This is a genomic window from Streptomyces virginiae, assembly GCF_000720455.1.
GTDB classification, from domain to species: Bacteria; Actinomycetota; Actinomycetes; order Streptomycetales; family Streptomycetaceae; genus Streptomyces; species Streptomyces virginiae.
The window spans coordinates 287419-368957 of record NZ_JOAK01000012.1; the positions used below are offsets into that span (position 1 = coordinate 287419).

An 81539-nucleotide genomic window follows, 5' to 3' on the forward strand; every position below is an offset into this window, starting at 1 on the left:
CTGCACAGGAGGGCTTCCTTGCCGTCGATGGCGAGCGTGCCGGAGAAGTCGATGGCCTGCACCCGGCCGTTGCGCTTGCGCTGCGGCAGGACGGTGAGCGTGGCGACGGCGCGGGCCGGCCGGTCGCCGGTGCGCAGGGCGGCGCGGTCGCGGACCTCGGTCTGCAGGTGGCGGAAGATGAAGGACTCGTCCAGCGCGACGTCCTCGTAGGCGTGCGCGAGGAACACCCCGGCCTGTCGCAGCATTTCGATGAGGAGGAGGAAGTCGTGGGTGCCGGACTGCTCGCCCATGATGTGGGCGCGCGGCAGCTGCGCGGCGACCTCGTAGGTGTCGGCCTGGTCCGGTACCCGTCGGGAATCGGTCAGGAAGACCTCGGCGATCGCGGCGCGGTGGACCATGGCCCGCGGGACGGTGCTGTCGAATCTGAGAGCGGAACGGAGCTCGTCCTGCTGCGCTGGACCTGTCATCGTTTTCTCCAAAGAGCGAGAGCGGGGACGCTTTCACCTTGGAGTACGTGGTTTGACGAGCCGCTGGAACGATCGCTGACCGACCGCGGCGGCGTCCGGGCGCCATGTGCGTGGCCTGCTCACGGATCTCAACCAGCGGACAACGTCAAGGGGTCGGGGGATGTGATCCCCCTCTCATTTGATCTCCAAATGGCGCGAACCAGTCGGTAATACCTAGCCTTACCGTGGCCTTATTCGGGGGGAAGAATGAGTGGTGTGCTGCTGCGTGAGCGCGGCTTCTACGGGAACGGCAGGGGTAGTTCACACTTGCGTTTCCGACTGCTGGGACCGCTCCAGGTCAACCGGGGCGAGAAGACACTGGAGTTGGGACCGCCCAAACAACGGGCCCTGCTGGCGGTGCTGTTGCTGCGACCGGGCCTGGAGACGGGCGTCGACCAGCTGATCGAGTCACTCTGGGGGGAGGACTATCCGGCGTACGCGAAGAACCTGATCCAGAAGTCCGTCTCGGGCCTGCGCGGCCTGCTGACCGCGTTAGAGGGCGACGGCCCCGGCGTGACCCTGGAATGGTCCGGCGGCGGCTACCGGATGGACGTCGGCGCATCCGAGGTGGACCTCTACACGTACGAGCAGCTGGCCGCGGCCGGCATCGCGGCGGCCCGCAAGGGCGAGATCATGCAGGCGGTCAAGCTGCTGGAAGAGGCCCGCACGATGTCCACGGGCCCGCTCGTGGAGGGGCTCGAAGGCCCCATGCTGGACCGCGAGCGGCTCTACCGCCAGGAGCGCTTCCTGGCGGACATGGAAGTGCGGGCGGAGCTGGAACTGGAACTGGGCCGGCACCGCAACGCGGTCCCGTACCTGCACTACGCGGTGCACAAGTACCCGCTGCGCGAGCGCTTCCTGTGGCTGCTGATGCTGGCGCTCTACCGCTCGGACCGCGGCAACGAGGCCCTGTCGACGTACGCGGTGCAGCGCGCCCGGGTCGTCGAGGAACTCGGCGTGGAGCCCGGCCCGGCCCTGCGCGCGCTCCACGCGCGGCTGCTGCTCCAGGACCCGCAGCTGATGGTCATGTCGGCGCTGCGCCAGGACGGCGGCCCCGCGGAGGACGAGGTCGCCACGCCGATCACGATCCCCCCGCTGGCCCGCCGCGGCCCCTTCGGCTGACAGCTCCGGCGGCGCCCGCCGACTGCGCCCCGGCCCCGCACGGGGACCGGGGCCGGCGCGCGGCGACGCCCTGCCGCGCGGCGACGTCCACCGCCCCGACAGCGGCCCCAGACACCCGACATCACCGAAACGCGCAGGTCACACAGAAGCAGGGCAGGTCAGAGCCGTGAAAACCGGCTCACATTGCTCCTACCCCGCCTGGCGAAACATGATCGAATGGCGCCATGGTGTGGGACGAGTGGGAAAAGGCCAAGGTGGATGTGGCCGGTGAGCGCCAGGTGTCGATGCGCCTCAACCAGGTGACCAGCGGACCTGGTGGCGGTCAGGCCGACCTGGTCGTACACCAGGATGACCTGGGCGAAGTGGGTCATGAGGCTTTCCTGCTGCATGGCCAACTGCAGAAGCAGGCCGACATCGCCGGCGCCGGTGCCGGTGCCGGTGCCGGTGCCGATGGTTCAGGGAGCGGCTCCACGATGCAGGCCGCAGCATCCTTGAAGACGGCCGGCTTCTCGCTCGGCGGCGAGCTGGAGACCACCGTGTCCGTGTGGACCTCGCAGGTGAAGACGGTCCTGCAGGCATGCGCCCACATCTCGAACCACCTGGACTACTCCAAGAAGGCGCACGCCGCGGACGACGAGGCCATCGCGGCCTCGCTCCGCAACCGCGACGGCGCGGCCGTGTCCGTCTCCCGTATCGACGAGTACCTCAAGTAGGGAGCGCGGCATGGACTACTCGGACCTCATGGAACTGGACCTCACGAAGCTGGGATCCGCCGTTCAGGACTGGAAGCGCACCGCCGACGCTCTGCAGCGCCTGGGCGGACAGGCGCGCGACGGGGTAAAGGCGAAGGCCGAGAAGGCCCGCTGGGAAGGCGTGAACGCCGGTGTGACCCGTGCCTTCGTCGGCAAGACGGTCAAGGAGATAGAGGACCTCCACACGGAGGCCCAGAGCGTCTTCAGCGTCCTCCAGGACGCCCACTCCGAACTGGTGGCCATCCAGCAGCAGGCGAAGAACGTGACCGCCGACGCCAAGGAGGCGGGCTTCAACGTGCGTGTAGGGCAGGGCGGAGCGGTGACGATCGAGGATGCCCTGGTCTGCGAGGTGGACGGTCCCGGCCGGCGCAAGCACGATCTCATGCGCTGGTACGCGGACACCTTGAGCGGAGTGGTGAGCCATGCGGCCGAGGTCGATGCCGCTGCCGTACGCGCTCTGCGCGGCAGCCACGGCGCGGATCCGCACAACGCCGGCCATGCGACGTACACCTCCCTCGACCAGGAGATGCTCCCGCGAGCACTGAAACTGGCCGGGCTCGGCGAGGAGGCCGACACCCAACAGCGGAAGGAGCTGCAGCGGCTCTGGCAGTCACTCGGGCCCGAGGCCCGGGCCCAGCTGTGGACCCAGCACCGGGACGACCTCCTGGCAGCCGGCCTGCTACGACCTCAGGTCAAGCAGGTCGCCGCGGACGACGGCGCCGGCCCGTACGACGTCGAATCGCCAGGCATGTCGGACTACTGGAAGCAGATCCAGGCCCACGGCATTTCCAACTCCGGCGACTTCATGGGCAAGACCGACGCGGCCCGGCACATGGATCACTACCTCAAAGGCACCGGTAGGACGCTCGACCTGGACGTCGACCGCATGCTGGCCGACGACCCGGCCCTGCGGGACCAGGTGGCGCGGATCCGCGCCACGGAGCAGGACGAATGGCGGCGCCAGGCACTGGATGCCTTCGAGAGGTCAGGCGGCAAGCCTGTCGCCGTCCCCGTGGAATCCGGCAGTAGCGGATACGAACACGAAAAAGGCCCGGACGGTACGAACAACTGGTACCTGGCCGTGGGCAGCGGCATGACGAACACGACAGGAGTGGTCACCGCCGTCCCCGGACCCGATGGGAAACCGCAGGTCAGCATCGACTACCAGGTCAATGTGTGGGACCGCTACAACTGGGACGGAACCAAGGCCACGCCGATCGGACCGACCACCGTCACCGATGCCGACATGGCCCGCTTGCACACGACAGGACTGGCCAGGGAGTTCGACATGCGAGGAAGCAGCTCGGTGCAGCGGCACGACCTGTCGGCGGGAGGGCCCTGGCCCGCTCCCGAGGACACAGGGCGGGACGGCACCCGCACGGACATCGGCCGCAACGAGGCGGCCCGATGATCCGCGCGCAACGCCCGTGGCGCGCCCCGGCTCTCGCCGTGGTGGCGGTGGTGCTGGGCGCGCTCGCCGCCGGATGCTCCGGGGCGTCCGGCGGTAGCGGCAGGGAAGGCGGCCGCTCGGCAGACCCGGGGACGTCCGACTGGGTCGAAGGGGCCACCGCCGAGTCCATCGCCCGGACGCTGCACGTGGAGGTCCCCTCGACAGCGACCCAGACCGCGGCGGCGCAGCGCAGGGGGTTCCAGGACGACGGGTTGATCCTGTCCTTCGTCCTGCCTGCGGAAGCCGTCGACCCCTTCCTCACCCAGCTGAAGCCGGAGCAGCCCCTCAGACTGCGCGAGCAGCCCTTCGCCGCCGAGGCGACACCGGCCACGCCGTTCGCACGCCTGGGGCTGCCGGAACCGGATTCGCTTCCCAAGGTCAGGGAGGGGCAGGTGTGCGCTCCCTGCAAGGGCGACCTGAACTGGCTCAAGGTCGCTGTGGCGCAGATCGACGAACGGAGCAGCCGCGTCTACCTCAGAGGGGTCGACTGACGCCCGCAGAATCCGCGGCGCGGTCTGACGCCCAGCCGTCCGCGGAGGCAACGGATCGATCCCCAGTACGGGGCGGTCACCAGCTCCTTCACGGCCCCGCCCCGCCCTCACGTCGTAGCGGTGTCCACACGGTAGACGATCTTCCCGTCGAACTCCGCGAACCCCAACGACTTGTAGAAGGCCCGCGCGCCCGGGTTGTTGCGGTCCGTCATCCACTCGACCCGGCTGCATCCGGGACGTGCTGAGGCCAGGGCGCGGAGCTCGTCCATGAGGCGGGCACCGACGCCCTGGCGGCGGAGGGTGTCGCGGACATAGAGCTCTTTCAGGAACAGAGAGTGGGAGGAGCCGGCTGCCGGCCAGAGGAAGGAGTAGGCGGCGAGCCCGACGAGATCACCAGCCTCGTCCTCGACCAAGAGAGCGGACGCCAACGGCGGGGAGCCGAAGAGCGCCTCCTCCACCTGGGAGCGGCGCTCCTCGAGCGGCTGGATCTCGGTCGATCCGTAGAACCGTTCGATCTCCTCGATCAGATCGGCCACTGCCACGGTGTCGCGCCTTTCGGCGGGGCGGATCGTCACGGTCATCGACATCTCCTGTCGCTCTTTCATCGCTGCACTCGTTCGTTTCAATGCGTGATCCTGGCGTGGCGGCACGGCTCGTGGCTACGGGGGCGTCAGTGCCTGAGGAGCCCATCCGTGCCGGCGCAGGGAGTCCTGAACATGCCGGATGAGGTATTCCAGGTCCGCGCAGTAGACCGAGGGGTTCCGGTAGCCGCGGTCGGTGCTGAAGCGGTGCGGTAAATAGCCCCCACCGCACACCTCCACCAGAGGACAGCTCTGGCACTGATCGGCGAGCGCGGTCTTCCCGTTCTGCCGGTGCAGGAGCTTCGGATGGTGAAGGACCTCATTGAAGGACTGACTGAAGACGTCGAGTCCCAGCCAGGAGGCGCCTTCCTCGACGGACCGCAGGGTGTCCACGCCCTCGATCGTGCCGTCCGACTCGATCACGATGCTCGTGGGCGGGGCCAGGCCGAGGGACTCCACCGAGCTGTGCACCCCGGAGCTCAGCGCCACGATGTCCTCCAGCATCCGAACACTGTGCCGCTGCTCCGGCCGGGCGAGCCAGGCGTCGTAGACGCGGCTCATCCACAACCCGTACTCGGGCGCACTCGGGTCGTCGCGGTGCGGCGGCTCGTCGTGAGTCCCGTGCGGCAGGCCGAAGTCGATCACAGGCGGCTCGAACGACGCCAGGTAGTCGTGGACCTCGACCGGGTCGTTGGCCAGGTCGACGACCGCGAGCAGCCCTGCAAACAAGTGCGGGCGGGACCGCAGGAGTTCGATGCCTCGTACGGCCGAGGCGGCGCTCGATCGCGAGGCGTGTGTCAGCCGGTGCCGGTCATTCGCGGTCGGCGGTCCGTCGAGGCTGACGCCCACGACGACCTCGTACCGCTCGAAGAGGTCCAGCCACGGCTCCGTGAGAAGCGTCCCGTTGGTCTGAAGCTCGAAACGGACCGCCACACCGACCGGCACACCCTCCCGCACGGCGCCGAGCAGGTCTGCCATGTGCCGGGGGCCGGTGAGCAACGGCTCACCGCCGTGCAGCACGACGTGCACGCTCCGCAGGCCGTGCACCGCTGCGTGCTCACCGATTCGCAGCCCAGCCGCCCGGGCCACGTCCGCACTCATCCGAGCAGGCAGGTGCCGCCACGCCTGGTCAGCGGAGTTGAACACGTAGCAGTAGTCGCAGTCGATGTTGCAGCGATTGGCAACCTTGAGGATGAAGGACCGAAAGGGGGCGACGTCCGCGCGCGGTGTCATCGAGCGGAACGGCTCAAAGAGGCCAGGTCCAGATCAGCGAAGCGTGGTGACCACCCTCGCCAGCGTGGTTCGACGCCGTCTGCTCGGCCGCCAGCCGCTGCCGTACGCGGACGGCGACACGATCCAGGACGGCCGAACCGCTGATGGACTCCGCGACGACGGGCGCCGGAGCATGCGGTGCGGGAACGGGCGTACGTGACGGCATTCGACGCTCCTCGGGGCAGTGCAACGGCGATTGAGGTGGCACACCAGCCCGCAAGGTAGCAGCGCCGCTACCCTCGGCAACATATCGAATCCGGCCACGTGCCCCGCTACTCGGCCTGCGCAGCAATGAGCCGCTCGACGACATCTGCCGCCCCACCGATGCCCAACCGTCGGTACACATCGCACGCTTCACGCAGCGCCCCTTCGCCCCGCGCCCGTTCGCCGGCTGTCCAGTCGCAACGGCCGATCCCCTCCAAAGCCCGTGCCTCTTCCAGTGGGCAGCGGATGTCGCGGGCCAGCCCCAGCGCCTGCTCGAAGAGTCCGCGGGCGGCAAGCCAGTCACCGGAGGAGCACAGCAGCGTCCCCCAGTGGTTCCGCACCTCCGCTTCACCGCACCGGTCGCCAAGCTCTCGGAGGATGTCCAGACTCCGCCGGAACGACTCGATGGCATCGTCCCGCTCACCGGCGATCCCGCGCGCAACGCCCAGCTCGCCCAGCGAGGCGGCTTCGCCACCACGGCTGCCGAGATCGCGGTACGAGCCCAGGGCGTCATCCAACAACCGGATCGCCTCGGTGACGTTCCCCTCCACTCGGTTCAGTACCCCGAGGTGGCGAACGCTGTTCGTGCGGCCAAACCGTTCACCGAGCTCGGTGAAGTACCCCAGCGCCCGGTTGTGAGCCTCCCGCGCTCCGGTGGGGTCGCCGATCAGGCGCCGGACGACTCCGAGCTCGTTGAGGGCGTACGCCTGGTGGACCCGGTCGTCGAGTTCCTGGTAGATGCCGAATGCCTCACGATGGCGCTGCTCAGCCAGCTGATACTCACCCAGGAGACTGTGCACGACGCCAAGGTCCCGCCGTGAGTTGGCCTCTCCGTACCGATCGCCCAGCTCCCGGTAGATCGCCAGCGCTTCGGTCTGTGCCGCCACCGCTGTGTCGAACTGGCTCGTCTGCCGGCGCACCATGCCGAGGTCCGCGAGCGCGTTCGCCTGGCCGAGACGGTCGCCCACTTCCCGATAGAGCGCGAGGGCCTCGGTCTGCGCCTGGGCAGAAGCGTCGTTGTCCGCGGTCATGTACCAGACGATGCCCACCTGGTTCAAAGCGTCAGCCTTGCCGCGCTTCTCGCCGACCGCCTCGTACTCCGTCACCGCTTCGCTCAGTGCCTCGATGGCCTCGGGGTAGGCCGCCATGAAGCGCCGGACGACTCCGAGCTCGGCCAGCGCATCGGCCAGCGCCCGCCGGTCGCCGGTGTGCCGGGCGGCCTCGGCGGCGGTCCGGTGGAGGCCAACGGCTTGGTCCCAGGGCCCGGCCTGCCGCAGGAAGGGCGCCATCGCCGCAGCCATGTTGATCACCAACTCGTGCAGCGCGAGATCGTTCGCCCTTCGGATGCAGGCCAGGACGTTGGCCCGCTCGTCCTCCAGCCAGCCGAGAGCCGCCGTACGTGAATCGATGGGCGGGGTCTCGACCTGGGCGGCGCCATCCGGAGAATTCGGTGTAGAGGCACCGTTGCGTGCGATGTGTCTGTTCGCGACAGCGAGGACGGCCAGGTAGTACGAGCACACGCGCTGGACGGCATGAACAGGGGCCATGCTGCCTCCCTCGTCGGCGAGACCGCGGGCATAGTCGCGTAGAAGGTCGTGAAGCCGGAACCGGCTTCCCGGGTGTTCCTCGATCAGATGGGCGTCGTAGAGCGTGTCGAGTCCCTCGCGTGCCGCCGCCACCGAGACCGAGCCGAGCGCGGCCCCGGAGAAGGCATCGAGCTCGGTTCCAGGGTAGAGGCCGAGACACCGGAAGAAGTGCTGCCGCTCAGGTGTGAGGTCCTGGTAGGACAGACTGAACGTCGCGGCGACCGCGCGCTCCCCAGCTCGGAGCTCTCCCAGCCGGTCCCCGGCGGTGACCAGACGCGCACGGAGATCCTCAGCGCTCCACGACGGGCGATGACGCAGCCGCGCGGCGAGCAACGACACCCCCAGTGGCAGGTACCCGCACAGCTCCACCAACTGCTCGAGGACGGACCGATCGAGCGACTCCGCCGATCGCCCGCTGAGGCGTACGAACAGGTCGACCGCATGCTCCGCCGGCAACGCCTCCACTGGCAGGACCACCTCCTCGTACGCAGCCAACCGCTTCCGGCTCGTCACCAGCACGAGACAGTCGCTCCCGCCGGGGAGCAGGGGCTCCAGCTGGCGATAGCTGGACGCGTTGTCGAGGATGAGCAGTGCCTTCTTGTTCGCGAGCTGGCTCCGCCACATGGCCGCCCTCGCCTCGGTGACCGCGCCCAAGTCGTCGCCGACAGGGATCCGCTGCGCCGGCACTCCGGTCGCCGCCAGCAACGATGCGAGCGCTTCCGTGGCCTGGACGGGGGGCCTTCCCGTCGTGTGCCCGTTGAGATTCACGAAGAGCTGGCCGTCCGGGAACCGCTCCGACAGCACATGTCCCGCGTGTACGGCGAACGTCGTCTTCCCGACTCCTGGCATTCCGTCGATCACATGCACGGGCAGCGCCTCGCCGCTCTCCTGCGAGTTCCGTACGGACCGCACCAGCGCCTCGAGCTCGGCGGTCCGGTCGGTGAACGCGTTGGTGTCGCGTGGCAGGGACCGCAGCACGAGGGCAGCACCCGGAGGCACCGCCCCTTCCTCTGGCTGGGGCGTCGGAGCAGCGCGGCGCTCGGACGCCCCCGACTCCGACAGCGCAGCAAGCAGCACCGCCAGCCCGACCGTGGCCACGCCGAGCAAAGCGAACGAGAACCAGCCATGCCGCTGCAACCACCCCAGCCACCCGGGCCACTGCGACTCGGACACCGCGTTGGTGACGAGCCCCACGAGCATGGTCGTAACGGCTCCGCCGGCGGCCACGACGGCGACGGAAATCCCCCGCCGGAGCCTCATACGTGGGTCGTCTTGACGGAGCAGGGATCGGTCGGTCCGGGCCGGCCGCCTGTGGCGCGGCACGGCTTTCCAGCTGTAGCTCTGGTCACGAACCCAACCCCCGAATCCGACGCCCTGTCGCGCACAAGCGGATCAGCTCTCACAGACCATGGTCAAGGTCAGCTCCCCGCCACACACCGGCTCGTATCAGCCAACCTGTGCTTGGCTTCTCCCTTGGGCGCACCGATGCCGCTTTGACGGAGTCAGACAGATGACCGAGTGAACGTGTTGCTGGTCGCAAGCAGAGAGTGAGTCTTCAGGCCCGAGGACGAAGCTGCCATAGCGGTCAGGCAGTTCCGCATGCTGAAGAGACAGCACGGAGCCGTCGCCCCCACCTTCTACAGATGCCCCTAGGCATCTCCACCACCCCGCCGACCGGCTCCCCGATCCCACGGCACCGGCCGGCGCCTCAAGAGCGACACCGAGCGCGGCTTCCACCGAGCCGAACACCTGAGGCAGATCCCTCAGGCCGACCTCACCCACCAACTCCTCCACCCGTACCGCGCCGACTCCGAGTCCATGCAGAGCCGGTTCGACCCCAGCCTCTGGATCGCGGCGTGATCGCCTACGGCGTCGAGCGTCAGAAGATCTTCGTCCTCGGCGTCGCCCCCTCGCAGCACGCCACCAGCCTCCGCGCCCCGGCCCCCGGCCGTCAGAACCCCAGGTCACGATCCCGCCCTCGCCCCAGACCCGCGCCTGCGGCAATCCATGCGACCACTCCGAGCACGATCCGCTAGGCTGTCAGCGGTCACGAGGCGGTCTCCGCCGAGACCCCCGCCTTCGTAGCTCAGGGGATAGAGCACGGCTCTCCTAAAGCCGGTGTCGCAGGTTCGAATCCTGCCGAGGGCACAGTCGAGGACCCCCGCCGTCGAACGGCCCGGGGTCCTCTTCGCGTTGTACGGGACGTCAGCGGGCACGGCGCGTGCGGGAGCCGGGGGTCCTAGGGAGTGTCCGCAAAGTAGCGTCGGCCGCCCGGAGGGCGGGCGCGGCGGGGTCCGGTGCGTGCGATTGCAAGGCGGAGGAGGGAGCCGATGCCGAGCATCGGCGACCGACGACAACGCGGCAAGCGCGCGTGCCGGACCCCGGAGTGCAGGCGGGACTTTGCGGACACGACCTAGTTTCACAAGGTCGTCTGGATCGATACGCCGTCCGCTATATGCGGGTTTACCCCCGGCGCTTGCCTGCCGAGAATCCGGGCAAATCGTCCTTAGTCGAGTCGGTCCGAGCTTGCCGCTCAGGGCTCGGTCACCTTGTGAAACAACCTTTAGGGCGTCGGCGACGTGGGGCCCGGGAGTGCGACGCGGGCCTCGGCGCCGCCCTCCGCGCGGTTGCGGAAGGCGAGGGTGGCGCCCAGGACCCGGGCCTGGCCGACGGCGATGGTCAGGCCCAGCCCGTGGCCCTTGTTCGTGCCCTCCGTACGGAACCGCTGCGGGCCGGTCGTGATCAGGTACTCCGGATAGCCCGGCCCCGCGTCGGTCACCGTCAGGACCGGGCCGTCCACCGTGACCGTGACCGGGGCGGCGCCGTGGCTGTGCGCGTTGGCGACGAGGTTGCCCAGGATCCGCTCCAGGCGGCGCCGGTCCGTCTCCACCCGCGCGGGGGCCAGCACCGTCAGGGCGGTGTCGGTGCCGGACGCGCGGATCGTGCGGGCCGCCAGGTCCGCCAGGTCGTAGGAGTCCAGCTCCACGCGCTCGCTGCGCGTCTCCAGCCGGGAGATCTCCAGCAGGTCCTCGGTGAGCGCGCGCATCGCCTGCACCCGGTCCCGTACGAGCTCGGCCGGGCGGCCCGGAGGCAGGAGTTCGGCGGCCGCGTTCAGGCCGGTCAGCGGGGTGCGGAGCTCGTGGGCGACGTCCGCCGTGAACCGCTGTTCCGCCTCCAGCTTGCCCTGCAGGGACGAGGCCATGGTGTCCAGGGCCCGGGAGACCGCCGCGACCTCGTCCTTGTTGCGGGGCCGGTCGCCGACCCGGGCGTCCAGGTCGCCGGCGCTGATCCGGCGGGCCACCTGCGCGGTCACGTGCAGGCGCCGGGTGATCCGTGTGACGCCGAGTGCGCCGACGAGGAGGGTGACGCCGATGGCGAGGCCCGAGGAGCCGAGGATGGCCCGGTCGAGATCGACGATCGTGCGTTCGGCCCCGCGGAAGTCCACGGACACGGCGATCGCGCTGCCGTGCTCGGCGGGCGCGGCCGCCCACATGACGGGGCGCCCGCGGTGCCTGCCGACGGCCGTGCCGCGCTTCCCGGCGAGAGCGAGGGCGCGCAGCTCCGGGGGCAGGCCCGAGGGGTCGACGCCCTCGCCGCGCGGCATGCGCGCGCCGTCCTCGTACGCCTCGATGGACCGCTCCAGTTTCAGGAGCGCCTTCTCGCGCGCCGTGCCCACGGTCTGGCGGGTCATGGCGCCGTGCACGAGACAGCCGAGCAGCGCGGCGAGCCCGCAGCACATCAGGGTGATGAAGACCGCGGCCTTCCAGGTCAGGGTCGAGGTCCAGGCCGGCAGCCGCGCTCTGCGCTGCATTTCGTTCATGGTCAGGTCACGGTAATGCGCCCGCCCGGGCGGGCGACCGGCGGGATCCGGCCGGATCCCGCGAGATCCAGCCGGATCGAGCCGGGTCGAGCCGGGGCCGGCCGGCGGGGTGCCCGGCGCGGAAGCAGAAACGGAAGCAGAAACGGAACCGGAAGCGGAGGCGGAGGCGGAGGCGGGAACGGAATCGGGAATGGAGGCGGGAACGGAACCGAGGGCCGGACCCAGGAACCGAGGGCCGGACCCAGGAGCCGGGGCCCGACCCGGGGCCGCCGCTCCGGCCGGGCCCCCGCGGCGGCGTCAGGACGCACGAAGCCCTCCCGGCCGGAGCCGGAAGGGCCGCGCCACCACGGATGCACCCCCCTCCGGGGGTCAGCTCAGGCCGCTGCTGCGTTCGCCGATGCGGTCGCCCTGCGGAGTGCCGGCCCGCTTGAGAGCGGCCTTCGTGTGCGGTCCGCCCTTGACCTTGCTCCGTACAGGACCGTCGAAGCCGTGACCCGGGGAGCGCGGCGGCTGCGAAGCCTCCTGCGCCTTTGCGATGGCAGCCCGGACGTCCCGCTTCTGCTCTTTGTTCATCCCGTCGTCAACTCCCTCAGGAAGCACCCAATCGGACTACTGGGATCGTATGCATATATACCGAGCAACGCACCCGGACCGGAACGTAAAGAAATCAAGGAGTCGAGCCGGTCGCCGGAGCCGGACGCTCCGGCAGCCCGACCGTCGCCCGGATGACCTCTTCCGGGCAGGGCGTGCCCCGCGGCAGCTGGTACTTCGCCGCCACCCGGTACTCCCCCGGTGCCGGAACCAGCAGCTCCGTCCACACGTCGCCCTCGGCGTCCGGCAGCGCCTTGAACAGGCACCCGGCGGTGTTCGCGAACTCCTTGGGCACGGCCCCCCGCGCCTTCGAATCCGCGGTCTCCTGCGGCGGCGGCACCGGCTTGCCGGCCCCGTCCACCAGCCCCAGCCACGGCGAGTGCGGGATCCGGACCAGCACCCGACCGGCCCGCTTCGCGTCGATGACCAGCTGGTCGGCGCCCGCCCGCACCACGGTCGCGGGCCCCGCCACCAGGTTCGTCGGGTCGTCGACCTTGAAGAGCTGCCAGTTCGCGTCGCCCCACACCTGCTGGAGGTACGGGAGCCCCGCCCGCACCAGCTTCGCCTCGTCCTCACCGCCCGAATCGGGTTTGTCGGCCGGCAGCACCACGTAGTGCACGGCCCAGCGCTCCAGCCAGGCCCGGTAGCTGTCGCCGGTGAGCGTGTCGTCGTAGAAGAGCGGGTTGCGCTCCAGGTCCGCCTGCCGGTTCCAGCCGCGCGCGAGGTTCACGTACGAGGGGAAGGCGGAGGACTCGCGATGGCTGCTGACGGGGACCACCTCGACCCGGCCGCGGTCGGCGCCCGCCTTCTGGAGCTGGTCCACGAGCGGGGCCAGCTCTCGGTTCCAGGCGGCCACCGGGGTGGTGCGGACGATGTCCGTGATGCTGTTGGTGGTGATCCAGGCGTTCAGGCCGACGAACGCGAGCAGCACCGCGTACCAGCGCCGCGACCGCGGGACCTCGTACGGGAGCGCCGCGAGCAGCACGGCGCCGCCGAACAGCATCACCATCCTGGTGACGTTCGAGCCGACCTGCGAGTCGATCACCCAGGTCAAAAAGACCCCGAGGGCGTAGACCGCGGCGGCGATCCGGACCGTCTTCCAGCGCCGCGGCACGAGGAAGAAGATCAGCAGCCCGAACACGAACGGCAGCCCGGCCGAACCGATCTTCATCGGCTGCGTCCCGGAGAACGGGAAGAGCCAGGCCGACAGCCCGACCACGGCCACCGGGGCCAGCCCCAGCGCGTACGCACCCGGGTGCCGCCGGCTCAGGAACAGCGCGGCCGCGATCACCCCGAGGAAGAGGCCCGCGACGGGGCTGGCGGCGGTCGCGATCCCGGCCAGCGGGGCCGCCACCGCGGCCTTGGCCCAGCGGCGGTGCGCCCACTTGCGGGGCCAGCAGAAGACCGCCGCGACCGCGCCGAGGGCGAACATCGCGCCGAGCCCGAAGGTGACCCGGCCCGAGAGCGCGTTGCAGAACAGCCCGTACGCCCCGGCCAGTGCGGGCCACACCGGCTCCCGCACCGCTCCGCGGCAGCGGGTCAGGATCAGGGCGAGCAGCCCGGCCGAGACGGTGCCCGCGATCATCATCGTGGTCCGCACGCCGAGCATGTGCATGAGGTACGGCGAGACCACGCTGTACGAGACGGGGTGCATGCCGCCGTACCAGGCGAGGTTGTACGCCGAGTCGGGATGCCGGCCCACGAACTCGGCCCAGGCGTCCTGCGCGGCGAGGTCGCCGCCGCTGTTGGCGAAGGTGAAGAACCAGACGACGTGCAGGACGGCGGCGAGCAGGGTGGCGACGGCCACCGGGTGCCGACGGAGCGGATCGAGGGCTCGGGCGCGCCGCCGGGGCCGCCCGTGCTGTTCCGGCTGCCCCTGCGGCTCCTGCGGACCCTGTGCCCCCTGCCGCGGCGGCAGGGCGTCGGCGCCACGGCCCGGGCCGCCGCCGTCGGCCGACGGGATGGCTGCCTGGCGCCGGCCCTGCTGCTCAGCGGTGGTCACTGCCGCACTCCCCACATGGATCCGCACCGGCACGCATCTCCGCGCCCCGGGTCCACCCTGTCGTTGCTGTCGTCCTCGTCGTCCCTGCCGTCAAAGTCTCGCCGAGCCCGCCCCGGGGCGCCCGGCACGCACCTTGCGGACACTCGCTAGACGCGCACCGGCGCCCCGGGGTTGCCCGGGGCGCCGGATCAGCGCTCTCGCCGACTGCTGTGCCGGCCGACGGGCGTCAGCCGACGGGCGTCAGCCGATGCGGGTCAGCTTGCTGCCGATGCCCGGCGAGGCCAGGTCGCTCTGCAGCGCCACCGGCACCTTGACCTGGCTGGCGCCCTCGCCGACGGTCAGCAGGCCGACTTCGGTGCCGGCCTTCGCGGTCTGCGGCATCTTGCCACCGCCGTCCGCGAGCTTCACGTCCACGGTCAGCGAGGCCCACCCGATCGCCTGCACGTCGGCGGTGGCGACGACCGGCGTCCGGCCGCCGAGCCCGTCGTCGACGTACCCCACGACCTGGCCCTTCTTCACGACGACCGCGCCGTCGAGGGCCTTCTGCGTGGCGGTCATCAGCTGCTTGCTCGCGGCGAGCACGGTGTCGATGATCGACGGCTTGTGCTGGCCGAGGACGGCTCCGACGATCAGCTGGTTGGTGTTGCCGATCTTCTTCTGCGCGGCGAAGAGGAGGTTTCCGCCCGCCTTGGTCGTCGTACCGGTCTTGATGCCGAGCGCACCGCTGGGTCCGGTCAGGCCGTTCCAGTTGCGCCAGCTCTTGCCGGACGGGTCGACCCAGTTCGGCTTCTTCGTGATGTCGAGGAGCGTCTCGATCTCGACCAGCTTCAGGCCCAGCTTCACCTGGTCCTCGGCGGTGCTGACCGTGGTCGCGTCCAGACCCGAGGGGTCCGTGTACGTGGTGTTGGTCATGCCGAGTTCCTTGGCGGTGTCGTTCATCTTCTTGACGAACGCCTCCTGGGAACCGGAGTCCCAGCGCGCGAGCAGCCGCGCGATGTTGTTGGCCGACGGGATCATGAGGGCGGCGATCGCGTCGTACTCGGAGATCTTGTCGCCCTCCTTGACCGTGTCGAGGGTGGACTCGTTGTCGGTGGAGTTGTTCTTCTTGCCCTCGGTCTCGGCCGTCTTGTCGACGTCGATCATCGCGCCCTGCTCACCCTTCTTTATCGGGTGGTCGCGCAGGATGATGTACGCCGTCATCGACTTGGTGACGCTCGCGATCGGCACCGGCTTCTGCTCGCCGGACTGGCCGAGCGTGCCGAGGCCTGCTGCCGCCATGTACGCCTGCCCCTCGGTGGGCCAGGGCAGCTGCGGCATGCCGCCCTCGAAGGTGTACGAGGACTTCGCGGTCATCACGAGCTTCGGCTCGGGCAGCGGGCGTACCAGCTGCACGACGGCCAGGATGACCGCCAGGAGCACGACCAGCGGCGCGTAGATCTTGACCCGGCGGACGGCGGTGCGCAGGGGGCTCGGCGGCGGGGGCGGGTTGTTCGTGAGGTCCGCCAGCATGTCGAGCGGAGGCTTGGGCGGCAGCGGCTGCTGGGTGGTCCGCTCGCTCCGGTCGCCGCGGTCGAGCCGCTCGGTGGTGGTCGCCGCGGAGCCCGGTGCCGGCGGGGCCGGCGGAACCGGGGCCTTCGGCGCACCGCCGTCGGCGCGCAGCGGCACGAAGGTACTGGGCTTGGGCGCGTCGGGCTTGGGCGCGTCGGGCCGCGGCGCCTCCGGCTTCGGGGCGCGGAAGACGGCAGTGCGCTCGCTGTCGGCGGCCTCGTCGGCCGGAGCGGGGGCGGGGGCCGGCTTCGCGGCGGGGGGCTTCGGCTTCTGCCCGCCGTCGGGCTTGAGCGCATCCACCTTCGGCACGCGGAACACGGCGGTGCGCTCACTGTCCGCCGCCTGCCCCTTCGGCTCGGCGGAACCGTTCCCGGCGGCGCCGCCGCCCGCCCCGGGCTTCACGGCACGGAAGACGGCGGTGCGCTCGCTGTCCGCAGGCTCATCGGCGGCAGGCTTCGACGGCGCGGCCGCAGCCGGCCCCTTCGGCAGCCGCACACCCCCGGACTTCGGCGCGCCGGAACCGGAACCGGCGGACGCCGGCCCACCCCCGGCGTCACCGGCAGAAGCGGAACCGGCCTCGCGGGCCGCAGCAGGGCGCTTGTCGGCTTCGGCCGACGGCTTGCCCGCCCCGGCGGAGCCGGGCTTCACGGCTCGGAACACCGCGGTGCGCTCACTGTCCGCCGACTCCGCCTTCGGCTCACCGGAACCGGACTCGCCGGTACGGGCCGAACGCCCATCGGACGCGGCCGCCGACTCCTCGGCGGCCGGCTTCCCGGCACGGACCCCGGCGGTGCGCTCACTGTCGCTCGGTTCGGCGGCCGGAGCCCCGGCCTTGGACCCACCGGAAGCGGAACCGGCCTCGCGGGCCTCGGCGGGACGCCCGGTCCCCTCGCCCGACGGCTTGCCCGCGCCAGCGGAGCCGGGCTGCACGGCACGGAACACCGCGGTGCGCCCGCTGTCCGCGGCCGTGGACTTCGAGTCACCGGAAGCGGAACCGGAGCCGGAGCCGGAGCCGGAATCGGAATCGGAACCGGCATCGGAAGCGGCCTCGTCCGACGACTTGCCCGCGGCTGCGGAGCCCACCCCGGCGGAGCCGGTGCGCTCGCTGTCCGCGGCCGCAGGCTTCGCCTCGCGGGACGCAGCGGCACGCCCGCCAGCCTCGCCCGACGGCTTGCCCGCGCCTGCGGGAGCCACTTCGGCCGAGCCGTTGTCCGCGGCCGCAGGCTTCGCCTCGCCGGATGCGGAACCGGCCGCGGGGGAGGCCGCGGGGCGGCCGGCGGAGTCGGGGGTCTCCTTCTCGGCGGCGGTGGGCTCCGTGGTGGCGACCCAGGCCGCCACCGCCTCGCGCAGCGCATCCCGCCCGCCGGACTCGGCCGCATCCGCATCCGCATCGGCATCCGCATCGGCATCCGCCTCGGCCCCAGCTTCGCCCTTACGGGCGACCACGGCACCGTCCTCGGATTCCCTCGGCCGGAACACCGACAGCCTCGGGTCGCGCTCCGCGGACGACTCCGCCGCCCCCGGCGTTTCTTCATCTACCGACTTGTCGGGGGACTCGCCCGCCACCGCTCCTCCTCATCGCCGCCACGTTCGGCTGTCCGAATGTCTAACAGTGTCCCGTCTCGGGAGCATCGCCCCCGTGCCAGACGAGAACGACATAGCTGCGGGTTCCCCCACAAAGCGGCCACGCGCTCTCGACAGATGAATGTGAGAGGCGTCACCCTGTCACTCATCCACGCGGGGAGGCATGGATGGGCAGGAGCCGCAGAACAATTCCGGAGGAGCTTCTGCTGCTCGCCTTGGACCCGGCCACGGGTACCACGGCGCAGCCGCAGTCGCTCGACCTCGGCCTGGCCGGGGCACAGCTAGTGGAGCTGGCTCTGGCAGGACGGATAGCCCCTGATGGGGATCGTATCGCCGTGGTGATGCCACGGCCGACAGGAGATCCGACTCTGGACTCCGCACTGGAACTGCTGCGCAGGCGCGGCAGCCCGGTACGGGCCGTCCACTGGATCGGCGGACCCCGGCTGGGGCTTCGTCAGATTTACCTCGCGCACCTGGAGCGCTGCGGCATGGTCCATGCCGTCGCGGGACAGATGTGCGGGGTGTTGCCGACGACTCGCTACCAGGCGACGGACACGGAGATCAGCCGGGAGATCCGAGCCCGGCTCGACAGTGCGATCCGCACCGGCGTACCGCCGGACCCGCGGACCGCGGCGCTCGCTGCGCTGGCCCACGCGGTCGGACTCGGCAAGCACCTGTACCCCGGCAACGAGGGGCGCTCGTCCAGGTCCCGGCTTCGGGACCTGATCAGGCACGACCCGATGGGCGGACTCGTGGCGCACGCCGTGATGGACGTCCAGAACGGTGTGGCCGCACAGCCGCGCCGCGACCGCCCACCGGCGCCACAGGCCCGGCCCGCGGCGAGCGGCGTGCCGCTGCAGCCGCGCCGCACGGGTGCGATGGCCCGCGCGGCCGCGCACTGATCCACCCCCGGTGCGGCCCGGACAGATCCCGGGTCCCCCGTTCCACAGCTGCACCGCTCCACAGTTCCACCGCTCCACCACAGCACCGCCACAGCACCGCCACAGCACCGCTGCACCGAGCCGCCAGCGCGCGGGGTGGCGGAGCCGGTCCGCCGGCTCCGTCACCCCGCGCGTCTGTGTTTTCCCTGCCGTTCCCCAGCGGCACCGCCCGCTTCGGTGGCAGTCTGCTGAACATCAGCCACGCAGAGAGACAGCTGCACGACAGAAGAAGGCGGAGGTGCCGTTCACGTGGCGTCCAATGTCAATCCCACCGTCCGACGCCGCCGACTGGGGATGGAGCTGCGCAAGCTCCGCGAGGACAAGGGCATGACGGCCGAACAGGTCGCCGAACGCCTCCTCGTCTCCCAGTCGAAGATCAGCCGACTGGAGAACGGCCGCCGTTCCATCAGCCAGCGCGACGTCCGCGACCTGTGCGACGTGTACGAGGTCGAGGACCGCCGGCTCATCGACTCCCTCATGCAGATGGCGAAGGACTCCCGCCAGCAGGGCTGGTGGCACGCCTTCGGCGACATCCCGTACAGCGTCTACATCGGGCTGGAGACGGACGCCGCCAGCCTGCGCACGTACGAGCCCCTGGTGATCCCGGGGCTGCTGCAGACCACGGAGTACGCCCAGGCCCTCGTCCGCGGCGCGTGGCCGGAGACCGCCCCGGCCGACGTGGACAAGCGCGTCCAGGTCCGCATGCACCGCCAGAAGCGGCTCTCCGAGACCGAGAACAACAATCCGGACCTCGGCCCGCTGCGCCTGTGGGCGGTCATCGACGAGGCGGCGCTGCGCCGGCACGTGGGCGACGCACAGCTGATGATCCGACAGCTTGAGTACTTGATAGAGCAGTCGGAGCAGCCGCACGTCACGGTGCAGGTGATGCCCTTCGAGCTGGGCGCGCACCCCGGCGTGAACGGCCAGTACGCGATCCTGGAGTTCCCGGACGCGTCCGACTCGACGGTCGTCTACATCGAGGGCGTGACGAGCGACCTGTACCTGGAGAAGGCCAACGACGTCCAGAAGTACAGCGTGATGTACGAGCACCTGCGCGCCCAGGCCCTGGGTGTCGACCGGACACGTGAGTTCATCCTGCGCATCATCAACGAATATGCGGACAAAGGCGAATAGTCCTGTGACGGAAGGGGCTGGCGGGCGCGGGGGCGGCACCGTACACCGTCGATCCCCGGCCACAGAAGGCTTGAATGGAATATGCCACTCGGTCGGGTGAATGCTTCCTTCACCCGTCAGGAGCTGCGGGTAGCGTCGATCACGTCAGCCGGAAATGGCCGACAAGACACCGGAACTACTCGCTCACCGGAGAGAAACATGGCTATTCGCCAGGGCGCCAACGACAACTGGGTCAAGTCCTCCTACTCCGCCAACGGCGCCTGCGTCGAGGTCAAGTCCCCCGTCATGGAGGCGATCGCCGTACGCGACTCGAAGGTGCAGGACGGCCCGTCCCTCACCTTCGCGCCCGGCTCGTGGACCTCGTTCGTCACCGACGTCACCGAAGGCCGGCTGGGACGCCTCGCCTGAAGATCACGACGCGTCCCGACCGTCCCGACTGGAGCCCTCTCGACCGGTCCGCCGTCTTGGCCGAGGGGGCTCGGCCATGCCCGCCTCCGGCCCACGGCCCGGCCGGACAGGCGGCCAGGCGGACAGGCGGCCAGGCGGACAGGCGGCCAGCGGGTTCACGCGATCAGGCCGTCAACCGGCCAAGCGGCCCCGCCGGTCAGCGCAACTGGTTGACGTAACGGTCCGTCCCCGGCACCGTCGGGATGAACGGAGCCACGAGCTCCACCCGCCCCAAGCCCGCCTCCGCGACCTCCGCGTCCAGCCCCTGGAAGCGGTCCCAGCAGGTCCGGGGGTCCTCCTCCAGGAACCACAGCAGCGTGAGGCGCGTGTCGACCCCCTCCACCTGCTTGACGTAGGTCATCCGGTCGCCGGGCAGCGGTGTCGGCCGGAAGACGGTGACCATCGCCGCCGGGGAGCCGTGCAGCCGCTTCGGCAGGGCGCGTGAGCGCAGCCACTCCAGCAACTCGGCCCGCTGCCCGGGGCCGTCGGCGTCGATCACCTGCACCACCAGCCCCGCGTACGGGTGGTCGAGCGCATGGTAGTCCCGCGGGCCGGCGGCGCCGTCGCGGTAGACGGTGGCCGCGTGGTCCTGGAAGGCCGTGAAGACGTGGGTGCGGTCCTGGTACACGCGGCCGTCGCGGTTGAGCCGCTTGTTGATGCCGACGGTCCACTTCATGTGCTCGTCGTAGCGGCCCTCGGTGACCCAGTACGTCGATATGTAGCAGCCGGCGGTGACCGGCTGGGCGACGGCCGACTTCTCGGGGTAGCGCAGCTCCTGGAGCTCGCGGGTGGCCACCCAGCGGCGGCCCGCGTACATCCAGGGCATGGCCATGGCGCCGGCGTAGTAGTGGTCGTCCTCGTACCAGCGGTTGTACGCGTACTCGTGGCCCGGGTGCGGCTCCACCATGGTGATCAGCGCATGGCCGGGGCGGACGCCGTACGGGCCGACGGCCGCCAGCGCGGCGTAGTCGTCGACGCGGGTGCCGGTGTCCTGCTGCGGGTCCTGCTCTGCTGTCGTCATGGTAACGGTCTAGCTGATGTGGCGTCAGATGGGGAGGGGGCGGGCGGAGTCGGGGGACGGAGGGCCGGACGTCCACCGGCTGATACATACATGCCGTCTACAACTTTCCCTGGCTACGATGCGCGCACCGTCTCCCGGAGGAGCCCCCGTGCCCGCTGCCGCCCACGTGCCTGCCGCCACCGCTGTCACCGCCCCCACCGCTGTCGCCACCGTCGCCGCACCGCCCGCGTTCGCCGCCCGCGCCACCTCGGTCGAGGGCTCCCCCGTACGCGAGATCCTCGCGCTCACCCAGCGGCCCGGGATCATCTCCTTCGCCGGCGGCCTCCCCGCACCCGAGCTCTTCGACACCGAGGGCCTGCGTGCCGCGTACGACGCCGCCTTCGCGCTGTCGGCGCGCCGCGCGCTCCAGTACTCGACCACCGAGGGCGCGCCGGAGCTGCGCGCCGCGGTCGCGGCGCGGGCCACCGCGCGCGGGCTGCCGACCCGCGCGGACGACGTGGTCGTCACCTCCGGCTCCCAGCAGGCCCTCACCCTCATCACCGCGGCCCTGATCGAGCCGCGCGACGTGGTGCTGGTCGAGAACCCCACCTACCTCGCCGCGCTCCAGTGCTTCGCCCTGGCGGGGGCGCGTGTGGTGGCCGTGCCCTGCGATGACGAGGGCGTGCTGCCGGACGCGCTGGCGGAACTCGTCGCGCGGGAGCGGCCGAAGCTGCTCTACACAATCCCCACCTTCCAGAACCCGACCGGACGCACCCTGCCGGCCGCCCGCCGGGCGGCGGTCGCCCAGGTCGCGGCCCAGCTCGGTCTGTGGCTGGTGGAGGACGACCCGTACGGGGACCTGCGCTACGAGGGCGACGACCTGCCGTGGCTCGCCGCCCACCCGGGCGCGGAGGACCGTACGGCCCTGCTCGGCAGCTTCTCGAAGATCATGGCGCCGGGGCTGCGGCTGGGCTGGCTGCGTGCCCCGGCGGCGCTCCTGCGGGCCGTGGTGGTCGCGAAGCAGGCGGCGGACCTGCACACCTCCACGGTGGACCAGCTGGCCGCGGCGCACTACCTCGCGACGGTCGACCTGGACGCGCACATAGCCACGGTGCGCGGCGCGTACCGGGAGCGGCGCGACGCCCTGCAGGACGCCCTGAGCCGCACCCTGTCGGCGGACTGCGAGTGGAACCTGCCCGAGGGCGGCATGTTCGTGTGGGCCCGGCTCCCGGCGGGCCACGACGCGACGGCCCTGCTGAGCACGGCCGTGGCGCACGGCGTCGCCTTCGTCCCGGGAGCCCCCTTCCACACGGGCGCCCCGGACCCCCGCACGCTGCGCCTGTCCTTCACCACGCACACCCCGAGGGAGATCACCGAGGGGGTCGGCCGTCTCGGCGCGGCCCTGGCGGAGTACGGCACGGCGCTCGCGGAGCACGGCGCGGCGCCCGACGGCGGCCACGGCCGGCCGTGCGAGGCCAGTGCTGGCAGTGCTGTCAGTGCTGTCAGTGCTGGATCCCGACCTTGAGCAGCACGATGAGCAGCCCGAGGAGCAGGTTGACGACGCCGGCGACCACCATCAGGCGGCGGGAGGCGCCTGCGCGTTGGGCGGCCACGGTCGCCCAGCCCACCTGCCCGGCCAGGGCGACCAGGAGCGCCAGCCACACGATGCCCTGCGGCCCCAGGTCGAAGAGCGGGCTGATGGCCACGGCGAGGGCCGGCGGGACCGCCGCCTCGATGATCGGGCGCTCCTCGCGGGAGACGCGGCGGATCACGGTCCAGCTGAGCTGTCCCGCCAGGCGGGCCCCGAAGTGGCGGGCGAAGACGTGCGCCGCCCAGAAGACCACACCGGTGCCCAGGAGCAACAGGATGAGCTGGAGCCGCGGGAACGAGCCGAGCGTCCCGGCGCCGACGACGACGGAGGCGGCGAGCAGGGAGCCGTACACGGCGCCCGCGTAGTCGCCGCGGGCCTTCTCCGGAGCGTCTCCCGGAGCCTCGTACGCATCGTACGAAGCCTCCTCCATGGCCGGCTCCCGAGCCGGCTCCGGGCGGGGCCCCGGGCCTCGCCCGGGGACTGCGGGCCCGGGTCCTGCGCCCTCGGAGCCGGCGCGCTCCGGGCCCCGTTCCGGGCCCGCCCGCCCGGGACCGCCACCCGCGGCCACTATGACGCGGCTCCGGACCGCGCGGTGGCGGTGGGCCACTTGAGCTCGATCTCCATCTCGATCTCCCCGTCGCCGACCTCGACCTCGATCTCGGTACTGAGTTCGTCGGGGACCCGCAGGCTCATCGTGCCGGGGCCGAGTTCCAGTTCGGCGTTGCCGCCGTGCCGCAGCGCCTCCGCGAGGGCGGAGAGCTGATCGGCGGCCTCTAGGCGTGAAAGGGAACTCTTCTGCTCGAACTTGAGGTCCTTCACGGCTGTCTCCTATCCGCTGTCTCCTCTCCGCCACGACCAGCGGGAACAGCGGGATCACCGGGTAAGGCTCATTGTGACGCCGTACCGGAGGTCGGGCATCCCGGGACGCTCCCGCACGCATGCGCCGTCACTGCGGCGTCATCCGGTTGAAGGCGAGCGCGAGGACGTCGCGCCACTGCATCGGGGGACCGGCCGCCGGAGCGCCCGGACGGTCCCTCGGCACCAGTACGCGCAGGGCGCCCGGGCGGATGGAGCAGGTGACGGGCGTGGGCAGGGTCAGGGCCTCGCCGTCGACGGCGACCGGGATGCTCTCCGCTTCCGACCCGATGACGACCTGCCGGGAGGTCAGGACGTGCAGGCCCGCCGCCCGCGCGCCGCGCAGCGCCACGTCGGCCGCCTGGGCGGCGTTGTTCACGCGGATCCCGACGACGCCCAGCACGCCCAGGTCGAGGCGGGCCCGGCGGGCGCCGACGGCCATCGGTTCGGGCGACGAGTAGGGGTTGTTGCTGATCAGGAGCGCCTGCTGGGCTTCCAGGCGCATATCGTCGGTCGCCGCTTCGAGGGTGCCGCCGGCATACCCGAGCAGCAGGTCGGGCAGTGCGCTCAGCGCCGAGTCCGCCTTGGCGTCCCGGTACTCCGGGCGCTGCACGACCTCCGCGTACACGCCGAAGGAGGCCGTGTTCACGAAGGCGCGGCCCCCGACGAAGCCCAGGTCGACCCTGAGCTCCTCGCCGTCCGCCAGCGCGTCCAGGCACCGGGCCGGGTCCTCGCGGTCCAGGCCGAGGTCCATGGCGAAGTGGTTCCTGGTTCCCGCGGAGACCACCAGGAACGGCAGACCGTGCTCGGCCGCCACCTCGGCCACCCGGGCCTGGGTGCCGTCGCCGCCCGCCACCCCGAGCAGGTCCGCCCCCTCGGCCACCGCCCGGCGGGCGATGGCGGCGACGTCCGTGACGACCTCCGGGTCCAGCAGCACCACCCGGGCGCCGAGCGCCTCGCCCTTCTCGACGAGGCCGAAACGGCCGACCTTCCCGCCGCCGGACTTCGGGTTCATGATCAGCACGGGCTGCCGGGGGCGTCCGGCGGCGACCGCCCGCATCCCGGCGGGTGGCCGCGCGGCGCGCAGCGCCGTCCGCGCGCACACCACGGCGGCCGCCCACACCAGGATGGCGGCCAGCGCCGTGGGCCACAGGTCGGCGCGGGCGTAGATGACGAGGATGGCCACGGGCGCGGCCACGGCCAGCACGGCCCCGGCCAGCCGGGCCGGCCCGCGGTGGGCGACCACCCACCAGGTGCCCATGGCGGTGAGCGCCGCGCCGGCCACCCCGACCACGACGACGACCAGCCCGCCGCCCTCGCCGGCCGCCACCAGCACCACCACCGCGCCCAGCGCACAGATCAGCGCCAGCAGAGCGAACAGCCGGGCGCGCGGTGGCACGCCGGCAGGGTGCGAGAGCGACATGGTCCTCACGTCCTGACGACCGGGTCCTGGCACGACGTCCCCACCAGGATGCGTTCCATCCGATCATCCCCCGAACCCCCACCCCCGGCCCGCCGGCACCGACCCCCACAAGCCCGCACATTGCTTCAGCAAGCATCGATCGAGGCCGCCACCAGCAATGAACCGACTACGACTGGCGCGATATGTGCGCTACTGAACAGTAAAGTTGGCCGACTCCAGCCCAGAGTGCAAAAGTACGTTCGATTGGGCCGCGTGGCGGGACACCGGCTTCGGCAAAGGCCGGGTGACGGTGCGGTGGGGGGAGTTCTCGGGGTGGGGTTCGACGAGGAGTGGGGTCGGCTGCGCGCCGACGCCGGCCGGCGACGTGCGCTGTCGGCGCCGTCGGACGAGACGGTCGACGGTCCGGCCGAGGTCGACGCGCCGACGGCAGCACGCGAAGCGGTCATGGAACGGCTGGCGGACTTCCGCGCTCGGCTCGTCCTCGTACCGCTGGACGAGCGTGACGGCCTGTGGACGGCCGGACTCGGCGGCCTGGACTGGATCTGCGCCTTCTCCGACGAGGAGGCCCTGGCCCGGTTCGCCGTGGCCCGCGGAGAGGGCGACCGCGAGTGGACGTACCGCCGTGTCGTCGGTGCGCGGCTGCTCGACGAGGTGGTGCCGGCCCTCGGCTTCCCCTGCGGGGTCGCATGGAACGCGGCGGGGCCGGACGGAATGACGTTCCCGCCGATGCGCGGGATCGTGCCGGATGCGGCGGCACTTGACGGGGAGGCGGCGCAGTGAGCGGGGACGGGGCGGATCTCGATGTCTCGAAGCAGGCACTCGGACAGATCGCAAAGGGAATCACCGACAGCCTGGCGGAACTGAAGGAGCTCGGGTCGGTCGGTGACGCGAGCATGGGCGGCGGCTTCTCCGAGCTGGGGCTGTCCGGGATCGAGACCGGGCACGAGGGCCTGACGTCCACCCTGCACACGTTCTGCGAACGCTGGGGCTGGGGTGTGCGCTCGCTGGTCCAGCAGGGCAACGCCTTCGCCATGAACGTGGGGCTGTCGGCCGGTCTGGTGTACGAGCAGGACCGGTACATCCAGGGGAGTTTCAAAGTCGTGGCGAACGCGGCGCTGGGCAATCCGCACGCGTCCGAGAAGGACGTCATCGACAAGGACTGGGGCGAGGTCCTCTCCGACAATCCGTTCACCCAGATCCGGGACGCGGACTACGACCTGACGGACCTCGGGCGTGCCACGGAGAACGGCAACGAGGCCTGGAAGACCGCGGTCCGGGACGTGAACAGCTCCGGCATCCTGATGCACAACCAACTCCTCGACGCCGTCGGCCTGCGCGACGACATGGACGGGGTGGTCGATGACCTCGTCGGCCGGGCCCCCGAGACGGCCCAGGTCATCGAGGCCCCCGAGCCCCAGCCGGGCGGTGAGGGCCGATGACGGACTGGGGCGGCCTGGTCGACAAGGGCCTCGACAAGATCGAGGCCGGGGTCGATTCCGCGAAGAGGGTCATCGGCCACGGCGTGGACCGGGCCACCGACGAGGTCGGCGGGGCGCTGGACCGTATGGGCGCGCACGGCTGGGCGGACGCGGTCGAGGACTTCGGCGACGGCCTCGCGTCCGGTCTCGGCGCCTCGGTGCGGGAGCACGAACTCGGCGAGAGCGAGCAGGCGGACGAACTGGTCCACGGCAAGCCGTCGGCGATCCGGGCCTCGGCCAAACACCTCACTGATTTCCAGGCCGCCTTCGAACGGGTCGGCCAGGGCATGAAGGCCCTCGACTCCGACCGGTGGAAGGGGCAGGCCGCCGACGCGTTCCGCGAGAAGTTCGCGATGCACCCCGCCGACTGGATGCGCGCTTCGGACGCGTGCGAGTCGGCCGGAGGCGCCCTCACCCGGTACGCGGAGATGGTGGAGTGGGCGCAGAAGCAGGCCCAGGAGGCCATCGCCCTGCACAAGGCCTCGGTGAAGGCGACGAAGGAGGCTCACGAGGCGCACGTCGCGAAGGAGGACGCCTACGTCGCCGCCGCGAAGGCGGGCGGCGATCCGGGCCCGAAGCCGGTGGAGGGCGCCGACCCGGGCGCGGCGGGCCGCAAGCGCGCCAAGGAGATCCTCGACGAGGCGCGCAGGCAGCGCGACGAAGCCGCCACGACGGCCGAGCACAGCCTCAGGGCCGCCATGGAGCACGCTCCGGCCGAGCCTCCTGCGACTGACCGGCTGCTGGCCGGGATCGCCGACTACGCGGGCTCGGAGGCGGTCGAGCTCAACCACTTCGTCGGCGGTGTGGCCAAGGGCGCGGCGGGAACGCTGAACTTCGCACGCGGCCTGAACCCCATCGACTTCTACAACGTGACCCACCCGGCCGACTACCAGCAGAACGTCAACATGACGCTGGCGGGTCTCGTCTCGACGGCGTCCCACCCCGAACGCATCCCCGGTCCGATGATCGACAGCTACATGGCGGACCCCAGCGAGTTCAAGGGCCGCCTCCTCCCGGATCTCCTCGGGACGAAGGGCTTCACCGGGGCCCGGACGGCGATGCGGTTCGCCGACAACGCGGCGGGCCGGGCGGCGAGCCAAGAGGCCGCGCGCGCCACCGCCAGGGCCGAAGCCGAGGCGGCTGCTCGCGCCAAGGCCCGACTCAAATGCGATGGCGACCCGGTCGACGTGGCGACCGGCCGCATGGTCCTGCCGCAGACCGACCTGGTCCTTCCCGGCTCGCTGCCGCTGGTCTTCAGCCGGACCTTCGAGTCCTCGTACCGGGCAGGACGCTGGTTCGGCCCGTCCTGGGCGTCCACCGCCGACCAGCGTCTGGAGATCGACGAGGAAGGCGTGATCCTCGTCCGCGAGGACGGAAGCCTGCTCGTCTACTCGCACCCCGAGCCGGGGGTGCCCGTACTGCCCGGCCACGGACAGCAGTGGCCGCTCGTACTCGACGCGGACGGCGGGTACACCGTCACGGACCCCGAGTCCGGCCACGCACGCCACTTCACGGCCGAGGGGCTCCTGACCCAACTCGACGACCGCAACGGCGCCTGGATCGCCTTCGAGTACGACGAGGCGGGTACCCCGACCGCCGTGTCGCACAGCGGCGGCTACGAGATCCGCCTGACCTCTTCCGAAGGCCGAATAACCGGCCTGGCTCTCGCCGACGGCACCGAAGTACTGCGCTACGGGTACACGGACGGTCACCTCACCCGGGTCACCAACTCCTCCGGACGTCCCCTCCGCTTCGGCTACGACGACCTCGGCCGGATCACCTCCTGGACCGACACCAACGGCCGCCACTTCGACTACGTCTACGACGAGCGGCACCGCTGCGTTGCCCAGTCCGGCGCCAACGGCCACCTGAACGTCCGCTTCGCCTACGGGGACGGCTTCACCACTTACACCGATTCCATCGGTCACGAGACCCGGTACCTGGTCGACGACCGTGCGCAGATCGCGGCGGAGACCGACCCTGCGGGCGCGACGACCCACTACACCCACGACGCGTACGACCGCCTGCTGACCCGTACGGATCCGCTGGGCCATACGACCCGCTACGTGTACGACAAACAGGGCCGTCTCACATCGCTGTTCCGGCCGGACGGCCGCGAGGTGCGTACGGAGTACGACGCGCTCGGCATGCCTCTGGCGGTGATCCGGCCGGACGGTCGCGTCACGCGCATGACGTACGACGCCCACGGCAACCGAACGTCCGCGACCGCCCCGTTCGGAGCCACCCACCACTTCGCCTACGACACACGCGGGCACCTGGCCTCGGTGACGGACCCTCTGGGTGCGGTCACGACGGTGCGCTGCGACGCGGCCGGCCTGCCCCTGGAGATCACCGATCCGCTGGGCGGGACGACCCGCTACACGCGCGACGCATTCGGCCGTCCGACCGCCGTCACCGACCCCCTCGGCCAGACCACCGTCCTGACGTGGAGCGTGGAGGGCCGGCTGCTCCGCCGCGAGATGCCCGACGGCAGCACGGAGTCCTGGACGTACGACGGTGAGGGCAACTGCACCGCCCACACCGACCCGATCGGCGGGGTGACGCTCTCCGAGTACGGCGACTTCGACCTCCTCACGTCCCGGACCGGCCCGGACGGCGTCCGCTACTCCTTCGCCCACGACACCGAACTCCGCCTCACCCAAGTCACCAACCCCCAGGGCCTGACCTGGACCTACGCCTACGACCAGGCGGGGCGGCTCGCCCAGGAGACGGACTTCGACGACCGTACGCTGACCTACGGCTACGACGCCGCCGGCCGCCTGACATCCCGTACGAACGCCTGTGGTGCCACGACGACCTACCGGCACGACGCCCTCTCCCATCTCCTCAGGAAGGAGACGGCGGACGGAATCACCTCATACGAGTACGACGTCTTCGACGAGCTCGCCCGAGCCGTCTCGCCGGACGGCACCACGCTGTCCCTGGAGCGGGACCGGTACGGCCGTCTCGTCTCGGAGACGGTCGACGGTCGGACGCTGGCGTACGCCTACGACGCCGCGGGCCGCCGGGCCCGCCGTACCACCCCCTCCGGGGCCGTCTCGGCATGGACGTACGACGCGGCGGGCCGCCGCAGCGCCCTCAGCGCATCGGGCCGCACCCTCACCTTCGAGCGGGACGCGGCCGGCCGGGAGCTGACCCGCAGCATCGGCGCGGACGTCGGCCTTGTGCATGCGTACGACCCCGCCGGACGCCTCACCGACCAGCGGCTGGTGGGCCAGGACGGCCGCACGCTCCAGCGCCGCGGCTACAGCTACCGCGCCGACGGGGCCCTGACGGCGATCGACGACGCCCTCGCCGGCCCGCGTACCTTCACCCTGGACGCGGCGGCCCGCGTCACCGGGGTCGACGCCGCCAACTGGTCCGAGCGCTACGCCTACGACGACTGCGGCAACCAGACGGCCGCGGCCTGGCCGGACCGCCACCCGGGCGCGGAAGCACGGGGCGACCGCGCGTACACCGGCACCCGGATCACCCGCGCCGGCGCGATCCGCTACGAACACGACGCCCTGGGCCGGATCATCCTCCGCCAGAAGACCCGCCTCTCCCGCAAGCCGGACACCTGGCACTACGAGTGGGACGCGGAAGACCGCCTGACCGGGGTCACCACCCCCGACGGCATGCGCTGGCGCTACCGCTACGACGCCCTGTCGCGCCGCGCGGCGAAGCAGCGCCTCACCCCCACCGGCGAGGTGGCGGAGGAAGTCCTCTTCACGTGGGACGGCACCACCCTCTGCGAGCAGCGGGAGGGCCCGGTCACCCTCACGTGGACCCACCACGGCCTGCACCCCCTCACCCAGGCGGAGCGCGTCCTCGGCACGACCGACGACCGCTTCTTCGCCATCGTCACGGACCTGATCGGCACCCCGCAGGAGCTGGTCGACGAGTCGGGCGAGATCGCCTGGCGCGCCCGCTCCACCCTCTGGGGTTCCACCACCTGGACCCGCGACGCGACGGCCTACACCCCGCTCCGTTTCCCCGGCCAGTACTTCGACCCCGAGTCGGGCCTCCACCACAACTACTTCCGCACGTACGACCCGGAAACGGCCCGCTACCTCACCCCGGACCCCCTGGGCCTCACCCCGGCCCCGAACCCGGCCACCTACGTCAAGAACCCCCACACGTGGTCGGACCCCCTGGGCCTGGCGCCGGACGGGTGCCCTGACGCCAACGAGAGCGGCACTACCGAGACAGTCCAGATCTTCCGCAACGTCGACGCAGACGAATTCGACGCCATTGCATTGACGGAGCGGTTCGGAACGGGCGCCGGCCAAATGGAAGGCAAGTGGTTCGCCACCCAGGGAGAACACGCCGATCGCTGGGGCGAACTACTCAACGGCGGCGCTGGCCTCACCATCGCCGCTAGGATCCCCAAATCGCTGGCTGACCAGTTGCACTTCCACGAAGGGAAGCTCGATGGCGTCGGGCCCGGATACTACGCCGACGGGGAACAGCTGGCGCAGATCAACGAGATGATGGACAAGATCAGGTTGTGGCCATGATGAAGAAGATCGAAGATCCGGCGGCTGAGGCAGTGGTGTCCTGGCGCTCGGCCGAAGAAGGGGGGCGACGGTCCGGGCCTCCGACTGCCCCCGTGTATGCGGCAACGGCGGTGTTCGTCCTTGGCAAGGACGAGGAACTGCAGCCAGGCTGGCCTTCCTCTGCCAACCAGCTGAGCGTCCTGTTGGAGGAGACCTCCGTGCGTGAGGACGGTTCTCGGGTGTGCAAGGTCGACTTCCTGGTGCGCGACCTCGCGACTCCGCACCTGGTTCCGGGCGGCGAGATGCTGGTCATGGAGGGGCCTCGGGTCGTGGCATCGGCTTTTATCACCGCCGTGCACGTCCGCGGTTGAATGGGCAGGATTCTCCTTCCGCACCCCTTGGGGGGAACGTGGATTACGGAAGGCGCTGGAGGCCGCCTCGGGCGGCGCGCTGACCCCGTCCGCGCTGGAGGCCACTACCGGGACCCTTTCGGACGTGGTGCCGTAACCGCGGGTCCGGGCCGGGGCTCGTTGCCGCAATCAGAGCGTCGTGGCCCTTCCCATAGAAGCAGCCGGACTTTAGCCTGACGCACCGTCAGATGTGGTCGCGCCCGCCTGGAGGTACGTCGTGCTGTTGCGAGGGAAGACCGTCATCGTCTCCGGCGTCGGGGCCGGGCTCGGGCATCAGGTGGCCGCCGCCGTCGTGCGGGACGGCGGGAACGCCGTGCTCGGGGCGCGGACCGAGGCGAACCTCGCCAAGTCCGCCGCCGAGATCGACCCCGACGGCACCCACACCGCCCACCTGGCCACCGACATCGGCGACGAGACGCAGTGCGAGGCCCTCGCCGCCCTCGCGCGGGAGCGGTTCGGGGGCGTCGACGCCGTCGTGCACGTCGCCGCCTGGGACTCGTACTTCGGCGGGCTGGAGGACGCCGACTTCGGGACCTGGCAGCAGATCATCGACGTCAACCTGCTGGGCACCCTGCGCATGACCCGCGCCTGCCTCCCCTCCCTCAAGGAGAACGGCGGGGCCGTCGTGATCATCGGGACGCAGTCCGCCGTCGCCGCGCCCAACGAGGTCCAGCAGGCCGCCTACGCCGCCTCCAAGGGGGCCCTCACCTCCGCCATGTACTCCATGGCCCGCGAGCTCGGCCCGCACCGGATCCGCGTCAACACCGTGCTGCCCGGCTGGATGTGGGGCCCGCCCGTACAGGCCTTCGTGACCTTCACCGCCCACACGGAAGGCGTCCCCGAGGCCGAGGTGCACGCCCGCCTGACCGAGCGCATGGCCCTGCCCGACCTCGCCACCGACGGGGACGTCGCCGACGCCGCCGTCTTCCTCGCCTCCGACCGCGCCCGGGCGATTACCGGCCAATCGTTGCTGGTCAACGCCGGTGAGCTGATGAGATGACGGACTCCACCGCCGCGTCCGCGGATCGTATGCTCACCACATGACCACTCCGAGTGACGCTCCGACCGATAACGCGATGCGCCGCGCGCTGCGACGGGCCCGAGACGGCGTCGCGCTCGACGCGGCCGAGGCGGCCGTACTGCTCCAGGCGCGCGGCGAGGCCCTGACCGACCTCGCCGCCTCCGCCGCTCGCGTCAGGGACGCCGGGCTCGCCGCCGCCGGGCGGCCCGGTGTCATCACGTACTCGCGCAAGGTCTTCATCCCCCTCACCCGCCTCTGCCGCGACAAGTGCCACTACTGCACCTTCGTCACCGTCCCCGGCAAGCTCCGCCGGGACGGCCACGGCATGTACCTGTCCCCCGACGAGGTCCTCGACATCGCGCGCAAGGGTGCGGCGATGGGCTGCAAGGAGGCCCTCTTCACCCTCGGCGACCGCCCCGAGGACCGCTGGCCCGAGGCCCGTGAGTGGCTCGACGCGCACGGCTACGACGACACCCTCGCCTACGTCCGCGCCATGGCGATCCGGGTCCTGGAGGAGACGGGGCTGCTGCCGCACCTCAACCCCGGCGTCATGTCGTGGTCCGAGCTCCAGCGCCTGAAGCCCGTCGCCCCGTCCATGGGCATGATGCTGGAGACCACCGCCACCCGCCTGTGGTCGGAGCCGGGCGGCCCCCACCACGGCTCCCCCGACAAGGAACCGGCCGTACGGCTGCGGGTGCTGGAGGACGCGGGCCGCTCCAACGTCCCCTTCACCACCGGCGTCCTGATCGGCATCGGCGAGTCCTACGAGGAGCGGGCCGAGGCCTTCTTCGAGCTGCGCCGCATCCAGCGCAGCTACCACGGCATCCAGGAAGTCATCGTCCAGAACTTCCGCGCGAAGCCGGACACCGCCATGCGCGGCATGCCGGACGCGGAGCTGGAGGAGCTGGCGGCGGCCATCGCCGTCGCCCGCCACATCCTGGGGCCGAGCGCCCGTATCCAGGCCCCGCCGAACCTGGTGGACGCCGAGTACGCCCTGCTCATCGGCGCGGGCATCGACGACTGGGGCGGCGTCTCCCCGCTGACCCCCGACCACGTCAACCCCGAGCGCCCCTGGCCGCACATCGAGGAGCTGGCCGCGCGGACCGCGGCCGCCGGCTTCGAGCTGCGCGAACGCCTCACCATCTACCCGGAGTTCCTCCAGCGCGGCGAGCCCTGGCTGGACCCGCGGCTGCTGCCGCACGTACGGGCGCTGGCCGACGCGGAGACCGGCCTGGCGGACGAGTCCGCGGCCGTCGAGGGCCGGCCCTGGCAGGAGCCCGACGAGGGCTTCGCCGCGTACGGGCGCACCGGCACCGGGCGCACGGACCTGCACACCGCCATCGACACCGAGGGCCGCACCACCGACCGGCGCGAGGACTTCGACCACGTCTACGGCGACTGGGAGGCCCTGCGCGAGGCGGCCGCGCCCGGCATGGTGCCCGAGCGCATCGACACCGACGTACGGGCCGCCCTGGCGCAGGCCGCCGACGACCCGGAGAAGCTGACCGACGCGCAGGCGCTCGCGCTGCTGCACGCGGACGGGCCGGCCCTCGACGCCCTGTGCCGGATCGCGGACGACCTGCGCAAGTCGGTCGTCGGGGACGACGTCACCTACATCGTCACGCGGAACATCAACTTCACCAACGTCTGCTACACCGGCTGCCGTTTCTGCGCCTTCGCCCAGCGCCGTACGGACGCCGACGCCTACACCCTCTCCCTCGACCAGGTCGCCGACCGGGCCGCCCAGGCCTGGGAGGTCGGCGCGGTCGAGGTGTGCATGCAGGGCGGCATCCACCCCGACCTGCCGGGGACCGCGTACTTCGACATCGCGCGGGCGGTCAAGCAGCGGGTGCCGGGCATGCACGTGCACGCCTTCTCGCCGATGGAGGTCGTCAACGGCGCGACCCGCACGGGCATGTCCGTACGGGACTGGCTGACGGCCGCCAAGGAGGCCGGTCTGGACTCGATTCCGGGGACGGCGGCGGAGATCCTGGACGACGAGGTCCGCTGGGTCCTGACCAAGGGCAAGCTGCCGACGGCGGACTGGATCGACGTCGTCACCACCGCGCACGAGCTGGGGATCCGCTCCTCCTCCACGATGATGTACGGGCACGTGGACCAGCCCCGGCACTGGCTCGGCCACTTCCGCACGCTCGCGCGGATCCAGCAGGAGACGGGCGGCTTCACGGAGTTCGTCACGCTCCCCTTCATCCACACCAACGCGCCCGTGTACCTGGCGGGCATCGCGCGTCCCGGCCCGACGGTCCGCGACAACCGCGCGGTGACGGCGATGGCCCGCCTGCTGCTGCACCCGCACATCCCCAACATCCAGACCAGCTGGGTGAAGCTGGGCGCCGAGGGCGCGGCGGAGATGCTCCGGTCGGGTGCGAACGACCTGGGCGGGACGCTGATGGAGGAGACCATCTCCCGCATGGCGGGGTCGAGTTACGGATCGTACAAGTCGGTGCAGGACCTGGTGGCGGTCGCAGAGGCGGCGGGCCGTCCGGCGAAGCCCCGTACGACGCTGTACGGGGAGGTGCCCGAGGAGCGGCAGCAGGCGGCCCGCGCATCGGACGGGCACCTGCCGGAGCTGCTGCCGGTCCTGGACTGAGCGCGGCGGAGGGGGTCCGTGGCGCGGTCCCCCTCCCCGCCGTCGCTCAGCCGACGAGGAGGTCCTTCTTCAGCTGCTTCAGCTCGGGGGCGTCGATGCCGAGCCCGTCCTTGAGGTAGCGGTCGAAGGAGCCGTAGGTGGCCTCGACCTCGTCGTAGCCGGCGTTGAGGTATTCGGGGCGCACGTCGAGCAGCGGCTTGTAGACGGCGGCCTGCCGGGCGGGCAGGTGCGAGAGGATCGCGTCGTTGGCGGCCTTGCGGTAGTCGTTGCTGGCCAGGTAGTCGGCCTCGACGGTCTCGCGGGGCACGCCGAGGGCGGTCAGCAGGGTGGCGCCCGCCCAGCCGGTGCGGTCCTTGCCGGCGGTGCAGTGGAAGAGGACGGAGCGGGCGCGGTCGTGGCCGCGGTCGCGGTCTCGCTCGATGCCTTCGAAGACCTGCGCGTACGCCTTCCTGCCGCCCTCGCCGGAGACCATCGCCCTTTCGGCGTCGACCATGGCCTTGACGGCCTCGTCGGGGGTCCGGGGCATGGTCTGGAAGGATCCGGAGCCCGCGAAGACGTCGGCGACGACGTAGGTGGCGCCGGCCGGGACCTTGTCGGCGTCCTTGGTGCGCTCGTCCTCCATGCGCAGGTCGAAGACGGTACGGACGTGCAGGCGCCGGAGCTTGGCGAGGTCGTTCGGGGTCAGCTTGGCGAGGGCGTCCGAGCGGTAGACCTCGCCCATCCGGACCCACTGGCCGGTGGTGGTGCGGTAGCCGCCGGCGTCACGGAAGTTGGTGGTGCCGTCGAGCTTGATCAGGCGGTCGGCGAGGCGCAGGCCCTGGCCGTGCTGCGGCGTGAAGTCGAACCACTGGCGGTCGGCGGCGGGCAGGCCCGTGACCACGGCCCGGCCCTGGGCGCCGCCCTTGGCGACGACCTTGCCGTTCGCCTTGACCTCGACCGCTTGCTGCCCGGGGCCTTCCACGCGAGGACGAAGGAGCCGTCGGCCCCGGCGGTGACGGTGGCCTCGGTGAACGGGACGGCGGAACGGTCGCGGGCGTTGGCGGCGGGGGCCGCGATCAGGGTGGCGGTGAGCGCGGAGGCGACGACGGTCGCGGCGAGGAGAGCCTTCTTCATGCGGTCGAGGCTGGGCGGCGGTGGCGAACGTCGCATGAACGAGGCGTGGCCGGTGTGGCAAAACGTGCCATCAGCCAGGCGGCGGCCGGAACTGTTCACTCGGCGGACCGCTTCCGGATCCGATCGAACCTGTCCACTACAGTGCGGATTTCGTATGCTCGGCGGCCACGGGTAGGGGGACGACGTGATCGGTACGAACGACACCACGACCGGCAACACCCACGCACCACAGCCAGCCGGAACACCCGGCCCGGCCGCCCCCTCGGGTCAGCCAGCCCCAACACCCCCTCCCACCCCAGCCAACCCGGCCGCAGGCCGAGGCACGGCAGCCACCGCCCCCGGCGCAGCCAACCCGGCCGGAGGCCAGGGGCAGGCGGGCCCCGGCCCGACGGCGGCCGCACCGCACGGCCGGGCCGGAGGCCGAGACACGGCAGCCACCGCCCCCGGCGCGGTAGCCCCGGCCGCACGCCAGATGCAGGCGGGCCCCGGCCCGACCGGCGCAGCCAACCCGGCAGGAGGCCAGGGGCAGGCGGGCCCCGGTCCGACCGGCGCAGCCAACCCGGCCGCAGGCCAAGAACACTCGGGCCCCGGCCCGACCGGCGCAGCCAACCCGGCAGGAGGCCAGGGGCAGGCGGGCCCCGGCCCGACCCGTGCAGCCAACCCGGCCGGAGGCCAGGGGCAGACGGCCCCCGGCCCGACCGGCGCAGCCAACCCGGCCGCAGGCCAAGGACAGGCGGGCCCCGGCCCGACGGCGGCCGCACCGCACGGCCCGGCCGGAGGCCGAGGGGTGGCCGCAGCGCAGAACCCCGCCGACCCCGCCGGAGGCAGGACGCTCGGGCGGGGGATCGTCACCGGCCTCTGGGGGCGGATCGAGCAGCAGGACTTCCGCAGCCGCATCCGCGGCACGCTCCTCGGCGCGGCCCTCGGCGACGCCCTCGGCGCGCCCCTCACCGGCCTCTCCCTCCACGCCATTCGCGAGACGCACGGCCCCGACGGCCTGACCGGCCCCGCCGCCGCGCACGGCCGCCGCGGCCGGATCACCGCCGCCACCCAGCTCACCCTCTTCACCGTGGACGGGCTGATACGGGCCCACGTACGCCGGGACACCGGCGCCTGGCACCCGCCCACCGACGTCCACCGCGCGTACCGCCGCTGGGCGGCGACCCAGCACGACTGGGGCCCCGACGAGCGCCGCGAGGACAACGGCTGGCTCGCGCAGCAGGAGTGGCTCTACGCCCGCCGCGACCCCGACCGCGCCTGCCTGACCGGCTTCGGCGACGACGTCCTCGCCACCCTCGACCAGCCCAAGAATCCGGCCGCCCGCGGCGCGGCCGCCGCCGCCCGCTCGGCCCCCTTCGGGCTGCTGGTCGGCTGGGAGCCCGCCCTCGTCCTCCAGCTCAGCGTCGAGTGCGCCGCGCAGAGCCACGGCCATCCCACCGCGCACCTCTCGGCCGGCGCGCTCGCCGTCATCGTCCACGGCCTGATCCGCGGCGACTCCCTCGACGCCGCAGTCCAGCGCACGCTGGGACTGCTGGGGGCCCGCCCCGGACACCAGCCCGTCACCGACGCCCTCCAGCGCGCCATGTCGGCTGTCACCCAGGGCCCGCCCGGCCCGGACACCGTCGAGGCGCTCTCCCCCGGCAAGACCGCCCCCGGCGAAGCCGGGCCCGACGAAGCCGCGCCCGACGCCTCGCACGCCCTCGCCGTCGCCGTCTACTGCGCCCTCGTCGCCGAGGACGTCGCCCACGGCCTGCGCCTCGCCGTCAACCACGGCGGCGACTCCGCCGCCGCCGGCACCCTCTGCGGGGCCCTGCTCGGCGCGCTCCACGGCGAAACCGCCCTGCCGCCCGCCTGGCTCGCGGAGCTCGAAGGCCGGGCCACGCTCCTCGAACTGTGCGACGACTTCGCACTGGAGATGACCCAGGGCCCGACCCTCCACAACCCCTCGGCCTCCTCCCCCGGCTGGCTGGCCCGCTACCCGCGCGGCTGACGTCGTACCCCCACCACCTGACGCCCCCTCAACAATCGCGGCCCCAGACCGTACCGTGGCGTTCCCACGTCCCGGCCGCCGGAGGTGCCAGCACACATGCGGATCGCCACGACCGTCTTCCTCACCGACCGCACCGTCTCCCCCGTACGTCTCGCCCGCAGCCTGGAGGAGCGCGGCTTCTCGGGCCTCTACCTGCCGGAGCACACCCACATCCCGGTCGCCCGCGAGACCGCCGCGCCCATGGGCGGCGAACTCCCCGACATGTACGGCCGCACCCTCGACCCCTTCGTCGCCCTCGGCCAGGCCGCCGCGGTCACCGAGCACCTGCACCTGGGCACCGGCATCACCCTGGTCGCCCAGCACGACCCGATCGGCCTCGCCAAGCAGGTCGCGACCCTCGACCACCTCTCCGGCGGCCGTTTCACCCTGGGCATCGGCTACGGCTGGAACGTCGAGGAGGCCGCCGACCACGGCGTCGACTGGCGCACCCGACGCGACCTGGTCCGCGACCGCATGGCCCTGATGCGCGCCCTGTGGGCCCCGGAGCCGACGGCGTACGTGGGCCAGTTCTGCTCCGTCCAGGCCAGCAGCGCCCACCCCAAGCCCGCCCAGGCCCCGCGCGAACTCGGCCCCGGCACCGCCCTGCACGGCCCCCGCACCCTGATCGGCGGCGCGGCCGGCCCGAAGCTGTTCGCCGCCGTCGCCGACCACGCCGACGGCTGGCTCCCGATCGGCGGCGGCGGCCTGACCGAGTCGCTACCGGTGCTCCGCCAGGTCTGGGAGACCGCCGGACGCGATCCGAAGTCCCTCCAGGTGGTCCCGTACGCCGTGCAGCCCTCCCCGGGCAAGCTCGCCCACTACGCCGACCTCGGCATCGAGGAGGTCGTCCTCCAGCTCCCCTCGGCCCCCGAGCCGGACATCCTGCGCACCCTGGACGACTTCGCCCAGTACCTCTGACCTCTCCGCGCCCCGTACAGCAGCGGGGCCCGCCCGATCATGCGATCGGACGGGCCCCGGTTCACTTCTCCGCGGGTCCCTCAGGACGTGAAGTAGCCGTTCAGGTCGGCGATCACGTCGACGGCGCCCGAGTTGTTGAAGAACGTCACCCGGCCGTCCACCACCGGCACGACCACCAGGTTGGAGACGGTCTGCCCGGCCGTGTAGTTGAGGTTCGACACGTTCGGCCGCCCGGTGCCGTGCGGGTGCACGATGAGGTGGCCGTCCTGGGAGGGGTTGGTGACGGTGACGTTCAGGACCACCGCGGTCACTCCCGTGAGCGGCACTCCTTCGACCCCGGCGACCTGCAGGCTGACGATGCCGCCCCCGCCGACGGCTCCGGCGCGGGCGCCGGTCCCGTCCCGGGTGTCGAGCAGCCGGACCGGTGCACCGGCCGAGAAGGCCGAACCGGTGGCCGCGTAGTAGCCGGTGACGTCGGCGATGAGGTCCACCGAACCGGAGTTGTTGCGCAGGTCGACCTTGCCGTTCACCACCGGGACCGTCACCAGGTTCGGGACGATCTGCCCGGGCGTGAAGTTCAGGTTCGACACACCCGGTGCCGCCTGCCCGTTGGGGTAGACCGTCACATGGCCCGCCTCGGTCGGCTGGACGGCGGTGACGTTCATGACCACGGCCGTGACCCCGCTCGCCGGGACGCCCTTCACGCCGGCGACCTGGAGGGTGACGATCCCGCCCGGGCCGACGCGCTGCTTCGCCGCGCCCGTGCCGTCACGGGTGTCGAGGAACCGCGCCGGCGTGACCGGGTTGAGTGCGGAGCCGACCCCGGCCTGGTCGGTGTAGTAGCCGGTGACGTCGGCGATCAGGTCCACCGAACCGGAGTTGTTGCGCAGGTCCACCTTCCCGTTCACCACCGGCACCGTCACCAGGTTCGGGACGATCTGCCCCGGCGCGAAGTTGAGGTTCGACACCGAGGGCCTGGGCTGGCCGTTCGGGTAGACCATCACGTGCCCGGCCTCGGTCGGCTGCACCGCGGTCACGTTCATGACCACGGCCGTGACCCCGCTCGCCGGAATCCCCTTCACACCGGCGACCTGGAGGGTGACGACCCCGCCCGGGCCGACGCGCTGCTTCGCCGCGCCCGTACCGTCACGCGTGTCCAGGAACCGCGACGGACCGTGCGGCACGAACCGGCTCTTGGTTGCGGTGGTCGGCGCGGTCACCGTGTACGCCTTGGCGATCCGGTGCCCGATGTAGAGACCGACGTCGTACAGGCCCGGCTGGAGCCCGTTCGTGTCGACCAGGACCTTCATCGAGGTCCCGTCCGGACTCACCGAGAGCGGCTTCAGGTAGGGACCGTCGGCGAACTGCGAGCCGCTGGGCATCAGCTGGAGATAGCTGCCGAGCGTGAGGTCCACGCCGTGGACGACCGCCTGGTTCAGCTGTCCCGCCGGACCGCTCGCAGGGCTGATCCCGGACACCCACGGGCTCCGCTGCTGGCCCGTGCACTCCGTGATGCAGGTGCCCCCCAGGGTGAATTCGAGCGGCAGGACCGTCCTGCCGGCGCTCAGCATGAGGACGGCTTGGCCCGCCTGGGCGTCACTGTCGGCGGAGCAGCGGCTGCCGAAACCGCCGTCGCACTGGTACCTGGACGTGGTGCCGGTGCCTTCCCATACCCGGGGGTCCAGCAGGCTCAGCTCGGGAGTGACCTGGCTGCCGAGGTCGTTGGAGGTGCTCAGTCCGCCGACGCCGAAGCTCTGCGAGGGCTTCATGTCGACGACCGCGCAGTAGGCGCTGGAGGTCTCCGTCAGCACCCCGCTGCGGTCCGGGAAGCCCGCCACCGAGATCCGGTTCGCGGTGCACTCCGGCGCCCAGCCCGCGGACGTGCCGACCTTCCAGGTGTCCACGTCGGTGTGGATCGGCTTGTCCGCGTGGTTCTTGGTGTGGACGATCGCGACGTACGAGGTGGATCCGGTGACCCGGCAGGCCACGGTGTACTGCTCGCACAGGTGCTTGCCGGCGGCGTCGACCACCTGCAGCGTTGCCGTGGGGTCGTCCTTGCCGCCGGCCGTCCTGGCGCTCAGCCAGAACTTGTCGGTGGCGGCGCCGCTCACCCGCAGGCAGCGGGCGTCGAGCGCGGAGCCCAGGTCGAAGGACGTGGGCCGGCCGCCGACCTTCGTCGACACCGGGGCGGTGCAGTTCGCCGTCGCCGAGATGTCGCGGCGTGCCAGCTTGTAGGTGTCGGCCTGTCCGACCAGCATGACGGTGTACGGGGTGCCGGCAGTCAGGGGGCACGCCAGGACGGCGCCACCGGTGCACGCGACGTTGCCCGCGGCGTCGGCGACGTAGAACGTCCCCCACTGCCGGTTGAAGGGTTCGGAGTAGGACAGCACCTCGGCGGCCGCGTGCTTGTCGGCGGGCAGGCTCAGGCAGGACTGCCGTCCGTCCGAGGTCAGCTGCACCTCCGCTCCCACCGTGCCGTCGAAGCCGGTCCGCGGCCAGGCCGCGCATCCCGCGACCTCGCCGGTCCGGTGGACCGCCAGCGCGTACGCCTGCGACGGCGTACCGGTCAGGACGGCCCGGAAGGGCGCGGCCCCGGACAGCTTGCAGACCGGGTAATAGCCTGAGTACTCGCACTGCTTGAGGCCGGACGCGTCGTAGACCACGGCGCTGACGGCCTTACCGCCGGCGGGCGACCGGTCGAGCAGGTACACGCCGTTGCCGGAGGCGGTCGGCAGGGTCAGGCACAGCTTCTGCCCGGGTCCGCCGAAGGTGCCGGTCGCCGGCCCGGCGACGAGACCGTTGTCGTGGGTGGCGGTGCAGCCGCGGGTCTCCTTGGCGGAGTGCAGGGCCATGCCGAAGCCGGCCGGGGCCTCCGGCCTGGGGGCGGCCACCCAGGTGTGGTCGCCGGCGGGCAGGTCGCACGCGCCGTACTGGCAGGGCCCGGTGACCTCGGCGCCGGCCGCGGTGAACAGTTTTCCGGCGGGTACCGCCCCGTTCGCGACCGGGCCGAAGTTGTGCCAGGCGGGCTGGAAGACCCGCAGGGTGCGGCAGCGCGCCGTGGAGCTCAGGTCCGGGGAGACCCCGAACGCCTGCGGCTCCACCACCGCACAGCCCTCCGGGCGGGAGAGCCTCGCCAGGGTGACGTCATAGGCCGGCAGGCTCCCTCCGTCCGGGCGGAGCGCCATCGTGCGAAACGGCGCGGTACCGGTCAGCTTGCAGTCGAGCGCGACACTGCCGGTGTTCTGCCAGGCGTAGACGGTGGCGCAGATCTGCTTGCCGGTCGCGTCGTAGACGCTGTGGTGGACGTCGGTCGAGGACGAGTAGCTGCGCAGTACGTCGTTCGCGGCCAGGTCGAGCGTGTAGCAGTCACCTGCCGAACCAGCCGGCAGGGAGCCCTGGAACACCTTGGGCGCACCGAGCGCGCGGTCCGCGGGAGCGACCGTCTTGCAGGCGGTGGAAGAGACCAGCGGCAGGTACGAGGTCCAGAGCTGGCTCTGCGAGCCGCTGCCGTTGTCGACCTTCATCGTGTAGGTGCCCGCCTGAGCGGCAGGGCAGCGGACCGCTCCGTAGGCGTCGACATCGGCACCGAGCATGTGCTCGCACGCCACGGCGGCGCCCGTGGGGGAGGTCAGCTTGGGCCGAAGGACCCCGGGCGTCGTGGCGACCTGCAGGACGAGCACGTCCGGTGCGCTCAGCGTTATGGAGAAGGACGCCGTCGTGTTCGCCTCGACCGCGCAGTTGACGATCGTGCTCGGCTGCAGGGCCGTCGGGCAGGCACCGGCGGCCTGGCCACTCTGCTGGAGCGAGCGCACGACGGCTTCGCGATCGCCCTCCGGAGCGGGCTTCGGCGCGGGTGCGGCCTTGGGGCCGGCCTCGGGAGCGGCTCCGGCAGCAGTGCCGGACTGCGGTGAGGCGGTGGCGGCGGGCGGCTGTGTCGCCGCGGCGGCGGCTCCGGTCTGGCCGGTGAACGATGCCAGTACGGAGAGCAGCAGGACCCCGGACGCGACCGCGGCCCTGCCCCTCCCCGGTCTCTCGCGCGTTCTTCTGCCCGACGGCAGCAATCTCATGGAGCCCCCAGCTCAGCAAGCCTCGTCCTGTGTCCCTCACACGAAGGGCAGGCGGAGCTTACAAGCCCCCTACACGCCCCCCGCAGGGGGGCACGGTCGACGGGTCAGCTCCGCCCAGACCGTCTTGCCGACGATGCGGTCCGTGACGCCCCAGTGGGCGGCGACGGCGTCCACGATGCGCAGGCCGTAGCCGGACTCGGCCTGGTGGGCGTGCGGCTGGACGGCCGGGCGGCGGTCGCGGCGGGCGTCGGAGACCTCGATGCGCAGGAAGTCCTCCAGGAGCGTCAGCTTCAGCTCGAAGTCCCGCCCCGGGACGCGGCCGTGGCGGACGGCGTTGGCGGCGAGCTCGGCCACGAGGAGCCCCGCGTCGGCGGACAGGGCGGTGGTTTCCGGGAAGCCCCATGTGTGGAGCTCGACGAGGGCCAGCTGTCGGGCCAGCCGGGCCCCGCGGCAGGTGCTGGTGAAACGCTGAGTGAACACGCGTACGAGGGTCCGGGCGCGGCCGGAAGGTGCGGTCATGCGGCCAACATCCCGCCCGACCAGGCTCGTTCAACACCACCCGGACTCGTACAAACCAACTGTACGAGTCCACTCCCTGGACAGGCGCTGTCACCGTGCGTGAATCTGCCTGTCGGGGATCGGGGAGGTGACCGCCATGGTGAGTGCCGACGTCAGCGGTGACGGCGAGGTCGAGCCGGACGACAACCTGCGCAGCTTCGGCGAAACGGTCAAGGCCTCCCGCAAGCGCGCCGGCCTGACCCAGGAGCAACTGGCGCCGCTGATCGGGTACTCGGTCCAGTACGTCGGCTCGGTCGAGCAGGGCCGCCGCCACCCGTCGGAGAAGTTCGTGCACAAGACCGAGGCGGTCCTGGACACCTTCGGCGTCATCGACATCGCCGCCAGGCAGCTGACGCGGCGGCGCGGCCTGGCGACGTGGTTCCGTCGGTGGGCGGAGCTGGAGGAAGTGGCCGTCACCCTCAATACGTACGAGTGCCACTCCGTGCCGGGTCTGCTCCAGCCGGAGTCGTACGCCCGCGCCCTCATCGACAGCGTCCCGCCGCTGGCCACCGCGGAGGAGGCGGAGGCCCGTGTCGCGGTCCGCCTGGAACGGCAGAAGCTGCTCCACCGCACCCCCTACGCCCTCTTCAGCTTCGTCATCGAGCAGGCGCTGATCGAGCGGCGGACGGGCGGCCCGCAGGTCACGCGGGAGCTGGTCGACCGGCTCCTGGAGTGCGGTGACCTCCCCAACGTGGACGTCCAGATCATGCCGCTGGTCCAGCCGGTGCACGCGGGCACCGACGGCCCCTTCCGACTCCTGGAAACCGATGAACACGAGTGGCTGGGCTACAGCGAGGGGCAGAAGACCGGCCAGGTCATCACCGACCCGAAAGCCATCAGCGTGCTCCACCAGCGGTATGCCAAACTTCGCATCCAGGCCCTCAATCCTGCGGACAGCACGGGCCTGTTGATGCGAATGCGAGGTTCCCTGTGAACAGCTCCGACTTGCGATGGTTCAAGAGCAGCTACAGCGGAAGCGAAGGCGACGACTGCGTCGAGGTCGCCCTCTCCTGGCACAAGTCCACGTACAGCGGAAGCCAGGGCGACGACTGCGTCGAGGTCGCCGCCTGCCCCGACGCCGTGCATGTCCGGGACTCCAAGGTGACGGCCGGCCCCGAGCTGGCCGTCACCCCCGGCGTCTGGACCGCGTTCCTGGGCGGCGTCACCTCCACCCGCTGAACGGCGGCGCGGCTACCGCTCCCCGGTCTCCTCCTCGGAGGGGAACCGGGCGAGCGGGGCCTCGCGCTCGAAGAAGGTCTTGGCGCGGGTCAGCGCGCGCTCGTCGGCGCGTACCTGGCCGGGCCGGGAGCCGTTGCCGAGCAGCACCCCGCCGAAGCGCATCCCCATGTAGGCGGCCGTGTTGTTGAGGCTGGTGATCAGCCCGTCCGCGGTGGCCTCGTTCTCGTCGGCCATCGCCGTGACGCCCCACAGGGTGCGGCCGCCCATCCGCTTCTTGAAGTCCAGGCCGGGGACTCCCAGCCAGCCGGACCAGTAGTCGAGGTAGCGCTTGGTGTTGGCGGAGACCGCGTACCAGTACAGGGGCGAGGCGATGACGATGTCGGTGGCCTCCAGCGTGAGCCGGCGCAGCTCCTCCTCCTGCTCGCTCACCGGCCAGGTCCCGTCCTCGTGCCGGCCGTCCTGGAAGTCGGGCAGCGGGTCCTCCGCGAGGTCCACCCAGCGCTGCGGGATGCCGGCGGGAAGCTGTTCGGCGGCGGCCCGGGCGAGGATCTCGGTGTTGCCGTCCGGCCGGGAACTGCCGAGGACGAAGAGGAACGAGCGGTCGGCGTCGGTGAGTATGTCGGTCGTCATGCGGCGTGCAACCCTCCCCGCTGACGGAGCTATTCCGTCCGCGTCCGGGGCGGGCGAAATTCCCTCGACGACGCGACCGGCCGCCGTGGACCATGACAGCCGGACGGATCGAGATCGAGGGGGACGAACCGGGCATGCCCGCACCACAGCCACAGGACCAAGGCCTCTGGGAGACGCTCCCGGCGGGCATCCGCACCCAGGTCGACGGCTACGTCCTCCAGGACCGCCTCCTGCCGGCGGTGAGGCTCGTCTGGGACGCCGGGCGGGCCCACGGCATCGGCCTGCACGACGCCGAGACGGTGGTCCACGAGCGGTACGCCTTCCACGGCGACCGGATCGCCCGTACGCCCGAGTGTCCGCTGGACCTGGAGTCCCTGGCCGCTCTCGCCGGCGGCCTGCCGGGGCGGGTGGCGGCGATCGAGGCCGTCTGGGACGGGGACACCGTCCACAACTGGTTCGTGAACCTCCTGGCGGTCACGGACGATCCGGACGAGGAGCGGCCCCTCGCCACGGTCTACGGCCGCCGCGACCGCGACCCGGCCGAGGCCGCCGCCGAAGCGGGCCGCACCCTGGCCGACCACCTCGGCGTACCGTTCCACTTCGCCAGCCCCGACACCCCGGACGACGAAGCCCCGCGCTGGCGGCCCTGAAAGGAGCCCGGTCCGGATGCCAGGACAGCGCAAACGCAAGCAGAAGCAGCGGCGGGACTGGGAACGCAGCCGGCCGGACAGGGTCCCCGGGCACTGGGAACCGCTGTTCTCGACGCAGGTGCACTCGGAGCTGAAGGAGTTCGTCCGCCGCCTCCACGAGGAGGGCACGGTCACCGATCCGGCGCAGCTGCGGATCGACATGTTCTGCGGCCGCCTCACCCACCCGTCGAGCTACCGGGTGAGCGTCTACGTACCCGACGTGGAGCAGGCCGGCGGTGGCGGGGAATCGCGCCGTTGACGTCGGGAAGCGGCCGGATAGGACCTGCTCACTTTGCGAGGGGGGCGCAGGGCAGTGGGATTCGACAGCCGCTGCCGACCCCCACACGTGTCCAGGGGGTCGGAACACACTTGAGACTGTCCCGTGCCGTGGGAGCCACCGCGCTCGCACTGGCCACATCCATCGGGGCGCTGGTCGCCGCACCAACGGCAGCCACCGCCACTCCGGCCCCGGGGGGCGAGGCCGTGCTCGCGGCCGAGCCGGGGGCCTTCCCGCCGGAGCTGATCCTCCTGACCGCGGGCAAGGGCATGGTGCTCAAGGACAGGAGGAACAGGGAGCCGATTTCGTGGCGTCATCCCGACGGCAGGAAGACGCCGCTCGACTGCGGTGGCGGGGTCGCCGCGCTCGGGGACGAGATCGCCTGCACGAGCGCCTCGGACCTGAAGATCCGCAACTTCGACACGGGGGCGGCCGAATCGGTTCCGGCCAGGGCGAACCTGACCTGGACCAACGCCATGTCTCCGACCCAGGTGCTGGCGTACGAGAAGGACGCGAACAGCCGGTACGTGCTCCATCTGCTCGGTCGCGCGAACGAGCCGCGCAAGGACGTCCCGGTGACGGGCGCCGGGCCCATGGGGTCCTTCGCCGTTCTCGCGTCGGACGCGCGCGGCGCGCTCCTCGAATACTGGAACACGGCCGAGGAAGGCGGGCACGGGCACCGCTACCTCGACTACGCCACGGCCACGCTCCGGGAGCTCCCGCGCCCCTCGGGCGTCGACTCCGCGTACAACAAGGCGTCGCTGGGCTCGAAGTGGATCGCCATGGTCCAGTTCGACGACGCCGTCATGGTGTCGAGGACCGACCCCTCCGTGACCCGCACGCTGTCCCTCCCCGGACCGGACCGGGTCATGCCGGTCGGTGACTGGCTGATCGCGGACACCACGAGGGGCTGGGACGACTCGGTGTCGGCCTACCCGGTGGACGGCGGCACACCCCGACCGCTGCTGGGCAAGCTGGACGGGCCGCTGCTCCTGGGCCCCGACGGCGGCGCTTACGGGCTCTCCACCACCATCGGCAGCGGCCGCTGGGGCGTCCACGGCATCTCCACGGACGCCCAGGGCACCCTGCGGGTCCAGGAAGCCCTCGCACTCACGCCCCGGCCCTCGGACCGCAAGAGCATCGCCTTCGCCCAGGGCGACCTCTCCGCCCTGCACCTCGACCAGACCTAATCCGTCCTGGGCTACCGCGTGTCGGTGAAGGGTCCGCTGTCGGTCGCCCCGGCGCCCTTCTGGCGCTGCGACACCTCGCGCGAGGACCCCTCCTGCCAGCACGCGGCCTCCACGAGGTCCGGAAACGCGGCGACGGGTGACGGTCGGGTCGTCGGAGTGACGGCCGACAGTACGTCGTGCACCCAGGGCTGCGCGTACACGGCCTACATCCGGGACGCCCGCACCGGCGGCGCCCACCGCACCGTGAAGCTGCCCGGCGCCCTGCAGTCGGCCACGATGCTGAGCGCCTCCGGCCGCCATGTACTGATCCGTGTGCAGGAGAACGGGACCGAACGGCTCATGGTCCTCGACATCGACAGCGGCAAGCCCCTGGACATCAAGCCCGCCTCGACCGCGGGACTGTGGGGCTCCCTGCTCTGGCAGCCCGAGGGCGACAAGGGCGTCGTGGCGGCGACCGATCTGCGGACCGGCCAGGTCACGCGGCGCGTCGACCTCGGGTCGGGCTGCCGTCCGTACGAGCTGCAGGCGAACGGCGACTGGTTCTACTCGACCTGCTCCGCCGAGGGCGCCGCCGCGGCCGCTTACCACGTGCCGACACGGAAGCGGGTCCCGGTGCCCTTCGTCGCCGAAAAGCCCCACGGCGCGGTGGAGCTCGGCGACGGCTACCTCGCCCACGAGGGCTACGGCAGGCTGGACGTCTACAACCTGCGTTCCGGCACGGCGGTGAAGGAGCACCGCGTCGACGACTTCGCGGCGGGCGGTCCCAGCGTCGGCTTCGCCGTAGACCGCTTCGGCGGCCGCCTGGCATACCTGGGGCAGGACGAGACCGTCCACGTGGTCGCAGTCACCGGCGCCGGCTCCCCGCTCGCTGTCATCGACCAGAGCGTCCCCGGCACCCTGGACTCCAAGAGCACGACCGGCCGCCAGGCCCGTTGGTGGCTGTCCAAGCCCGCCGCGTCCTGGAAGCTGCTCGTGCGCAACCCGACCTCGGGCATCTCGACCGTCGTCCGCACCGGCGGCGAGACGCGCGGTGTGATCGATCTGACCTGGGACGGGAAGGACCAGGCGGGCCGCACGGTCGCCAACGGACCGTACGAATGGACGCTGCTCGTCAGCCCTGCGGACGGCCAGGGGGGCCCGCTCACCGCGACGGGTTCCATCACCCTCAAGGGCGCGACCTCGCAGGCGGGCCGGCCGACCCGGCCCTGAGTCGTACCGCCACGCGGTGAGGCCCCTCGCTCCGGCGAGGGGCCTCTTGTCCTTCCGCCGGCTCGGCGTCAGCTCATCAGGGGCGAGCCCGTGAGCTGCCAGGTGATGGGGCCCTTGCCGTCGCCCTCGATGTCGTAGACGACGGTCGCGTCGCCGGACCACTGCTTGGCCGGGTCCAGGGTCACCGCGGGGGTCAGGCAGGTGAAGCTGCTCTCGGGCGCGGCGTTGATGTTGGCCGTGACGTCGCAGGTCTTGCTGTTGACCACGACGTCGGTGCCGCCCGGGACCCGGCTCTCCAGACGCGTCGTCACCTTGAAGGAGGTGAAGCGCTTGCTGGTCATGTCGGACTGGCCGTCGTTGATGAAGCCCCAGTTGACGGTCGCCTTGCCGCGGACCTTGCCGTCCGCGACGGCCTCGACGCAGGTCGGTACGGACAGCTGCGCCTCCGGGATGATCCCGGTCATCACCTGGATGCGGGCGTTGGTGCCGGCGGTCGAGCAGGTCTGCGCCGCGCTCGCCTGCGAGACGGAGATGACGCCGCAGAAGGCGATCGCCGCGGCGCCGACGGCCGAGGCGCGCAGAAGGTTCTTGTGCATCGTTCGTTTCCCCCATGTCGGGCTGAAGCAGAGGCCGGACGGACCCTGAAATGGTCGTTTCGGCCCATGTCGCTCCCCCCGAGAAGCGGCATGAGCGGGCCGTCGGCAGGGTCGATCTTAGGCCGATGCATCACCCAACACGAAGCGCATTTACCCAGGTCAGGACCTATGTGGCCGGTATTCGATCCTGCCCTGAAGGTGAGGGTGAGACCCTGGTCCGCCCGCGCCGCACGGCCCGGGGAGAGCCGCCACGGCTAAGCGGAATCCGAGGTGGCCGGTGACGGGACGATTACCGGCCACGTAGGCGCGGCGCGCCCCGTACGCTGCCGGACATGATCGATGCACGTACCCATGTCCGTGTCGCCCGGCCCTCCCTGGACCTGCGCGCGGCCGAGCGTTTCTACGTCGACGGGCTCGGGCTGGAGGTCCAGTGGCGGAGCGCCGAGAGCGTGCCCGGTGAGCACGACCTGCTGATGGTCGGACCGGCCGGGGGCGGGTGGCACTTCGAGCTCACCCGGGACGCCTCGAACCCGATCGCGCCCGCCCCCACGGTCGACGACCTCTTCGTGCTGTACCTCGGCGAGAAGCCCGACGAGGCCCTCGTGCAGCGCCTCGTCGAGCACGGCGGGACCCGGGTGGTCGCCCACAACCCGTACTGGGACGAGTGGGGCGTCACCGTCGAGGACCCCGACGGCTACCGGCTGGTGCTCTGCTCCCGCACCTGGGGCTGGTCCGCCGGGGCGTCGGCCGTCCAGAAGCGCGCCAGCGCCGCCTCCTTGTAGGGCGCGGGGCTCACGCTCAGGTCTCCGGCGAAGGGCCGGTCCAGGGCCACCACCAGGAGCAGGCTGAATCCGATCAGCCCGGCGACGGCCGACACGAAGAGCAGCTGCATCTTCAGGCTGCGCAGCCCGAAGAGGAAGGTGAGCGGGACGATCACGAGCGCGCCTCCGTAGACGAGCACCTGGAGCAGGACCGGCAGGGAGGTCTCGGCCATCGTGATCCGGGCCCGGCGCTGCGCGTTGAGGTCGTTGAGGCTGGAGGCCGCCTCCCCGTAGAAGGTCTCGGCGCGGGGCCCCTGCGGCTCGTAGGCCATGAGGGCCTGGTACAGGGCGTGCGTCTGCGCGCCGGTCGCCTCGTAGCTGGGCCGGCCCTCGCGCATCAGGGGCCACTGCACCTCGACGACGGCGTGCGAGTACGCGCCGACGGCCGCGTGCACCCTCGCGCGGTCGGCCGCGGGGAAGGCGTCGGCGCTGCGTACGACGGCCGCCAGGTCGCTGGCCTCGGCGGCGATGATGCTCTGGGTGGTCTCCAGCTGCGTCCACAGGGTGACGACGACGAAGGCGAGGATGATGCCGTAGATCGCGCCGAACATGCCGAGCGCGACCCCGACCATCTCGTTGTGCTCCCCCTGGGCCAGGTGCGGGAAGCGGCGGCGGGCCGCGACGCTCCCGGCCACGGCGAGCCCGGTGAGGCCGCCGACGAGGAGGACGGCGATGACGAAGGTGCTGAGGCTGTTGAGCAACCAGAGGATCATGCGCTGCTCAACGAGCGGGGCGGGTCGAAATCCCGGCCCGCCCCCGTACCGGCCCGGATCAGTCGACCTTCGGGGTCTTCGGCAGCCCGGCGTCCAGGGCGGAGCCGGCGCCGCCGAGTGAGCTGTCGGTCGCCTTCGTGGCGGAGCCGACCGCGCCCTGGGTCACCGCGACCGCCGTCTTGGTGTCCTGAACGGTCTGCGCGGGGTGGTCGGCGATGTCGACGACACGGCCGACGAGCGGCGCCGCCCCGGCGGCCGGCTCGTCGGCGGCGTGCGCGGCGGCGGGAACGAGTGCGAGGGCGGCGCCCCCGGACAGGACCAGGGCGGCGAGCGTGCGCTTCATGGCAGTCATGCCCGGCCCAACGACCTCCCGCACCCGAGGTCACCGCCGGGAACGCCGGCGGCCCCGGATCGGGGGGATCGATCCGGGGCCGCGGGGATGACTCGGCGGGTGGCGTTGCGGGTGCCGTCGGGGGGTCGGGTCAGTCCTCGACCACCAGGGCCGGGGTGGACTTCGTGAGGACCTCGCCGCGGAAGAAGGCGGGGCTGCGGCGCTCGGTGACGAACATGATCACCAGGCCGAGGGCCAGCAGGCCGACGCCGATGATGAAGACGCTGCCGACGCCGAGGACGGTGGAACCGGATCCGTAGGACGGGTCCCACATGTCGAAGAGGGTCTTGCAGAACACCGCGGCCAGGAGGACTCCGCCGAGGACCGGGAAGACGCCCTTGAAGAACAGGTCGCGGGAGGAGCGGCGCAGCTCGGCGCGGAAGTACCAGGCGCAGGCGAAGGCGGTCAGCGAGTAGTAGAAGCAGATCATCAGGCCGAGCGCGAAGATCGTGTCGGTCAGGACGTTCTCGCTGACCAGGGTCATCACCGTGTAGAAGAGCCCGGTGGCGGCGCCCGCCATGACGGTGGCGCGGCCCGGGGTCTTGAACTTGGGGTGGACCTTGGCGTAGGAGGGCGGCAGCGCCTCGTACGTCGACATCGCGAGGACCGTGCGGGCCACCGGGATGAAGGTGGTCTGCAGGGAGGCCGCGGCGGAGGCCAGGACGGCGACGAAGAGCAGGATGCCGAGGACCGGGCCCATCACCGGGCCGGCGAGGGCCGCGAAGACGTTGTCGGAGGTCTCCTCGTTGGCGAGGCCGAGGCCTTCGCCGCCCGAGCCGACGGCCATCTGGGCGGCGACGCCGGTGGCGAGGTAGGAGCCGACCAGGACGACCATCGCGATGAGCGAGGCGCGGCCGGGGGTCTTCGTGGAGCCGGTGGTCTCCTCGTTGGTGGCCAGGCACGCGTCCCAGCCCCAGTACATGAAGATCGAGAGCGAGAGTCCGGCCGTGAAGGCCGCCATGGATTCGACCGCGAAGGGGTTCATCCAGGACCAGGAGAAGTCCAGGCCGGTGTCGAAGGTGCCGGCGGAGGCCTTCTGGAAGGCCATCGCGACGAAGACGGCGAGCACGACGAGCTGGAGGCCGACCAGGGCGTACTGGACGCCCTTGGTGGCGGTCATGCCGCGGTAGCTGATGGCGGTCGCGAGGGCGATCAGGGTGAGGCAGGTGGCGATGTGGACGAGCTTGTTGTCGTCCAGGGCGGCGATCGACGGATTGCCCGTGATCTCACCGGCCAGCAGCCAGAAGTAGGAGGTGGCGACGCCCGCGAGGTTGGAGAGGACGATGATCGTGGCGATCACCAGGCCCCAGCCGCACATCCAGCCGATCCGCGGGCCGAAGGCCTTGACGGTCCAGGTGAAGGAGGTGCCGCAGTCCGGCATGGCCTTGTTGAGTTCGCGGTAGGCGAAGGCGACCAGGAGCATCGGGAGGAAGCCGGCGAGGAAGATCGCGGGCATCTGCATGCCGACCTCGCCGGCGGTGGAGCCGAGGGTCGAGGTCAGGCAGTAGACGGGGGCGACGGTGGAGATGCCGATGACGGCGCTGCCCACGAGCCCCACGGACCCCTTGCCGAGGCCCTTGCCGCGAACATCGCCGTCGGCGACGCCGCTTACCGTGTCTCCGGCCCGAGGCCGAACGTCCAGCTGAGTCATGGGTCAGGACGTTAGATGGTGCGTATTCCACATCTGGAGGATCGGACTCCGGAAGAGAACAGGCCCTGACGCCTTGGAATCTTGCGGGCAAGACAGTTCACGAGCACTTAATGAAAGGTTCACTCAGGCACCCAACCGCGAATCAGCAGGCTCGACCGAGAAGCTTTCGGTATGCGGAAACCGCAGGCATGTCCGATTTGCACTTTTCCAAACTTTCCCTCGTGACTTTGCGGTGACCACTGGTAACGGGGTACGCGGACCAGTTTGCCGTGGACATGATCACCGTCTTAGAGTCGCCGCCGTTCAAGGTCATCAACGGGGGAGTCATCACGCACATGCGCACCGGAACACTGCTGGCATCGGCCGCGGCCGTCACCGCCCTGTTCACCCTCACCGCCTGCGGAGGCGGCCAGAACCCGACCGTGGGAGGCATCGGCTCCGACACCGGGACCGGGACCGGCGGGGTCACGGACGGCGGGCCCCACGAGGGCACCCTGGAGAACCCGACGAAGAACGGCGGGGTCAACGGCAACGCCCCCAAGGACGGGACCGCGTTCCAGAAGCTGCCCAAGGCGGGCACCATGGCCGCGGCCGCCCGCTTCGTCAACGGCTACACCAAGTGCGACCCGATCAGTCCCGACCGCGGCGACGGCGGACCGAGCGAGGGCCCGGAGGCCTCGTTCGGCGCGAACGCCACCGTGACCGAGACCGGATACTGCGGCAGGCGGAACACCACCACCATCGTCCTCTACAAGGACGCGAAGGCCTTCCAGACCGCCTTCAAGGACCAGACGGCGAAGGAAGGCAGCGGGAACCGCAACAGCGGCATCGTCGTCGGCCAGGACTTCGCCATGGGATCCGAGAGCTCGGACGCCATGAGCGCCCTGCTCCAGCCCCGGGCCGGACTGCTCATGCTCAACTGCCACGCGGACTTCAACCCGCCGAGCGGCTTCCGCAAGGAGCCCGCCCTGGTGAAGGGCTGTGTCCTCACCGACTACTACAAGGACTGACGGACCGGCGACCCCACAGCCCGGCGGACCGGCGGGCCGGCGGCCTCCGGACCCGCGGGCCTCCGGACCGGCGGACCGGCGGACCGGGCGGGCGATCCGTGAGACTGTCCCCATGCCCACGGCCGATGAGCTCCTCAGCGCGGACACCGTCACCACCCTGGCCCGCCTCCTCGCCCGGTCCGGCGGTCGCCGGACCGCGCCCGCCCTGACCGCCCGCGCCACCGCCCTCGACGGGCTGACGTACAGCGGCCGGGTCGCCGCCGTCCGCGACGCCGTCCTCGCCGACCTCCCCGAGGACTGGCCCGCCTTCGAGGCCGTCGTGCGCACCGCCCTCGCCGAGCCCGGCTTCGCGGGATGGATGACCTTCCCCGTCAACGAGGCCGTCGCCGTCCGCGGGCTGGAGGTGTTCGAGCCCGGACTGGAGCTGCTGCACGACCTCACCTCCCGGCTGACCGCCGAATCCGCGGTACGGCCCTTCCTGCGCGCCGACCCGGACCGCGCCCTGGCCGTCGTACGGAAGTGGACGGGCGACCCGGACCCGCACGTACGGCGCCTCGCCAGCGAGGGCACGCGCCCCCGCCTGCCGTGGGCCCCGCAGCTCCCCGCGTTCGTCGCCGACCCCCGCCCCGCCCTGCCGGTGCTCGACGCCCTCTACACCGACGAGTCCGAGTACGTCCGCCGCTCCGTCTCCAACCACCTCAACGACATCAGCCGGGACCATCCCGACCTCGCCGTCGAGACCGCGGCCCGCTGGCTGGCCGGGCCCGCCGGCACGACGGACCGCGTCGTCCGGCACGGCCTGCGCACCCTGGTCAAGGCGGGCCGGCCCGAGGCGCTGACCCTCCTCGGGCACGCCCCGGACGTACCGGTCACCGTGCACGGGCCGGTGGTGACCACCCCGCGCGTGGCCGTCGGGGAGTACCTCGTCTTCGACTACGCCGTCACCAACACCGGCGAGCTCCCGGCCGAGCTGGTCATCGACTACGTCGTGCACCACACGAAGGCGAACGGCACCCGCACCCCGAAGGTCTTCAAGCTCGTCACCCGCCCGCTGGCCCCCGGCGAGACCCTCGGCGGCACCAAGCGGCACTCCTTCAAGCCGATCACCACCCGCCGCTACCACTCCGGCGAGCACCTGGTGCAGCTCCAGGTCAACGGCCGGGTCCGCGGCGAGGCCGTATTCTCGCTGGACGCCGGATGATCACTGCGGCATGCTGCGGGGCATGACCTACGGAATCGAGTCCCACCCCGCCCGGTGAGCGCCCGCGAAGAGCGCCCGGCGCTCAGCTCCCGGACGACCTCCCTCTACGACTACGCCCTCTTCCGCCACGGCATCGAGCCGGACGGCCGCGTCCCGCGCAAGGGTTTTCCCCTGCCCGAGAGCCCTGCGGAGCCCAGCCGCGCAGACCTGACCTGGCAACAGGCGCACATCGAAGTCACCGACGCCCTCACCCCCCTGCTCTGCGACCCCGATCCGGTACGGGCCGCCGCGGCAGTCCACAGGGCGGCCGCCGAACTGGCCATGCCCCATCGCACCCTGCGCGCCCACACCGCACGGCTCGCCCTCGCCGACGAGGACGCCGCCCGGCGGACCGCCCGGCAACTGACCCGCACCGGTACCGACGCCGCGGCCGTCGGCGTCGGCATGGCCCTGCTGATCCGCCTCGGCGAGCCCGAGGACGTGCCCTGCCTCAAGGCCCTCGGCATGCTCCACGGTCTCGCGGACGCCGCGAGCGCCGCCCTCGACCCGCTCGACCGGCAGGCCGCCGCCCTGCTGGTCATCCGCAGCCGAGACCGGCGCGGGGAGCTGACCGCGCTGACCGACGCGATCACCACCGGCGACGCGGAGGCCACCCGGTCGGCTCTGGTCTCCCTGCCGGACGAGCCGGAGGCCATGTGGCTCGCCCGGCGCATCGCCGAGGCCGCCGACCTGCACGGGCTGCTCCGGGCCCGGCCGCAGGACGCCGAGCTGCTCGCGCTGACCGGCCGGCTGCTGCACCGGATGGCAGACCAACAGGACGGCCGCGCCGACATCCTCGGCTACCGGCCCGCCCGGGCCGTGTACGAGGCCCTGGTCCGGCACGCCGACCGGCTGCCCCCGACCCCGGAGCACCGGTCGCTGCTGCTGTCGGTCGCCCTCGACCTGCACAGCGGCCCCGCCGTACTGCTGAACTGGCGGCCCGGGCGGCGCCGGACCCTGCTCGACGCCCTGGACGGGCTGCTGCCCGCCACCGCGCCGGAATCCGTACCCGGCGACCGCGAGGCGGCCTGGTTCCGGCGCAACCGGCACCTCCCCTTCGCCCGCGCCGAGGACGGGGACCGCCCGCGGTGGGAGGTGGTCGTCGTCCACGGGTCCGCGGACTCCTCCGCCGTCGAGACCCGGATCCTGGCCGACGGAGTCCCGCTCGTCGCCGCGCTCTTCGGGAAGGGGCGGGGCAACCCGCCCGAGTACCTGCTCGACAGCGGGCGGCTGCGCGCCGCACCGGAGCCCCGGGAGGTGCAGCTCGCCGAGGCGTACTGCACCGAGGGCTGCTGCGGCGCCCTGTACGTGACGATCCGCCGGGACGGCGACGAGGTGGTGTGGGACGGCTGGCGCGGAGCGGTCGGCCCGCCGCCGCCCCCTTGTCGCTTCGACGCCGCCGCCTACGACGCCGAGCTGGCGCGGGCCGAACGGGACCACTCCTGGTGCTGGCCGGCCCGCAGCACCGCCCGGCTGATCGCGGCGGGCCTGCGGGAACGTCCCGAGCTGGCGGCCCGGTGGGAGCTTTCGCAGCACTGGGTCGGCACCGACTGGCGGGACCCGGACGCCGTGGTGCTCCACCTCCGCCACGAACCGTCCGCGCCGCCTCCCGGCACCGGGGGATCGCTCTCCTTCCATTGGTCGCTGCCCGACGACGACGGCCCGCCCCGGGACCGGGCGGCCGCCGTCCTGCGACGACTGGAGACGGACGACCCGAAGGCCTTCGCCACCTTCGGCGGAGGCAACGACGAGCTGGCCCGGGCTCTCGGCTACCGCCCACCCCCGCCCGCCCCGCAGACATGACCCGACTCCGGCCGGGGGCGACCGCCCCCGGCCGGAACTCCCTAGCCCGGCCAGACGATCGACTGGACCTCGCTGTAGGCGTGCAGGGCGTACGAGCCGACGTCGCGGCCCACACCGCTGCGCTTGAAGCCGCCGAACGGGGCCTCCATGTTCCGGCCGATGGTGTTCACGCCGACCCCGCCCGCGCGCAGCCGCCGCGCGATGCGGAAGGCGCGCGCCGAGTCGCCGGACCACACGTAGCTCAGCAGCCCGAAGTCGCTGTCGTTGGCCAGGTGGACCGCCTCGTCCTCGTCGCCGTCGAAGGGGACGACCACGACGACCGGGCCGAAGATCTCCTCGCGGACCACCCGCATGTCGTTCGTGCAGTCCACGAGCAGGGTCGGGGCGACGTAGAAGCCGCGGCCGTCACCGACCACGGGGCGCTCCCCGCCGTGGAGGACCCGCGCGCCCTCCTTCCTGCCCAGCTCGACGTACGACTCCACGCGGTCGCGGTGGGCCGCCGAGATGACCGGGCCGACGACCGTCCCGGCCGCCGCCGGGTGGCCGACCTTCATGAAGGCCAGGTAGCCGGTGAGCTTCTCGATCAGCTGCTCGTGGACCGAGCGGTGGACGATCACGCGGGTGGGGGCGGTGCAGATCTGGCCGGAGTAGAAGGAGAAGGTGGTCCCGATCCCCATCACCGCCGCGTCCAGGTCGGCGTCGTCCATGACGACGGCCGCGCCCTTGCCGCCGAGTTCCATCAGCTGCCGCTTCATCGTGCGGCCGCAGACCTCCGCGATGCGCTGTCCGACGCCGGTGGAGCCGGTGAAGGACACCATGTCCACGTACGGGGAGTCCACCGCGGCCTCGCCGACCTCCACCGCCTGCCCGCCGACCACGTTGACGACGCCCGCCGGGACCCCGGCCTCGTGCAGGGCCTGCGCCATCTTGAAGACGGACAGGGGGTCCTGTGGCGCCGGCTTGACGACGACCGTGTTGCCCATGGCCAGGGCGGGTGCCACCTTGCCGGCCGGGTTCGCCCACGGGTTGTTGTAGGAGGTGATGCAGGTGACCACGCCGACCGGCTGGCGGACCTCCAGGGCGCCCAGGATGCTCGCCCTCCCCATCGGGCCGGACTCCGTGACCTGTGGCGGCAGCCCCTTCTCGACCGGTTCCAGCGCGCCCTTGGCGTACCGGCGGAAGCGGGCGACGCCGACGCCGACCTGCATGCCCCGCGCGATCCCGGTCGGCGCGCCCGTCTCGGCCTGCGCCAGCGCCGTCCACGGCGCGAACTCGCGCTGCATGATGTCCGCGGCCCGGTCGAGGATCGCCGCCCGTGCCTGCGGGGTCGTGCGCGACCAGCTCTCGAAGGCCTCGGCCGCGGCGCGGGCGGCTTCGGCGACCTGTTCGCGCGAGGCCTCGGGGGCGAGACCGACCACCGACTCGTCGGCCGGGTTGACCACTTCGTAGTGGCCGCCGGCCGGCTCCACCCACTCGCCGCCGATGTAGAGGGGTTGGGTGTTCAACGGGTGCTCACCGTCCTCGTGTCCCGGCCCGACCGCAGCACGGTGCCCGGGACGGCGCCCGTCACCTCGTCGTCGCGGATGGTCTCCACGCCGTTGACCCGGACCGAGACGATGCCGATGGCCCGCGCGTCCAGGCGGGGGCTGTCGCCGGGCAGGTCGTGGACGAGGGTGGCCGGGCCGGCCTCGATCCGCTCGGGGTCGAAGAGGACCAGGTCCGCGTGGTAGCCCTCGGCGAGCCGGCCGCGCTCGCGCAGCCCGAACAGCCGGGCCGGGTCGTCCGTGAGCATCCGTACGGCCTCTTCCAGCGGCACCAGCTTGCGGCCGCGCAGGCAGTCGCCGAGGAAGCGGGTCGTGTACGGGGCTCCGCACATCCGGTCCAGGTGCGCGCCGGCGTCGGAGCCGCCGAGCATGACGTCCTCGTGCTGCCACGTCTCGGCGCGCAGGGCCCAGCTCGCCGGGTCGTTGTCGGTGGGCATCGGCCAGAGCACGGTGCGCAGTTCGTCGTTGGCGCAGATCTCCACGAGGCACTGGAAGGGGTCCTGGCCGCGTTCGGCGGCGATGTCGTTCACGACCCGCCCGGAGAGCCCCTCGTTCTCCTTGCTGTAGGTGTCGCCGATGACGTACCGGCCGAAGTTGGCCAGGCGCCGGAAGACTCCGGCTTCCCTGCTGTCGGCGCGGCGCAGCATCTCGGCGCGGACGTCCGGGTCGCGGAGCTTGGCGATCCGCTCGGGGACGGGCAGGCCGAGGACCTCTCCCCAGCCGGGGATGAGGTTCAGCGCGCAGAAGGTGCCGAGCGACATGTTCATGGGGGTGAGGATCGGCATCGTCAGCGCGACGATGCGGCCCCCGGCCTTGCGGGCGCGTTCGCTGGGGACGAGCTGGCGCGGGACCCGTTCGGGGACGGCGGCGTCGATGGTGAGGACGTTCCAGTTCAGGGGCCTTCCGGCGGCGGCGCTCATGTCGACGAAGAGGTCGATCTCCTCGTCGGAGAACTGGTCGAGGCAGCCGGCGACGATCGCTTCGAGCTGGGTGCCCTCGTGTTCGGCGACGGCTTTCGACAGGGCGAGGAGTTCGGCGGGCTTCGCGTGCCGGGAGGCGACGGGGGCGCCGGCGCCGTCGGAGTGGGTGGAGGACTGGGTGGTGGACAGGCCCCAGGCGCCGGCGTTCATGGCGTCGTGGAAGAGGTCCAGCATCTGCTGCATCTGCTCGGGGGTGGGCTGTCCGCCGACGGCCGCCTCGCCCATGACGTGGCGGCGCAGGGCGCAGTGCCCGACCATGAAGCCGGCGTTGACGGCGATGCGTCCTTCCAGGGCGTCGAGGTATTCGCCGAAGGTGGACCAGGTCCAGTCGACGCCTTCCTCCAGGGCCTTGAGGGCCATGCCCTCGACCTTGCTCATCATGCGGCGCGTGTAGTCGGCGTCCTCGGGGCGGTCCGGGTTGAGCGGGGCGAGGGTGAAGCCGCAGTTGCCGCCGGCGATGGTGGTGACGCCGTGGTTCATGGAGGGCGTGGCGTAGGGGTCCCAGAAGAGCTGGGCGTCGTAGTGCGTGTGCGGGTCGACGAAGCCGGGGGTGAGGACGAGGCCGGTGGCGTCCTCGCTGGTGCGGGCGTCTTCGGTGACGGTGCCGGGTTCGGCGATGACGGCGATGCGGCCGTCGCGTATGCCGAGGTCCGCGACGCGGGCGGGGGCGCCGGTGCCGTCCACGACGGTCGCGCCCTTGATCAGGTGGTCGAGCATGACGTCCCTTCTGCCGGTGTTCGCGTTGCGCCGTGCGTGGGGGCTCCACCCGCCTTCAGCCCCGCCGGCGGGGCTGGATGTGGCCCCGGCCGGTGGCCGCCCGGCCGGGGCCGGTGCGGGACGGCGGTCCGGGAAGACGCCGTCCCCGTCGGTGCGCCCCGCAGGGGTCAGGCGGACTGCCGGAAGCGGGTGGTGCGGTGGACCGGGTCCGTGTCGATCTGCGGGATCACGTGCTCGCCGATCAGCTTGATCGTGGTCATCGTGTCCTCGTACCCGACGCCGGTCGGCAGACCGAAGGAGAGCTGGTCCGCGCCCGCCTGCTCCCAGCGCTTGCACTGGGCCCGCACCTCGGAGGGGTCGCCGCAGATGAGGAGTTCCTCGGCGATCAGCAGCTCGATGATCTCCGCGTTGTACTCCGGCAGGGTCTCGGGCCACTCGGGGATCGCCTCGGGCCGCGGGAAGGTGTCGTGGTAGCGGAAGACCAGCGACTGGAAGCGGTTCATGTTGGCGTTGACGGCGATCTCGACGGCCTTGTCATGGGTCTCGGCGCAGATCGCGGTGGAGGTGACCATCACGTTGTCGTTGACGAAGGCGCCGATGGCCTTCGCCTCCCTGATGGCCGTCTTGTACTGGTCGAGGACCCACTCCATGTCGGAGACCTTCTGCACGCTGAAGCCCAGCACGCCGAGGCCCTTCTTGGCCGCCATGGCGTAGGAGGACGGGGAGCCGGCGGCGTACCACATGGCCGGGTGGGCCTTGCCGTACGGCTTGGGGAAGACCTTGCGCGGCGGCAGCGACCAGTGCTTGCCCTGGAACCCCTCGTACTCCTCCTGGAGGAACATCTTGGGGAATTCCGCGATGGTCTCCTCCCAGATCTCCTTGGTGCCGTTCATGTCCTCGATGCCCGGCAGGAAGCCGAGGATCTCGTGGCTGCCGGCGCCGCGGCCGGTGCCGAACTCGAAGCGGCCCTTGGAGAGGTGGTCGAGCATGGCGACCTTCTCGGCCACCTTGACGGGGTGGTTCACCGGGGCGAGCGGGTTGAAGATCCCGGAGCCGAGGTGGATGCGTTCGGTGGCGTGCGCGAGGTATCCGAGGAACACCTCGTTCGCCGACAGGTGCGAGTACTCCTCCAGGAAGTGGTGCTCGGAGGCCCAGGCGTACTTGAAGCCGGACTTGTCGGCCTGGATGACGTACTCGGTCTCCTCGACCAGCGCCTTGTGCTCTGCCTCGGGGTCGACCTTGGACCGCGCCTCAGGCACGTATCCCTGCACGAAGAGCCCGAATTCCAAGGGGGTTCACCGTCCTTCTGTTTCTGACGTTCCGTCAGATTCGATGTCTCGACTGTTCCATCGCGAGGGTGCGAGCGTCAATACCTGACGCCTCATCAGAGAATGCTGACGCCCGCCATCCAGCCGCCGTCGATGACGAACGGCTGGCCGGTGATGTACGAGGAGTCGTCGCCGGTCAGGAAGAGCGCGAGCCTGGCGATCTCCTCGGGCTGCCCCACCCGCCCCATCGGGACCACCCGCCGGTAGAGCTCGGCCATCGCCTCGCGGGCCTCGTCGGTCATGTTCTCGGGGTCCAGCAGGCCGGGATTGGCCATCGGGGTGTCCACCGCGCCCGGGCACATCGCGTTGACCCGGATCCCCTTGCCGGCCAGTTCCAGCGCGGCCACCCGGGTCAGACCCAGGATCGCCGCCTTGGTGGCGGCGTAGGTGCCGACGTACGCCATGCCCGTCAGGCCGGTGTAGGAGGAGGTGTTGACGATGGTGCCGCCGCCGGCCGCCTCGATCTCGGGCGCCACCGTCTTGATGCCGAGGAAGGCGCCCACCTGGTTGACCTGGACCACCTGCTGGAACTCCTCCAGCGGGGTCGAGGTCAGCTCGTTGAAGCGCAGGATGCCCGCGTTGTTGACCAGGCCGTCGACCCGGCCGAAGGCCTCCTTCGCGGCGGCCGTCGCGGCCGCCCAGTCCTCCTCGCGGCTCACGTCCATGCGTACGTACCGGGCGCGGTCCTCGCCGATGTCCTTGGCCACCGCGGCGCCCTGCTCGTCCAGTACGTCACCGAGGAGCACCTTGGCCCCCTCGGCGGCGAAGAGGCGGGCCTCCTGCTCGCCCTGGCCGCGCGCCGCACCGGTGATGATGACGACGCGCCCGTCCAGCTTGCCCATGCCCGTGCTCCCTAGTCGTTGAGGTGCGGGGCCACCTCGGCCCCGAAGGCGGTGATCTGGTCGACGAGTTCGGCGCGGTCGCGGCTGCGGAAGCGGACCTGGATCTGGTCCACGCCGAGCGCCCGGTACTCCCGCAGGGACTCCGCGAGCGCCTCCGCCTTGCCGGTGAGGGTGCGGCGGCCGGTGTCCCAGGCGGGCTCGCCGACGTACAGCGCCTCGGTGATGGCGCCCACCTCGAAGGGCGCGTCCACCCCGGCCTCGGCGCGCAGTTCGCGGATCCGGGCGATCTGCGCCGGGAGCCGGTCGCGCGGGTCGCCCTGCGGGAGCCAGCCGTCCCCGCGGACGGCGGCCCGGCGGACGGCGGCGGGCGAGGAGCCGCCCACCCAGACGGGGATCCGCTCCTGGGCGGGCCGGGGCAGCTGCCCGAGGTCCTTGAAGGAGAACAGCTCGCCCTCGAACTCCGGATACTCCTCGGGCCCGAGCGCCGCCCGCAGCGCGTCCAGGGTCTCGTCGAGGACCGGCCCGCGGCGCGCGAAGTCCACGCCGAGGATCTCGAACTCCTCCTGGACGTGACCGGCGCCGACGCCGAGGATCAGCCGGCCGCCGGAGAGGTGGTCGAGGGTGGCGTACTGCTTGGCGCTGATCAGCGGGTGGCGCAGCCCGAGGATCGCCACGTGGCTCATCAGCCGCACGTGCTCGGTGATCCCGGCGAGGAAGGACAGGGTGGCGACCGGGTCGTACCAGACGGTGCTCATGGGGCCCGCGAGCCGCCGCGGGATCGCCACGTGGTCGCAGGTGGCCACGTACCCGAAGCCGGACCGGTCGGCGGCCCGCGCGATCCCGGCGAGATCGGCGGCGGTGGCCGACGCCTCCCAGGGCTCGGCGTAGATGGTGCTCTGCGACTGGACCGGGAGCTGCATCCCGTAGACCAGCCGACCTTCCGGAAACACGCGCGCCATGGCGGGCCCGCCTCGCCTTCGTCTGCCGATTCGTCATATCGGTGCCGGGCCATCGTGATACCTGACGCTCCGTCAGACAAGAGGTCGGTTCGAACGCGCACCTTTCCCGGCCGGGGAGTACCGCCTAGGGTGCGGCCCGTGGATCTGATGCTCACGCTGGTCAGCGGGATCGCCTGGACGGTCGTGTACGTGGAGGCGATCCGCGTCGGACTGCGGGACCGGACGTACGCGATGCCGGTCGCCGCGCTCGCACTGAACTTCGCCTGGGAGGCGACCTACGCGGTCCTGGAGTTCAGGGAGGGGCTCTCGCCCCAGGGCGTGGTCGACGTGGTGTGGGCGACGGCCGACGTGGTGATCATCTGGACGTACCTGCGCTTCGGGCGCGCCGGGCTGCCGGGCTTCGTGACCCGGCCCCTCTTCGCCGGCTGGTCGGCGCTGCTGTTCACCACCGGCTTCGCCGTGCAGTGGCTCTTCCTCGCACATTTCGGGATGCACGACGCGACCCGCTACTCGGCCTTCCTGCAGAACCTGCTGATGTCGGGCCTGTTCGTCGCGATGTACGCCGCCCGGCAAGGGCCGCAGGGCCAGTCCCTGACCATCGGCGTCGCCAAATGGCTCGGAACCCTGGCCCCGACCCTGCTCTTCGGGGTGATCGAGGACGCTCCGTTCATCCTCGGCCTCGGCATCCTGTGCAGCCTCTTCGACCTGGCCTACATCGGGCTGCTGCTGCGCGGCCCCGGCGGCCCCCTCAGAAGCCTTCCGGCCCCATCACGATGACCGGCTTCGCCGCCGGGTCCAGGGTCTGCAGGACCTTGCGCATGGCCTCCTTCGGGATGCCGACGCAGCCCTGGGAGGGGCCGTCGTGGTCCACGTGGAGCCAGATGTTGCCTCCCTTGTCCTCACCGTCCGGCATGACCGGATCCAGCGGGGACCGGCCCGGACGGCGGTTGAAGTCGATGGCGACGACGTAGTCGAAGGACCCCACCAGGGACTCCCCGTTCACACCGCGCCCCGTGGCGACGAAGCCCCGGTCCTCGTCGTACGGGAGCCGCGTGCCCGGCGGCGGGGACAGCAGACCGCCCGCGTCGGTGAGCGCGAACACGCCCTGCGGCGAGGTCAGGTCGCCGTACGTGCGCTCCGTGGACCAGCCCCGGGCCCCGTTGCGCGCCGGCCAGCTCTCGGCCTTGACCCAGTCGGCCCCGGCCGCGGGCCGGGTGTAGAGGGTGGCCGTGGACTCCGAGGAGTCCACGGCCTTGCCGGTGACGAGGATCAGCTGGCGCGACTCGGCCGGGATCCTCTCCCGGGTCCGCTCGCTGATCCCGGTCAGGCCCTGCAGGGGCGACCGCGGGATGTCGCGCGCCGCCCGGTCCACGGGCTGCGGGCGGGAGTCCGCGCGGGCCTGACCCGCGCCCGCGGCCTGGTCGGGGTCCTGGGCGACGTACGCCCATCCGGCCGTGAGGGTCAGCAGGCCGAGGGTGGCGGCGAGGGCCGCGCGACGGGCCGTACGGCGGGACGTACGGGCGGGACGGGAGCGTGCTCGGGCGTGCTTGCTCATTCAACCGACCGTACCTCAACACACCATCAGAGATGGTTTGTCCGCGTTGTGCGCGCTGTGCGCGCCACGCCGGGCACCGGGAACCGGACGCGCACGGTCAGGCCGCCCTCCGGTCCCGGATTGGCCCCCGCCGTCAGCTCCGCATCGTGCGCCCGCGCGATGGACGCGGCGATCGACAGGCCCAACCCGGCGCCCTCACCTGCGGTGTGCTGCCGTTCGGCGCGCCGGCGGAAGGGCTCCAGGAGCCCGGGCACGTCCGCCGGATCGATCACCGCTCCGGTGTTGGACACCGCCAGCTCCCCGTCCTCGGAGGTGGACACCTCGACCCGGCCCCCGGCGCGGTTGTGGCGCACCGCGTTCACGAGCAGGTTGCGCAGGAGGTGGCCCAGCAGCACCTGGTCGCCCGTCACCGTCAGCGGCGCGAAGGTCCGTACGACCGTCAGGCCCTCCTGCGGGCAGGCCGCCAGCTCGGCGGCCGCGAGCGCGGCCAGGTCCACCGGTCCGGTCGCTTCCAGCCCCTGCTCGGACACCGCGAGGAGCAGCAGCGACTCGATGAGGTGCTCGCTGGAATCGGCGACCCCGATCAGCTTGGCCCGGATCCGGGCGACCTTCTCCGGCGACGGATCCCCGGCCAGCCCGATCTCGGCCGCCGCCCGCTGCACGGCCAGCGGGGTCCGCAGCTCGTGCGCCGCGTTCGCCGCGAACCGCCGCTGCGCGGAGACCAGCTGCTCCATCCGCCCCAGCATCGCGTCGAAGGTGTCGGCGAGCTCCTTGAGCTCGCCGGGCGGGGCGTCGAGGGAGATCCGCTCGTGGAGGTTCTCCCCGGACAGGCGGCGCGCCGTCCCGGTGATCACGCCGACCGGGCGCAGCACCCGGCCTGCCATCCACCAGGCGAGCCAGATCGACAGCACGGCGAAGACGGCCAGGGCGAGCAGCGAATACATCAGCAGCCGGTGGCGGGTCGCCTCGGTGACGGCGTCGGAGAGGTTCTGGGTGTAGGCGTAGCCCTTCAGTTCCTCGGCGCTGGGCGCCTCGCCCGGTGGCCGCCGCTGCGCCGGCTCGCACAGGCGGCCCGGTCGCAGCAGCGGGCCGGGCGTGGCCCCGGGCGAGGGGAGGACGTAGGCCGGGCTGACGGTGCGGACGGCGCCGCTGACGCTCGCGTACAGCCCCTGGCCGACCATGACGTAGACCAGGGCGACCAGACCGCCGCCTGCCAGGAGCAGCAGCGAGCCGTACAGGGCGGTGAGCCGGCCGCGCTCGGTCCGCGGGACGCGCGCAACCCGCGGGACCTTCCGCGGGGGACGCGGCTCCCCGGGGACCCGCCGTCGCCGGAACACCTTCACCGGACCGCGATCCGGTAGCCCGCGCCCGGCACGGTCTCGATCAGCGGCGGCTCGCCCAGCTTGGCGCGCAGCTTGCTGAGGGTGACGCGGACGGCATTGGTGGAGTAGCTGGTGTCCTGCTCCCACACCTGCTCGATCAGGTCGTCGTTGCCGACCACGGCGCCCTCCGCGCGCAGCAGCGCCTCCAGTACGGCGAACTCCTTGCGGGACAGCGCGAGCCGGTGCCCGTCCCGGGTCGCGCTGCGCCGGGCGGTGTCGACGGCGACGCCCGCCCGCTCCAGTACGGGCGGCAGCGCGGGGCGGGCGCGCCTCCCGAGCGCCAGGACCCGCGCGAGGAGCTCGTCGTAGGCGAAGGGCTTGGTGAGGTAGTCGTCGGCGCCGAGCCCGAGGCCCTCGACGCGGTCGCGTACGGTCCCCGACGCGGTCAGCATCAGGACGCGGGTCAGCAGCCGCTCGCGCACGACGTGGCGGCAGACCTCGTCGCCGTGCAGGCCGGGCAGGTCCCGGTCCAGCACCATGACGTCGTACTCGCCCAGGCGCAGCCGCCGCAGCGCCTCCAGGCCGTCGCCCGCCTCGTCGACGGCGAGCGCGTCACGGCGCAGCCCCTCGGCGATCATCTCCCGGAGGAATTCCTCGTCCTCCACCACCAGTACGCGCATGCCGTCCTCTTTACCGGAGGTCGGTGTTTCGCCGTTGTAAGCGGGGTGCGAGAGGGAAGCGAAAGGCCCCTTCACCGCAGGCTCGGGCCCATGAAGCGATCCCTCATCATGTCCACGGCCGCGGTCGTCACCGGGCTGACCCTGTTCGCGACCGCCTGCGCGAACGACCCCTCGGAGGGCGAGGACACCTCCGCGAGCGGCGGCGGCAACGGCTCCGCCGCGGGCGGGGCCGGGGCGGACGCCGACCGCGCCGTGAAGATGCGCCAGTGCCTGCGCGAGCACGGCATCGACGTGCCCGACCCCGAGCCCGGCCAGGACCCGCGCGGGATGACCCTGGGCGGCGGCGCCGACCCGCAGAAGATGCAGGAGGCGATGAAGGCGTGCGGGATGCAGGGCCCCGGCTCCGGCAAGGAGCCCTCGCAGGAGGAGAAGGACAAGGAGCTCAAGTGGATCCAGTGCATGCGCGACAACGGCGTCGCCCTCAAGGACCCTGAGTACAGCGGCGGCGCCCGGAGAGCCGTGGAGATCCCCAAGGGTCAGGAGAAGGCCTTCGAGGAGGCCCAGAAGAAGTGCGAAGCGGCCCGATGAGGACGCGTGCCAAGTGGCTGCTGGGCTCGCTGGCCGCCGTACTGGCCGTCTCCGGCGGCGGCTACGTCGTCACGGCCCAGCCACAGCGCGACGACGCCGGGCAGCAGCGCCGTGCGGGCGGGCTGCCCCCGGCCACCGCGCCGGTGCAGCGCGGCGACCTCAGCTCGGGCCTCCAGGTCGAGGGCACGCTCGGCTACGCACGGGAGCGCAAGGTGAACGCCGGCGGCCCGGGCGTCCTGACGTGGGTCGCGGACGAGGGCTCGGCGGTCGAGCGGGACGGGAAGCTGTACGAAGTCAACGGCCGGCCGGTGCGGCTCATGTACGGGTCGACGCCGATGTACCGCCCGCTGAAGGCCGGCGAGAAGGGCGACGACGTCAAGCAGCTCAAGCGGAACCTCCTCGCCCTCGGGTACGGCACGGGGCTCGACCCGGAGGACCCGGTCTTCACGGCGGGCACGACGACGGCCGTCAAGCGGTGGCAGAAGGCCCACAAGGCGGCGGAGACGGGCGAGGTCGGCAAGGAGGACGTCGCCTTCGCCGCGGGTCCGCAGCGGGTGCGCGCGAAGGACGCGGCGGTCGGCGACGAGGCGGCGCCCGGCAAGCCGGTGCTGACGGTGACGGGCACCGAGCGCATCGTCCGCTTCCAGATGGACGCGGCGAAGGCGGCGGCGGCGAAGGCCGGCGAGCCGGTGACCGTACGGCTGCCGGGAGGCGGCAGCGCCACCGGGAAGATCGAGTCGGTGGGCGGGGCCCGGTCCGACGACAAGAACGGCGGACCGGGCGCGGGCGGCGGCGCAGGCGGGGGCGGCGGCGGGGGCGGCGACAAGAAGGCCCAGGCCGAGGTGGTCGTCACCTTCGACGAGCCGGCCGAGGTCAGCGCACCGGACCAGTCCCCGGTGACCGTCGGCCTGACCGGCGAGACCCGCAAGGGCGTGCTCTCCGTACCCGTCAACGCCCTGCTGGCCCTCGCGGGCGGCGGCTTCGGCGTCCAGGTCGTGGAGGACGGCCGGGCCCGCGAGGTCCGCGTCGAGCTGGGCATGTTCGGCAACGGCCGGGTCGAGGTGACCGGCGACGCCCTCAAGGAGGGCATGCAGGTGGGGATCCCCAAGCTGTGACGGCCACGACAACAGCCGCCGAGCCGGTCGTGGAACTGACCGGGGTCACCAAGGAGTACCCGGGCGGGGTCACGGCCCTGCGCGGGGTCGACCTCAGCATCGGCGGCGGCGAACTCCTCGCCATCGTCGGCCCGTCGGGCTCGGGCAAGTCCACCCTGCTGCACATCGTCGGCACCCTGGACCGCCCGACGTCGGGCGGCGTACGGATCGCCGGCCACGACATCGCGGCCCTGTCGGACCGTTCGCTGTCCGCCCTGCGGTCCCGGCACGTCGGCTTCGTCTTCCAGTCCTTCCACCTGGTGCCGGGCATCAGCGCCCGCGCGAACGTCGCCGAGGGGCTGCTGTACTCCGGCCTCTCGCGGGCCGAGCGCGGCCGCCGGGCGGCGTGGGCCCTGGAGCGGGTCGGCCTCGGCGACCGGATGGACCACCGGCCGCACGAGCTGTCCGGCGGGCAGAAGCAGCGCGTGGCCATCGCCCGGGCCGTGGCGGGCGCACCGGACCTGCTGCTGGCCGACGAACCGACGGGCGCGCTGGACACGGCGTCCGGCGAGTCCGTGATGGAGCTGCTGCACGAACTGAACCAGGACGGGGCCACCATCGCCGTGATCACCCACGACAACGAGATCGCGGCGAGCCTGCCGCGGCAGGTGCGCATCCGGGACGGGGAGGTCGTCGCGGACATCCGCGCCTGCCGGGCCGCCCCGGCGGGCGCGGACGCGGGGGCGGACGCGGGGGCGGCGCGATGAGCCGTACGAGGCGGCGCGTCCGGAAGCCGGCCGCGCGGCTGAGCCCGCCCAGGCTCTCCTCGCGCGACGTCCTGCACGTCGGATCGGCCGGTCTGCGCGCCCGCCCGATGCGCGTGTTCCTGTCCGCGCTCGGCATCGCCATCGGCATCGCGACGATGATCGCGGTGGTCGGCATCTCCTCCTCCAGCCAGGCCAAGCTGTTGCGCGAACTCGACCGGCTCGGCACGAACATGCTGGTGGCGACGCCCGGCCAGGGCATGTTCAGCGGCCAGGACACCACGCTGCCCAAGGAGGCCCCCGGCATGATCTCCCGCATCGCGGGGGTCGAGTCGGTCGGCACCACGGGCGATGTCGCCGAGTCCGTACGCCGCTCCGAGAACATCCCGAAGGAGGAGACGGGCGGCGTCGCGGTCAAGGCGGCCAAGGACGACCTGCCGGGGACCCTGCGCGCCTCGGTGGCGAGCGGCACCTGGCTCAACGACGCCACCGGCCGCTACCCCTCGGTGGTGCTCGGCGACGTCTCCGCGCGCCGGCTCGGCATCACCGAACCGGGGCAGCAGGTCTTCATCGGCGGCCGGTACTTCACGGTCATCGGCATCCTCGGGCCGGTCCCGCTGGCCCCGGAGATCGAACGCTCCGCCCTGATCGGCTGGGACGCGGCCGAGCGGCTGCTGGGCTTCGACGGGCACCCGACGGCCGTGTACGAACGCTCCGCGGACGACCGGGTGGCGGCGGTCCGCGAGCTCATCGCGCGGACGGCCAACCCGCAGGCCCCGAGCGCGGTCTCGGTCACCGACCCGTCGGCGGCCCTGCAGGCGAAGGCGGCCACCGAGGGCGCCTTCAGCACGCTGCTGCTGGGCCTGGGCGGGATCGCACTGCTGGTGGGCGGGGTCGGCGTGGCCAACACGATGATCATCTCGGTGCTCGAACGGCGCCACGAGATCGGCCTGCGCCGCTCGCTGGGCGGCACGAGGGGGCAGATCCGGATCCAGTTCGTGACGGAGTCCCTGCTGCTGTCCGGGCTCGGCGGCCTCGCGGGCACCGTCCTGGGCGGCGCGGCCACGGCGGTCTACGCCCGCACGGGCGACATGCCGTGGGTGGTCCCGCCGTGGGCGGTGGGCGGCGGCTTCGCCGCCACCCTGGTGATCGGCACCCTGGCCGGCCTCTACCCGGCGGTGCGCGCGGCCCGCCTCTCCCCGACGCTGGCCCTGGCGACGGCGTAGGCGGCTCAGGCGGCGTTCGGTGATCGGTGACCGGTGATCGGTGATCGGCTCCGGGGAGTGAAGGGAACGCAAGCCGACCCCTCGGAGCCGATCACGGACGTACCCTGAATCGATGAGGCGAACTCCACGTCACGCGGCACGCGTTGTCATCCTGTCCCCCACCGGGTCGGTGTTCCTCTTCCGCGAGAACAACGTGGAGGTGGGCATCCACTGGCTGCCGCCCGGCGGCGGGATAGACCCCGGCGAGAGCCCGGAGGACTGCGTCCGGCGCGAGCTGCGCGAGGAGACGGGCTGGACCGACCTGGAACCGGAACGGCTGCTGTGCACCTGGGAGCACGACTTCACCCACCAGGGCGTACCGGTGCGCCAGCACGAGCACATCTACGTCACCACGGGCCCGCACCGGGAACCGGTCCTGGAGGCCCCCGGCATCCACTGGCAGTGGCTGTCGGCCCAGCACCTCGCCACCCTCGGCGAACCGGTCTGGCCACCCCGCCTCTCGGACCTCCTCACCAACCCCCGGACCGAACCGGTCCACCTGGGCCTGCTGCCCTGACCCCACCCCACCCCGGCCCGCCACCCCCTGGGGGCGCGCCCCGCGCCACGCCTGCCCCGTATGCGCCGACCCCTCACGGGACGGGTCCGGGCGCACTATCGTGTAGGGCGCCGACCGGAAGAGGAAGTCTCATGACCACCGCCCCGGGGCCCGCCCACGGTGTCCCCCCGATGCCCGAGCGCAGCATTCCCGCGTTGCGGGCGGCGATCGCCGCCCACGCCCCGCAGCTGCTGGACGACTTCGAGGCCAACTGGCGCGCGAAGGTCGCCGACACCTACGACATCGGGGCGGCGCCGGCGTTCCTGGCGCGCTGGTGGGGCGAGTACGCGCTCGCCAGGGATCCCCACCTCGACCACCACGTGCGTGATCTGGAGCAGCGGGCGGCCGATTGCGCTGACCCCGACAAGGCCAGGGACCTGCTGGAAGAGGCGTCGCGCATCCACCACCGGGTGGCCGCGCTCGGACCCGGCGAGTGAGCGCAGAGTTCACCGGCCCCCCGTGGGCCACGGACTGGACCAAGCTCGCCGCCGAGTACCGGGACACATTGCCTGATGACGTGCGGGATCTGATCGTCGACGCGGTCACTGAGCTGAAGACGTCACAGCATCCCTACCGCGACGACCATCTCGACACCACGAAGGTGAGTCTCGAGCCGGCCCGCTCGACCGACCCCCGCGGCGCCCACGTCCTGCACTTCGACCGGAGCCACGGCTGGCTGCGCTTCACCTTCGTCCACCGCACGGCCGAACCGCAGATCGTCATCGAGCAGATTTTCTGGCAGTAGCGCCGGCTGCCGGCCGGGGTCCGTGGACGCGCTCTAGTGGGACGTCGGGGCCTTGGCGGTGGCCTTCGCGTAGAGGGAGGACGCGTACTCGCCGAGGATCGTGCTCGTCGAGACGTCGTCGGTGTCGCCGCCCGTGAGAATGCCGACGATCTTGCCGTCGCGGGCGATCCAGGCGCTGCCGCTGGTGCCGCCCGGGAAGTCCGCGCAGTCGAAGCGCTGCTGGGTCGCGCTCTCGCGCACGGCGGTCGCCGTGCAGGTACGGGGGATCTTGCGGTCGGCGGGGTAGCCGGTGACGGTGACCTCCTCGCCGGCCCGGCCGGAGGTGTCCAGCACGGCCGCGCCGGTCACGTCCTCGATCGAGCGGCCCTGGGCGTCGGGGGCGAGCGTGGCGAAGGCGAGGTCGTAGTCGTCGTCCGTGCCCTCCGCCCAGCGGTCGTCCTCGAAGACCTTCTCGATCTTCCATGTGCCGTACGGGGCGGTGTCGTTGGCGTAGGCAGGGGCGAAGACGGCGGTGCCTCCTCCCTGGTCCCCGGCGAGCAGGCAGTGCCCGGCGGTGACGATGAGGTTGCGGCCGGGGCTGTGCACCACGGTGGCCGTGCAGAAGTGGTCGCTGTCCAGGCCGTCGGTGAACAGGGCGCCGGTGAAGGCGGCGGGCCCGCCGGGCGGGGGCGTCACGGCCGGCGGCAGGGTGGTCCCGGGCGGCGAGGACAGCTGGGGCTTCGGCGCGTGCGAGCGCGAGGGGGCCGTGGCCGAGAGGGAGGGCTGCGCGGCCTTCGCCCGCGCGGGCGCGGTCGCCTCGGGGGGCGGCGCGAGTTCCGCCACCGCCGCGGAAGCCCCCAGAGCCGCCACCGCACACAGCACCGCAGTCACGACGCTCCGCTTGTCCACCGGCATGATGATCCTTCCGCTTTGCCCTGGCGAAGCATGCCTTGACGGCGGGGCCGGGTGCAAGGCACGGGACGACCCCTGTGTAGCCGGCCCGTCACCGCCGGCAGACATCGCGCATCCGTCAACTCGGGTCCGATGCGGGGGCTTTGGCCGATTCGCCTATCATCGCCTCGATTCTCGCCGCCCCGCCGTCGCACGGGCCCGCGGAAAGAGAATCTTGACGAGAGGGCAACGAAAACTTGCGATTCACAGGCAAGCACCGGATATCCATCGTTGCCGCGGCGGCCGCGGCCGCGATCGTGGGAACCCTTCAGCTCCCCTCCACCGCGTTCGGCACCGAGGACACCACGGGCACCACGGGCACCACCGGCATCGAGAGTCCCGCGGAGAGCGCCCCGCCGGCCGGGGACGCGCCCGACGCCCACGCGGAGGACTCCGCCACCCACGGCAGCGACGGAACGGTCTTCAGGAACGGCGTCATGTCACTCGGCACGCAGACGGCGTCGCCGATGGCCGCACCCAGGTCGGCCGCCGCGGCCGCCCCGGCCGCCGCGCCCACCCCGCCGCAGGGCGAGGGCTGGAAGCTGAGCGGCGCGACCAAGTGGCTGACGACCGGCTACACGATCAAGTTCTACGACCAGAAGTCCGCCGACTGGCTGGGTCCGTACGTCCAGGCCTCCGCCGCGGACCTGCGCCGCGTCACGAACCTGCCGGTCACCGTCGACACGAAGCCGGTCGGCTGGGACTACGTCCGGCCCAGGGGCGAGGTGATCGTGGGGGTGCTGCACCGCCCGTGCGTCCCGCCGGCCGGTGAGGGCAGCATGGGCAGCACGGGCTGGAAGATCGTCCGCGACGGCACCGGCACCGCCAACCTCAGCTGCGGCTTCACCAGCTCCTCCGTCGCCGAGACCGTGACCAGCGGGCACGCCTACATCGACGACTCGTTCTTCACCCCGGCCGGCAAGCCGACCGCCGCCATGGGCGAGACGTACATGCGCAACCACGTCAGCCACGAGCTCGGACACACGCTGGGGCTGGCGCACGCCAACCGCAGCCTGACCAAGAGCGACTGCGTCAAGGGGACCGACTCGGGCCAGTTCCCGGTCATGTGCTCCCCCACCTACGCCTACCAGGACAAGCGGGCGGGCACCTACGTCCAGCAGTTCGACGTGCAGGGCCTGCGCCGCCTCGCGGCGGGCGCCGGGGCGACGCTGTCCCCGCAGGGCCGCGTGAGCGGCATCGGATCCAAGTGCCTGGACGTCAAGGGCGGCAAGGCCGCCAACGGCACCCAGATCCAGCTCTACACGTGCAACGGCACCGCGGCCCAGTCCTGGATCCTGGGCAAGGACGGCACCCTCCGCGCGCTCGGCAAGTGCCTGGACAACGCGCGCAACGCGAGCACCAACGGAAACAAGATCAGCCTCTACGACTGCAACGGCTCGGCGGCGCAGCGCTGGTCGGTCAACGCCAAGGGCCAGATCGTCCACGTGGCATCGGGCAAGGTCCTCGACGCGACCGGCGGCGCGACCGCCAACGGCACCGTGGTCCAGCTGTACACGGCGAACACGAACAAGCGCCAGGTCTGGGTCACCCCGAAGTAACCCGCGCCCGGACGCACGGCAGCCGCACGGGCACCACGGCCCGTGCGGCTGCCGCGCCGGGCAGGCCGGTCAGTTCGTGGAGGCGGTCAGCGGCTGCGGGGCGTCGGTCAGCTTGAGGCAGCGCCACGTCCCCGTCTCCCACTGCCAGAACCGGAACTTGATGGCGTCACGCGTCTGCGGGCCGTAGACCCCGTCGGCGGGGATGCCCGCCTGGGCCTGCGCCTTCTTGAGCAGGGTCTCGGTCGCGGGCCCGAACTTGCCGTCGGTCACGAGGTAGCCGCCGTAGCAGTACCAGAGCGTCTGCTGGAGGTCGTAGACGGCGTTGTTGTCGGCGCCCCTGCGCAGGGTGCAGAAGTTGCTGCCCATGTTCACCTGGGTCGGCACGTGGGTGTAGAAGCCCGCGCGGTCGATGTAGACCGTGCTGTCGTTGCAGGCGGGCATCGCCGCCTGTGCGGACGTCGTGCCGATGCCGGCCAGGCTCGTCGCCAGGGCGGCGACGGCCAGGAGGTGGGCCAGGGTGCGCTTCATCTGGGTGGTACTCCCCCGTGTGAAAAGGATGGTTCGCGGCATGGTCCCGGCCGAAACGGTGTTCGACCGCTGCCGAGCGAAAACGTAACAGGGCCGGGGCCGAGCGCACTTCGACGCGGGCCGCGGGACGCGATGGCGGGACGCGGGACGCCGACTCGGGACGCGGGACGCGGGACGGACCGCGGGCCGGAGGCCGCGGTCGGCAGCTCGCGGGCCCGGCCGTATAGGGCAATCGCCCGATCCGCGGGCCCCACCTCAGAACGCACGCTGGCACCATGCGCGATGGGGGAAGCGGACGGGTCCTGCGGGACCGCAATGCGGGGCTCTACCTGCTCGGGGTGGTGGTGTCCGGGTTCGGCACGACGGCGATGTGGCTGGTCGCCGGGGTCTGGGTGAAGTCGCTGACCGGCTCGGACAGCCTCGCGGCGCTGACGGCGTTCGCCATGTGGGCACCGGTGCTCGCCGGGCCGGCCCTCGGGGTGCTCGCCGACCGGCTGCCGCGGCGGCCGCTGCTGGTGGCCGCCTGCCTCCTGATGGCCGCGTTGCTGCCCGCCCTGTGCCTGGTCGACTCGGCCGGCCGGGTGTGGCTGCTCTTCGCCGTCCTCCTCCTCTACGGAACCTGCGGCACCCTCCACGACGCGGCGGAGGCGGCCCTGGTCGCCAAGGCGGTCGACGTCCGCCTCCTCGGCGACTTCAACGGGCTGCGGATGACGGCCGGCGAGAGCATGAAGCTGCTCGCGCCCCTGGCGGGCGCCGCCCTGTTCACCCGCTTCGGCGGGGACTCCGTGGCGCTGCTCGACGCGGCGACCTTCGCTCTCGCGGCGGGGCTGTTCCTCCTGCTGCGGGTGGACGGCGACGCACCGGACCGGACCGTCCCGCGCGCGGGCAGCCTCGCCCGGGTGCTTGAGGGCGGCCGGCAGCTGTGGGGCTCACCGTGCTTGCGTCCGCTGGTGTCGGCGGCCGCCGCCGTGATGTTCCTGGCCGGGATCAACGGCGCGGTGGTCTACGCGGTAGCCGACGACGTGCTGGGCCGCACGCCCGCCTACGTGGGGGTGCTGTACGCGGTCCAGGGCGCCGGTTCGGTCCTGAGCGGGCTCGTCGCGGGCCCGCTCCTGCGCCGGATGCCGGTACGGGTGTTCACGGCGGCCGGCACGGCCCTGTTCGCGCTGGGCTGCGGCGGGCGGGCACTGCCGTACGACGCGGCGGCCCTCGTGTGCAGCGCGCTGATCGGCGCGGGCCTGCCGTGCGTGCTGATCGCCGCCCTGACCGCCGTGCAGCGCGAGGTCCCCGACTCCGCCGTGGGCCGCGCCGCCGCCACGGCCAACACCCTGGTCTTCGTACCGAACGCGCTGGCCCTGGCCCTGGGCGCCGGCCTCGTCGCCTTCGTGGACGTGACGCTGCTGCTGCCGGTGCTCACGGCCGCGGGCCTGGCCGTCGCGCTCGCGCTGGTGACCGCGCCGGCGGTCGGCGCGGTCACCAGCCGCCGGGCACCGGTCTGACCGGGCCCCCGACGGAGCGGCGCGGGTCAGGCCCCGGGGCCCGCCCACAGGCCGTCCGGGGTGAGGCCGAGCAGGTCGATCGCGTTGCCGCGCACGATGCGGTCCACCACGTCCGGCGCCAGGTGACCCATCTGCGCCTCGCCGACCTCGCGGGACTTCGGCCAGGTCGAGTCGGAGTGGGGGTAGTCGGTCTCGTAGAGGACGTTGCCGACGCCGATCGAGTCCAGGTTCCTCAGACCGAAGGCGTCGTCGAAGAAGCAGCCGAAGACGTGCCCGGCGAACAGCTCCGACGGCGGCCGGAGCACCTTGTCCGCGACCCCGCCCCAGCCGCGGTTCTCCTCCCAGACGACGTCCGCGCGCTCGAGGATGTACGGGATCCAGCCGATCTGGCCCTCCGCGTACATGATCTTCAGATTGGGGAAGCGTTCGAACTTGCCACTCATCAGCCAGTCGACCATGGAGAAGCAGCAGTTGGCGAAGGTGATGGTGGAGCCGACCGCCGGCGGGGCGTCCGCGGAGGTGGACGGCATCCGGGAGGAGGAGCCGATGTGCATCGCGATGACCGTGCCGGTCTCGTCGCACGCCTGGAGGAAGGGGTCCCACTCGTCGGTGTGGACGGACGGCAGCCCCAGGTGCGGGGGTATCTCCGAGAAGGCGACCGCGCGCACGCCGCGCGCCGCGTTGCGGCGGACCTCGGCGGCGGCGAGGCGGGCGTCCCAGAGCGGGATCAGGGTGAGGGGGATCAGGCGGCCCCGGGCGTCGGGGCCGCACCACTCCTCCACCATCCAGTCGTTGTAGGCGCGTACGCCGAGCAGGCCCAGCTCACGGTCCTTGGCCTCGGTGAAGGTCTGGCCGCAGAAGCGGGGGAAGGTCGGGAAGCAGAGGGCCGACTGGACGTGGTTGACGTCCATGTCGGCGAGCCGGTCGGGAACCGAGAAGGATCCGGGGCGCATCTGCTCGTAGGTGATGACTTCCAGTTTGATCTCGTCGCGGTCGTACCCGACGGCGGTGTCGAGGCGGGTGAGCGGCCGGTGCAGGTCCTCGTACACCCACCAGTCGCCGATCGGGCCGTCGTCGCCCTTCGCCCCCATGACGGGTGCGAACTTGCCTCCGAGGAAGGTCATTTCCTTCAACGGGGCGCGGACGACGCGGGGACCGGTGTCCCGGTACTTGGACGGGAGCCGGTCCCGCCAGACGTGGGGGGGCTCAACCGTGTGGTCGTCCACCGAGATGATCTTCGGGAAGGTCTCCATGGCTCATACGGTAGCGCCGATCTGACGAACCGTCAGCTAGTTGGTCTGTGATCGGTCATGGACGGGCTGACGGGTACGCGCGAGACAGGGCAGACTGACCCTTACACCGACGGAAGGCAGGGGGGACGACAGATGGACGGCGTACCGGCCATCCCGCACCCGCGGAACCACCCCGAGGTCCGTGCGGCTGCCGCCGCATCAGAAACCGGCCCCGCGGCCGCCGTCCGCTCCGGCGCAGACCCCGCGACGGGCGGCTCTCCGGCCGGACCCGTATGGCCGACGGCCACCGCAAACGGAGCCGGCACGGACACGGGAACGGAACCCTCCGCCCCCACCGCCTCCCCGTCCGCCGCCGCAGGCCCGGCCGACCCCGGCACGGCCGCGGCCCGGCCCGCTACCACGGCGGCCACCGCATCCCCGTCAGCCGCCTCGCGCCCGGCACGGACCGGCACCGCCGACGCACCAGCCGACACCGCCACGGGCGACACCGCCACGGGCGACTCCCGGTTCGCCGTCCTCGGGCCCGTACGGGCCTGGCGGGGCGCCGAGGCCCTGCCCTCCGGCACCCCCCAGCAGCGGGCCCTGCTCGCCGTACTCCTGCTGCGCGACGGCCGCACGGCCACCGCACCCGAACTGATCGACGCCATCTGGGGCGAGGACCCACCGCAGCAGGCCCTGGCCACCATCCGCACCTACGCCTCCCGCCTGCGCAAGGTCGTCGCCCCCGGCCTGCTCGTCACCGAGTCCGGCGGCTACGCCATCCGGCTGCGCTCCGCCGCCACCCTCGACCTCGGTGTCGCCCGCAGCCTCGCCGCCGACGCCGACGCGGCCCGGGCCGCCGGGGACCGCCCCCTCGCCCGTACCCTCCTGACCCGCGCCCTCGACCTGTGGGAGGGCGAACCCCTCGCCGGGGTCCCCGGCCCGCACGCCGAGACCGAGCGCACCCGGCTCGCCGAATGGCGACTGCAGCTGCTGGAGACACGCCTCGACCTCGACCTGGAGGTCGGCCACCACGCCGAGGCCGTCTCCGAGCTGACCGCCCTCACCGCCGCCCACCCGCTGCGCGAACGGCTGCGCGAGCTGCTCATGCTCGCCCTCTACCGCAGCGGCCGGCAGGCCGAGGCCCTCGCCGTCTACGCCGACACCCGCCGCCTCCTCGCGGACGAACTCGGCGTCGACCCTCGGCCCGAACTGGCCGCGCTCCAGCAGCGCATCCTGAACGCCGACGCCGATCTGGCCCGCGCGGAAGACCCCGCTCCGGCCGCCACCGCCGCTCACGTGAGGCCCGCCCAATTGCCCGCGACCGTACCCGACTTCACGGGCCGCTCCAGTTTCGTCGCCGAACTCGGCACGATCCTCTCCGGCGGCGCCCAGGACCAGGTCATGGCCGTCTCCGCGCTCGCCGGGATCGGCGGCGTCGGCAAGACCACCCTCGCCGTGCACGTCGCGCACGCCGCCCGCCCGCACTTCCCCGACGGCCAGCTCTACGTCGACCTCCAGGGCACCGACGCCCGCCCCGCCGAACCGGAGGCCGTCCTCGGCTCCTTCCTGCGCGCGCTCGGCACCCCCGACACCGCCATCCCCGACTCCCCGGCCGACCGGGCCGCGCTCTACCGCTCCACCCTCGACGGCCGCCGCGTCCTGGTCCTCCTCGACAACGCCCGCGACGCCGCCCAGGTCCGCCCGCTCCTGCCCGGCACCGCCGGCTGCGCCGCCCTCGTCACCAGCCGGGTCCGCATGGCGGGCCTCGCCGGGGCCCATCTCGTCGACCTCGACGTGATGAGCCCCGAGGAGGCCCTCCAGCTCTTCACCCGCATCGTCGGCGAGGAACGCGTACGCGCCGAACGCCAGGCCGCCCTCGACGTCGTCGGCGCCTGCGGCTTCCTGCCCCTGGCCATCCGCATCGCCGCCTCCCGGCTCGCGGCCCGCCGCACCTGGACCGTCTCCGTCCTCGCCGCCAAACTCGCCGACGAACGCCGCCGCCTCGACGAGCTCCAGGCCGGCGACCTCGCCGTCAAGGCCACCTTCGAGCTCGGCTACGGCCAGCTGGAACCGGCCCAGCAGCGCGCCTTCCGCCTCCTCGGCCTCGCCGACGGCCCCGACATCTCGCTGTCCGCGGCCGCGGCCGTACTCGACCTGCCCGAGTACGACACCGAGGACCTCCTGGAGGCTTTAGTCGACTGCTCCCTCCTGGAATCCGCCGCCCCCGGCCGCTACCGCTTCCACGACCTCGTACGCCTCTACGCGCGTGCCTGCGCCGAACGCGACGAGCAGCCGCCGAGCGAGCGCGAGGCGGCCCTGGACCGCCTCCTGGACTTCTACCTGGCCACCGCCTCCGGGGTCTACGCCCTGGAACGCCCCGGCGACCGGCTGCCCGCGCACCTGTCCGACACCCACTACCCCGGGCTGGTCTTCGCCGAGCCGCGCGCCGCCCTGGACTGGCTGTACGCCGAGGCCGGCCCGCTGCTGGCGTGCGTACGGCAGGCGTCCGTGCGGGGCGGCGACTCACCGGTCCTGCGCCGGGGCGTGGACCTGCTGTGGGCGGCCAAGGACCTGGCCGAGTCGGGTGCCAACTCCAAGCAGTACGAGTCGGCCGCGACCGCCCTGCGCGACGCCGCCCAGGCCGCCAAGGACCCGTACGCCGAGGGCCGCGCCCGCACCACCCTCACCAACGTCCACCTGGTCGCCGGCCGCTTCGCCGAGGCCGACGACGAGGCCCGCCAGGCCACGGCCCTGGCCCGTGAGGCCGGCGACCCGCTGCCCAGCTGCTGGGCGCCCAACGACCGCGGAATCATCGCCCTCTACGAGGGGCGACACGCGGACGGCGAGCGGTACCTGCTGCAGGCCATCCAGAACTTCCGCGCCGACGGCAACAACGTCGGCGAGGCGAGCGCCCTGTGCAACCTCTCCCGCATCCACGTCGAGCTGGGCCGCCTCACCAGCGCCATAGACCTCGCGCAGCAGGGCATCGCCATCTACGACCGGATGGGCCTGTCCCTGCGCCTGGCCAACGGCCGCTACGCCCTCGGCATCGCGCTCACCCAGGCGGGCCGGCTCGGCGAGGCCCTCGCGCAGCTCACCGAGGCGCTGGCCCTGTTCCACGACAACCGCCAGCCGCTGTGGGAGGGCGTGACCCACTTCCGGCTCGCCGTCGCACATCTCGCGGCGCGCCGGCCCACGCTGGCCGCCGCGCACGCCGAGCAGGCCATCGCGCTGCGCGGCATCGGCGGTGAGTGGCGGCGCGCGACCGTGCTGACCGTGCTGGGCAAGGCGCTGCGGCGGCTGGGGCAGACGGACCGGGCGCGCGCGTGCTGGCGGGACGCGGAGACGGTGTTCAAGCAGCTGGGTTCGGCCGAACTGGCCGAGGTACAGACCCTGCTGGCCACGGAGATCGCCGCCTGACCTGCACGGACGCCGGTTGAACGAGGCGTTCATCGTTCGTTTATCGCCGAACGGCACGATAGGTGCATCGACCCGGTGCGTCGGGGGACATCCGGGCCGGTTGGAAGGATTACCCGTTCGGCGGTCATCGGGGGAATCGCCGAACGGGTCCCACCCATCCATCAGGAGAACCGATGACGACGAACGAGAACCTTCTGCCGAACGACGGCACGGTCAAGCCGCTCGACAACCACGCCTCGGGCGTCGAGATCGAAACCCTGGACAACCACGCGTCGGGCATCGAGATCAAGCCGCCGACCGAGGACCAGGCCGCGGGCGAGGAGATCCAGACACTGGACAACCACGCGTCCGGCCCGCGCCCGTAACCGGCGCACGGCGTACGGGGGAGCCCACGGGGGAAACGGGGGGCTCGGGGGAGTACGGGGG

The 81539-nt window shown here is 72.1% G+C and carries 70 protein-coding genes and 1 tRNA gene (1 of these 71 running past the window's edge); 39 read left to right on the forward strand and 32 right to left on the reverse strand.

The window, feature by feature from the left end:
- Nucleotides 1-467: the 5' portion of a ScbA/BarX family gamma-butyrolactone biosynthesis protein gene (locus tag IG86_RS0120090; protein WP_030898440.1), read on the reverse strand. The gene continues 517 nt to the left of window position 1, outside the view; 467 of the gene's 984 nt are visible here — the first part of the coding sequence; the start codon lies at nt 465-467; the stop codon falls past the left edge of the window.
- Between the two features lie 306 nt (nt 468-773).
- Between IG86_RS0120090 and IG86_RS0120095 the strand changes: the two genes are divergently transcribed.
- From IG86_RS0120095 to IG86_RS0120110, 4 genes are all read left to right on the forward strand, one after another.
- Nucleotides 774-1628 carry an AfsR/SARP family transcriptional regulator gene (locus tag IG86_RS0120095; RefSeq protein WP_053634120.1) on the forward strand — a complete coding sequence of 285 codons (855 nt, stop codon included), beginning with the start codon at nt 774-776 and terminating at the stop codon, nt 1626-1628.
- Between the two features lie 224 nt (nt 1629-1852).
- Nucleotides 1853-2341 (forward strand): hypothetical protein, encoded by a 489-nt coding sequence (locus tag IG86_RS0120100; RefSeq protein WP_030898443.1) that lies wholly within the window; start codon nt 1853-1855, stop codon nt 2339-2341.
- 10 nt (nt 2342-2351) lie between these two features.
- Nucleotides 2352-3791 carry a hypothetical protein gene (locus tag IG86_RS0120105; protein WP_030898446.1) on the forward strand — a complete coding sequence of 480 codons (1440 nt, stop codon included), beginning with the start codon at nt 2352-2354 and terminating at the stop codon, nt 3789-3791.
- Complete coding sequence (locus IG86_RS0120110) at nt 3788-4321, forward strand: hypothetical protein (protein WP_030898448.1); 534 nt, start codon at nt 3788-3790, stop codon at nt 4319-4321. Before IG86_RS0120105 ends, IG86_RS0120110 begins: the two co-directional genes overlap by 4 nt.
- A 107-nt stretch (nt 4322-4428) precedes the next feature.
- Here IG86_RS0120110 and haaN read toward each other — a convergent pair whose 3' ends face one another.
- The 4 genes from haaN to haaT form a co-directional block, all read right to left on the reverse strand.
- Nucleotides 4429-4902 carry a cyclophane-containing RiPP N-acetyltransferase HaaN gene (gene haaN, locus IG86_RS0120115; protein WP_030898450.1) on the reverse strand — a complete coding sequence of 158 codons (474 nt, stop codon included), beginning with the start codon at nt 4900-4902 and terminating at the stop codon, nt 4429-4431.
- 78 nt (nt 4903-4980) lie between these two features.
- The gene (locus tag IG86_RS0120120; RefSeq protein ID WP_030898453.1) at nt 4981-6135 is read right to left on the reverse strand and encodes an FxsB family cyclophane-forming radical SAM/SPASM peptide maturase; all 1155 of its coding nucleotides are present in this window, start codon (nt 6133-6135) and stop codon (nt 4981-4983) included.
- Between the two features lie 13 nt (nt 6136-6148).
- A complete protein-coding gene (gene haaA, locus IG86_RS41330; protein WP_078905960.1) occupies nt 6149-6340 on the reverse strand; it encodes a HaaA family cyclophane-containing RiPP peptide in 192 nt (63 codons plus the stop codon).
- A 106-nt stretch (nt 6341-6446) separates the two neighbouring features.
- Nucleotides 6447-9224 carry a cyclophane-containing RiPP biosynthesis TPR protein HaaT gene (haaT, locus tag IG86_RS0120125; protein WP_030898455.1) on the reverse strand — a complete coding sequence of 926 codons (2778 nt, stop codon included), beginning with the start codon at nt 9222-9224 and terminating at the stop codon, nt 6447-6449.
- Between the two features lie 815 nt (nt 9225-10039).
- Between haaT and IG86_RS0120135 the strand changes: the two genes are divergently transcribed.
- A tRNA-Arg gene (locus IG86_RS0120135) sits at nt 10040-10112 on the forward strand.
- Nucleotides 10113-10527: 415 nt separating this feature from the next.
- On the opposite strand, the gene IG86_RS0120140 is transcribed toward IG86_RS0120135, so the two are convergent.
- The 4 genes from IG86_RS0120140 to IG86_RS44475 form a co-directional block, all read right to left on the reverse strand.
- A complete protein-coding gene (locus IG86_RS0120140; protein WP_208864269.1) occupies nt 10528-11784 on the reverse strand; it encodes an ATP-binding protein in 1257 nt (418 codons plus the stop codon).
- Between the two features lie 369 nt (nt 11785-12153).
- A complete protein-coding gene (locus IG86_RS0120145; RefSeq protein WP_234308723.1) occupies nt 12154-12357 on the reverse strand; it encodes a hypothetical protein in 204 nt (67 codons plus the stop codon).
- Nucleotides 12358-12451: 94 nt separating this feature from the next.
- Complete coding sequence (locus IG86_RS0120150; RefSeq protein ID WP_399793543.1) at nt 12452-14377, reverse strand: MFS transporter; 1926 nt, start codon at nt 14375-14377, stop codon at nt 12452-12454.
- Between the two features lie 240 nt (nt 14378-14617).
- The gene (locus IG86_RS44475) at nt 14618-17491 is read right to left on the reverse strand and encodes a hypothetical protein (protein WP_030898463.1); all 2874 of its coding nucleotides are present in this window, start codon (nt 17489-17491) and stop codon (nt 14618-14620) included.
- Nucleotides 17492-17676: 185 nt separating this feature from the next.
- Between IG86_RS44475 and IG86_RS0120160 the strand changes: the two genes are divergently transcribed.
- The 3 genes from IG86_RS0120160 (at nt 17677) to IG86_RS0120170 (ending at nt 19992) form a co-directional block, all read left to right on the forward strand.
- Nucleotides 17677-18411 carry a GOLPH3/VPS74 family protein gene (locus IG86_RS0120160; RefSeq protein WP_030827141.1) on the forward strand — a complete coding sequence of 245 codons (735 nt, stop codon included), beginning with the start codon at nt 17677-17679 and terminating at the stop codon, nt 18409-18411.
- A gap of 288 nt (nt 18412-18699) precedes the next feature.
- Entirely contained in the window at nt 18700-19584 is an 885-nt protein-coding gene (locus IG86_RS0120165; protein WP_030649081.1) for a helix-turn-helix domain-containing protein, read from the forward strand.
- A 198-nt stretch (nt 19585-19782) separates the two neighbouring features.
- The gene (locus IG86_RS0120170; protein WP_030029643.1) at nt 19783-19992 is read left to right on the forward strand and encodes a DUF397 domain-containing protein; all 210 of its coding nucleotides are present in this window, start codon (nt 19783-19785) and stop codon (nt 19990-19992) included.
- 196 nt (nt 19993-20188) lie between these two features.
- On the opposite strand, the gene IG86_RS0120175 is transcribed toward IG86_RS0120170, so the two are convergent.
- Nucleotides 20189-21052: a hypothetical protein gene (locus IG86_RS0120175; protein ID WP_030827139.1), complete on the reverse strand. Its 864-nt coding sequence runs from the start codon at nt 21050-21052 to the stop codon at nt 20189-20191.
- A gap of 148 nt (nt 21053-21200) precedes the next feature.
- On the opposite strand from IG86_RS0120175, the gene IG86_RS0120180 reads away from it, so the two are divergent.
- On the forward strand, nt 21201-22556 hold the full coding sequence (locus IG86_RS0120180) for an aminotransferase-like domain-containing protein (protein ID WP_244305953.1): 1356 nt from the start codon (nt 21201-21203) through the stop codon (nt 22554-22556).
- Here the strand turns inward: IG86_RS0120180 and IG86_RS0120185 are convergent.
- From IG86_RS0120185 to IG86_RS0120195, 3 genes are all read right to left on the reverse strand, one after another.
- The gene (locus IG86_RS0120185) at nt 22534-23052 is read right to left on the reverse strand and encodes a hypothetical protein (RefSeq protein WP_030898471.1); all 519 of its coding nucleotides are present in this window, start codon (nt 23050-23052) and stop codon (nt 22534-22536) included. The genes IG86_RS0120180 and IG86_RS0120185 overlap by 23 nt on opposite strands.
- 137 nt (nt 23053-23189) lie before the next feature.
- The gene (locus IG86_RS0120190) at nt 23190-23441 is read right to left on the reverse strand and encodes an amphi-Trp domain-containing protein (RefSeq protein WP_030898475.1); all 252 of its coding nucleotides are present in this window, start codon (nt 23439-23441) and stop codon (nt 23190-23192) included.
- A 127-nt stretch (nt 23442-23568) separates the two neighbouring features.
- Nucleotides 23569-24900, reverse strand: coding sequence for a diacylglycerol/lipid kinase family protein (locus IG86_RS0120195; RefSeq protein ID WP_030827130.1), 1332 nt, complete (start codon nt 24898-24900; stop codon nt 23569-23571).
- Nucleotides 24901-25212: 312 nt separating this feature from the next.
- On the opposite strand from IG86_RS0120195, the gene IG86_RS0120200 reads away from it, so the two are divergent.
- The 6 genes from IG86_RS0120200 to IG86_RS0120225 all read left to right on the forward strand — a co-directional run bounded on the left by IG86_RS0120200 (nt 25213) and on the right by IG86_RS0120225 (nt 34919).
- Nucleotides 25213-25680, forward strand: a complete 468-nt coding sequence (locus IG86_RS0120200) for a hypothetical protein (protein ID WP_063761548.1) — start codon at nt 25213-25215, stop codon at nt 25678-25680.
- Nucleotides 25677-26339, forward strand: a complete 663-nt coding sequence (locus tag IG86_RS0120205; RefSeq protein WP_030898480.1) for a hypothetical protein — start codon at nt 25677-25679, stop codon at nt 26337-26339. The genes IG86_RS0120200 and IG86_RS0120205 overlap by 4 nt, the downstream gene beginning before the upstream one ends.
- Complete coding sequence (locus IG86_RS0120210) at nt 26336-30898, forward strand: putative T7SS-secreted protein (protein ID WP_078905962.1); 4563 nt, start codon at nt 26336-26338, stop codon at nt 30896-30898. The genes IG86_RS0120205 and IG86_RS0120210 overlap by 4 nt, the downstream gene beginning before the upstream one ends.
- The gene (locus IG86_RS0120215) at nt 30895-31248 is read left to right on the forward strand and encodes a hypothetical protein (protein ID WP_030827118.1); all 354 of its coding nucleotides are present in this window, start codon (nt 30895-30897) and stop codon (nt 31246-31248) included. The genes IG86_RS0120210 and IG86_RS0120215 overlap by 4 nt, the downstream gene beginning before the upstream one ends.
- 256 nt (nt 31249-31504) lie before the next feature.
- Nucleotides 31505-32287 (forward strand): SDR family oxidoreductase, encoded by a 783-nt coding sequence (locus IG86_RS0120220; RefSeq protein WP_030827116.1) that lies wholly within the window; start codon nt 31505-31507, stop codon nt 32285-32287.
- 40 nt (nt 32288-32327) lie between these two features.
- Complete coding sequence (locus IG86_RS0120225) at nt 32328-34919, forward strand: bifunctional FO biosynthesis protein CofGH (RefSeq protein WP_030827114.1); 2592 nt, start codon at nt 32328-32330, stop codon at nt 34917-34919.
- A 46-nt stretch (nt 34920-34965) separates the two neighbouring features.
- On the opposite strand, the gene IG86_RS38880 is transcribed toward IG86_RS0120225, so the two are convergent.
- Entirely contained in the window at nt 34966-35880 is a 915-nt protein-coding gene (locus IG86_RS38880) for a tyrosine-protein phosphatase (protein WP_051785293.1), read from the reverse strand.
- 996 nt (nt 35881-36876) lie between these two features.
- On the opposite strand from IG86_RS38880, the gene IG86_RS0120235 reads away from it, so the two are divergent.
- Both IG86_RS0120235 and IG86_RS0120240 read left to right on the forward strand, forming a co-directional pair.
- Entirely contained in the window at nt 36877-38022 is a 1146-nt protein-coding gene (locus IG86_RS0120235; RefSeq protein WP_030827108.1) for an ADP-ribosylglycohydrolase family protein, read from the forward strand.
- A 96-nt stretch (nt 38023-38118) separates the two neighbouring features.
- The gene (locus IG86_RS0120240) at nt 38119-38979 is read left to right on the forward strand and encodes a TIGR03619 family F420-dependent LLM class oxidoreductase (RefSeq protein WP_030898489.1); all 861 of its coding nucleotides are present in this window, start codon (nt 38119-38121) and stop codon (nt 38977-38979) included.
- 80 nt (nt 38980-39059) lie between these two features.
- Here the strand turns inward: IG86_RS0120240 and IG86_RS44480 are convergent, their stop codons facing one another.
- Together IG86_RS44480 and IG86_RS0120250 are read right to left on the reverse strand one after the other, a co-directional pair.
- Nucleotides 39060-43046, reverse strand: coding sequence for a hypothetical protein (locus IG86_RS44480; RefSeq protein WP_157854852.1), 3987 nt, complete (start codon nt 43044-43046; stop codon nt 39060-39062).
- Nucleotides 43047-43115: 69 nt separating this feature from the next.
- On the reverse strand, nt 43116-43565 hold the full coding sequence (locus tag IG86_RS0120250; protein ID WP_037942736.1) for an ATP-binding protein: 450 nt from the start codon (nt 43563-43565) through the stop codon (nt 43116-43118).
- A gap of 136 nt (nt 43566-43701) precedes the next feature.
- On the opposite strand from IG86_RS0120250, the gene IG86_RS0120255 reads away from it, so the two are divergent.
- Nucleotides 43702-44538: a helix-turn-helix domain-containing protein gene (locus IG86_RS0120255; RefSeq protein ID WP_030898499.1), complete on the forward strand. Its 837-nt coding sequence runs from the start codon at nt 43702-43704 to the stop codon at nt 44536-44538.
- Complete coding sequence (locus tag IG86_RS0120260; protein ID WP_030827095.1) at nt 44535-44783, forward strand: DUF397 domain-containing protein; 249 nt, start codon at nt 44535-44537, stop codon at nt 44781-44783. The genes IG86_RS0120255 and IG86_RS0120260 overlap by 4 nt, the downstream gene beginning before the upstream one ends.
- Nucleotides 44784-44795: 12 nt before the next feature.
- Here IG86_RS0120260 and IG86_RS0120265 read toward each other — a convergent pair whose 3' ends face one another.
- A complete protein-coding gene (locus IG86_RS0120265) occupies nt 44796-45413 on the reverse strand; it encodes a flavodoxin family protein (protein ID WP_030898501.1) in 618 nt (205 codons plus the stop codon).
- Nucleotides 45414-45547: 134 nt separating this feature from the next.
- Here IG86_RS0120265 and IG86_RS0120270 point away from each other — a divergent pair, with 134 nt between their 5' ends.
- The 4 genes from IG86_RS0120270 (at nt 45548) to IG86_RS0120290 (ending at nt 48778) form a co-directional block, all read left to right on the forward strand.
- On the forward strand, nt 45548-46063 hold the full coding sequence (locus IG86_RS0120270) for a hypothetical protein (protein ID WP_030827087.1): 516 nt from the start codon (nt 45548-45550) through the stop codon (nt 46061-46063).
- A gap of 16 nt (nt 46064-46079) precedes the next feature.
- A complete protein-coding gene (locus tag IG86_RS0120275) occupies nt 46080-46361 on the forward strand; it encodes a hypothetical protein (RefSeq protein WP_030649002.1) in 282 nt (93 codons plus the stop codon).
- A 110-nt stretch (nt 46362-46471) separates the two neighbouring features.
- On the forward strand, nt 46472-47569 hold the full coding sequence (locus tag IG86_RS0120280; RefSeq protein WP_157854853.1) for a hypothetical protein: 1098 nt from the start codon (nt 46472-46474) through the stop codon (nt 47567-47569).
- 24 nt (nt 47570-47593) lie between these two features.
- Nucleotides 47594-48778: a FlgD immunoglobulin-like domain containing protein gene (locus IG86_RS0120290; RefSeq protein WP_157854854.1), complete on the forward strand. Its 1185-nt coding sequence runs from the start codon at nt 47594-47596 to the stop codon at nt 48776-48778.
- 68 nt (nt 48779-48846) lie between these two features.
- Here IG86_RS0120290 and IG86_RS0120295 read toward each other — a convergent pair whose 3' ends face one another.
- On the reverse strand, nt 48847-49374 hold the full coding sequence (locus IG86_RS0120295; protein ID WP_051785294.1) for a hypothetical protein: 528 nt from the start codon (nt 49372-49374) through the stop codon (nt 48847-48849).
- A 332-nt stretch (nt 49375-49706) separates the two neighbouring features.
- Here IG86_RS0120295 and IG86_RS0120300 point away from each other — a divergent pair, with 332 nt between their 5' ends.
- Nucleotides 49707-50156 (forward strand): VOC family protein, encoded by a 450-nt coding sequence (locus tag IG86_RS0120300; RefSeq protein WP_173429228.1) that lies wholly within the window; start codon nt 49707-49709, stop codon nt 50154-50156.
- Here the strand turns inward: IG86_RS0120300 and IG86_RS0120305 are convergent.
- From IG86_RS0120305 to IG86_RS0120315, 3 genes are all read right to left on the reverse strand, one after another.
- Nucleotides 50069-50908: a bestrophin-like domain gene (locus IG86_RS0120305; protein WP_030827077.1), complete on the reverse strand. Its 840-nt coding sequence runs from the start codon at nt 50906-50908 to the stop codon at nt 50069-50071. The genes IG86_RS0120300 and IG86_RS0120305 overlap by 88 nt on opposite strands.
- Nucleotides 50909-50966: 58 nt before the next feature.
- Nucleotides 50967-51260: a hypothetical protein gene (locus tag IG86_RS0120310; RefSeq protein ID WP_030827074.1), complete on the reverse strand. Its 294-nt coding sequence runs from the start codon at nt 51258-51260 to the stop codon at nt 50967-50969.
- A gap of 130 nt (nt 51261-51390) precedes the next feature.
- Nucleotides 51391-52950, reverse strand: coding sequence for an APC family permease (locus tag IG86_RS0120315; RefSeq protein ID WP_030827071.1), 1560 nt, complete (start codon nt 52948-52950; stop codon nt 51391-51393).
- Between the two features lie 275 nt (nt 52951-53225).
- Here IG86_RS0120315 and IG86_RS40045 point away from each other — a divergent pair, with 275 nt between their 5' ends.
- From IG86_RS40045 to IG86_RS0120330, 3 genes are all read left to right on the forward strand, one after another.
- Nucleotides 53226-53960 carry a hypothetical protein gene (locus IG86_RS40045; RefSeq protein ID WP_157854855.1) on the forward strand — a complete coding sequence of 245 codons (735 nt, stop codon included), beginning with the start codon at nt 53226-53228 and terminating at the stop codon, nt 53958-53960.
- A gap of 112 nt (nt 53961-54072) precedes the next feature.
- Entirely contained in the window at nt 54073-55161 is a 1089-nt protein-coding gene (locus IG86_RS0120325; protein WP_030827054.1) for a DNA alkylation repair protein, read from the forward strand.
- 54 nt (nt 55162-55215) lie between these two features.
- On the forward strand, nt 55216-57003 hold the full coding sequence (locus IG86_RS0120330) for a hypothetical protein (protein WP_030898516.1): 1788 nt from the start codon (nt 55216-55218) through the stop codon (nt 57001-57003).
- 41 nt (nt 57004-57044) lie between these two features.
- Here IG86_RS0120330 and IG86_RS0120335 read toward each other — a convergent pair whose 3' ends face one another.
- The 5 genes from IG86_RS0120335 to IG86_RS0120355 all read right to left on the reverse strand — a co-directional run bounded on the left by IG86_RS0120335 (nt 57045) and on the right by IG86_RS0120355 (nt 63373).
- Entirely contained in the window at nt 57045-58508 is a 1464-nt protein-coding gene (locus tag IG86_RS0120335; RefSeq protein ID WP_030898519.1) for an aldehyde dehydrogenase family protein, read from the reverse strand.
- A complete protein-coding gene (locus tag IG86_RS0120340; RefSeq protein ID WP_030827044.1) occupies nt 58505-60244 on the reverse strand; it encodes an N-acyl-D-amino-acid deacylase family protein in 1740 nt (579 codons plus the stop codon). Before IG86_RS0120340 ends, IG86_RS0120335 begins: the two co-directional genes overlap by 4 nt.
- 167 nt (nt 60245-60411) lie before the next feature.
- Nucleotides 60412-61533 carry an LLM class flavin-dependent oxidoreductase gene (locus IG86_RS0120345; protein ID WP_030827041.1) on the reverse strand — a complete coding sequence of 374 codons (1122 nt, stop codon included), beginning with the start codon at nt 61531-61533 and terminating at the stop codon, nt 60412-60414.
- 95 nt (nt 61534-61628) lie between these two features.
- The gene (locus tag IG86_RS0120350; RefSeq protein ID WP_030827038.1) at nt 61629-62414 is read right to left on the reverse strand and encodes an SDR family NAD(P)-dependent oxidoreductase; all 786 of its coding nucleotides are present in this window, start codon (nt 62412-62414) and stop codon (nt 61629-61631) included.
- Between the two features lie 11 nt (nt 62415-62425).
- Entirely contained in the window at nt 62426-63373 is a 948-nt protein-coding gene (locus tag IG86_RS0120355) for an LLM class F420-dependent oxidoreductase (protein ID WP_030898522.1), read from the reverse strand.
- Nucleotides 63374-63511: 138 nt separating this feature from the next.
- Between IG86_RS0120355 and IG86_RS0120360 the strand changes: the two genes are divergently transcribed.
- Nucleotides 63512-64150: a transmembrane-type terpene cyclase gene (locus IG86_RS0120360; RefSeq protein ID WP_045937116.1), complete on the forward strand. Its 639-nt coding sequence runs from the start codon at nt 63512-63514 to the stop codon at nt 64148-64150.
- Here the strand turns inward: IG86_RS0120360 and IG86_RS0120365 are convergent.
- From IG86_RS0120365 to IG86_RS0120375, 3 genes are read right to left on the reverse strand one after another with little or no spacing between them, the layout of a single operon-like run.
- The gene (locus IG86_RS0120365; RefSeq protein ID WP_030827030.1) at nt 64122-64928 is read right to left on the reverse strand and encodes a L,D-transpeptidase family protein; all 807 of its coding nucleotides are present in this window, start codon (nt 64926-64928) and stop codon (nt 64122-64124) included. The genes IG86_RS0120360 and IG86_RS0120365 overlap by 29 nt on opposite strands.
- A 26-nt stretch (nt 64929-64954) precedes the next feature.
- Nucleotides 64955-66271 carry a sensor histidine kinase gene (locus tag IG86_RS0120370; protein WP_338116751.1) on the reverse strand — a complete coding sequence of 439 codons (1317 nt, stop codon included), beginning with the start codon at nt 66269-66271 and terminating at the stop codon, nt 64955-64957.
- The gene (locus tag IG86_RS0120375; protein WP_030827024.1) at nt 66268-66930 is read right to left on the reverse strand and encodes a response regulator transcription factor; all 663 of its coding nucleotides are present in this window, start codon (nt 66928-66930) and stop codon (nt 66268-66270) included. The genes IG86_RS0120370 and IG86_RS0120375 overlap by 4 nt, the downstream gene beginning before the upstream one ends.
- A 90-nt stretch (nt 66931-67020) precedes the next feature.
- Between IG86_RS0120375 and IG86_RS0120380 the strand changes: the two genes are divergently transcribed.
- The 7 genes from IG86_RS0120380 (at nt 67021) to IG86_RS0120410 (ending at nt 71942) form a co-directional block, all read left to right on the forward strand.
- Nucleotides 67021-67518 (forward strand): hypothetical protein, encoded by a 498-nt coding sequence (locus IG86_RS0120380; RefSeq protein WP_030898532.1) that lies wholly within the window; start codon nt 67021-67023, stop codon nt 67516-67518.
- Nucleotides 67515-68633: a peptidoglycan-binding protein gene (locus tag IG86_RS0120385; protein WP_030898535.1), complete on the forward strand. Its 1119-nt coding sequence runs from the start codon at nt 67515-67517 to the stop codon at nt 68631-68633. The genes IG86_RS0120380 and IG86_RS0120385 overlap by 4 nt, the downstream gene beginning before the upstream one ends.
- Entirely contained in the window at nt 68630-69379 is a 750-nt protein-coding gene (locus tag IG86_RS0120390; protein ID WP_030898537.1) for an ABC transporter ATP-binding protein, read from the forward strand. The genes IG86_RS0120385 and IG86_RS0120390 overlap by 4 nt, the downstream gene beginning before the upstream one ends.
- Nucleotides 69376-70602: an ABC transporter permease gene (locus IG86_RS0120395; protein ID WP_030898539.1), complete on the forward strand. Its 1227-nt coding sequence runs from the start codon at nt 69376-69378 to the stop codon at nt 70600-70602. Before IG86_RS0120390 ends, IG86_RS0120395 begins: the two co-directional genes overlap by 4 nt.
- A gap of 112 nt (nt 70603-70714) precedes the next feature.
- Nucleotides 70715-71158: an NUDIX hydrolase gene (locus IG86_RS0120400; protein WP_030827013.1), complete on the forward strand. Its 444-nt coding sequence runs from the start codon at nt 70715-70717 to the stop codon at nt 71156-71158.
- Between the two features lie 131 nt (nt 71159-71289).
- Nucleotides 71290-71634: a hypothetical protein gene (locus IG86_RS0120405; RefSeq protein WP_030827010.1), complete on the forward strand. Its 345-nt coding sequence runs from the start codon at nt 71290-71292 to the stop codon at nt 71632-71634.
- Entirely contained in the window at nt 71631-71942 is a 312-nt protein-coding gene (locus tag IG86_RS0120410) for a hypothetical protein (protein WP_030898543.1), read from the forward strand. Before IG86_RS0120405 ends, IG86_RS0120410 begins: the two co-directional genes overlap by 4 nt.
- Before the next feature lie 33 nt (nt 71943-71975).
- On the opposite strand, the gene IG86_RS38890 is transcribed toward IG86_RS0120410, so the two are convergent.
- Entirely contained in the window at nt 71976-72830 is an 855-nt protein-coding gene (locus IG86_RS38890) for a trypsin-like serine peptidase (protein ID WP_234316247.1), read from the reverse strand.
- A gap of 239 nt (nt 72831-73069) precedes the next feature.
- On the opposite strand from IG86_RS38890, the gene IG86_RS0120420 reads away from it, so the two are divergent.
- Nucleotides 73070-74431 (forward strand): ricin-type beta-trefoil lectin domain protein, encoded by a 1362-nt coding sequence (locus IG86_RS0120420; RefSeq protein ID WP_030898548.1) that lies wholly within the window; start codon nt 73070-73072, stop codon nt 74429-74431.
- 69 nt (nt 74432-74500) lie between these two features.
- Here the strand turns inward: IG86_RS0120420 and IG86_RS40050 are convergent, their stop codons facing one another.
- Nucleotides 74501-74959, reverse strand: coding sequence for a peptidoglycan-binding domain-containing protein (locus tag IG86_RS40050; protein ID WP_030826998.1), 459 nt, complete (start codon nt 74957-74959; stop codon nt 74501-74503).
- Between the two features lie 275 nt (nt 74960-75234).
- Here IG86_RS40050 and IG86_RS0120430 point away from each other — a divergent pair, with 275 nt between their 5' ends.
- Nucleotides 75235-76458, forward strand: coding sequence for an MFS transporter (locus IG86_RS0120430; RefSeq protein WP_030898552.1), 1224 nt, complete (start codon nt 75235-75237; stop codon nt 76456-76458).
- A 26-nt stretch (nt 76459-76484) separates the two neighbouring features.
- On the opposite strand, the gene IG86_RS0120435 is transcribed toward IG86_RS0120430, so the two are convergent.
- The gene (locus IG86_RS0120435) at nt 76485-77711 is read right to left on the reverse strand and encodes an amidohydrolase family protein (protein ID WP_030826993.1); all 1227 of its coding nucleotides are present in this window, start codon (nt 77709-77711) and stop codon (nt 76485-76487) included.
- A gap of 132 nt (nt 77712-77843) precedes the next feature.
- Between IG86_RS0120435 and afsR the strand changes: the two genes are divergently transcribed.
- Together afsR and IG86_RS38900 are read left to right on the forward strand one after the other, a co-directional pair.
- The gene (gene afsR / locus IG86_RS0120440; RefSeq protein WP_244305956.1) at nt 77844-81113 is read left to right on the forward strand and encodes an SARP-family global regulator AfsR; all 3270 of its coding nucleotides are present in this window, start codon (nt 77844-77846) and stop codon (nt 81111-81113) included.
- A 173-nt stretch (nt 81114-81286) separates the two neighbouring features.
- Nucleotides 81287-81478, forward strand: coding sequence for a hypothetical protein (locus tag IG86_RS38900; protein WP_037694694.1), 192 nt, complete (start codon nt 81287-81289; stop codon nt 81476-81478).
- Nucleotides 81479-81539: the final 61 nt, after the last annotated feature.

What these genes read in the sequence shown, in the direction of transcription:
- IG86_RS0120100 (WP_030898443.1), top strand. Translation starts at nt 1,853, where the DNA reads ATGGTGTGGGACGAGTGGGAAAAGGCCAAGGTGGATGTGGCCGGTGAG.
- IG86_RS0120105 (WP_030898446.1), top strand. Translation starts at nt 2,352, where the DNA reads ATGGACTACTCGGACCTCATGGAACTGGACCTCACGAAGCTGGGATCC.
- IG86_RS0120110 (WP_030898448.1), top strand. Translation starts at nt 3,788, where the DNA reads ATGATCCGCGCGCAACGCCCGTGGCGCGCCCCGGCTCTCGCCGTGGTG.
- haaN (WP_030898450.1), bottom strand. Translation starts at nt 4,902, where the DNA reads ATGACCGTGACGATCCGCCCCGCCGAAAGGCGCGACACCGTGGCAGTG.
- IG86_RS0120120 (WP_030898453.1), bottom strand. Translation starts at nt 6,135, where the DNA reads ATGACACCGCGCGCGGACGTCGCCCCCTTTCGGTCCTTCATCCTCAAG.
- haaA (WP_078905960.1), bottom strand. Translation starts at nt 6,340, where the DNA reads ATGCCGTCACGTACGCCCGTTCCCGCACCGCATGCTCCGGCGCCCGTC.
- haaT (WP_030898455.1), bottom strand. Translation starts at nt 9,224, where the DNA reads ATGAGGCTCCGGCGGGGGATTTCCGTCGCCGTCGTGGCCGCCGGCGGA.
- IG86_RS0120140 (WP_208864269.1), bottom strand. Translation starts at nt 11,784, where the DNA reads ATGAACGAAATGCAGCGCAGAGCGCGGCTGCCGGCCTGGACCTCGACC.
- IG86_RS0120145 (WP_234308723.1), bottom strand. Translation starts at nt 12,357, where the DNA reads ATGAACAAAGAGCAGAAGCGGGACGTCCGGGCTGCCATCGCAAAGGCG.
- IG86_RS0120160 (WP_030827141.1), top strand. Translation starts at nt 17,677, where the DNA reads ATGGGCAGGAGCCGCAGAACAATTCCGGAGGAGCTTCTGCTGCTCGCC.
- IG86_RS0120170 (WP_030029643.1), top strand. Translation starts at nt 19,783, where the DNA reads ATGGCTATTCGCCAGGGCGCCAACGACAACTGGGTCAAGTCCTCCTAC.
- IG86_RS0120175 (WP_030827139.1), bottom strand. Translation starts at nt 21,052, where the DNA reads ATGACGACAGCAGAGCAGGACCCGCAGCAGGACACCGGCACCCGCGTC.
- IG86_RS0120185 (WP_030898471.1), bottom strand. Translation starts at nt 23,052, where the DNA reads ATGGAGGAGGCTTCGTACGATGCGTACGAGGCTCCGGGAGACGCTCCG.
- IG86_RS0120195 (WP_030827130.1), bottom strand. Translation starts at nt 24,900, where the DNA reads ATGTCGCTCTCGCACCCTGCCGGCGTGCCACCGCGCGCCCGGCTGTTC.
- IG86_RS0120210 (WP_078905962.1), top strand. Translation starts at nt 26,336, where the DNA reads ATGACGGACTGGGGCGGCCTGGTCGACAAGGGCCTCGACAAGATCGAG.
- IG86_RS0120215 (WP_030827118.1), top strand. Translation starts at nt 30,895, where the DNA reads ATGATGAAGAAGATCGAAGATCCGGCGGCTGAGGCAGTGGTGTCCTGG.
- IG86_RS0120225 (WP_030827114.1), top strand. Translation starts at nt 32,328, where the DNA reads ATGACCACTCCGAGTGACGCTCCGACCGATAACGCGATGCGCCGCGCG.
- IG86_RS0120240 (WP_030898489.1), top strand. Translation starts at nt 38,119, where the DNA reads ATGCGGATCGCCACGACCGTCTTCCTCACCGACCGCACCGTCTCCCCC.
- IG86_RS44480 (WP_157854852.1), bottom strand. Translation starts at nt 43,046, where the DNA reads ATGAGATTGCTGCCGTCGGGCAGAAGAACGCGCGAGAGACCGGGGAGG.
- IG86_RS0120250 (WP_037942736.1), bottom strand. Translation starts at nt 43,565, where the DNA reads ATGACCGCACCTTCCGGCCGCGCCCGGACCCTCGTACGCGTGTTCACT.
- IG86_RS0120255 (WP_030898499.1), top strand. Translation starts at nt 43,702, where the DNA reads ATGGTGAGTGCCGACGTCAGCGGTGACGGCGAGGTCGAGCCGGACGAC.
- IG86_RS0120265 (WP_030898501.1), bottom strand. Translation starts at nt 45,413, where the DNA reads ATGACGACCGACATACTCACCGACGCCGACCGCTCGTTCCTCTTCGTC.
- IG86_RS0120270 (WP_030827087.1), top strand. Translation starts at nt 45,548, where the DNA reads ATGCCCGCACCACAGCCACAGGACCAAGGCCTCTGGGAGACGCTCCCG.
- IG86_RS0120275 (WP_030649002.1), top strand. Translation starts at nt 46,080, where the DNA reads ATGCCAGGACAGCGCAAACGCAAGCAGAAGCAGCGGCGGGACTGGGAA.
- IG86_RS0120295 (WP_051785294.1), bottom strand. Translation starts at nt 49,374, where the DNA reads ATGCACAAGAACCTTCTGCGCGCCTCGGCCGTCGGCGCCGCGGCGATC.
- IG86_RS0120300 (WP_173429228.1), top strand. Translation starts at nt 49,707, where the DNA reads ATGATCGATGCACGTACCCATGTCCGTGTCGCCCGGCCCTCCCTGGAC.
- IG86_RS0120305 (WP_030827077.1), bottom strand. Translation starts at nt 50,908, where the DNA reads ATGATCCTCTGGTTGCTCAACAGCCTCAGCACCTTCGTCATCGCCGTC.
- IG86_RS0120310 (WP_030827074.1), bottom strand. Translation starts at nt 51,260, where the DNA reads ATGACTGCCATGAAGCGCACGCTCGCCGCCCTGGTCCTGTCCGGGGGC.
- IG86_RS0120315 (WP_030827071.1), bottom strand. Translation starts at nt 52,950, where the DNA reads ATGACTCAGCTGGACGTTCGGCCTCGGGCCGGAGACACGGTAAGCGGC.
- IG86_RS40045 (WP_157854855.1), top strand. Translation starts at nt 53,226, where the DNA reads ATGATCACCGTCTTAGAGTCGCCGCCGTTCAAGGTCATCAACGGGGGA.
- IG86_RS0120325 (WP_030827054.1), top strand. Translation starts at nt 54,073, where the DNA reads ATGCCCACGGCCGATGAGCTCCTCAGCGCGGACACCGTCACCACCCTG.
- IG86_RS0120340 (WP_030827044.1), bottom strand. Translation starts at nt 60,244, where the DNA reads ATGCTCGACCACCTGATCAAGGGCGCGACCGTCGTGGACGGCACCGGC.
- IG86_RS0120350 (WP_030827038.1), bottom strand. Translation starts at nt 62,414, where the DNA reads ATGGGCAAGCTGGACGGGCGCGTCGTCATCATCACCGGTGCGGCGCGC.
- IG86_RS0120355 (WP_030898522.1), bottom strand. Translation starts at nt 63,373, where the DNA reads ATGGCGCGCGTGTTTCCGGAAGGTCGGCTGGTCTACGGGATGCAGCTC.
- IG86_RS0120365 (WP_030827030.1), bottom strand. Translation starts at nt 64,928, where the DNA reads ATGAGCAAGCACGCCCGAGCACGCTCCCGTCCCGCCCGTACGTCCCGC.
- IG86_RS0120375 (WP_030827024.1), bottom strand. Translation starts at nt 66,930, where the DNA reads ATGCGCGTACTGGTGGTGGAGGACGAGGAATTCCTCCGGGAGATGATC.
- IG86_RS0120380 (WP_030898532.1), top strand. Translation starts at nt 67,021, where the DNA reads ATGAAGCGATCCCTCATCATGTCCACGGCCGCGGTCGTCACCGGGCTG.
- IG86_RS0120385 (WP_030898535.1), top strand. Translation starts at nt 67,515, where the DNA reads ATGAGGACGCGTGCCAAGTGGCTGCTGGGCTCGCTGGCCGCCGTACTG.
- IG86_RS0120395 (WP_030898539.1), top strand. Translation starts at nt 69,376, where the DNA reads ATGAGCCGTACGAGGCGGCGCGTCCGGAAGCCGGCCGCGCGGCTGAGC.
- IG86_RS0120400 (WP_030827013.1), top strand. Translation starts at nt 70,715, where the DNA reads ATGAGGCGAACTCCACGTCACGCGGCACGCGTTGTCATCCTGTCCCCC.
- IG86_RS0120405 (WP_030827010.1), top strand. Translation starts at nt 71,290, where the DNA reads ATGACCACCGCCCCGGGGCCCGCCCACGGTGTCCCCCCGATGCCCGAG.
- IG86_RS40050 (WP_030826998.1), bottom strand. Translation starts at nt 74,959, where the DNA reads ATGAAGCGCACCCTGGCCCACCTCCTGGCCGTCGCCGCCCTGGCGACG.
- IG86_RS0120430 (WP_030898552.1), top strand. Translation starts at nt 75,235, where the DNA reads ATGCGCGATGGGGGAAGCGGACGGGTCCTGCGGGACCGCAATGCGGGG.
- IG86_RS0120435 (WP_030826993.1), bottom strand. Translation starts at nt 77,711, where the DNA reads ATGGAGACCTTCCCGAAGATCATCTCGGTGGACGACCACACGGTTGAG.
- afsR (WP_244305956.1), top strand. Translation starts at nt 77,844, where the DNA reads ATGGACGGCGTACCGGCCATCCCGCACCCGCGGAACCACCCCGAGGTC.
- IG86_RS38900 (WP_037694694.1), top strand. Translation starts at nt 81,287, where the DNA reads ATGACGACGAACGAGAACCTTCTGCCGAACGACGGCACGGTCAAGCCG.